Here is a 113396-nt window from a genome sequence, read left to right as displayed (position 1 = left end):
GCGACACTGCGGCCGGGCTTTTCTTTACCCCTGGACCAGAACCAAGCGTGAATGCGAGTGCACGCTGCGCAACAAAGGTGCAGGTGGGCCAACCATTTACGTACCGGGACGCCGATCGGTTCAAGCAAAATTCCATGAATTTGTTTGAGCCGATTCTTCAACCGCTGGGACCCGCCGCGCGTACTACTGCCCGAACACCGAGATGGATTATCCAGTTGGAGGGCACACCGTGGTTCCGGAGAAGCGAAAGTTGATGGTCGTCGGCGCCGCAATCGCGGCGGCGTTCGCTGTGACCGGTTGCGCCCCGGCGGGACTGGACAACGCGAGCGACTACGGCGCGCAGCCGGCCGCCAACGCTGTCGACGCGACCGCGACCCCCACACCCGGTGCCGAGGCCGAGGGCGACGACGCGGCTGAGGACGACGCCGCGGACACCGACGCGCCCGAGCTGAGCGCGGACGAGGTCACGAGCGAGCTCACCGCCAAAGAAGTGAAGCGCATGGGCGAGACGGTCCAGAACCAGGACGGCTTTGTGCTGTACCGGTTCGACAAGGACAAGGTCAAGCCCGAGGTCGTGTCCAACTGCAAGGGTGACTGCGCCAAGGTGTGGCCGCCCGCGGTGGTCAACAAGGGTGAGAAGCCCAAGCTCAAGGGCGTGGACGCCGACCTCGTCGGCACCGTCGAGCGCGAGGACGGCACGCTGCAGCTGACCATCGACAAGTGGCCGGTCTACACCTACATCGGTGACAAGAAGCCCGGGCAGTGGAAGGGCCAGAACGTCGGCACCACCTGGTTCGTGGTCACCCCCGAAGGCAAGAAGAACCTGACCTGCCTCCCGGCTCCGTCGAAGGCCGTTGCGCCCCCGGCGGACGACGAGGGCAGCGACAGCGACGAGTCGGGCGGCGACGCCGGCAGCGACGACAGCGCCGGCTCGGACTACAGCTACTGACAGACGGTCGTAGGTGTGGCCGGTCATCGCCACCCGGCGTGACCGGCCACCACCACGAATGAATTCGCTTCATAAGTTCTCGTTAATTCGTACCTAAGTGTTCCGCATTCCATTTGCCTTTACCGAAGTGCTTCTCCTAGCGTTTCCGGTGGCGGTGAACGGTCTCGCCGGAATCAATTTGTCGGAGGTGTGAAAGATGATTGCCACCCGTTCCGCTCGCCGGCTGCAGCGCTGGCTCGTGGGCACGATGGCAATGGTCCTGGCGTTCCTGCTGGCTCCGGCCGGCATGGCCCGGGCCGTCGACGCCACTCCGGTTCCGGTCCCGCCGAACACCGGCCTCACCGACAAGGGCGCCGGTGCCGTCAGCGCTGCCGACCGTGACTTCGTCATCAAGGTTCGCCTCGCAGGTCTGTGGGAGGTCCCGGCCGGCAACATGGCGGTCGAGAAGTCCGAGGACCCCCGGGTCGTGAACGTCGGCAAGGCAATCGCCGCCCAGCACGTGGTGCTGGACAAGCTCGACATCTCGGTGGCGAAGAAGCTCGGCATCGCTCTCCCGAACGAGCCCAACCGGGATCAGGAGGGCTGGCTGAACGAGATGCGCAACGCGGCAACCGCGCAGCAGTTCGACCAGATCTTCATCGACCGGCTGCGGGCGGCGCACGGCAAGATCTTCCCGGCCATCGCGACGATCCGGGCGAGCACCCGCAACGACTCGGTCCGCAAGCTGGCCCAGCAGACCAACCAGTTCGTCATGACCCACATGACGCTCCTCGAGAGCAGCGGCATCGTCGACTACGGCTCGCTGCCGACCGCCCCGGCCCCCGCCGCGGCGAACGGCGGCCCGGTGCCGGTCGACAACCAGATGCTCGCCGCCGCCGGCACCAACGGTGTGCCGGGTGTCAACACCTCAGTGATCCTCCTCGTTCTCGCCGGCGCACTCGTCGCCGGTGTCATCACCACCATGCGCATCTTCCGGACGCGATAGCCCGCGCCCGGTTCCGACCTGGCCAGTCGACCAGGCCGTACGGCATCACCCCCAGGCGGCTGCTCCACCGCCCGCCACGTGTGCGACAGAGAAAGGTGTCACCATGCGAAGGTCGCAGTACCGGCGCGAATCCAAGTATTCGAAGTGGTTCACCGGTCGGCGCCGGATCATCGCCGCGGTAGCCACCCTGGTTGCCTTCGGCGGCATTGTCACCGTCACGCAGGTCTCGGACGCGAGCACCAAGCGTTCGCAGCAGCGTGCTCTGGCCGCCTGCAACAACATCCAGGCGCCGAAGTCGACGAAGCTGTCGACCAAGACCAAGAAGGGCACCTACACCACCAACAAGGGCAAGGTGACCCAGCACGCCGACGACGGCTCGGGCGACGTCCCGACCACCGCGCAGATGCGGTCCCGCTGCCGGCAGTGGGTCATGCAGAACGCCGGTAACAACGGTGGTGGTGGCGGCGCGACCGCAGCACCGTCGAGCAGCGCCAGCACCGCGGCCGGCAACGGTGGCAACCAGGGCGGTAACCAGGGCGGCGGCAACCAGGGTGGCGGCAACCAGGGCGGCAACAACGGTGGCGGCGCTGTGACCCCGCCCCCGGGTGCGGGTCTGGGCATCCTGGCCAACAGCTGCGAGAACAGCCAGCTGCAGCCGCACGACGGCTTCCAGAACGGCAACCGCTGTGTCTCCACCGAGTTCGGTGAGGTCGGCGCGCAGGAGAACAACCCGTCGCTGCTGATCACCGAGGCGCCGACCCAGGTCGAGCCGAACACGGCGTTCACCCTGCGGGTCAGCACCCGGAACCTGATCCGTGACCGCTTCCTCGCGGCCGGTCAGGGCGGGTACTACGTGGAGAGCTCGGTGCTGCAGGGCGGTCTCGTCCGCGGTCACTTCCACACCGCTTGCCGCATGCTGAACAGCACCTCGGAGGCTCCCGACCCGGCTCCGGTCCCCGCGTTCTTCGTGGCGACCGAGGACCGTCAGGGCAGCGCTGCTCCGGACGTCGTGACGATCCAGGTTCCCGGCCTCCCGGCCGAGGGCACCGCGCAGTGCGCCTCGTGGGCCGGTGACGGCTCGCACCGCATCCCGATGATGCAGCGCGCCAACCAGACGCCCGCGTTCGACGCGGTCCGCATCGAGGTCGGCGGCGGCGGCAACAACGACGGTGACCAGGGCGGCGACCAGGGTCAGGACCAGGGCGACCAGAACCAGGGCGGCCAGGACCAGGCCGGCGACCAGAACCAGGGTGGCGACCAGAACCAGGGTGGCCAGGACCAGGCCGGCGACCAGAACCAGGCCGGCGACCAGGGCAACAACGGGGACCAGAACAACAACAACTGAGTACGGAGCCCTGCCGCAAACCGGAACCGAACCCCGCGGGCGGCGCCGCCGTCAAGGTGACGCCGCCCCGCGCGGGACCCCCCGTCGGGACCGGACCGCCGTCCACCCCCTGAGGACGGCACCCGCGGCAGGCGGCTCGAGCACAGGAATCGGCTGACGAAAGGAGGCGCGGTACCCACTCTCGAGCCGAGCTACGCAGCTCCGCTACCGGGTGAAGCGGACCGACTCGGGTGTCCGCCAACCCTCACCGATGGCCCTGACCGGGAGCGCGGTCAGGGCCATCGGCACGTCTGTGCCCGGGCGGAGGTTGGCGGCCGCGAAAGAAGGTGGCACAGTGACCCGGGTGACGAGGACCCGCCGGCTGAGCCTCCCGGACGGCTACCACTTCCGCGCCACGCTCCGGTCGCTGCTGGTGGTCCGCTACGACCCGTGCGGCACGCTCACCGACACCGATTTCTGGCTCTCCGCGCGTACCCCGGAGGGTCCTGGATCTTTGCATCTCGCCCGGGCGGGCGCGGAACTGACCGCGACCGGGCACGGACCCGGCGCGGACTGGCTGGTCGACCGCGCGGACGCGTTTGCCGGACTGCGCGACGACGTGAGTGACTTCCCGGCCCTGGCGGCGGCACATCCGCTGGTCGCCCGGCTGGCCCGGACCTTCCCGGGGGTGCGTTATCCGGCCAGCGGCCAGGTCTTCCACCGGCTGATCCGCGCGATCCTGGAGCAGAAGGTCACCGGGATCGAGGCGCACCGGGCCTACCGGTCGATGATGAAACACTTCGGCGAACCGGCGCCGGGACCGGCCGAGCTGCTGCTGCCGCCGGACCCCGAAGCGGTCGCGGCCACGCCGTACTGGACGTTCCACCCGTTCGGGGTCGAGCAGCGCCGCACCCAGGCGCTGCTGCGGGCGGCCCTGGTCGCGGCCCGGCTCGAACGCTGCGTGGACAGCGCCGAGGCGACCCGGCGGCTCACCGCCGTCCCGGGGATCGGTCCGTGGACCGCCGCCGAGGTGGTCCGCACGGCCTTCGGCGACGCGGACGCCGTCAGTGTCGGCGACTTCCACATCCCCAACACGGTGGCCTGGGGCCTCGCCGGTGAGGCCCGCGGCACCGACGCCCGGATGCTGGAGCTCCTCGAACCGTTCCGCGGGCATCGCGGCCGGGTGTGCGACCTGCTCGCGATGGGCGGGATCAGCGCGCCGAAGTTCGGGCCGCGGATGCCGATCCGGTCCTTCGCGAAGTTCTAGGTGTCGCCTGCTGGACAGCCGTTGCACACTGGGGCGTGGCTTTCACGTTGACGATCGACTGCGGTGGCGGCGGCATCAAGGGCTCGGTGCTCGACGACGCGGGCACCATGCGCGCCCAGCCGTTACGGGTGCCGACGCCGTACCCGTTGCCCCCGGACCTGTTCGTGAAGACCCTGCTGGAGCTCGGGGAACGCCTGCCGACGGCGGACCGGGTCACCGTCGGGATGCCCGGCATGCTGCGGCACGGCGTGGTGGTGGCGACGCCGCACTACGTGACCCGCAGCGGGCCGCGCACCAAGATCGATCCGGAGCTGGTCGAGGCCTGGCACGGATTCGACGCGCGGACCGCTCTGTCCGAGGCCTTCGGGCTGCCGACGCTGGTGCTCAACGACGCCGAGGTGCACGGCGCCGGTGTGGTCGCGGGCACCGGCTGCGAACTCATGCTGACCCTCGGCACCGGGCTGGGCTGCGCACTCTTCGACGGCGGCCAGCTCGCACCGCACCTGGAGATGTCACAGGCGCCGGTGCGGTGGGGGATGAGCTACGACACCTACATCGGCGAGCACGAGCGGCGCCGGCTCGGCGACGCGCTCTGGTCCCGGCGGGTCCGCAACGTCGTCGAAGGACTGCGACCGGTCTTCCTCTGGGACCGCATCTACCTGGGCGGCGGCAACTCACGTCTGATCACCCCGACGCAGCTGGCCCGCATGGGCGACGACGTGGTGGTGGTGCCCAACACAGCGGGGATCGTCGGCGGCGTCCGCGCGTGGACCCTGCGGGCTGACGGATCTCGATAGATTCGAAGCATGCTCCCCACCCCGTCCGCGTTGCTCCTCGACTTCGGCGGTGTGCTCGCCGACGCACCCCCGCAGGACCTCGCGCCACCCGAGCTGGTGCTGCGGCTCTACAACCTGACCGGCGGTGTGCTCACCCCCGGCGAGATCAGCCGGTCCCTGCTCGCCGGCCATCAGGCGTACGCGGCCTGGCGCGACGAGGACCACCCGGACGAGCTGTCCCACGCCGCGGTCTGGGCGCTCGTCACCGGCGACTGGCCACGCAAGGCGCAGGAGGCAGTGCGCCTGCAGGCCACCCGGCTCGCCTACGACTGGGCGTGGCGTGACGGCTGGGCGCTCCGGCCGGGCATTCCCGAGGCGTTGCGGGCGGCCCGTGCCGCCGAGCTGCCGATGGCGGTCGTCAGCAACGCGATGAGCGGTGCCGCCCATCGCGACTTCCTCGACAGGGCGGGCATCGGCGGGCTCTTCGAGGTGCAGATCTACAGCGACGAAGCCGGCGTCCGCAAACCGAACCCCGAGATGATCTGGCGTGCAGCCCGGGAGTTGCGGGTGCCGGCCGAGCAGTGCTGGTTCGTCGGGGACAGCCGCCAGCGGGACGTCGTGTGTGCGCGGCGAGCCGATGCCGGCGCCGCTATTCTGCTGCGCTCGCCGCGTACCGATAAGGAGGATCCGGCCGCTTTCCCCGAGCCGGACGCTTTCGTCGAGGACGGTTTCGGCCTGCGCGACCTGCTCCCGATCTGACGCCCCCGATCAGGGCAGGTGACCGAGGACGATCCGCTCGGACGTCAACAGGTAGGTCCGGAGCACCTCCGCCGCACGCCCCGCCTCGCCACCCTCGTAGATCGTCGTGATCTCCTCGTTCATCGGCACGAACGGCCGGTGCAGGGCCCCCACGTCCGGCGCCGCGACGAACGCCAGGCGCAGCTCGGCGGTCAGCTGCCGCATCCACGCGTCCAGCCGCGGACTCCCGGCCAGCGCCACGATCTGCTCATGGAAGTGCATGTTCGCCGTCCCGACCGCACGCCAGTCCCCGGCCGCCACTCCTCGCTGCGCCTCGTCGATCGCGGCCCGCATCCCCTCCGCACGCGGCGGATCGACCGGCGCCTGCTGCAGGGCCGAGCACTCCAGGAGCACGCGTACGCGGTAGATGTCCGCGATCTGCGCCGAACTCAGCGTCGCGACAAAAACCCCGCGGTGCGGTTGCCGGACGAGCAGCCCCTCCTCGATCAACGTCGAGAACGCCTCCCGCAACGTATTCCGCGACACCTCGAGCGGCCCGGTCAACGACGCCTCGGACAGCCGCGTACCCGGCGCCAACTCCCCGTTGATCATCGAATTCCGCAGCCGCTCCACCGCCCTGGCCGCCGAACCCGGCTTCTCCACCGTCGTCACCAGCTCAGTCAATCAGCCGTACCGCCGCCGCCCTCAATCGGGCGCGACCCGGAACCGGACCTTCGCACCGGGCCGGGCCTGCGCCGCCCGGTCAGCAGCCTCCGGCGTCAGCACGGCGATCACCGGATAGCCGCCGGTGACGGGATGATCGGCCTGGAAGATGATGGGATGCCCGTCCGGCGGGACCTGGACCGAACCCCTCACCACGCCTTCGCTGGGCAGCTCGGCGCTGCGTGACCGGGTCAGCGCCGGCCCGGTGAGCCGCAGCCCGACCGCGTCGCTGGCCGGGGAAACGGTGAACTCCGCACTCAAGAACGTCTCCACCGCCTCGCCGGTGAACCAGTCGTCGCGCGGCCCCAGATCAACCTCCAACGCCCCCTCCGACCCGGCGCCGTCGCTTGCCCGCCCAAGTTGATCGCTTGGGCCGGCGGTGGTGGGTGGTTGGGCGGCGGAATCACCCAGACCGGATTGGGCAGCGGGGTCGGCCGGGTGATTGTGGTTGCCGGTTTGGGGCGCGGGATCGGTTGGGCGGTGCCCAACTTCAAGGATGTTGGGCCGCCCAGAGGCGTTGGTGGGTGGTTGGGTGGAGACATCGGCCGGGCCGGTGTGGCCGCCTGTTTGGGTGGCAGGGGCGGCTGGACGCGGATTGTCGCTGGCCGGCTCGGCGGAGCTGATCCGGGTGGCGCCGGCCGCCCCTGGGCTGATCGAGGCCGCATCGGTCGGGGCAGGGTCGGTAAGGGTGGGGTCGGCAAAGGTAGTGGCAAAGGCGGGGGTGGGCCCGATCGGGAGGGTGTCGCCGGCGGCAGGCTTGGCGGGGCCGACCCCGGCGAGCTGGTCCGTCGAACGCGAGCCCAGAACCGGTTCGACAGCAAACCCGCCCCGGACCGCCAGGTAGCTCCGCAGCCCCCGCCGCGGCATCGTCACCGAGACGACAGCGCCCGCGGGCACCGTGAGGACTTCTTCGGCCCCGGCGCGGGCGCCGTCCACCGATAGCACCGCGTCGGTGCCGGTCAGGACCACCGTGGCTGGTTCGTCGAAGCGGACGCGGAGCCCGCCCAGGGTGCATTCCAGGGCGGCCAGGCCGGGTGGGTTGCCGACCAGGGTGTTGGCGCGGGCGTAGGCCGTGCGGTCCACCGCGCCCGAGGGGGCGACGCCCTGGGCGGCGTGGCCTGGGCGGCCTTCGTCCTTGAGGACCGTGAGGGGGCCGGGCCGGATGATGGTCACCGTCATCGGGACACCGCCTTGAAGATCACTTTTACTCCGGGTACGAGCAGAGCGGGCTCCGGGCGACCCAGGTCCCACATGCGTGCTGTGGTGGTGCCGATGAGCTGCCAGCCGCCGGGGCTGTCGTTCGGGTAGATGCCTGAGAAACGGCCCGCGAGGCCGACCGAGCCGGCCGGGATGCGGGTACGGGGCGAGTCGCGCCGCGGTACGTCGAGGCGGGGGTCGCCGCCGGTCAGGTAGCCGAAGCCGGGTGCGAAGCCGGCGAACGCCACCGTCCACGGCGAGCCGGTGTGGAGGGTGATGACCTCGTCCGTGGTGAGGCCGGTGTGTTCGGCGACCGCGGCCAGGTCGGGGCCGTCGTAGCTGACCGGGATCTCGACGGTGCCGGCGTCGGTCACGCCGGGCCCGTCGAGGCGCAGACCGGCTGTGGCCTTCTCGACCGCCGCCGGGGAGGTGACGGCCGGGTCGAGGCGGATCAGGACGGTCCGGGCCGCCGGGACCAGGTCGACCACGCCGGGCAGCGTGGCCGCGTGCAGTGCCGCGTAGAGGGCCAGGGCGGCGTCGAGGTCGTCGACCTCCACCAGCAGGGCCTCGCGGCCGCAGCGGAGAAATCTTGTCATCGGGCGTATTCCGTGTCGGGGACGTCTGTCAGGAACATGTGGCCGGGTGCGTGGGTGATCGCGAACGGCACCTGTGATGCCATCACGGCGGCTTGCGGGGTGACGCCGCAGGCCCAGAAGACCGGGACTTCGCCGGGGCGGATCTCGACCGGGTCGCCGAAGTCGGGGCTGTCCAGGTCGGTGAGGCCGAGCCCGGCCGGGTCGCCGATGTGGACCGGTGCGCCGTGGACCGCCGGGAAGCGGCCGCTGATCGTGACGGCGTCGGCGACCCGGTCTGCCGGGATCGGCCGCATGGAGACGACAAGCTCGCCGTGGAGGCGCCCGGCGGGACGGCAGGGGCGGTTGGTCCGGTACATCGGGACGTTCCGTCCGGTCGAGATGTGCCGGACGTCGATGCCCGCGGCGATCAGGGACTCCTCGAAGCTGAAGCTGCACCCGATCAGGAACGCCACCAGGTCGTCCCGCCAGGCCGCCGTCGCGTCCGGCACCTCGTCGACCAGTTTCCCGTCGCGCCAGATCCGGTAGAGCGGCAGGTCCGTGCGCAGGTCAGCACCGGGCGCGAGGACGCTGACCGGCGAGCCCGGATCGCTGACGTCGAGCACCGGGCACGGCTTCGGGTTCCGCTGCGCGTAGAGCAGCATGTCCCACGCCCAGTCCCGCGGCACAGCGATCAGATTGGCCTGCGTCATCCCCGGTACCAGCCCGGCCGTGGGCCGGACAAGCCCGGCCCGGAACCCCTGCCGAAGATCAGCCGCGGCAGCGGCACCTCTCCCAGCCGCCCCGACAGACGTCAAGGGAAGGTCGGCCGGGGTCATGAGCCGGATCCGGCGAAGGAGGTGATCGGGATGCCGGCGGCGGTGAGCTTGGCGTGGACCGCGCGGGCCATGCCGACCGCTCCCGGGGAGTCGCCGTGGACGCAGATGGAGTCGGCCTCCACCTTGATCACGGTGCCGTCGACGGCGACCAGGGTGCGGTCGGTGACCAGACGGAGCATGCGGTCGGCGACCTCGGCCGGATCGTGGAGCAACGCGCCGGGGTCGCGGCGGGAAACCAAAGTTCCGTCCGGGTGGTAGCCGCGGTCGGCGAAGGCCTCCCGGACGGTACGCAGGCCGGCCTCGTCCGCGAGGTGCAGGAACACCGAGCCCGGCAGGCCGAGCACGGGCAGGTCGGGGTCGTAGCGGCGGACGGCGTCGACCACCGCGGCCGCCTGCTGCTCGTGGTGGACGATCGTGTTGTAGAGGGCGCCGTGCGGCTTGACGTAGAGGACGCGGTCGCCGGCCGCGCGGGCCAGGCCGTCGAGGGCGCCGAGCTGGTAGATGACGTCTGCGACGAGGTCGGGGGTCTCGTAGTCGATGAAGCGCCGCCCGAAGCCGGCCAGGTCGCGGTATCCGACCTGGGCGCCGATGACCACGCCGGTGGCGACCGCCCGTTCGCAGGTGGCCAGGAGCGTACGCGGGTCGCCGGCGTGGAACCCGCAGGCGATGTTGGCGCTGCTGACCACGTCGAGCATGGCGGTGTCGTCGCCGAGCCGCCAGGTGCCGAAGCCTTCGCCGAGGTCGCTGTTGAGATCCATGCCGGTCTCCCTGTTCAGGTGGTGAGGATCAGAAGGTGTCAGCCGGCCAGGTAGTCGAAGATCGTGCGGGCCGAGATGATGCCCATGTACCAGGTCAGTGCGGCCACGACCGCGCCGAGGACGAGGAGCCACATCGGGTACGCGTACCCGCGGAGGAGCTCGCGCCGGCGCCAGGCGGCGTACAGGAGGATGGTGAACCCGATCGGGAGGATGAGCCCGTTGAAACCGCCGGCGAAGACCAGCAGGGCCGACGGTGCGGTGCCGAGGGCCAGGAAGATCGCCGTGGAGACCGCGATGAAGGCGACGGTGGCCCAGGAGCGCGGGCGTCCCTCGGCGAGGCGTTTGGAGAAGGCGTCGAAGAACGAGACCGAGGTGAAGGCCGCGCCGACGACCGAGGTGATCGCGGCGGCCCAGAGGATGACGCCGAAGGCTCGCAGGCCGAACTCGCCGGCCGCCGACTCGAAGGCCTGGGCGGTGGCGTTGCCCTTGGTGTTCAGCGCGACGCCGCCGGAGACGACGCCGAGGATCGCCAGGAAGAGCAGGAACCGCATGAGGCCGGTGACGGCGATGCCGGTGAGGGCGCCGCGGGTCACCTCGCGGGTGTGCTCGGGCCCGGTGGTGCCGCTGTCGAGCAGGCGGTGCGCACCGGAGTAGGTGATGTAACCGCCGACCGTGCCGCCGATGATCGTGGTGATCGCGGCGAAGTCGATCTCATCCGGCCAGACGGCCTGCTGCAGGGCCGTGCCGACCGGTGGCCCGGAGACGATCGTGACGTAGAGCGTCAGCAGGATCATCACGATGCCGAGCACGATGAGCAGCCGGTCCATCGCCATCCCGGCCCGCTTGACCACGAAGATCGAGATGGCGATCACGGCGCTGATCAGGCCGCCGATCTTCGGGTCGAGACCGAGCGCCGCGTTGAGGCCGAGGCCGGAGCCCGCCACGTTGCCGATGTTGAAGACGAGCCCGCCCAGGATGACCAGGGCGGCCAGCAGGTGTCCCGCGCCGGGCACCACCGCGTTGGCGATCTCGTGGGCGCGTTTGCCGCTGACCGAGATGATCCGCCAGATGTTCATCTGGACGACGAAGTCCACCAGGATCGACATCAGGATGCCGAAGGCGAACGCGGCGCCCAGCTTCGCCGTGAAGGTGGTGGTCTGGGTGATGAATCCGGGACCGATGGCGCTGGTCGCCATCAGGAAGATCGCGCCGATCAGCGCGGTGCGGCGGGTGCGGGCGGGTGTGGTGGTTTCGGTCGACATGGGCACTCCTCGATCGGGGTAGTTCGATTGGAGGCACCCCTGACGCTAGGGATTGTTCAACGATCGCACAAGAGTTGTTGAACAATCTGCGATTACGCGGACGTTAAAACCTGCCACACGCTCGTCCGGCGGACCGGGACGCTCTCCAGCGCCTCGATGACCGGCACGTCGTAGGTCGCGCGGCGGATCATCCCGTCGGTGGGGAGGTACGCCCGCCCCGGATCCCCGACCAGCACCAGCGCGCCCCGGCCGGCGGCCTTGCGCAGGAACGGCAGCACCCGGCCGGTCATCTCCCGGCTGTAGAAGACGTCGCCCGCCAGGATCACGTCGGCTTCGGCGTACCCGGTGGAGAGGAGGTCTCCCTCGACGGTCCGGACCCGGACGCGGTTGGCCTCGGCGTTGGCCTCGGCGGCGGCGAGCGAGAGCGGATCGATGTCGTTGGCGGTGACCGGTCGTGCCCCGGCGCGGGCCGCGGCCACCGCGACCAGGCCCGACCCGGTGGCCAGGTCCAGCACGGCACGGCCGGAGACCAGGCCGGGATCGTCGAGGAGGTGCCGGGCCAGCGCCTGCCCGCCGGCCCAGGCGAACGCCCAGAACGGCGGCGGCTGTTCCCCGCCCGCCTCCTCGGTCCGCTCCCAGAGCTCGATCGGCTCGTCGGCCTGGTGGAGCACGAGCTCGGGGAGGAAGGGAACGGGGGCGAGCCGCGTGTTCGCGCGGACGAAGTCGGTGGACACGTACCGATTCTGCTCAGTTGGGAAGACACGGGACCGATCAGGGGGCAGCGTCACCAGTACACCGTCACGAGAGGAGCAGCATGCCGACACGGTTGGCAGCCGCCCTCTTCGGCGCCTGGATGGTGGTGCTCGGCGTGACGTTCTACGCCGAACCCGCCTGGCAACTGCCCGTACGCCTGCTCGCCGGGCTGTCCGCGGTGCTGGTGATCGGCACCGGGATCCGCCGGCAGCGGCCCGATCACCGCGGCCCCTGGCACGTGCTGAGCGCCGCTGTGGTCCTCTCGGTGGCCGGCACGGCGGTTTTCACGGCCGGTCCCGCGGCCGAGCGGGCCGTCTCCCACCTGCATGCCATCGGTACGGGCATCCTGCTCGTCGTCTACCTGCTGCTCGCCACCGTGCTGTTCTGGTTCGTCCGGTTGCGCACGGGCGGGCGCCGCGACCGTGGCGGCCTCCTCGACGCTCTCACGCTGACCTCGGCCGTGGCCCTGCTGGCCTGGACGTTTGTCATCGGCCCGCACCTGCGCGACACCGACCTGACAACCATTGAACGCTGGATCTCGGTGGCGTTCACGGTCGGTGACCTGCTCTGCCTCGCCCTGCTGACCCGGCTGCTCACGGTCTCGGGCCGGGGTGTCCGCGCCGCCGGCTGGCTGGCCGTGGGCATCCTGGCGATGCTCCTCGCCGATGTCGGCTTCAACCTCGTCGCCGTCCGTGAGGACCTCGCCTACCTGGCCGCCTTCGGCCGGATCCCCCTGTACGCCGCGGCCGGCCTGGCCGCGCTCAGCCCGACGATGGCCGCGCTGACCCGTCCCGCCGCCGCCCCCACGGCCGAGCTGGGCCGGATCCGGCTGGCCCTGCTGGCCCTGGCCTCGCTCGTCGCACCCGCGGTGCTGGTCTTCCAGGTCCGCGTCGACGGCGAGGTGCCCGATCTGAACGTCGTCGCGGCGCTCAGCGCCTGCACGTTCCTGCTGGTCCTGGCCCGGATGGCGGGCATCATGGGTAGTCACCGCCTGGCGATGGCCCGTGAGCGTGGTCTGCGGGAGGCCTCGGCCGCCCTGGTCTCGGCCGCCGACGCGGACGAGGTCGGTGACGCCGTCCGTACGGCCGTGGCCCAGCTGTTGCCCGCGGACGTGCCGCACCGGGTGGTCCTGGCGATGGCGTACACCGAACCCGAGGAGCCGGTCTCGCCGGAGACCGCCGCGCAGTCCGACCACGACCGCAGGACCGGTACGGCCGCCGGCCTGGTCGCCACCCGGGACGTCGACTGGGCCGTCGCGGTCCGGTTGACGCAGTTCAACACTGTGCTGCGCTGCCCGCTGGTGCTCCAGGACCGCCCGACCGGCGACCCGCTCGTGGGTGTGCTGCACGTCGGCGGCCCGACCTGGGCGCTGCTCGGCCTGCAGCGGGCCCTGGAGGTGCTGGCCAGCCAGGTCGCGCTCGCCCTGGAACGGATCGCGCTGAGCAACGAGGTGACCCGCCGCAACAGTGAGGCGTACTTCCGCACGCTGGTGCAGAACACCTCGGACGTCATCCTGATCGTCGACGACGAGGACCGGGTGCGGTACGCGAGCCCGTCCGCCGTCCACGTGCTCGGCGGCGACCCGGTGGGTGCGCGCCTGCCGGACATCATCCACCCCGGCGACCGTCCGCGGCTCGCCGACGTGCTCAGCGCCGTCCGCGGTGGTGAGGGCACGCAGGAGGGGCTCGACTTCCGTGCGGTCGGGCGCCGGCGTACCGAGGTGATGCTGGAGATGCACTGCCGGGACCTGCGCGCGGACCAGACCGTCGCCGGGCTGGTCGTGACTTTGCGCGATGTCACCGAGCGGCGTCAGCTCGAGCGCGAGCTGACCCACCAGGCGTTCCACGACTCGCTGACCGGCCTGGCCAACCGCGTGCTGTTCGCCGACCGGTTGCAGCACGCGCTGGCCCGGGGCGCCCGGGACGGTTCGGTCGTCGGTGTGCTCTTCATCGACCTGGACGACTTCAAGATCGTCAACGACACCCTGGGTCACGCGGTCGGCGACCAGCTGCTCATCGCGGTCGCCGAGCGGATCTCGGGCGCGTTGCGGGCCGACGACACCGCGGCCCGGCTGGGCGGCGACGAGTTCGCCGCGCTGGTCGAGAACGTCCAGGACCCGGGTGCGGTCGAGGAGACGGCCACCCGGATCCTGGCCGCGCTGGCCGAGCCGATCATCGTCGACGGCGAGCCGCTGCAGGCCGTGGCCAGCATCGGCATCACCACGACCCCCGAGGCCGACACCGCCGACGCGCTCCTGCGCCAGGCCGACCTCGCCCTGTACGTCGCGAAGGGCGCCGGCAAGAACCAGTGGCGGCGCTACCAGTCGCACCTGCACGACGTCATGGTCGAGCGGCTCGAGCTGCGGTCCGCGCTGGACCACGCCGTCAACGAGGGCCACTTCCTGCTGCAGTACCAGCCGATCGTCGACCTGGACACCGACGAGGCGGTCGGCTTCGAGGCGCTGGTCCGCTGGCACCACCCGACCCGGGGTGTCATCGCGCCGGACCAGTTCATCGAGGTCGCCGAGGAGAGCGGGCTCATCGTGCCGATGGGCCGCTGGGTGCTGGACCAGGCCCTGCACACGGTCGCGCAGTGGCGCCGCATCCTGCCGCGCACCCGCCAGCCGTACGTGAGTGTCAACGTCTCCGTCCGGCAGTTCCGCCAGTCCGGGTTTGTCGAGCAGGTCCGGGCGTCGCTCGATTACGCCGGGGTGCCGCCGCAGGCGCTGATGCTGGAGATCACCGAGACCCTGCTGATGGGTGACGACGAGCAGATCTGGGCCGACCTCGCCGTGCTGCAGGAGCTGGGTGTCCGCATCGCGATCGACGACTTCGGCACGGGGTACTCGTCGCTGAGCTATCTGCGGCAGCGCCCGATCGACGTCCTGAAGATCGACAAGACCTTCATCGACGACATGATCGGCAGTGAGCAGCAGCTCGCCCTGGTCGCCGGCATCGTCAGCCTCGCGCAGACGCTGAACCTGACCGTCGTCGCCGAGGGCATCGAGGACGCGACCCACCGGCAGCTGCTCGCCCGCCTGGGCTGCCCGCTGGGCCAGGGTTACTACTACTCGGAGCCGCTGGACCCGACCGAGGCGCTGGCCTGGCTCCGCAACCCGCTGCCACTCGCCGCCGCGTGAGTGGACGGACTCCTGCGCACGCTGTGACCAGGAGAAAGTCCGAGTTTTCCGCCTGACCCCAGCAAATTGCCAAAAGGCCAGAAACGGCTATCGGCCGCGCGCCAGGATTTCGGGTGTCATATCCACACCCGAAAGGAAAAACCATGCGACGTGCAGGCCTACTCATCGCCGGAATGTTCCTCGCCACCGGCGCCGGCCTCGTCCTGTCCACACCCGCCTCGGCCGCCGTCAGTCACAACGGCAACGCCGTCGGTGCCTCACACGGGCACGATGACGACGACGAATGCTGGGACGACGACTGGGCCGACGACTTCGGTGAGGTCTGGTGGCATCACCGGCACCACCACCACGGTCACGGTCACGGCCTCGGGGTGTCCATCGGCATCGGTATCGGCATCGGCCACTGATCGGCAGGACCGGCCCGGGCGGCCCGTCTCAGTACGGGTTGCCCGAGCCGGGCAGCCGTCCACGCAGGACACCGCCGAGACGGCCGGGCAGCGAGGGATCACCGGACAACGGCGGGCTCTCGGTGTGGGCCCGGGCCGCCATGCCGGCGACCAGTTCCTTGAGCGTGTGCACGGCGTCGACCAGCGGACGCCAGCCGAGCTCGGAGGCAACGCGGTCACAGGACATCAGCGGCGCCTTGAGACCGAGGCGGACCCAGCCCACGTCGACGGGCTGCAGCCGCAGCCGCCAGGTCAGGTCGGCGGCACCCCGCAGCAGCAGATCCGGCACGGGGATCTCCTTGCCGTGGAAGACTCTCGCCGCAACCGAGGGATCCAGCACCGGTCCTGCGGCCACATTGAACGCTCCGCGCACGTCACCGAGCAGGGCCCGCGCGTACGCGTCAGCCACGTCGTCGGCGTGCACCGCCTGGACCCGCAGGCCGGGATTCGAGGGCACGAGCGGGATCCGCCCGAACCGGAGCAGCCGTGCGGGCAGCAGCGGGCCGGCGAAGTAGCGCCCGATCTCGGTGCCGACCTCCCGCTGGAAGATCAGGCCCGGGCGCAGGCGGACGATCCGCAGCGTCGGATGGTCGGACTCGACCCGGTCCAGCAGATCCTCGACCAGCACCTTGTGCCGGCTGTAGGAGGAACCGGGCACACCGTGCCGCGGGTACGCCTCGGTCACGTACGCGTTCTTGGGGCCCGGCGAGTAGACGCCGACGGACGACGCGAAGAGCAGCGACGGCACCCCGGCGTTCAGCGTCGCCTTGACGACGGCCTGGCTGCCCAGGACGTTCGTGCGGAACAGCAGCCGCTGGTCGTGGCTCGGCTGGATCTGCCAGGCCAGGTGCACAACCGCGTCGGCACCGCGGAACACCGCGGCGAGCTGCTCCTCGGCCCCGGGCGCACCGATGTCGCAGGAGTGCCACTCCACGCCGGCGTACGTGCCGGTCTCCTCGGGCAGCCGGCGCACCACCCCGGCCAGTTCCATGCCCGGCTCGTCGCGCAGCCTCCGCAGCAGGGCCGTACCGGCGTTACCTGTCGCTCCGACGATCACCACTCGCATGCTTCAGGCGTACCCGGGGGGCCGCGATTGAACCCCGGGGCCGCGGGTACGCCCCGGCCATGGATCTCGTTGTCAACGGTGTCGGGCACCGGCTCGACCTGGACCCGCGTACCACACTGCTGGACGCCCTCCGGGAACATCTGCAGCTCACCGGGGCGAAGAAGGGCTGTGACCACGGCCAGTGCGGTGCCTGCACCGTGCTGCTCGACGGCCGTCGTGTCAACAGCTGCCTGATCCTGGCCATCAGTCAGCAGGACGCCGAGGTCACCACCGTCGAGGGGCTCGGCACCGGTGACAACCTGCATCCGGTGCAGCAGGGTTTCCTCGACCGCGACGGATTTCAGTGCGGCTACTGCACACCCGGGCAGATCTGCTCGGCGGTGGGGATGCTCGACGAGGTCGCTCAGGGCCGGCCCAGCGCAGTGACCGACGGCGAGATCACCCTCGACGACGCCGAGATCCGCGAGCGGATGAGCGGGAACCTGTGCCGCTGCGGGGCGTACGCGAACATCGTCCCGGCGATCGCCCAGGCGGCCGGCCGATGAAGACCTTCGACTATGCGCCCGCCACCGACGTTGCCGCCGCGGTCGCGCTGGCCTCCCAGGGCGGACGGTTCCTGGCCGGCGGCACCAACCTGGTCGACCTGATGAAACTCGGTGTGGAGACCCCGGACGTGCTCGTCGACATCGCCAGGCTGCCGTTGCGCGAGGTCACCGAGCTTCCGGGCGGCGGGCTGCGGATCGGCGCCGGGGTGCGCAACAGCGACCTCGCGGCGCATCCGGTCGTCCGCCGCGACTTCCCGGTCCTGAGCCAGGCGCTGCTCGCGGGCGCGTCCGGGCAGCTGCGCAACATGGCGACGACCGGCGGCAACCTGCTGCAGCGCACCCGCTGCCGGTACTTCATGGACATGACCAAACCCTGCAACAAACACGCGCCCGGTACGGGGTGCCCGGCCCGGAACGGTGACCACCGCAACCTGGCCATCCTGGGCGCCTCGGAGCACTGCGTGGCGACACATCCGTCCGACATGGCCGTCGCCCTGGTCGCCCTGGACGCGATCGTGCAGATCACCGGCCCGGACGGGGACCGCAGTCTGCCGCTGACCGAGCTGCACCGGCTGCCCGGCGACACCCCGCACCTCGACACCGTGCTGACGGCGGGGGAGCTGATCACCGCTGTGGACGTTCCGGCGCTGGGGTTCGGGGGCGTCTCGGCGTACCGGAAGGCGCGTGACCGGGCGTCCTACGCTTTCGCCGTCGGATCGGTGGCCGCGGCTCTGCACGCCGAGGACGGTGTCGTGCGCGATGTCCGGCTGGCCCTCGGCGCGGTGGCCCACAAACCGTGGCGGGCGTTCGTGGCCGAGGAAGCCCTGCGCGGCCGCCCGGCGAACCGCGAGTCGTTCCTGGCGGCCGCCGACGCCGAGCTCGCGGCGGCCCGGCCGTTGCGCGACAACGGCTACAAACGCACGCTGGCCCGCAATCTGGTGGCGACCACGTTGGAGCGGCTGACGGGAGAGCGCGCATGACCACCACCTTCTCGTCCGCGGTCGGACAACCGCTGGCCCGCATCGAGGGCCCGGCCAAGGTCACTGGCGCGGCCCTCTACGCGGCGGAATACCCGGTCGACGGTCTCGCGTACGCCTGGGTGGTGCAGTCACCGATCGCCCGGGGCACCCTCAACGCCGTGGTCGTCGACCCGACAACCGAGGACAACGACGTGATCGCCGTGCTCTGGCACGGCAACGCCCCACGGCTGGAGCCGGCGGACGATCCCGAGCTGGACGTGCTGCAGTCCGAGCACATCAGTTACCGCGGCCAGGCGATCGCGCTTGTCGTCGCGCGGACGCTCGAGGCGGCCCGGCGGGCGGCACAGGTCCTCGACCTGGACCTCACCGAGGAGCCCCACGACTCGCTGCTGACCGCCGACCATCCGGAGCTCTACACCCCGGAGAAGGTCAACCCCAGCTTTCCCGCGGTCACGGACACCGGCGAGTTCGAGGCGGCCTACGCGGCCGCGCCGGTCACGGTGGACGTCACCTACGAGACGCCGGCACTGCACAACAACCCGATGGAGCCGCACGCCACCACGGCCGTCTGGGAGGGTGACAGCCTGGTCCTCTACGACTCCAACCAGCACCCGCCGGGTGTCGCCGCGGCGGTCGGCAAGGTCTTCGGTCTCAGCGCCGACCGCGTCCACGTCATCACCGAGCACGTCGGTGGCGGCTTCGGCTCCAAGGGCACGGCCCGGCCGAACGCGGTGCTCGCGGCGCTGGCGGCCAAGGTGGTCGGCCGCCCGGTCAAGCTGGCGCTGCCCCGCCAGGCCATGTTCAGCATGGTCGGCCACCGCACGCCGACGATCCAGCGGCTGCGGCTGGGTGCGCAGACCGACGGCACCCTGACCGCGATCGGCCACGACGCGGTCGAGCAGACCTCGCGGCTCTTCGAGTTCGCGGAGCAGACCACGGTCGCCACCCGGCACATGTACGCCGCGGCGAACCGCCACACCGGACACCGCCTCGTCCGGCTCGACATGCCGACCCCGCGCTGGATGCGGGCGCCCGGTGAGGCCCCGGGCATGGCCGGCCTGGAGTGTGCCCTGGACGAGCTGGCCGAGAAGCTCGGGCAGGACCCCGTCGAGTTCCGCATCCGGAACGAACCTGCGGCGGAGCCCGAGACCGGTAAGCCGTTCACCAGCCGCAACTACGTGGCCTGCCTGCGGGAGGGTGCCACCCGTTTCGGCTGGGCCGATCGTGATCCGCGGCCCCGCGCCCGCCGCGAGGGCCAGTGGTGGATCGGCACCGGCGTCGCGGGCGCCACCTACCCGACGATGGCGCAGCCCTCGACGGCCCGGGCCCGCCGTCTGGGCGACGGCCGGTTCGAGGTGGCGATCGCCGCCACCGACCTCGGCACCGGCGCCCGGACGATCCTGACCCAGATCGCCGCGGACGCGCTCGGTGCGCCCGCCGAGGCGGTGACCCTGCGGATCGGCGACAGCACCCTGCCGATGGCCTCGGTGGCCGGTGGTTCGTCCGGCAGCGCGTCCTGGGGCTGGGCGGTCACCGGCGCCTGCACCGAGCTGCGCGGGTCCGGCCGGGACGAGGCCTTCTTCGACAGCACCGAGCTGGTGCAGCAGCAGGAGAAGGACGGGAAGCACGCCTACGGCGCCCACTTCGCGGAGGTCCGGGTCGACGCCGACACCGGTGAGGTCCGCGTCTCCCGCCTGCTCGGCGTCTACGCCGTCGGCAAGGTCCTGAACCCTCGTACGGCCCGCAGCCAGTTCATCGGCGGCATGACGATGGGCATGGGCATGGCCCTGCACGAGGAGGGTGTCCTGGACCCGGCGATGGGCGACTGGGTCAATCACGACCTCGCCGAATATCACGTCCCGGTGCACGCGGACATCGAGTCGATCGAGGCCACCTGGATCGAGGAGGAGGACACGACGGTCAACCCGATGGGCAGCAAGGGCATCGGCGAGATCGGCATCGTGGGCTCACCGGCGGCGATCGTCAACGCCGTCTGGCACGCGACCGGCGTCCGCGTCCGGGACCTCCCGGTCCGCCTCGACAAGCTCCTCCCGCACCTCTAGGGGGTGTCTGGTGGATCACGGCGAGTCTGCGGCGAGGTCCAGGTTTCGCGTCGCCAGTGGGCCGGAAGGTCGCATACCGGTGTTGTATGTGGCCTTTCGGACCGCGCAGCGAGGCGGAAGCTGGGCCCGGCGCAGGCCGTCGTGATCCACCAGACACCCCCTAGTAGTGCTTTGTCATGGTCCTCTTCCCGCGCGGGTTTTTCGTTGCGGAAAGCGGGTTTGGCAGGTCGGGCAGGTGCCGATGAGGCGGGCCAGCAGGTGTTGCAGGCGTCGGAGTACGGCGTAGAGAGTCATTCCGGCGCACGGGTTTTTGGGTCCAGGCGTTGCAGGGTGAGAAACGCGTGAGCGGCGGAGACCAGGGTGGTGTGGTGGTGCCAGCCTTGCCAGGTGCGGCCTTCGTAGTGGTCCAGGCCGAGCCCGGTTTTGACCTCGCGGTAGTCGTGTTCGATGCGCCAGCGCAGCTTGGCCTGCCTGACGAGGTGCCGATATGGGGTCGTGGCGGGCAGGTTCGACAGCCAGTAGCGGGTCGGTTCCGGCTCGCCGGGTGGCCATTCGGCGATCAGCCACCGCACGGGCAGGTCTTCGTCGAAGCCGACGGCCCGGCGATGCACCAGGCTGGCGGGACGCAGCCGCAGGAACACGAAACTGCCGCCCATCTTCCGGGCTTTGCCGGCCCGGCGGCGTGAACCCTCGCGCCAGGTGACCCTGCGAGTCGCGTCGCGGCCGGCGGCCAAGACGTGGGTTTTGAGGCCGGGTGCGGCTTGCCGGTAGATCAGCGGCGGCCGCCGGCCAGCACCCTTATACGGGGGTGAGGTGCGCTGGGCGTCGATGGTGAAAGCGGTATGCGCGCAGTTCACGCCGACGACGTAGCTCAGGTTCCGGTCCTCGAGACCTTGGCGGAACTCAGCGGCGTCGCCGTAACCGGCATCAGCGACGATCAACGGCGGCGTCAGCCCCCACCCGCGGGCTTCATCGATCATGTCCATGCCCAGACGCCACTTCTCGCGATGCACGACGTCGTCCGGCATTCCGGTTTTGCGGCGGCGCTCGGGGGTCTCGGAGGTGGCCTTGTCGCTGGCCGGGTCCCAGGACTCGGGAACGAACAGCCGCCAGTCGACCGGGCACGACGCGGTGTCGGTGACCAGGTTCAGGCTGACTCCGATCTGGCAGTTGGTCACTTTCCCGGCCGTGCCGGTGTATTGCCGGGTCACACCCACCGACGCGGTACCGTATTTGAGCCAGCCGGTGTCGTCCAACGCCCACGCAGCCGGGACGATCGCCTCGTCCATCCGCACCGCCAGCCGTCGGCGCACCAACGCGGCATCCCACGGACTGTTGGTGACGAAATGGTTCAACGCCTGTTCGTGCGGCCCGGCAAGCCGGGCCGCCATCGGCTGGATCGACTTGCGACGACCGTCCAACATCAGACCGCGCAGGTAATGCTCGGCGCGCTCCTGCCACCGCGACCTGGTCAATGAAGCGAACACATCCGCCACGAACGCGTCCAGATCATCGGCCAGTTGCTGAACCTCAGCAGTGTCCATCCCTCCAGGACACCAAGATCAGCATTGATATGTCACCGTCACCCACCCAAAAGATGACAAAGCACTACTAGGACTTGCGGGCGGCCTTCCCGGCGAACGACCGGTCGGTGACCTGGGGGAGTGCGCTCGCCGCGGCCATGGCCAGGCGATACCGGAAGGGCACCACGATCCGCCGCCGGGGGCGGCGGATCGCCTTCTCGATCGCGTCCACCACGATCTCCGGGCCCGGCATCCGCCCCTTCCGGTACGCCGTGAGCTCCGTGGCGATGTGTCCCGGCTCGATCAGGGTCACGCCGATGCCGGTGCCGGCGAGCTCCCGGCGCACGGAGTCGTTCATGCCGCGCAGCGCGAACTTCGTCGCGGAGTAGGTGCCGCTGATGCCGATCTCACCGGCCACCGAGCCGATGTTGATGATCGAGCCGGAGCCGGCGGCGCGCATGCCGGGGATCACCGCACGCATGAGCCGGATCGGCGCGAGCAGATTGACGTCGACCATGGCCGTGACGGTGGCGTCGTCGGTCAGCACGGACGGCGAGCCGCCCACACCGGCGTTGTTGATCAGCACGTCGACCCGGCCGGCCCGGTCGGCCAGGGCGGTGATCTGTGCGGGGTCGGCCACATCCGTCGGCACGGCGACCGCGGTGCCGCCGGCCGCTTCGATCTCGGCCGCGACCTTCGCCAGCTCGGCCTCCCGGCGGGCCGCCAGCACGAGTGTCGTACCCGGCCGGCCGAGCCGTAGCGCTGCCGCCCGGCCGATCCCACTGGACGCACCGGTGATGATGACGACCGGCATACCGAACCTCCCGATAAAACCAGAAATCGACGTCGCCCGAGCGGCGACGCCGAATTCCCGCTGTGCCGTGAATCTATCGCTTGCTGTGGTACGCCTCGACGATCGAGCTCGGGATGCGGCCACGCTCGGAAACCTCGTAGCCGTTCTTGCTCGCCCACTCACGAATGGCCTGATTCTGGTCGCGGCTGGCGCGGCCGGTGCTTGCCGGAGCGGCGCCACGACGGGCGGCGCGGGCCTCGACACCGGCGCGGCCGACGCGTGTGGCCACCGACAAGTAGGGGTCGAGAGCCTTGCGCAGCTTGCCGGCGTTCTTTTCCGACAGGTCGATCGTGTAGTTAACACCGTCGAGTCCGAACTCGACGGTGCGGTCGGCCTCCCCGCCGTCGAGGTCATCGGTCAGAAGGGTAATTACCTGCTTGGCCATGATGTGGTTGCTCCCGTGACGGCGCCATTGTCTATGAGAATTACTGCTTATTCATTCTGTCCTCGGACGCGGGTGAGTGCAAATTGTCCGGCCTGCATGTCGCGTACGTCATCCGTCCCATTCGGGTACCCGGCCTGCGGGGAAGTGCCCAAAATCGGCCGGGGGGCCGCTCGGTGCGGGTGTCACCTCGACGAATGCACGAAACTTGCCCGCAACACTTCTCACGTCTGTCAATCTGTTGTACGTTGCGTGGGAGCGCTCCCACACTCCCCTTCCCCGGGGATCCCCCACCATCAGGAGCAGTCATGAGACGCCTCGTCCGCGCCGTCACGGCGGCCGCTCTGCTCGTCGCGGGTTCGATCACGGCATTTGTGGTCGCCGGTCCGGCACAGGCCGACACGCAGATCTGCGAGCAGTACGGGTCCACCACCATCGGCGGCCGCTACACCGTGATGAACAACCGCTGGGGCACCACCGCCCAGCAGTGCATCAATGTCACCGACAACGGTTTTGCCATCACCAGCCAGCAGGGCGTGGGCAACACCAGCGGAGCCCCGGTGTCGTACCCGGCGGTCTACCTCGGCTGCCATTACACGAACTGTTCCCCGGGCACGAACCTGCCGATCCAGGTCAGTTCGATCAGCAGCGCGAACAGCAGCATCAGCTACAACTACGTCTCCGGTGCCACCTATGACGCCGCGTACGACATCTGGCTCGACCCGTCGCCCCGCAAGGACGGCGTCAACGCCATGGAAATCATGATCTGGTTCAACCGTCAGGGCTCGATCCAGCCGATCGGCTCGGTTGTCGGCACCACCACCATCGGTGGCCGCAGCTGGCAGGTCTGGCAGGGCAGCAACGGTTCGAACAACGTCATCTCGTACGTCGCACCGTCGGCGATCAGCAGCTGGAACTTCAGCGTGCTCGACTTCATCAACGACGTGAAGAACCGCGGCGCGATCACCAGTGCGTGGTATCTGACGAGCATTCAGGCCGGATTCGAACCGTGGATCGGCGGCACGGGCCTGGCCGTCACGAGCTTCTCCGCATCGGTGAACGGTGGCGGCAGCACGACCCCGCCGCCGGTCACCACCCCGCCGCCCACGACCCCGCCGCCGGGTGGGACGTCGGCCTGCAAGGTCACCTATGCGGCTGACTCGTGGAGCAGTGGATACGTCGCCAACGTGACGGTCGCCAACACCGGCAGCAGCGCGATCAACGGCTGGACGCTCGGCTTCACGCTCCCCGCCGGCCAGGCGATCACCAACTCGTGGAACGCCACGCTCTCCGGCAGCAGCGGCGCGGTGACCGCCCGCAACGTGGCCTTCAACGGCAGCATCCCGGCCGGTGGCAGCACGTCCTTCGGCTTCCAGGGCACCTCCAGCGGCACCTTCACCACACCGGCCACCTTCACCCTCAACGGCGCGGCCTGCACTCGCGCCTGAGGGAGCCTGGTCTCGCCGGTCCTGACTCTCCTGCTGCGGGGCGGAAGTCGGGACCGGCGGGACCGGCCATCGAACGGCCCCGCCTCGTCACCGCTCAACTCGGTGGCGGGGCGGCTGGCGTGATCCGCAGGGCCGCCGGCGCGTGCGCCGGGACCGCGGGAGAGCGCGGTGCGACCGGATCCAGCCGCTGGTATTCCTGGCCGAGAGCCGGGCGCGGGTCGGGCTCACCGGCATTCGGCCACAACGACATCGCGCGCTCGGCCAGGGCGGTGATGGTCAGGGACGGGTTCACACCGAGGTTCGCCGGGATCACCGAACCGTCCACCACGTGCAGACCCGGACAATCGAAGACCCGCTGGTACGGGTCCACGACCCCGTCCTCCGCCGAGGCGCCGATCGTGACGCCGCCGAGGATGTGCGCCGTCATCGGGATGTCGAAGACGTCGCCGACCGAGCCGCCGGGGAAACCACCGATTTTCGTGGCCATCCGGCGTACCGCCTCGTGACCGACCGGGATCCACGTCGGATTGGCCGGTCCGTGGCCCGGGCCGGTGGTGAGACGCCCGCGGCGGGTCCGGCGTACCGTCAGGGAATTGTCCAGGGTCTGCATGACCAGCGCGATGATCGTCTTGTCGGACCACCGCCGGTTGGACAGTGACCGGAGCAGCTGCCCAGGGTGGCGCAGCGCCTGGCCGAGGAAGCGGACCGGCCGGGGCACCCGGCCGCCGCCGTCGACGAGCAGCGTCGTGAGCAGGCCCATCGCGTTGCTGCCGGGGCCGTACCGCACCGGCTCGATGTGCGTGTCGGCGTCCGGGTGGAAGCTCGACGTGATCGCCACACCGGCCGAGAACGGCTTGCCCGGCACCGACTTCGCCTGGGCGCCGAGCAGCGCTTCGGAGTTGGTCCGCGTCAGGGCGCCGAGCCGCGCGGACAGCTGCGGCAGGACCCCGGAGTCCTTCATGGCGTGCAGCAGCCGCTGGGTGCCGAGCGCGCCGGCCGAGAGCACCACCTGACGGGCGGTGAAGGTGCCCTTGGACGTCGTCAGCCGCCAGCCCTCCTCGACCGGTCGCAGCGCCCTGACCGTGGTGTCCGGGTGGATCACCGCGCCCGCCCGCTCGGCCAGGTAGAGGTAGTTGAGGTCCAGCCGGTTCTTCGCGCCGGTCCGGCAGCCGATCATGCAGTCGCCGCACTCGTGGCAGCCCGTCCGCGCCGGCCCGGCCCCACCGAAATACGGGTCCGGCACCGTCTTGCCGGGCTCACCGAAAAAGACACCCACCGGGGTACGCCGGAAGGTGCCCCCGACACCCATGTCCTGCGCGACCGACCGGATGACCTCGTCGGACGGGGTCATCGACGGCTGGACGGTGACACCGAGCATCCGTGACGCCTGTGCGTAGTGCGGCTCCAGCTCGCGGGCCCAGTCGGTGATCCCGGCCCAGCGCGGGTCGGCGAAGAACGGCGCGGGTGGCTGATAGAGCGTGTTCGCGTACACGAGGGAGCCGCCGCCGACACCCGCGGCCGAGAGCACCACGATGTCCTTGAGCAGGGTGATCCGCTGGATGCCGCGCAGGCCGAGCGCGGGCGCCCAGAGGAACGAGCGCAGGTCCCACGACGTCTTCGGCAGCGTCTCCGGGGTGAACCGCCGGCCCGCCTCGAGCACGCCGACCCGGTAACCCTTCTCCGTCAGCCGCAGCGCCGTGACACTGCCGCCGAAGCCGCTGCCCACGACGACGATGTCGTAGTCCGTCATCCCGCCAGCTCACCACGCCGGGCCCGTCAGAGCCAGGGGTGCCGGTCGCTCAGTCCCACCAGAACGACCAGGCGGCGGCGCCGGTCAGCTGCCGGGCGTAGATCTCCAGCGTCCCCGTGCCCTGGTCGATCTGGTCCGGGCAGAACGAGTAGTGCTCCGCCGCGACCTGGCGGGCGTGCTCGATCGTCCGCGGCGGTGCGGCCACGCTGAGGTGGAGCTCGCTCATGCTGATGCCCACCACCCGCACCCCGAAGCGGTCCTGCCACCCGCGGACCACTCCGGCGATCTCGCCGGTGTCGTTGGTGTAGTTGCCCGGCGCCCACCAGCCGAGGACCGGCAGCGCGTGGGCTCCGGAGGCGGCGGCCACCAGCGCGAGGCGCGTCTCCCCGGCCAGCAGCAGGGCCGTGAACGCCTCCGCCGCCCGGTCGGGGTCGGCTCCGGGAACGCCGGAAGGAGCCAGACCGGGCCAGGCCTCACCGTACGGTTCGAGCGAAGCCAGCGCCGCCGGGGCGAACTCGTGCCACCAGGTGGCCAGCAGCGGCCCGGTGGGGTGGCTGTCGGCCGAGGACATGCCGGCCGGGTAGACCTCGCCGCGCGCCCAGCGCCGGGGGTCGTTGCAGAGCAGCAGCGGCTGGAGCCCGGTCGTGGCCGCGCCGGCCCGCAGCTCAGCGACCAGCCCGGCCGCGGGGGCGGCGCCGCTGAGCCAGAAGGCGGGCGGCCCGCCGTTCTCGGGCGTGACCAGCCGCCCGTCCGGCAGGACCACGGGTGACTCGGCAACCAGCTCGGCAAGCTTCACCGGCCGCACGATAGGCGAAGGGTGCGACATTCGTCGATCTCAGCGTAGTTCGTCCGGGTTCGGGGCGAGGAGCACCTTGATGTGCGCGGTGCTCTCGGCGTCCGCGAACGCCTCGGCCGCCTCGGTGAGAGGACGGACGGCCGTGACGAAGTCGGAGGCGCGGACCGTGCCGTCGGCCAGGAGCGTCATCGCGTCCGTGTAGTCCTCGGGCAGGTAGGTCGCGCTGCCCTGGATCCGCAGCTGGCTGTCCTGCAGCAGGGCGAGGGGGATCTGGACGTCACCCGCCGGCACCCCCACGACCACCACCGTGCCGCCCTTGTCGGCGATCCGCAGGGCCTGCAGGGTGGTCGACTGCTCGGCGACGCAGTCGAAGACGACGTCCGCGCTCTCCCCGAGGGCGGCGCGGACCTGGTCGGCGGCATCGGTGGCGGTCGCGTCGACGACCGCGTCGGCCCCGAAGGCCAGGGCCCGCTCCCGGCTCCGCGCGGACCGGGCCGTCATCACCACACGGCCGGCACCGTGGGCCTTGGCGACCTTCAGGGTCAGCAGACCGATCGTGCCCGCACCGAGGATGGCCACCGCGCGGTCCTTCACGTCACCGGCCAGCCGGATCGCGTGCACCGGCGTGGAGACCGGCTCGATCAGGGCGGCCGTCCTGTCGTCGAGACCGTCCGGGACGACGTGCAAGCGGCGGACGTCGATCGTGAACTGGTCGGACATGCCGCCCTGCTCCGAGCCGCAACCGAAAAAGCCCAGGTTCTCGCACAGGTTCTGCCGGCCGGCGAGGCACTGCTTGCAGCTCCAGCAGGGCAGATCCGGCTCGACGATCACCCGCTGACCGACGCTCACCGCGGTCACGTCCGGTGCCACCTCGACGACCACACCGACAACCTCGTGACCCGGGGCGTACGGGGGAGTCACGTTCGGATGCCGCCCGCGCAACGCGTGGGTGTCCGACCCGCAGACGCCGGCGACGAGGGTCCGCAGCAGTACCTCGCCGGGTCCGGGTGACGGAACCGCCGCCTCGACGACCTGCACTCTGTCCGGGGTCACGACGACGCGCATCATGGCTGGAGGATAACCCCGGGTACTACGGTGAGCGGGTGCGTGCAGCGACGATGGCCGACATCGCCCGGCGCGCGGGTGTGTCCCGCATCGCGGTGTCCTATGCCCTGAACGGCCGCCCGGGTGTCTCGGCCGACCTGCGCCGCCGGATCCTCGGCATCGCCCGCGAGGTCGGGTACCGCGCGAACGGCCCGGCACTGGCCCTGCACGGTGCCGCCGCCCGCGCTGTCGGGCTGGTGCTGATGCGCTCGTCGGCCGCCCTCACGGTCGAGGTGTTCCGGCGGCAGCTGATCGCCGGCATCCAGGCCGAGCTGGCCGTCCGCGGTTTCGGCCTGGCCCTGCAGTTCGTCACCGGCCTGGACGAGGAGGCGCAGGTCTACCGGCGCTGGAGTGCCGAGCGGCGTGTCGACGGTGTGCTGATCTGCGACCCGCTGATCGACGACCCGCGGATAGCCGTCGTGCGCCGGCTGGGTCTGCCCGCCGCGCTGGCCGGGGGTACGCCCGCCGACGGCATGCCCGGCGCCTGGGTCGACGACACCGGCTGGACCCGCGACCTGGTCGAGCATCTGGCCGGGCTCGGTCACCGCCGGATCGCCCGGGTGAGCGGACCGGCCGGGATGGTGCACACGACGATCCGAGACGGCGCGATGCAGGCGGCCTGCGCCAAGCACGGCCTGGACCTCACCCTCGTCCGCGGCGACTACACCGGTGCTGTCGGCGCGACACTCACCCGTGAGCTGCTCGGGAGGGACGCCCGGCCGACGGCCATCGTCTACGACAACGACGTGATGGCGATCGCCGGGCTCGGTGTTGCGGGTGAGCTCGGTCTGGCCGTACCCGGGGAGTTGTCGGTCGTGGCTTGTGAGGACTCGCCGCTGTGCCAGGTGGTGGGGCCGCCCCTGACGGCGATCCGGCGGGACATCGCGGGTTACGGCAGCCTGGCGACCGCGCAGCTCTTCGCCGCGATCGAGGGGGAGCGGCCGCCACCCGTGCAGGCCGAGAGCGGACGTCTTGAGATCCGGCGCAGCACCGGCCCGGTCAGGCGTTGACGCCGAGCCGGACCGTGACGGTGTCGCCGACGTCGACCTCCTCGGCCTTCCGCACCCAGGCCTTCACCGGCACGATGTAGCGGCCGTCCTTGGGCCACAGCGACGTCGTCCACTCGGTGTCACCGATCCGGGCGGCGACCGGGATCATGCCCCAGCCGTAACTGACCACCGCGGAGGCCGCCTCCAGCTGCCCGCACTGCTCGTCGGGCACGGTGATGAAATGCCACGGCGCGGGCCCTTTCCAGAACCACACCTCGCCGCTGAACTCCAGGTCCATCGGATCAGGATAGGGGTGGCGGCGCGGTGCTGCCGCGGACGACGAGGTGGGCCGGCTCGTCCAGGCGGCTGCCGACCTGCTCACCGCCGATGACCGCGAGCAGCAGACGGGCGGCGTGTGACCCGTACGCGACGATGTCCCGGGTCAGGGCCGTCAGCGGCGGGTGGACGAGCCCGCAGACCGGCGAGTCGTCCCAGGCGACGATGGACAGCTCGGCCGGCACGGCGAAGCCCGCCTCCTGGGCCACGGCCAGCGCGGCGATGGCCATGATGTCGTTGTCGTAGACGATCGCCGTGGGCCGCGGGCTGCTGCGCAGCAGGTCACGGGTGGCCCGCGCGCCGGCCTCCCCGGTGTAGTCCGTCCACGACGTGGTGAACGAGGTGACGCCCAGCCGCTCGCACGCCTCGGCGAACGCCTGGGTCCGCGCGGCGGTGTGCGCCAGGCCGGCGAGACCGGCGACCCGGGCGATCCGCCGATGACCCAGCCCGGCCAGGTGCTCGACCGCCTCGGTGACCGACACGGCGTCGTCCGACCACAGGCTGGCGGTCCCGCCACCGGCCACCGGCGGCCCGACGATCACCGCCGGCAGACCGATCTCCTCGACCGCCGGCACCCGCGGATCGTCGGCGCGCACGTCGCAGAGCAGCACCCCGTCGACGCGGCCCTCGGTCCACCACTGCCGGTAGACGTCGATCTCCGCCGCGGTGTTGTCGTCCGGCACCATCTGCAGCAGCAACGCGTAGGAGCGCGTGGAGAGCTCGGCCTCGAGCCCGCTGATCAGCTCCATGAAAAACGGCTCGACCCCGAGCGTGCTCGCGGGCCGCTGCAGGGCCAGGCCGACCACCTTCGCCGGTGCACCCGCCAGCGCGCGGGCCGCCGCATTGGCCCGGAAGCCCAGGTTGTCGGCGATGGCGAGGATCCGTGCGCGCGTCGACTCGGAGACGCCGGGCCGGTCGTTGAGCGCGTACGACACGGCACCCTTCGACACACCCGCCTCCCGGGCGATATCGGCGATCGTCGGTCTCTTCACCCGCCTGACCTTAGGGGGTGTCCAGCTTGCGCATCGTGTTACGCAGGTAGCTCTTCACCGTCTCCGGGAGCAGGCCGAGCCGGCGGACCGCTCCCACGGCCACCCGGCACCGCGGCGGTGACCGGCTTGTGCGTCGCGCCGACCCGGCCCATGCTGCAGGAATGCTGTCCTACGCCTCCGGGATCTCCGACGTGCCGCTGCTCGGCGAGACGATCGGCGCGAACCTCGAACGCACCGTCGCAGCCCACGGCGACCGCGAGGCGCTCGTCGACGTGCCGTCCGGCCGCCGGTGGACGTACACGGAGTTCGACGCCGCGGTGAACGACGCCGCCCGCGGTCTCCTGGCCCGGGGAATCGCCAAGGGCGACCGGGTCGGCATCTGGGCGCCGAACTGCGCGGAATGGGTCATCACGCAGTATGCGACGGCCAAGATCGGCGCGATCCTGGTCAACATCAACCCGGCCTACCGCACCCACGAGCTGGCCTACGTCGTCGAGCAGGCGGGCCTGAGCCTGCTCATCAGCGCGGTCGCGTTCAAGACCAGCGACTACCGCGGCATGATCGCCGAGATCGGCTTCAGCGACACGATCTTCATCGGTACGCCCGGCTGGGACGCACTGACCGCGGCGGGCCACGGGCTCTCCCTCGACGAGCGGGCCGCGACGCTGACGTTCGACGACCCGATCAACATCCAGTACACGTCCGGGACGACCGGTTTCCCGAAGGGCGCGACACTCTCGCACCACAACATCCTCAACAACGGGTTCTTCGTCGGCGAGCTGGTCGGATACACCGAGGCCGACCGCATCTGCATCCCCGTCCCGCTCTACCACTGCTTCGGGATGGTCATGGGCAACCTGGCCGCGACCTCGCACGGCGCGTGCATGGTCCTGCCGGCCCAGGGTTTCGACGCCGTGGCCTCCCTGCGGGCAGTCGCCCTGGAGAGCTGCACTTCCCTGTACGGCGTACCGACCATGTTCATTGCCGAGCTGGGTCTGCCGGACTTCGCGGACCACGACCTGTCCTCCCTGCGTACGGGAATCATGGCGGGCTCACCGTGCCCGGTCGAGGTGATGAAACGGGTCGTCGCCGAGATGAACATGACCGAGGTCGCCATCTGTTACGGCATGACGGAAACCTCCCCGGTCTCCACGATGACCCGCCGCGACGACGGCCTGGACCGGCGCACCGCAACCGTCGGCCGTGTCATGCCCCACCTGGAGTCGAAAGTCGTCGACCCGGCAACGGGCCTGCCTCTGCCCCGCGGCGAGGCCGGCGAACTGTGCACCCGCGGCTACTCGGTCATGCTCGGCTACTGGGACCAGCCCGACGCCACCGCCGAGGCGATCGACCAGGCCCGCTGGATGCACACGGGCGACCTGGCCACGATGGACGCGGACGGCTACGTCAACATCGTCGGCCGCATCAAGGACCTGGTCATCCGCGGCGGCGAGAACGTCTACCCCCGCGAGGTCGAAGAGTTCCTCTACACCCACCCGGACATCGCCGACGTCCAGGTCATCGGCGTCCCCGACCAGAAATACGGCGAAGAACTGATGGCCTGGATCATCCTCCGCCCGGACGCCTCACCCCTGACGGCAGCCGACATCCGCACCTTCTGCACGGGCAAGCTCTCCCACTTCAAGATCCCGCGCTACGTCCACCTCGTCGACAGCTTCCCGATGACCGTGACGGGCAAGGTCCGCAAGGTAGAAATGCGCGAACAAGCCACCGACCTGCTCAGCTCCAGCTGAGGATCTCGGGTTTGCCGGGGAGGGGGCCGAAGGCGCGTTTGAGTTTTCCGCCCTGCACCGAGGTGGTGTAGAAACCGGTTTCGGTCTGGGCGAGCACGCTCTTGCTGTCGGGGCTGCGGAAGACCGCGTCGATCTCCCGGCCCTTCAGGTTGGCGATGCGCCGCAGGGCGGCGGTGGAGTCCGCGGGACCCGCGGTCAGGGCGGCCACGACGCCTGTGCCCTCACCGTGGCAGAGCACCGTGAACTCGGCGACCTCCGGACCGGCACACTGGTAGAGAAGTTCGCTCGCCCCGTCCTGATCGACGTCCTGGTCGATGATCGTGGCGTCGAGCAACTCACGGCTGGTGCGGTGCAGGTTGACACGGCCGGGCGGGTCGCTGAGGAGGACGTTCTCCACCGAGGCGCCTTCACCGTACGAGTCCCAGCCCCAGACGAACGTGACGGTGAGGTCCTTCGGGGCCTCGGCGGGCCGCCGCGGATCGACGGAGACGGTCTTCTGGGCGCCGCCGTCACCGCCGTTCAGCTCAACCGCCAGCAGACCCGTACGCGCGACAAAACCGACATTGGTCGCCGGTGTGCCCAGCGTGATTTCGCTCCACCCACCCACGTCGACGTACTTGTCGTTCTGCAGTCCGTAGAGGACCACCCGCCCGGTGCCGTTCTCGACCTCGGCGGCATAGGCCCAGTCCGCACTGAACCGCATCCCGGGGCCGCCGGGCACGGTGACTGTGCGGGTCAGCTTCCCGCTGGTGGCGTCGTAGATCCGAAGCTGGTCGTCCTTGCGGGCGTACAACCCCGACGGCAGATCGGGCGCGGCGACAACCGGTGTGGTGACCTCCGGCAGCGTCGTCTTCGGTGGGTCACTGCAGGCGCCCAGCATCAGCAGGGCCAGCACCGGAGCGGCCGCGAGCTTCCTCATGAATCGTTCCCCCTCGATCCGTGTCGCCGGACCGAGGTTAAAGCATCCGCCTGTGCAGGTTGTCCGCCTCCTCCGCAGATGTGACGTGGCGCAAGGCCAGCCAGGCCGCCCCGAGCGCCGGATCGTGGGAGGTGCTCACGGGTGCGGGCAGGGCGGCGAGGACCGCCGCGCGGACCGGGGTGTCACGGGTGAGCAGGCTGCCGGCGAGAACAACCGGGCCGTCCGGCGGACCCAGGTCACCAAGGGTGGCAACCAGACGGGCGGCGGCTTCGGTCGTCAATCTGGTGGCGAGCGGGTCGCCTGCGATGGCGGCCGCGCAGATCAGGGGCGCCAGGGCGGCGAAGGCGCTTGGTTGCTGGCGGCCGGCCCATTGGACGAGTGCGTCGCGGGAGTCGATGCCGGCATGTGCTGCGATCTTCGCTGCCAGCTTTTCACCGGCGTTGTGCAGGCCCAACTTCAAGGAAATTGGGTCTTGGTGCAGCCTCTGCGCCGCCGCCAGGTCTTGATCGGCGTCCGGCCGGCCCAACTTCCTTGAAGTCGGGTCTCCGCCGAGCCCGTGCGCCGCGATCTTCCCCGCGAGTTCTTGATCGGGGTTTGGTGGGCCCGATTTCAAGGAAGTTGGGCTTTGGCCCGGCCCGTTCGCTGCGGTCGTCGCGGCTAGTTCTTGGTCGGGGTTTGGTGGGCCCGATTTCAAGGAAGTTGGGCTTTGGCCCGGCCCGTTCGCTGCGGTCGTCGCGGCTAGTTCTTGGTCGGGGTTTGGTGGGCCCGATTTCAAGGAAGTTGGGCTTTGGCCCAGCCCGTTCGCTGCGGCTCGCGATGCGAGTTCTTGGTCGGCATTCGGTGGGCCCGACTTCAAGGAAGTTGGGTCCGGCCCGTGCGCCGCGGTCCCCACCGCCACCCCTCCATCAGCCATCGGCAGCCCCAACTTCATTGAAGTCGGGCCTTCCCCCAGCCCGGCCGCCACGAGCCCCCGCCCGGACCGGCCGACAACCTCGGCGAGATCAAGCACTACAGGCCAGCTGCGAACAACCGCACGAACCGCCTGCAACCCGAGCCAGACCCCCGACCCCTCATCACCCAGCAACCACCCGAGCCCGTCAGCCGTACGCCCGATCTGCCAGTTGTCGATCCGAGCGGCAACAGCACCAGTACCCGCGATAAGCACCGCCCCCGACGGCGAGGACGTCCCCGCCGCGAACGCGGTCACGGCGTCCCCGACCACGGTGACCGGGCACGTCAGCCCTTGATCCGCCCACTCCCGCGCAAACGCCGCCGCGATCGCGGAGTCGGCCAGGATTCCCGCGCCGGCAACACCGACAACTCCGAAGCGGACGGCCGCAGGGTCACGATCACCGAGGGCCTCGCGCACAGCCGTACCGATGGCTTTAACGGCCTCGGGCCCCGCGGACGTCGGGTTTCCCGGGCCGGCCGAGCCGCGGCCGACCACCGTCCCGTCCGAAGTGGACAAAACGGCGCGAGATGCCGTTCCGCCGGCGTCCACGCCCAGTACGAGCATCATGACGCCGATCGAAGCATAGAAAGTTTTCATTGACCAGGAGTTCAAACGGTCGTAATTTTCATCGCCAGAGCTAACTGATGAAAAGGACGACCACACGTGACGGGTGAGAGCGGCGGGCTGCTGGTGCGGCTGCGCATCGAGGGACCGACCATGCCGGAGGCGCTGGCGAAGATCGCCGAGACGATTCTCGGGGATCCGGAGACGGCCGCGCACGCGAGCATCGTCGACCTCGCCGAGCGGTCCGGTACGTCGACCGCGACGGTCACGCGTTTCAGCCGGGCGCTCGGGTTCAAGGGGTACGCGAATCTGCGGGTGGCCGTCGCGACCGAGACCGGCCGGGCCGAGCAGGCGCGGTGGGAGACCGACATCAGTGGTGACATCAATCCGGGCGATCAGACCGACAAGGTTCTCGACATCATCACCGCGGCGGATACCCGGGCCATCCAGGCCACCGCCAGCGGACTCGACACCGAGGCGGTCGAGCGGGTCGCCGCCGCGATCGCGGGTGCCGGCCGGGTGGAGATCTTCGGTCTGGGCAGCAGCGGCACGGCCGGCAGTGAGATGGCGTTCCGGCTCGAACGGATCCGGGTCCCGGTGCGCTACCGCGCCGACACGCACACCGCCCTGACCAACGCCGCGCTGCTCGGTCCGGGTGATGTGGCGATCAGCCTGTCGCATTCCGGCCGGACGCGCGAGGCGATCGAGATGCTGGCCGAGGCCGCCGACCACGGAGCGATGACCGTCGCCGTCACGTCTTTCGCGCGGTCGCCGCTGGCCGAGGTTGCCGACGTCGTTTTCACCACCGCGGTGCACGAGACGACGTTCCGGCTCGCGGCCCTCTCGGCGCTGCACTCGCAGCTGCTGATCCTCGACCTGATCTACGTCGCCGTCGCGCAGCTCACCTACGAGCGGACCGCCGAGGCGCTCGAGCTGACCGTGCGAGCCGTCGACGCGCACCGCGTGCCGGAGAACACCGCCAACCGTAAGCGAGCACGGAGGGACAAGCCGCTGTGACCATCAGAAGCGCCGACTACGTCGAGGTCATCGAGAAGGCCATCGCCCGGATCGGCGCCACCCAGGCCGACGGGGTGGCGCGGGCCGCGGACCTGCTGACCGCGACGCTGCAGGCGGGCGGGGTGATCCAGGCGTTCGGCTGCGGGCACTCCGAGGCCCTCGCCATGGAGATCGCCGGCCGGGCCGGCGGCCTGGTGCCGACCAACAAGATCGCCCTGCGGGACATCGTCCTGTACGGCGGAGAGCCGGCGAGCGCGCTCAGCGACCCGGAGCTGGAACGCACCCCGCGGGTGGCGCACCGGCTCTACGAGCTCGCCCCGATCAAGCCCGACGACGCGTTCATCATTGCCTCCAACTCCGGTGTCAACGGGGCTGTGGTGGAGATGGCGCAGCTCGTCAAGCAGCGCGGGCATTCGCTGATCGCGATCACGTCGCTCGAGCACTCGGCCCGGGTCGAACCGCGGCACGACAGCGGGCTCAAGCTGTCCGACCTTGCCGATGTCGTTCTCGACAACGGCGCACCTTACGGCGACGCGTCCCTCGATTACGGCACCGGCGCCGTGGGGGCCGTCTCCTCGATCACCGCCGCCCTGCTGGCCCAGCAGATGGTCACCGAAGTGGTGGCCCGGCTGCTGGCGCTCGGCGTCACCCCGCCGGTCTACCTGTCGGACAACGTGCCGGGCGGGCGGGAGCACAACAAACAAATCGAAGCGCGGTACGCCGGGCGCATCCGGCGTACCGCTTAGGGAAAAGGCCCAGCTGATGAACCGTTCACCCCTTTCAGGACCGTACCCCACGAGAAGAACGCTGCTGCGCACCGCGGTGTCCGCCGGTGTCGCTCTGCCCCTGCTGAGTGCTTGTGTGACGGGTGGGGACGACGACTCCGACCCGGCCGCCGGCAACTCCGGCACCAAGTCCGCCGACAACCCCCTGGGGGTCAAGGCCGACGCACCGCTCGAGGTCGTGATCTTCAAGGGCGGGTACGGCGACGAGTACGCGAAGAAGGCGGGAACGCTCTACACGCAGAAGTACCCGGCCGCCAAGATCGACCACCAGGGCCTGCAGAAGATCGGGGAGGCGCTGCAGCCCCGGTTCGTCGCGAACACCCCGCCCGACGTCGTGGACAACACGGGTGCGAGCCGCCTCGACATCGCCACCCTCGTCGCTTCGAAGCAGGTCAGCGATCTGAGCCAGCTGCTCGACGCCCCGGCGTTCGACGAGCCGGGCAAGACCGTGCGGGACACGCTGCTGCCCGGCGTGGTCGACGACGGCACATTCGACAAGGTGCCACTGACGCTCAATTTCACGTACACGGTCTGGGGTCTCTGGTATTCGAAGCCGCTCTTCGCCTCGAAGGGCTGGACCTTCCCGAAGACGTGGGACGAGATGCTCACCCTGTGCGCGACCATCAAGGCCGCGGGCATCGCCCCGTGGACCTACCAGGGGAAGTACCCGGAGTACATCAACGACCCGCTGCTCGGCATGGCCGCGAAGACGGGTGGCCTGGCGCTGGTCAAGGCCGTCGACAACCTCGAGCCGAACGCGTGGAAGGCGCCCGGCCTGATCGGCGCGGCCGAGGCGTTCGCGGAGCTGGCCGGCAAGGGCTACATCCTGTCGGGTTCCGAGGCGCTGTCACACACCGAGGCGCAGGCGGCCTGGTCGCAGGGCAAGGCTGCGATCATCCCGTGCGGTTCGTGGCTGGAGAGCGAGCAGAAGGGTGTCACGCCGCCGAACTTCGAGATGGTGATGGCGCCGGTGCCGTCGCGGACCTCGTCGGAGGGCTTCAAGCAGACCGCGGTGCAGGCGGCCAGCAGTGAGTCGTACCTGGTCCCGGCCAAGGCCAAGAACCCCGCCGGGGGCATGGAATACCTGCGGATGCTCTTCTCGAAGCAGTCGGCCAAGGCATTCGCCGAGTCCGCGGGCACGCTGCCCGCGATCACCGGCGCGACCGACGGGCTGACCCTGAGCAGCGGTCTGGGCTCGGTCCGCGACGCGGTCACCGCCGCGGGATCCGAGACCTTCACCTACCGATTCCGTACGTGGTACGCGCCGCTCGCCAAGGCCGTGGACGACGCCACCGGTGAGCTCGTGAACAAGCGGATCACCGCCGTGCAGTGGTCGGACCGGATCCAGAAGGCGGCCGACTCGATCGCCAAGGACTCCTCGGTGAAGAAGTACACCCGCTGATGAAACACGGTCGGTGGCGGTTCCTGGTCGGCGCCCTGGTGCCCGCGCTGGTGCTGCACGTCGTCTTCGTGCTGTCGCCGTACGCGCAGGCCTTCTACCTGTCGCTGACCGACTGGACCGGCGTGGCCGGCGAGGCGCACTTCGTCGGGGCGGGCAATTACGCCCGCCTCGGCGGCGACTCGCTCTTTCTCGACGCGGTCCGCAACAACGCGGTGATGCTCGTCGTGGTGCCACTGGTGACCATCGGTATCGGGCTTTTCCTGGCGAGCATGATGCACCTCGGCGGCCGCGGTGGAAGACGGGGGATCGCGGGCTCCGGCGCGTACCAGATCGTCTATTTTTTCCCGCAGTTGTTGTCGCTCGTGGTCATCGCGGTGCTGTGGGGTTTTGTCTACAACCCGAACACCGGTCTGCTGAACGGCGCTCTGCGAGGCCTGGGTCTCGACGGGCTGACCCGGTCGTGGCTGGCCTCGCCGTCGCTGGCGCTGATCGCCGTGATGGCGGTGCTGATCTGGTCGTCCGTGGGCTTCTACGTGGTGCTGTTCAGCGCGGCCATCGACAGCATTCCGCGGGAGTTGTTCGAGGCGGCACTGCTCGACGGGGCCGGGCGCTGGGCGACGTTCCGGCGCGTGACTCTGCCGCTGGTCCGCGATTCGGTGCAGGTGGCCTTTGTCTATCTGGGAATCGCCGCGCTGGACGCCTTTGCGGTCGTGCAGGTGATGACGGTCGGGCCCGGCGGGCCGGACGGCGCGACCGAGGTGATCGGGCTTTCGTTGTACCGCAACGCTTTCCAGTACGGGAAGTTCGGTTACGCCTCGGCCATGGGTGTCGCCCTGTTCTTCGCCACGTTGACTCTCGCGGTGCTCGCACTGCGGTCCGGTCGTAAGGAAAGGCTGGAACTGGCATGACACTTCTGCGCGAACGGCCCGTCGTGTCCCCCTCGCCGGCTTCTCCCGCTCCTCGATCCCGGTCCTACGCCGCCTTCCCGGTGCATCTGGCGATGCTGGCGTGGGCCGTGGTCACCGCGTTGCCGCTGCTCTGGGCCGTGGTCAGCTCGTTCAAGACCGACAACGAGATCCTGAACGATCCATGGTCGCTGCCCGCCTCACCCCAGGGCAGCAACTGGGTGCGGGCGTGGACCGAGGCGAACATCGGGCGCTATTTCCTCAACAGCATTCTGGTGGTCGGCGGCGCGCTGCTGCTCACCATGCTGCTGGGTTCCCTGGTCGCGTACGCCCTGGCCCGGTACGAATTCCGGGGCAACCGCGTCATCTACTACACGTTTGTCGCGGCGATGTTCTTCCCCGTGTTCCTGGCCCTGGTGCCGCTGTTCTTCGTCGTCCAGCAACTCGGGCTGCTCGGCACGTACCAGGGGCTGATCCTGGTCTATGCGGCCTATGCCGTGCCTTTCACGGTGTTCTTCCTGCACTCGTTCTTTCGCACTCTGCCGTCCGAAGTGGCGGAGGCGGCCTTCATCGACGGCTGCTCGCACGGCGCGGTGTTCTTCCGCGTCATGCTGCCGATGGCCCGCCCGGGCCTCGTCGCCGTCGGCATCTTCAATTTCCTCGGGCTCTGGAACCAGTACCTGCTGCCACTGGTTCTCAATCCCGACCCGGACCGGTACGTCCTGGCGCAGGGTCTGGCCGCCCTGTCGGTCAGCCAGGGGTATCGCAGTGACTGGGGCGGCCTGTTCGCCGGTCTGACGATCGCCATGCTGCCGGTGCTCGTCGCCTATGTCGCGTTCCAACGGCACATCCGCGCCGGAATGACCGCCGGCGCGGTCAAGTAGGTCCCTTTCCACCCCCCATTCAAGGGAGGACCCTGCTCATGTCCATCGACAAACGTAAATCTTTAGGCTTTGTCGGAACGCTCGCCCTGCTCGGCACGGTGGCGGTGTTCACCAATGCACCCAGCGCCGCCGCGGCCGAATGCGGCTACCTGTTCGACGACTTCTCCTACTCGTCGTCGAGCGACAGCTCGCTGACCGCACACGGCTGGACGCCGCGCAGTTACGCCGGTGGCCCGGGTGTGCCCGGGGCGACCTGGTCCCCGAACAGCATCACCTTCCCCACGGCCGACGGCCAGAAGGTCATGCAGCTGCAGGCGTCGACGGACGGCACCGGTGCCGGCACCAACCACGCCGAGCTCTACAGCACCCAGAAGCGCTACTTCGAGGGCACGTACGCCAGCCGGGTCCGTTTCACCGACGCCCCGGTGAGCGGCAACGACGGCGACCACATCAACCAGACGTTCTTCACGATCAGCCCGCTGAACGGCGACCTCGACCCGACGTACAGCGAGCTCGACATCTCCGAGTACCTGCCCAACGGCGGGTGGGGCGAGACCGGGCCGATCAACTACCAGACCACCTGGTACACGTACCGCGCCGAGCCGTGGTTCGCCGACAACCAGCACTCGGAGCAGCGCAGCAGCCTCAACGGCTGGCACGACCTGGTGGCGACCGTCGCCAACGGGCACGTCATCTACTACATCGACGGTGTGCAGGTCGGCGACCACTCCGGCAAGTTCTACCCGCGCCAGACGATGACGATCAACTGGAACCTCTGGTTCATCGACACGGCTACGCACTCGGGCGGGCTGAGCACGTACATCCAGCAGGTCGACTGGGTGCTCTTCGCCAAGAACCAGGCCCTGACCCCGGCGCAGGTCTCGTCGAAGACGGCCGGCTACCGGTCGTCGGGCAGCACGTTCGCCGACACGGTCGACACCACCGGCGGCGGCTGCACCAACCCGACCAACCCGCCGACGACACCGCCCACGACGCCTCCGACCACGCCGCCCACGACTCCGCCGGCGGGATCGTGCGCGACCGCGCCGGAATGGGCGTTCGGCTCGGTCTACCAGGGCGGCCAGACCGTCAAGCACGAGAAGAGCAAGTACGGAGACCCGAGCGGTCCCGCCTCCGGTGACGGCAAGCACCTGTGGAAGGCCAGGTACTGGACGCAGGGCTCGGAACCGGGCTGGACCCAGCAGTGGGAGGACCTCGGCCGCTGCTGACGGCTGAATCCCGGCCGGGTCTTCACCCTCTGGTGGAGGCCCGGCCTTTTACGCCCGGTCGCGGAACTCGCCGGGTGGTGTGGCGTCCGTGGACGCGTGCTTGAGGCGTTCCGCGTCGCGGAGCTCGACCCGGCGGATCTTGCCCGAGATGGTCTTGGGCAGCTCCGCGAACTCGAGGCGCCGCACCCGCTGGTACGCCGACAGGTGCTCCCGGCAGTGCGCGAAGATCGATTGCGCGGTGGCGTCGGTGGGCTCCCAGCCCTCGGCGAGCACGACGTAGGCCTTGGGCACGTGCAGCCGCAGCGCGTCCGGTGACGGCACGATCGCCGCCTCGACCACCGCTTCGTGTTCGATCAGCACACTCTCCAGCTCGAACGGGGAGATCCGGTAGTCCGACGCCTTGAACACGTCGTCGGTCCTGCCCACGTACGTGATGTAACCGTCCGCGTCACGCGATCCGATGTCGCCGGTGTGGTAAAAACCGCCGGCCATCGCCTCGGCCGTCAGCTCGGGATCGCCGTGGTAACCGACCATCAGCCCCAGCGGGCGCGGGTCGAGCTCCAGGCAGATCTCACCCTCCTCCGCCCGCTCACCCGTGACCGGATCGATCAGCACCACCCGGTACCCGGGGACCGGCCGGCCCATCGACCCGGGCCGGACCGGCTGACCGGGCGTGTTGGCGATCTGGACCGTGGTCTCCGTCTGGCCGAAGCCGTCGCGGATCGTCACACCCCAGGCCTTGCGCACCTGCTCGATGACCTCGGGGTTGAGCGGCTCACCGGCCCCGACCACCACCCGCGGCGGAGTTGTCAGAGCGGTCAGGTCCGACTGGATGAGCATGCGCCAGACGGTCGGCGGCGCACAGAAGCTCGTCACCCCGCAGCGCTGCATCTCGCTGAGCAGCCGCGCGCCGTCGAACCGCGAGTAGTTGTGGATGAACACGCAGGCCTGCGCGTTCCACGGTGCGAAGACGTTGCTCCACGCGTGTTTGGCCCAGCCCGGTGACGAGATGTTGAGGTGGACGTCGCCCGGCCGCAGTCCGATCCAGTACATCGTGGACAGGTGGCCGACCGGGTACGACGCGTGCGTGTGCTCGACCAGCTTGGGGCGTGCGGTGGTGCCCGAGGTGAAGTACAGCAGCAGCGTGTCGTTCGCGTCGGTGACCCCGTCCGGCGTGAAGTCCGCCGGTTCCGCGTACGCGTCCGAGAAGGTGTGCCAGCCCTCGACGGCCCGGCCGATCGCGATGCGGGTGACGTCGGCGCTGATCTCCGTGAAGCGGTCCGCGGCCGAGGCCAGGGCGATGACGTGCTGGGCGCCGCCGCGAGCCACCCGGTCACGGGCGTCGGCCGCGCCGAGCAGCGGGGTCGCCGGGATGATGATCGCGCCGAGCTTCATCACGGCGAGGATCGTGTCCCAGAGCTCGACCTGGTTGCCGAGCATGAGGACGACCCGGTCGCCGCGGCGCACACCGCGGGCGCGCAGCCAGTTGGCGACCTGGCCGGACCGGCGGGCCATCTCGGCGAACGTGAAGCGCTGCTCCGAGCCGTCCTCCTCGACGATCCAGAGCGCCGGGTTGGTGTTGCCCTCGGCGATGACGTCGAACCAGTCGAGCGCCCAGTTGAACGCGCCGAGCTGTGGCCAGCCGAACTGCGCGTACGCCTCCGCGTAGTCCTCCCGGTGCTCCAGCAGGAAGTCCCGGGCCTCGCGGAACGTGGCCGTAGCCTCACTCGCCGCCATGTCTCCTCCTCGCGCCGATCTGCGTCAGCCAGCGCCAGCCTGCCTCGCCGGGAGGGTTGTCCGCCACCCCTCAGGTGGCGCTGACCCTGTCGGCGCCCGGAGCTGATGCTTGCGCGGGCGCACCGGGCTTCAGCAGGGCAGCTGCCGCCTGAGCCTTGGCCAGCGCGACCGGGAACCCGCGCGTCGCCCGCCACAGCTTCACGATCAGCAGCAGCTCGAACGCGACCATCAGCGCGCCGGCCACCAGCGAGGTTCCGATGATCCAGCCGGTGAGTGGCCCGATGATGAAAACCGCCATCTCGAACTCGATGCCGCTGACCAGGTGCGTACGGATGCGGTGCCGGAGGAGCGCCGCGCGGAGCCGGGCCCGGGGACCCTGAGGAGGCAAATTCACCGCGGCCTCGGACTCGGCCGGCGGCAGGGGACCGCGGACTTCCTCCAGGCTCGCGCGCATGGTCTCGCGGGTCTTGGTCATCTGCTGCGAGTTCACGTACCGGAACAGGTCCAGGAACGTGACGATGATCAAGGTCCAGAGATAACCGACCTCGTCCGTACGCAGGAACTGGCCCCCGAAGAGCGCCACCGCGCACATGAAGACCCGCAGCCGGTCGAACATGAAGTCGAACCAGGCTCCGAACAGCGACCCGGTGCCGTTCAGGCGCGCGACCTTGCCGTCCATGCAGTCCACGACGAAGCTCAGGTGGAACAGCGCCGCCCCCGCGGCGAGCCACCACCTGTTCTGATCCGTCAGGCCGGGGGCCACGAAGCAGGCTGCGGCGGCCACACCCAGCAGGGTCGCCAGGCCGGTCAGCAGGTTCGGGGTGATCCACCGGTAGGGGGCGACCAGGCGGACCAGCCTGGCCGCGAGGGGATCGACGAGCAGGACGGTCCACCACGCGTCGCGGACCTTGTAGGTCTGCTCGCGGATTTCCTGCAGTGAAGAGCGACGCACCATAACCGGTATCAACGTCATGACCGGCAACGGGAAACTAGTTTTGCCCTATTTGTGACGAGCTGATCCGGGGGATATCCACAGATGCGTGATCAACACGTCACAAGCCGCAGCCGGCATAGTAACGTCCGTTCATGGTCAACGGTCGATCTCCGACCGGCCGGGCGGAGGCCGACGACGGCACTCCCGGCCCGGTGTCCACCATGGACTCCGACCGCGTTCCGGCGGGTGCGCTCGCGGACCCGGCGGCCGTCCATTTCGACGACGAGGAGCGCCCGGCCCGCGCGCTGACCGGCAGGATCGGTGCCGGTGTCGCGGTGGTCGCGTTTGCCGCGGCCCTGCTCGTGCTGTGGCAGGTCTTCCGCCCGCTTGCCCAGGGCAGCCAGTTCTACCTGATCGTCTTCCTGGCGGTCACCCTCCCGCTGGTCTTCCTCGTCTACCGCTCCGGATATCCCACCCGGACAAGATCGGCGGCGCCGTCGATCCTCGACTGGGTGCTGGCGGTGGCCACCCTGCTGGTCTGCCTTTATCCGATCAGCCCGTTCGGCGGCGGTTACGACGGCTTCCTCGACCGTCAGGGCCTGCTCGACACCCCGGACGTCATCGCCGGCGCGATCATGCTCGTGCTGGTCGTGGAGGCCTGCCGCCGCACCACCGGACTGGCCCTGCCGCTCGTCTGCCTGGCCTTTCTCGCCTACGGCTACTACGGCGGGCTGTTCCCGCAGGCCTGGTCCATCGCCCACCAGGGCATGGACTTCGCCCAGATCGTCGACGCGCTCTACAACTCCGGCAGCGGCTTCTACGGCACACCGCTCGACGTCGCCGCCACCTACATCGTGCTGTTCACGATCTACGGTGCTGTTCTCGAACTCTCCGGCGCCAGCCGCTTCTTCGTCGATCTGTCGGTGGCCGCCTTCCGCAAGTCGCGGAGTGCCGCCGGGCGCACAGCGGTGGCCGCCGGCTTCCTCCTCGGCACGGTCTCCGGCTCCGGGACAGCCACCGCGGTCAGCGTCGGCGCGGTCACCTGGCCGATGCTCAAGCGCGCGGGCTACCCCGCCGAGCAGGCCGGTGGCATGCTCGCCGCCGCCGGTGTCGGGGCGATCCTCTCCCCGCCGACCCTGGGCGCCGCCGCGTTCATCGTGGCCGAATACCTCGACGTCTCCTACCTCACCGTGCTCGGCTGGGCGATGATCCCGACGGTCCTCTACTACCTGGGGATCCTGCTCGCGGTCGAGATCGACGCACGGCGCTTCCAGGTGCGGGCCGTCGACGCCCCGCAGACCAGCGCGCTGCGGCTGCTCGGACGGTTCGGCTACCACTTTTCCTCGCTCTTCCTGATCGTGGTGCTGCTTGCCGTCGGTCAGAGCGCCACCCGCGCCGTGGTCTACGCGACGGTGCTGGCAGCCTTCCTCTCCTTTCTCGACCGGCGGACGTGGCTGACACCGCACCGCCTCTTCGCGGCACTGTCCGCGGGCGTCCGCGGCGTGCTCCCCGTCGTCGCCGTGTGTGCCGCCGCCGGCATCATCACCGCGACCGTCACCAAGACCGGCCTGGGCTCGCAGGTGGCATCACTACTGGTCAACGGCGCGCAAGCGGTCACCGACAATCCGACGCTGGTGCTCGCGCTGACCGTGGTGCTGGCCGCCGTCGCGCTGGCGATCCTCGGTCTGGCCGTGCCCGTCACCGCCAGTTTCATCATCGGCTGGGTCATCATCGGCCCGGCGCTGACCCTTCTCGGGGTCTCACCACCCGCCGCCGCGATGTTCGTCTTCTACTACTCGGTGCTTTCCGAGGTCACCCCGCCCACAGCACTCGCGGCGGTCGGGGCCAGCGCGATCACCGGCGGGCGCACGGTGCCGACGATGTGGCAGGCCCTCAAGTACGCCCTGCCGGCGTTCCTGGCCCCCATCGCCTTCGTGCTCACCGACCCCGGCGAATACCTCCTGGCCCGCGGGCCGGTGCTCGGCATCGTCTGGGCCACCGTCGTCGCGATCTTCGCGGTCGTCGGCCTGGCCATCGCCACCGGCGCCTGGGTGCCCGGCATCGGACCGGCCGGCCCCGCCAGCCGCATCCTCGGCGCCGCCGCCGGTCTGCTCCTGCTCTACCTCGCTCCGCTCACGATCGCGATCGGCGCCGTCGCGCTCGCCCTCGCAGCAGGGATCGCACTCATCCACCGAACGGGGAGGACAGCATTATGAGAAAGGCATTCGCCCTGGCCGCAGCCGGCACACTCACCGCAACCGCACTCGTGGGCTGCGGCGGCAAACAGGACGCCGCCGCGGAAGACGCCGGCGGCACCGTCACCTGCGAAGTCGCGAACGACACCCGCATCGGCATCGCCACCGGCAACGCCACCGGCGTCTACTTCGCCCTCGGCAACGCCTACGCCGAACAGATCGGCGCCTCCGGCGGCAAAGTGAAAGCCACCGCCTCCGAAACCGGCGCCTCGGTCCAGAACATCCAGCAACTCGTCGCCGGCGAATTCGACGTCGCCTTCTCCCTCGCCGACAGCGCCGCCGACGCGGTCAACGGCACCAACAGCTTCACCACCAAACAACCCGTCCAGGCGCTGGCCCGCATCCACACCAACTACACCCAGGTCATCACCCGCAAAGGCTCCGGCATCAAAGACGTAGCCGGCATGAAAGGCAAACGCGTCTCGACCGGCTCCCCCCGCTCCGGCACCGAAGTCATCGCCAAACGTGTCCTCACCGCCGCCGGCCTCGACCCCGACAAAGACGTCCAGGCCCAGCGCCTCGACCTGACCAAAACAGTCGACGGCGTCAAGGACGGCTCGATCGACGCCCTCTTCTGGTCCGGCGGCCTCCCCACCCCCGGCATCACCGACCTGCTCACCACCTCCGCCGACCAGGTCGAATTCCTCGACATCACCCCCCTCCTCCCCGAACTCCAAAAAATCAACCCGGTCTACGAAACCGGCACCATCCCGGCCACCACCTACAAAACCCCGGCCGACATCCCCACCATCGTCGTCCCGAACCTCCTCCTGGTCCGCGAAAACCTCGACGCCAACGTCGCCTGCGTCCTCACCCGAACCCTCTTCGACCGCAAACCCCAGCTCGAACAAGCCAACGCAGCCGCCAAGGAAATCACCCTCGACAAAGCCCGAAAAACCACCCCGGTAACCCTCCACCGAGGCGCAACAACAGCCTTGGACGCCCTGAACGCCCCCAAATAAACAGGTCCGAGTCGTCGTGCCCCTCACCGTCGTTCTCACACCGAGTGAGGCGGCCCCCTGACCTGCGCGCATGACCGGCTCGCCGAGCTGGTGGGGACCCTGCTGGACCGCAACCCGACCGGCGGCCACCCTGGCCAGTCGTTGCCTCGGCCAAGGAATGGATCAACAACTCAAGATCAGGCGGTCGTGCCTGGTTGCATGTCCCTGACCGCCGCTCCCGCCGACACCGGGCGAGACGACCCATTCGCTGGCGCTCATGACCGGCCCGCCCCGCCCTGCCAGCTGCGTGATCCCCAACCCCCACCCACGACGTCCCCCACCCCAGGACGCGCCGATGGCCAACCTCATCCGCGACGCATGCACCCGGTGTCGGCCTGATGGGCGCGGGTGGGCCGGCGCCGATCGACGGCGCATGCGCCCGATAGGGGCGCGGGTTGCGGGCCCTGCCCGGCGACACAGGAACAACCTGAGCGCGAACAGCCCGGGGGAGCAGGGTCCGGGCCCAACATCGCTGATGTTGGGCTCGGTGGTGAACTGGCGGCTGGTCCTGTCCTGCGCCGCCATCACCCGGTGGCGGCGTGGATTACCGGCCTCGCCTTGCCACCTAGGCACTCCGGTGGTGGCTTGTCGGCGCGGGTGCCGACCGTGCACTGTGACGCCTTCGTCCGATGACGGCGGCCTCTGCGGCGCAGACTGCCTGCTCTGCCCACGACGCATCCATCGGTGGTGCGGTGGGGATTGGTCTTTTGGCAGTGTTGGGTGGGTTGCGTTGTCCGTACCGTTGTTTTGGTGGGAAGCGTGGAAAGCAGCTGGGTGGTCGGTGTTCGGCGGGCTCTTGATCGGGGGAGTGTTCTTGCCGGGGCGGCGGCGTTGGCGGCCGGGCTGAGCGTGGTGAACCTGTGGTGGGCGGTCCCTGCCGCGGTCGCCGCGTTCTTGGTGGGGTTGCGGCCGGGACGGGCACGGTCCACGGTGCTGGCTTTTGTCGCTCTGCTTTCGGCCGGTGTGGTGCTGTTGTCCTTCGTGCCTGCCTGGCTGCCGTGGGGGAGCCGGTTCGTGGCGGTCGTGGTGGTCGCCACGATGGTTCCTTGGTTCGCCGGGCGGTTCTGGGGGCAGTATCGGGAGCTTGTTCGGGCCGGCTGGGAGCGGGCCGCGCAGTTGGAGCGTGAGCAGCAGCTGGTTGCCGAGCGGGCGCGGCTGCGGGAGCGGGCCCGGATCGCGATGGACATGCATGATGTGCTCGGGCACGACCTCAGCCTGATCGCGCTGTCGGCCGGTGCTCTGAAGCTTGCGCCGGGGCTCGAAGAACAACACCAGGAGGCCGCGGGACACATCAGGGCCAGGGCGGCTGCTGCGGTGGAGCGTCTCGGTGAGGTGATCGGTGTTCTTCGTGAGGAGACCACGCCGGGTCTTGCGAACCTGACTGCCGAGGCAGCCGAGTCCGGGCTTGCGGTCGAGTTGCACGTCGACGGTGAGGCGGACGGTCTCTCCCCGGGGGTGGAACGGGCTGCCCAGCGTGTGGTGCAGGAGGCGTTGACCAACGTCGCCAAGCATGCGCCCGATGCAAAAGCGACCGTCCGCGTGACGCATGCGCGGTCCGCGACAACCGTGGTTGTGGAGAACGGCCCGCCGAGCGGGGGCCGGGGTCTTGTCGGCCTCGCCGAACGGGTGCGGTCGGCCGGCGGCACTTTCCGGTACGGCCCGAGCAACGGGGGTTTTGAGGTTGCCGCCAGCATTCCCCACGCCGGACCGTCGCCACTGCCCTCCCCCGACCGGGACAATGAACACCGGCATCGCGTCCGCCGGATTCTGGCCGCCGCCGTGATGGTTCCTCTGGTGACCGGGGCGTTGCTGAGCGGGGCGCTTATGGGGTGGGAGATGCTGTCGTCGAAGCGATCGGTTCTGGATCCGGGCGACTATGCACGTCTGCGTGTCGGGCAGAATCGGGCGGAAGTGGCGCGTTTCCTGCCGGACCGGCAGACGAACCACCGACCGTTGACTGCCGAGCCGACAGGGGACGACCTCAGTTGCGAGTACTACGCGATGACGGCCGACCGGTTCGACGACCGGTCGGGCGACGCCTACCGGGTCTGCTTCCGGCAGGACGTTCTGGTTTCTCTCGACACGCTCACCCCGTGAGCGTTCGATGATCCGGGTGCTGATCGCCGACGACGAGCCGATGATCCGGGCCGGGGTGCGCGCTGTGCTGGCCACGGATCCCGGCATCGAGGTGGTCGCCGAAGCCGTCGACGGGCACGACGCCGTGGAACTGGTTCGCCGGCACCGTCCGGCGGTGGCCGTTCTCGACATTCGCATGCCGGGGATGAACGGCATCGACGCTGCGGCGGAGATCCGCGGCACGGTGCCGGCGACCAGCGTCATCATCCTGACGACCTTCGGTGAGGACGACTACATTCTGCAGGCGCTCGGCCACGGTGCAACCGGCTTCCTGATCAAGTCGGGTGAGCCCGAGGAGCTCATCCGGGGGGTTCGTGCGGTGGCCGAGGGCGCCGCCTACCTGTCACCGAAAGTCGCGGCCAGGATCGTCGCGCATCTCGCGGCGACGGGTGCGGGTGCCCTGGCCGGCCGGCGTTCTGCCGCCCGGGACCGGGTCGGTGCCCTCACCGCCCGGGAACGTGAAGTGCTGGCCTTCCTCGGCGGTGGGCTGTCCAACAGCCAGATCGCCCGACGGCTGCAGGTGGTGGAGGGAACGGTGAAGGCCCACGTGAGTTCCATCCTGGGACGCCTGGGTGTCGACAACCGGGCTGCCGCCGCGGTCGTGGCTCACGAGGCCGGAATCATTCGGGACACCGTGCGCTGAGCCAGAGGTAGGAAGACGAGCAACACCGCGGCGACCACGGTGCTGCTGAGAATCGCGCCGGCCAGCACATCGTGGGGGTAGTGCACTCCGACCAGGACTCGCAGCAGCGCAGCAGCGCCGGCCAGTGGCAGTGTGACCGCGGCGAGTCGCGGCCACAGGATGGCCAGGCCGGCTGCCAACCCGGCGGCCAGGGTGGCGTGATTGCTGGGGAACGACCAGTCTCCGGGCTCGGGGCATGCGGCGATCACGTCGGCTGCCGCCCGCAGCGCCCGGCAGGGCCGTTCCTCGTCGACCACCAGCTTCACCGCTTCGCTGACCGCGTAGGCCGCGATGGTGCCCGCCCCGATCAGCACGGCTCCGGCGGTCGCGCGGGCGTCGCGGCGGCGGAGGCCGGTCCACCAGCTCCACACGAGCAGCACCCCGAGTACGACCAGAGTGCCCTCACTGGCCACTTCGAGGATCGTGCCCAGCCACGACGGTGCGTCTGCCACCGGTCCGGTCAGTGAGAGGTACAGGGATGCCGAGGTTCCGTCCTTCACCGTGACCGCTCCTGACTGGCCCAGCCCGCCCGGGGAGAGCCAGGCGATCACACCCGCTGCGACGCTCAGCATTCCCATTGCGGCCGGCCACCGAACGGCGGGTCTGATGTCTTGTCGTTCTTGTTCCATGAGATCGAACGTAGAAGTGAGGGCTCGCGGAAACCCGCGTCGAACGGCAACCTCCGGATTGGACGATGGTCGGGGTTGACAGTGGCTGACGCTAGGGTGCGGGGGTGCTGATCACGGATTCGGAGCTGGCTGTCGGTGCTGCGGCCGCCGGGGCGGACGTTGTGCGGTCGATGTTCGGGGAGTCCTTGCGGCGCTTCGGTAAGGACGGGGACGATTTTGCGACCGAGGCCGATCTCGAGGCGGAACGCGTCATCATCGAGACCCTTCGGGCCGCCAGGCCCGGCGACGCCGTGGTCGGTGAGGAGAGTGGGCGCTCGGGTGGCAGCACCGGGCGGACCTGGCTCGTCGACCCTCTTTGCGGCACCCTGAACTACGCGGTCCGGAACATGCTGGTCGCGGTGAACGTCGCGCTGCGCGACGGTGGGGACGTGGCGGTTGCCGCCTCGGCTGACCCGTTCGCGAACGAGATTTTCTGGACCGATGGGGACGGTGCCTACGTGCGCACCGGCAGCGGTGACGAGCGGCTGGAACCGTCGGCGGCTTCGCGGCTGGTCGACTTCAATCTTGATCCGCCGTTTCCGAACGCGCCGGGGTTCCGGGCCGTTGACCTGCTGGGCGATCCGCGGTTCGTCGAGCGGTTCCGGCCCCGGGTGGTTTCCACGACCCTGGCGGTTGCGTGGGTGGCGGCCGGGCGGCGGGCCGCCTATGTGACTGACGGGCATCTGCGGGACAGCGTTCATTTTGCGGCCGGTATCGCGCTCTGCCGGGCCGCGGGTTGTGTGGTGACCGGCATTCACGGTCAGCCTCTGCACACCGGTGCGGGTGGGCTTCTGGTGGCGGCGGACGAGGAGACCCACGCCGAACTGCTCGCGATTAATTCCGTTGAGGGCCGGCGTACCGATCTCTAGTCTTTGAACCACACCGACCGGCCGAAGGGGGTCCGACATGTTCTGCAAGAAGCGCACCCGGATGGGCCGGCGCCGCGGCTGACGCTGCGACGACAGTGCCGCCCATCCCGTTCGGGAGGGCGGTTTTTTTGTTGCCTCCACCAGTGCCGCTAGCTCAACAGGTAGAGCATCCGTCTCTTAAACGGAGGGTTCGGGGTCCGATTCCCCGGCGGCGCACAGCAGACGCGGTGTCATCCGACGGCAGCCAGGAAGTCCGAGTAGAACACGCCCAGGCCGGCCGCCACGCAGACGCCGGCGATGATCCAGAAGCGCACCACGATGTTGACCTCGCTCCACCCGGCCAGCTCGAAGTGGTGGTGCAGCGGCACCATGCGGAAGACACGTCTGCCGGTGGTCCGGAACGAGACGATCTGGATCACCCAGGTGACCGTGATGATGAAGAACAGGCCGCCGATCAGGATCGAGAGCAGCGTGGTGCGGGTAGCCACCGCGAGGCCGCCGATCAGGGCGCCGAGCCCGAGTGAGCCCACGTCGCCCATGAAGATCCGGGCCGGGGACGTGTTCCACCACAGGAAGCCCACGCAGGCGCCGGCTGCTGCCGCCGCGATCATGGCGATCTCGAGGGGATCGCGGACCTGGTAGCAGTACTCGTTCACGCGGGAGTACGTGTCGTCGGCGCACCAGTGCCGGTACTGCCAGTACCCGATCAGCGCGTACGCGCCGAGGACCAGGGTCGAAGCGCCGGTGGCCAGGCCGTCGAGGCCGTCGGTGAGGTTCACGCCGTTCGACATCGCCGTGATGACAAAGACGAACAGGATCACCGAGCCGACCTTGCCGATGTCCAGCCAGCTGATGTCGCGGATGAACGAGATGTTCTCGCTGGCCACGGTCTGCCCGTTGGTGCTCGCCATGTAGAGGGCGGCGATGCCGAACCCGGTGCCGATGATCGCCTGGCCGAGCAGTTTGCCCTTGGCGGACAGGCCGTCGGAGTTGCGCTTGCGGACCTTGAGGAAGTCGTCGACAAAGCCGACCGCGCCGCAGAAGACGAAGACGCCGAGCAGGACGAGAGCCGTCATGGTCGGCTTCTCCTGCGCGATCTGCCGCTCGGACAGCGTGGTCAGCGCGACGTGCCCGGCGACGTAGGCGATGAGGGTCGCCACGATGAACACGACGCCCCCCATTGCGGGGGTGCCCTTCTTGCCCTCGTTCGAAGCGAGTCCGAGGGAGCGGATGGGCTGGCCGGCCTTGAGTGCGCTGAAGACCCGGATCGCCACCGGCGTGAGGAACAGGGAGACGATGAACGCGACCGCCGCCGCAACGATGACCGCCCTCACCGGTGAGCCTCGACCACGCGCAGCGTGCCGGACAGGTCAGCATCAACGATCACGAGTCACGATCTTGCCATCCGGCGCCGACGGCGCCGGCCGTGGACCCCATCGCTCGATGACTATGGACGGTAGCTAAAAAGCTAGATATCGTAGCCAGCATGAAGCTCGGGCCTCAGCTGCATCGCATCGGCAACGACCTCGTCGCGGTCTACCTCATCGAGACCGACGAGGGTGTGACGGTCATCGACGCGGGTCTGGCCGGTCACTGGCGCGAACTGCTGGCCGAGCTCACCTCCATGGGCCGCTCGCCCGGCGACATCCGCGGCCTGGTCCTCACCCACGGCGACACCGATCATCTCGGGTTCGCCGAGCGGCTCCGGCGTGATCACGGTGTCCCGGTCTTCGTGCATGCCGCGGACGCCGCCCGCGCCCGGGGCGAGATCAAGCCCAAAGCAAGCTGGGGTGGGTTCAAGCTCGGCGCGACAGCACGCTTCATCTGGTACGCGAGCAGAAAAGGCGGCCTCCGCACCACCTACCTCACCGAGGTGACCGAGGTGGGTGACGGCATGGTGCTCGACCTGCCGGGCGCGCCGCGCATCATCGGGCTGCCGGGGCATTCGCCGGGCAGCATCGCCGTGCACGTGCCCGCCGTCGACGCGGTTTTTGTGGGGGACGGGCTGACGACCCGGCACGTGCTGACCGGCCGGCCGGGCCCGCAGGCGGCGCCGTTCACCGACGACCCTGAGCAGGCGATTGCCTCGCTCAGCCGGCTCGAAGGGCTCGGGGTGAGCTGGGTGCTGCCGGGTCACGGCGCCCCGTGGAACGGTGGTGTCGACGAGGCGGTGCGGCTGATCCGGGCTCAGGGCTTCCGGGCCACGCCGCCGTAACCGGTGCGGGACAGGTCGGGGTTCATGCCCGGCGGGACCTCGGTGTACGGCCACACGTTCACCAGCCCTGGGGGCTCCAGCGTGAAGTCGCCGAAGAACGCCTCGATGCCGGGCTTGTCGCGGGGAGTGAACGGGGCGTTGGCACGTTCGTAGATCGCCGTGATGCGGGCCATGAAGTCGGGGCGGGCGTCGTTCGCCGCGTGCGAGATGGCCAGGAAGCTGCCCGGGGCCAGTGCGTCGCGGTAGGTCGCCACCACCTCGTGGGGCTTGGCCGCGTCCGGGATCAGGTGCAGCAGGAACATCATCAGGACGGCGACCGGCTGGTCGAGATCGAGCAGGCCGCGCAGGGCCGGATCGTCGAGGACGGTCCCGGGCTCGGTGACGTCACGCTGCAGGATGATGGCGTGGTCGCGTTCCTCCAGCAGGGCGCGGCCGTGGATGCAGACGACCTCGTCGTAGTCGACGTAGACGACCTTGACCGACGGGTCGATCGCGCGGGCGATCTCGTGGACGTTCTCCGCGGCGGGGAGGCCGGAGCCCAGGTCCAGGAACTGCCGGATGCCGCGCTCGCGGACCAGGTGCTCGACCACCCGTTTGATCAGCGCCCGGCCGGACCGGGCCGCCTCACGCATCTCGGGCGCGACCGCCAGCACCGCCTCGGCGGCCGCCCGGTCGGCAGCGAAGTTGTCCTTGCCGCCCAGGTAGTAGTCGTACATGCGGGCGGCGTTGGGAACTCCGGCGTCGATTCCTTCAGGGACCGTCACGGTCGACAGCATAGACGACCGTGCACTGTCCTATGTGGTCGTGCGAAGCCAGCCGCCGTCGATGTAGTACGACGAGCCGACCATGTAACTCGCCCGGGGAGAGCACAGGAAGACGAACAGGTTCGCGATCTCCGCCGGGTCCGCGAACCGGCCGATGGGCGCGTAGTCGTCCGCGATCTGCTGGAGGTGGTCCTCCCACGAGCGGTCCGTGCCCTCGGTCAGCGCCCGTGCCGTCTTCTCCCAGTCCGGCGTCTGCACCAGACCCGGGTTGACGGTGTTCACGCGGATGTTGTCGCCGATCAGCTCGTTGGCGAGGCACTTCGAGAACATCACCAGTGCCGCCTTGGTGACGTTGTAGATCGGCTCGTAGCCCAGCGGCTGCGTCGCGCAGATCGAGGCGTTGTGCAGGATCACGCCGCCGCCGCGGGCCTTCATCTGCGGTGCGAAGACGCGGGCCAGGCGGACCGCGGCCATCACGTGCAGATCCCAGTACGCCTGCCAGCGCTCGTCGGACGCCTCGAGGATCGTCTCCTCGCTGCCCGTACCCGCGTTGTTGATCAGGATGTCCGCGCCGCCGAACTCGTCCGTGACCGCCCGTGCCAGATTCGTGATGTCATCGAGTCCTCCGACATCGGCGGTCACCCCGAGAACGCGTACGGGAAATTCGGTCCGGAGAGCTTGGACGACGGCCTCGAGGCGATCGGTGTCGCGGGCGCACAACGCGAGGTGCGCGCCTTCCGCGGCGAGGCCGCGGGCCACCGCGAGGCCGATTCCGACCGTCCCACCGGTGATCACCGCGACCTTGTCCGTGAGCTGAAGATCCATTGCCCTACCTGGCGGCCTTGTGCTGCTCACGCAGCGGGGCGCCGACCTCGTTGAGGTGCCGCAGTGCCTGGCGGTACGACTCGATCAGGCTCGTCGACTCGTAGGGCACGCCGATCTCGGCGCAGTACGCCTCGACGATCGGCTGGACCTTGCGCAGGTTCGGCGTCGGCATCGCCGGGAAGAGGTGGTGCTCGATCTGGTAGTTCAGGCCGCCCAGCGCGGCGTCGGTGAGCCAGCCGCCGGTGACGTTGCGGGAGGTCAGGACCTGCTTGCGCAGGTAGTCCTCGGTGCCGTCGGGGTGCGGCATGCCCTTGTGGTTCGGGGCGAACGTCATGCCGAGGTAGACACCGAACAGCGCCTGGTGGACGACGAGGAAGGCGATCGCCTGCAGCGGCGAGAGGATCACGAACAGCGTGGTCAGGTAGACCACCGCGTGCATGATCAGCAGGCCGGCCTCGAGGTTGCGGCGCTTCATGTCGCCGCGGATCAGCGCCTTGACGCTGGACACCTTGAGGTCGATGCCGAGCAGGGTCAGCAGCGGGAAGAACAGCCCGGCCTGGTGACGGGTGATGAAACCCTTCAGACCCCGGCGGCCCAGCGCGGACTCGGTGGCCCAGATCAGCACCTCGGGGGTGACGTCCGGGTCGAGGTCGTCGTGGTTGGGGTTGTTGTGGTGGCGGGTGTGCTTGTCCATCCACCAGCCGTAACTCATGCCCACGGCCACGTTGCCGGCGATCCGGCCCGCGATCTCACCCGGTCGCTTGGTGCGGAAGACCTGCCGGTGGGCGAGGTCGTGCGCCACCAGCGCCACCTGGGCGAACGTGACGGCGAGGAACGCTGCGACGGCGAGCGTCCACCAGGACGAGCCGATCAGGAAGAAAGCCGTCCAGCCGCCGATCAGCATCAGCGAGACGGCGGTCAGCCGCACGGCGTAGTACGCCGGCTTGCGCTCGAGCAGGCCCGCCTTGGTCACCCGCTTGTTGAGCGCGGCGAAGTCGCTGCCGGTCGTCGACCTCGGCCGCTCCGTCGTTGTCGTCATGGCGTTCAGCCTTCTCCTTCGGCCGCGTAAGTTCAGGAGTGACAAGCCCCCGGGAATGGTGGTGCTAGCACCACCGCTAACTGTGCGTGAATGTGCCCATGGTGTCCTGGGAACCGGAGAGTGGGGAGCCGTGGAGACGCGATCATGGGTACGCGACGGCCTGCGCGCCATCGCGGGTGGCGTCTACGCAGTGGGCCTGTCCGTCACCAACGTGCCGTTGCTGGCGGTTTCGCTGGTGGCGCTCCTGCTGACACCCGTACCGTTCCTCGGTCTGGCCCTGTTGCCCTGGGTGACGAACCTGGTCCGGATGCGCGCCAACCTCGAGCGCCGCCTGGCCGGCCGGGCCGGGATCGGCATCGCCCGGCCGTACCACCCGCCGCCCGAGCGGGCGCTTCCCGGAGGCTGGAAAAGGTTCCGCTGGATCGCCACGGACCCGGCCACCTGGCGTGATCTCGCCTGGCTCATCCCCGGCGCCCTCGTCGGTTTTTTCCTCGGCCTGCTGGCGGTGGTGATCCCGCTCTACGGCGTCGAGGGGATCTCGCTGCTGCCGCTCTGGCTCTACCTGGGCATCGACTGGTACGGCTACGGCGTCTTCTGGCCGATCGCCAACTTCAGCGAGGCCATGCTCTCCATGCCGCAGGGTGTGCTGTTCCTGGCGCTCGGCCTCGGCGCCGCCCCCTGGCTCCTCGAGGTGAACGCGCAGTTCGCCAAGCTCTTCCTGGCCCCGACCAAGGCCGCCGAGCTGCGCCTGCGCGTGGCCCAGCTGACCGTCACCCGGGCCGACACCGTCGACGCGCAGGCCGCCGAGCTCCGCCGCATCGAACGCGACCTGCACGACGGCGCCCAGGCCCGGCTCGTGTCGCTGGGCATGACCATCGGCCTCGCCGAGGAGATGATCGAACGGGACCCGGCCGCCGCCCGCAAACTGCTCGCCGAGGCCCGCGAGGCCAGCGGCACCGCCCTGCTGGAGCTGCGCAACCTGGTCCGCGGCATCCACCCGCCGGTCCTCGCCGAACGCGGCCTCGACGGCGCGGTCCGCGCGCTGGTGATGAGCCTGCCGATGCCCGTCACCGTGGAGATCGACCTGCCCGCCCGCCCCCAGACCCCGGTCGAGTCGGCGGCCTACTTCGCCACGGCCGAAGCCCTCGCCAACGTCGTCCGGCACAGCGGCGCCCGCTCGGCCCAGGTCGCCATCCGGTACGCCGACAACCTCCTCACGATCGTCGTCTCCGACGACGGCGCCGGCGGGGCAAATCCCGCCCGGGGCACCGGCCTGCGGGGCATCGAACGCCGCCTCGCCGCCTTCGATGGCACGATGAAGCTGTCCTCCCCGCCGGGCGGACCCACGGTCGTGACGATGGAGTTGCCTTGCGTGTTGTCCTCGCCGAAGACCTTGCCCTCCTCCGAGACGGTCTGACCCGCCTCCTGGAGGCGTTCGAGTTCGAGGTGGTCGAGGCCGTCGACAACGGCCCGGCGCTGCTCCCGGCCCTGCTCAAGCACCGCCCGGACGTCGCCGTGGTCGACGTGCGCCTCCCGCCGACCTTCACCGACGAGGGCCTCCAGGCGGCGATCGCGGCCCGCACCGAAGTCCCCGGCCTCCCGATCCTGGTCCTCTCCCAGCACGTGGAGCCCCTCTACGCCCGCGAACTCCTCAGCGACCGCAACGGCGGCGTCGGCTACCTCCTCAAGGACCGCATCTCGAACGTGGCGCAGTTCGTCGACGCCGTCCGCCGCGTCGCCGACGGCGGCACAGCCATGGACCCGGAAGTCGTCTCCCAGCTCCTGGCCCGCCGCGAACCCCTCGCGGTCCTCACCACCCGCGAACGCGAAGTCCTGGGCGAGATGGCCGAGGGCCGCTCCAACGCCGCGATCGCCGCGGCCCTCTTCGTCACGGAGAAGGCCGTCAGCAAACACATCAACAACATCTTCACCAAACTCGGCATGCCGCCGTCCGACGACGACAACCGCCGCGTCCTAGCCGTCCTCACCTACCTCAACGGCTGACAACTCCACGACCCGCCGGGCCTTGGCGGCCGCCCTCTCGAGATGCCACGGCCACAACGGCCCGTCCAGCGGCACGAAGACGAACATCTGATCACCGGTACAGGTCCACGCCGGCACCTCGCCGTCGACGTGGGCCCTCTGGAGCGCCGGACTCAACTCCCCGCCGATTACCCGGAACCGCCGCCGGAACTCGTCCTCGCCGCGCCTTCGCGCCGCCACCTCTCGGTAAACACGCACAGCCCCGGTGGGCGCCGGCCGGGCCAGCGTGACGATCGCAAAGGCAGCCCGCCCGGCATGCCGATCCACCGCAGCGCCCAGCCCGTTCTCGGCAAACTCCACCAGACCGACAATCAAACCCGGCTTCCTGTACGCCCGCAGCACCGTCACCGTCTCGGCCCACCGCACCATGTCCACCCACGGCCACCGCTGCCCGAGCAGCACAGGCTCCCACCCGGCGGTCCGCTCCCACTGCTCGATCGCTTGCGCTGCCCGCCGCCGGATCCGCTGCCGCCACCACCAGACAGCAGTCGCCGCCAGCCCGATGACACCGAACAGCAGCAGATCCGCCCAGCCGCCGGCAACGTCGCTGAACGCCAGCAGCGCCACGCGAAGCCCGATGAGCCCACAAAGCCCGCCGACCATCAGCACCACCACAAAAACCCCGTCGACCAGCCCATTCCGCCGACGGTGGTGCCTGACACGCTGCGACATCACCGCCGAGGCTAGATCCCCCCGTCGACACCGGGCCACCCCCATGACCAAGATGGACCATGCGCGGACGATGGCCGGTTCAACTCGCCCGGGGCGCCGGCGTCGTGGTCCTGGCTGTGCTGGTCGGTGTCGGTGTGCGCCAGGGCTGGTTCCCCGAGTGGAACTGGATCGAACGCGTCAGCTGGCTCGCCGGCATCGTCGGTGTTGTCGTGGCTCTGCTGGCCCTGCGAAAGCCGCAACAGCGCCCCGCCCGTACTCCCCGCCAGGACCGCCGATTCTTGCCGGACCCGCGCCAAGAACTGAAAGTCTTCGCCGGCACAGGCTGGTCAAGCACCCTGCGCGAGCTCTACCCGGGGACCAAGCTCGTCACGTTCGGCGGCCGCGAATTCCCGATCTGGGCCGAGCTCGGCGCCGCTGGCTGCACGAGCGTGTCGCCGCCCTCGCGGAGGCCGCGGAGGTTGCGGGTCCCGGTGTTGTCTTCGACGGCCGGTTGCGGGCCGCAGCCCTCTCCGTCGCCGTCACGATGATCGTCGCGGATGGGAAGGGTGGGCACACGGCGCTGCTGATTCCCCGTTCCGACAAAGTGCTCACCCATCCCGGTTTTGTGCACGTCGCCCCGTCCGGGGTCTTCGCGCCCACCGAACAGCACTGGCGGCTGCTCAAGGCCGTCGGCAGGAAGCAGGTCGCGCTGAGGTACTGCGGTATCTCGGTACCCCTGCTGACGTTGCGGCCGGAGATCGACGTTCTGATCTTCGTCCGGGACCCCGAGTGGTTCCGGGAGGAGATGCGACGGGCCCGGAGAAAGGGTCTGCGTGAGTTTCAGCCGAACTGGGAGTACCGCTCGGCGCGGGACGTCATCTGGTTGCGGCTCAAGCCGGACTTCACGCCGTACGAGGATGACGTCATCGATCCGGCGCGGATGGTGCCGCACGCTGCTGCCTCGCTGAGCCTGGCCACTCGGGTGGCGCGGCAAATGGGAACGGGAAGCTGAATGCCGCCCTGGAATAGTGCGTTTCGCATGCGCATTAATCTGGCCCGGAATTTTCGCGATGTTGCTGCCCGGGAAACGGTCGGGTCCGTCTTCCGGGTGACATGACTTAAGATCAACTTCGTGCATCCATGCAGGTCAGCGCAAGTCTCTGGCGAAAATAAGCGCAGGTCAGCGCCTTAGTCGAAGACTTGATTCGGCTGCTTGCCGGTAATGGCGAGGGTTGTTCCCGCAGCTTTATTGCAGGCCGCGTTCGGGTAATGTCCCCGGCGTAACAGATAAAGCGACGGCCCGCCTTGCACGCGGGCCGTCACGACGAATCCTGCCCTCACCCTTGCGAAGATCAGTTAGGAAACGACGTGACCACCGTAGCTACGAATCAGGTGCCTGACCAGCCGAAAGCGGATCATCGACACGGTGTGGTGAAGGCCGCTCTGCTGGCCGCGGGCAGCTTCATGACTGCGCTCGTCACCCTGCTGGCTGTGGCCGGCGAGTGGGGGACTCCGGACGCGACTGTCCGATATGCCATCACGGTGGCGGGTGTCATCACCGCGCTCGCCCTGGGGATTGCCGCCGTCTACGTCTGGCCGCGGAGGTAAAACCGCGCCACCCGGGTGGGTGGCGCGGCGTGGGGCTCAGTGGGTCCAGGTGAGTTTGGCTACGCGGCCTTGTTCGCCGGAGGCCCAGCAGGCGCCGCCGACGCATTCGACGGCGTCGAAGCTGCCGCCGTCGAATTCCGTCCAGGTGCGGCCGGCGTCCCGGCTGATGTCGCTGCCGGTGGGGCCGACCGTCAGGGCCGTCTTGCCGCCCAGCCAGGTCACGCCCGACCGGTACTCGCCCGGGACGACCGAGGATGTCCGCCAGGTACGGCCACCGTCGCGAGTGGTCGCGGCACCGTTCGGGGCCGAGTCGGGCAGGGCGTAGTCGCCGCCGACCGCGAGGCCGTGGCGGGCGTCGCGGAAGGCGAGGCTGTAGATCCCGGCGCTCGGCCCGCTCGGGAGCGGGCTGTCGGTGACCTGCCAGGTGCGGCCGCCGTTCGCGGTCGTGAAGACGCGGGCCCGCTCGCCGCCACCGGTGGCGAACCACGCGCGACCCGCTGCCGAGACCAGGCACGTGCCGCTGGCCGCGAACGCGAACTCGCCAGCCAGCGCCTCCGGCATACCGGCCGGGGACTGGACGTGCCAGGAGCGGCCGCCGTCGGTGGTGGCGAGGATGCGGAACTTGCCGCCGACCGGGTCGGAGAGGGCGAGGCCGTGGCGGCGGTCGAGGAAAGTCACGCAGTCGTAGAAGGCGGCCGGGTCGTCGTTGCGGAACGACTCGGTCCAGGTGCGACCGCCGTCGGAGGTGGCGTAGATGCGGGACTGGTCGCCCTCGCCGATGGTCAGGGCCACGGCGTGGCGGGCGTCGAAGCCTTCGATGTCACGGAACTGGAGGTCGGTCGTACCGGGAGGGCCGACGCTCTGCCAGGTGCGGGCGCCGTCGGTGGTGCGGAGGATCGTGCCGGCGGAACCGGCGACCCAGGCGACCTTGTCGCTGACCGGGGCCAGGCCGCGGAAGCGGGCGGTGGCACCGGTGTCGGTGAGTTTCCACGACGGGCCGGCGTGTCCGTGGGTGAAGCCCGAGGTGGCGGCAACAGTGACGAGGGCCAGGGCAGCCATCGATATCTTTCGCAGCGACGTCATGGGACGGGAACCTACCGCAGGTAGATTCGGCCGATGGGGAACGCGACGATCACGGCCTGGTGTGCGGCGGGAGAGAGCGGCGACGCGGCGGCGGCCGCGGTCTGCCTGGCTCCCGAGGTTGAGCTGATCTCACCGTTGACCGCGCAGTTCCGCTTTCACGGGCCGGCGGCGGTCACCGATGTGCTGGCCAGCGCGTTCGAGGTCATCAGCGACATCCGCTTTCACACGCAGGTCGGCGAGGGTGACACCTGGGCGCTGTTCTATCGCGGCAGAGTAAAGGCGGAGGAACTCGAAGAGGCGCAGCTGCTGCGATTGAACAAGGACGGGCTGATCCGGGAGATCACCTTCTTCGGGCGGCCGCTGCCGGCGTTGACCGAGGTGATGGCCGGCATCGGGCCACGGCTGTTGCGCCGCCAGCGGCAGCCGATCCTGGCGCGGATCGTCGGGCTGGCGACCGGTCCGTTGACCGCGATGGCCAAGAGCGGTGAGAAGCGGATCCTGCCTCGCGCCGACCCCGCCCGGAAGCGCGACACGCAGCGGTAACGGACGGGTCATGCCCGGGCAACGTCCCGGGTCTCTACTGCCAGGTGACTCATCACCTGGTGAGGCGCGCCTAGGGTTCCGCCGCGGTGAGCGGGCTGGTCCGAGAGACGCAGGTGCCCGCGTGCGGGCGCTCCACGGCGGGATAAAAGCCCGGGAGAACAGCCAAGGGTTCTGGCTGCTCTCCGGCCAGGCCTCTCCGTACGGAGGCGCCCGTGGGTTTCAACCACCAGCACGATGACCAGCACGAGCATGTCGAGCAGACCGAGACCGAGCCGACGCTGCACGACCGGTACGGGCCCGAGGCCGCGTACGCTGTCGCCGCCGAGGCCAAGCTGCCGACCACGAAGTGGCAGGAGGAGATCGACCGCGGGCTCGAGTACGGCCTGCAGGGCGCCGACTCCATCAAGGACCGCACGATCCCCACGTTCTCCCGGGGCGAGCTGCCGCACTTCGCGGGCATCAACACGTTCCTGAAGGCGCCGTACGTCGAGGACGTGCGCCGCTGCGGGGAGTACGACGTGGCGGTGCTCGGTGCCCCGTTCGACGGCGGGACCACGTACCGGTCGGGGACGCGGTTCGGGCCGCAGGGCATCCGGAAGATCTCGGCGCTGTACGGCCCGTACTCGTTCGAGCTCGGGGTGGATCTGCGCGAGTCGATCACGATCGCGGATCTGGGTGACATCTTCACGATCCCGGCGAACATCGAGAAGACGTTCGATCAGATCTCCAAGGCCGTCGGTCACGTCTACGAGTCCGGGGCTTTCCCGGTGGTGCTCGGCGGTGACCACTCGATCGGCTACCCGACCGTGCGTGGTGTGGCCCAGCACCTGCAGGGCAACCTCGGCATCATCCACTTCGACCGGCACGTCGACACGCAGGAGACGGACCTCGACGAGCGGATGCACACGACGCCGTGGTTCCACGCCACGGACATCCCCAACGTGCCGCCGAAGAACCTGGTGCAGATCGGCATCGGCGGCTGGCAGGCGCCGCGGCCCGGTGTGAAGGTCGGCCGGGAACGCGGCACCACGATCATGACCGTCACCGACTGCGTGGAGATGGGCATCGAGCAGGCCGCCGAGCGTGCGCTCGAGGTCGCCTGGGACGGCGCCGAGGCGGTCTGGCTCTCGTTCGACGTCGACTGCCTCGACGCCGCGTTCGTGCCGGGGACCGGCTGGCCCGAGCCCGGCGGTTTCCTGCCGCGCGAGGTCCTCAAGTTCATCCAGATCATCGCGGACGCCCGTCCGCTCGCCGGGATCGAGGTCGTGGAGTGCGCGCCCGCGTACGACACCGCCGAGATCACCGCGCTGCTGGCGACCCGCGTCATCTGCGACACCCTCGGCTGCCTGGTCCGCTCGGGCCACCTCCCGCAAAGGACAAACCGATGAGAAGAACGATCATCGCGGCGGCTGCGGCTGTCGTGCTCCTGATCTCCGGCTGCGGTGGCACCGACGACTCCGCGAGTGCGGCGGGGGAGAAGGCCACGGTCCGGCTCGGCTTCTCGGCCTGGCCGGGGTGGTTCCCGTGGCAGGTCGCGCAGGAGAAGGGGCTGTTCGCGAAGAACGGCGTGACCGTCGACCTCAAGTACTTCGAGAGCTACACCGACAGCCTCACCGCGCTGAGCACCGGCAACCTCGACGCGAACAGCCAGACACTCAACGACACCCTGTCGTCGGTCAGCGGCGGCGCGAAGCAGACCGTGGTGCTGACCAACGACAACTCGACCGGCAACGACCAGATCATCGCCCGGCCCGGCATCAACTCCGTGGCCGACCTCAAGGGCAAGAAGGTCGCGGCCGAGCAGGGCACCGTCGACCACTACCTGCTGCTCCTGGCGTTGCAGAAGGCCGGGCTGACCGAGAAGGACGTCGAGTTCACGCCGCTGCTCACCGACGCCGCCGCAGCCGCGTTCGTGGCGGGCAAGGTCGACGCGGTCGGCGTTTTTGCACCGTTCACGACAACCGCACTGGGTCTGTCGGGCAGCAAGGCGATCGCCACGTCGGCGGACTTCCCGGGCGCGATCCCGGACCACCTGGTCTTCGGCGCCGACTTCGTCAAGGACCACCCCACCGAGGTGCAGGCCATGGTGCAGACCTGGTTCGACACCACCGCGTGGATCAAGGCCAACCCGGACGCGGCCATCGAGATCATGGCCAAGCGCGGCGGCGTCACGGCCGCCGACTACAAGAGCTACGACGCCGGTACGACCATCTTCACGCGTCAGCAGAACCTCGACGCGTTCGCGACGGGCAGCACGGCGGCGAACCTCGACTTCCAGGCGAACCAGATCGGTGACTTCCTCGTGTCCACCGGTCTCGCCGAGGAGAAGCCGCCGCTGGACGGGTTGCTCGAACCCAAGTTCGTGCAGGCCGTGAAGGAATGAGCACCGTCACCGCCCCCACGCGGCCGGCCCGGGCAAAACTGCCGCGCCGGCGTCCCGTACGACCGGCCCGGCTGTGGGCGTTGCGGGCGCCCATCACCCGCCGGGCCCGGATCGTGCTGATCATCTGCTCGGTGCTGGTGCCGCTGGTCGCGTGGGTGGCGGTGGCCGCTTCTGGTGCCGTACCGGAACAGTTCTTGCCGTCACCGTCGGCGGTCCTGGCCGCCGGCTGGGAGATGGCGCAGTCGGGTCAGCTCTGGACCGACACGTGGGCCAGCGTCCAGCGGATCCTGATCGGTTTCGGCCTGGCGATCGTCGTGTCCGTGCCACTCGGTCTGGTGATGGGCAGTTTCCAGGCCGGGCAGGCGCTGTTCGAGCCGCTCGTCGGGCTGCTGCGCTACCTGCCGGCCAGCGCGTTCATCCCGCTGCTGACGATCTGGCTCGGCATCGGCGAACCGTCGAAGTGGATGCTGCTCTTCATCGGCACGGTCTTTTTCAACACCCTGATGACCGCCGACGCGGTCCGTCAGGTGCCCCGCGCTCTGATCGACGTCTCTTACACCCTGGGGGCCAGACGCGGCGAGGTGCTGCGCAAGGTGGTCGTCCCCCATGCGCTCCCCGGCATGATCGACGCGGTACGCGTGAACGCGGCCGCCGCCTGGAACTTCGTGGTCGTCGCCGAGCTGATCAACTCCCAGGAGGGTCTCGGCTACCGCATCGCCCGCAGCCAGCGCTTCCTGGCCAGCGACCGCATCTTCGCCATCCTGATCGTGATCGCGGTGATCGGCCTGGCGCTCGACATCGCGCTCCGCGTCCTGCGCGACCGGATCGGCCGGTGGGTCTGATGAGCCTCCTCACGCTGTCCTCGGTCGGCATGCGCTTCGGCGCGTTCACCGCCCTCGACGACATCACGCTGGACGTGAACGAGGGCGAGTTCGTCTGCCTCGTCGGCGCCAGCGGCTCCGGCAAGTCGACACTGCTCTCGCTGATCGCGGGCCTGTCGATGCCGACGACCGGCGCCATCACCCTCTCCGGCACCCCGGTGACCGGCCCCGGCCCGGACCGCGGCCTGGTCTTCCAGTCCGGCGCGGTCTACCCCTTCCGTACGGTCGCCCAGAACGTCGCCTTCGGCCTCGAACTCCTCGACCTGTCCCGCACCGACCGGCGGGAACGCGTCGATTGGTACCTCGCCGAGACCGGCCTCACCGCCCTCCGCGACAAACTCCCCAAAACCCTGTCCGGCGGTCAACGCCAACGCGTGGCGATCGCCCGCGCCCTGGCCTGCGAACCGGACGTCCTGCTGCTCGACGAACCCTTCGGCGCTCTCGACGTCCAGACGAAGGAGGACATGCAGGTGTTCCTCCGCCGCGTCTGGCAGGACACGGGCACAACCGTGCTGATGGTCACCCACGACGTGGAGGAGGCCGTCTTCCTCGGCCGGCGGGTGGTCGTCCTGGCCTGCGACCCGGGCCGCGTGGCCGCCGACCTCCAGGTCGAGCTCCCCGCCGACCGCGACCTGACCGTGAAGCGAACACCACCGTTCCTGTCCCTGCGCGCCCGCGTCGAGGACCAGGTCCGCGCCTTCCACCACAGCTCTGAGGTCTGAGGGAGCGGAGTATCACATGTTGGGAAGGCCGTTTGCCGCCGAGACGTAACACCGGGGATGAAGGATCGGGGGTATGGAAACCACCGCCCCGCAGCAGCTTGCCGTGACCGTTGCGATCACGCGGCGGGCTGATCCGTCGCGGAATGCGGAGATGCTCGCCTGGGTGCGAGCCGGCACCGCGCTGGCCGAGGACTTTCCCGGCTTTCTCGGCGTGGGGTGGGTACGCCCCGTGCTGGGGTCGACCGAGTGGCACATGCTCTACCGCTTCGCCGACGCCGACGCGCTGCACGTGTGGGAGGAGTCCCCGCAGCGGCAGTGGTGGCTGTCGTCGGCGCAGGGGATGGTCGAGCACACGCGGGTCGAGCGGCGTACCGGGATCGAGGGCTGGTTCGACCCGCCGCAGGAGCGGGAGGTGGACGACCTCACCCCGGCACCGAAGCCGCCGCCGCGGTGGAAGCAGGCGGTGACCATCTGGCTCGGGTTCTTCCCGCTCAGCCTGCTGTCGGCGCTGACGATCGGGCACCTGGTCGCCGGGCAGAACGTCGTCGTCCGCACCCTGGCGACCACGCTGTGCCTGACGCCGCTGATGACGTACCTGGTGTTGCCGCAGGTCACCAAGGCCCTGCAGTGGTGGCTGCAGGGGCAGCGACCGCCGTGGCGCCGCTGACGGTTTGACCCTCGACCGGCTCGAGGCTCCACGCTGCCCCGATGCGGGGATTCGGGGTCTGGCTGGGCGCGGCGACGGTGTCACTGCTCGGCACGCAGGTGCTGGCGTTCGCGATGGCCTGGATCGCCGCGGGCCGCGGTGGCACCTTCGCGGCCCTGGTCCTGACCGCGATCAACCTGCCGCGGGTCCTCCTGCTGCTGGCCGGGGGTGCGGTGGCCGACCGGTTCGGCGCCTGGCGGGTGATGATCGCCGCGGACGTGCTGATGACGGTTGTGATGCTCGGGCTGGTCGGTGCCGCCGCCCGGTTCGGTGAGCAGCCGGTCCTGCTGGTGACCTCGGCGCTGGCCGTGGGGGTCGTGGACGCGTTCTACCTGCCGGCGTCGGGGGCGATGCCTCGGCTGCTCGTGCCGGGCGACGGGCTGCCGCGGGCGCTGGCGGCGCGTCAGCTGGCCGGTCAGGCGGTGGCGTTCGCCGGTCCGCCGCTGGGCGGCGTGGTGGTCGCGGCGGCCGGGCTGGCCGCTGCCGCACTGGCCAACGCGGCGTCGTTCGCGCTGGTGGCGGTGGTGCTGATCGCCCTACGCCGACCGGTGCGGCCGGCAGCGAGGAGCCCGATCATGGACGGATGGCGGACCGCGTTCGCCGATCCGGTGCTGCGTCCGGCGTTGCTGCTGACCGCGGCGGCGGCCGCGTTCCTGCTCCCTGTGTCCGGTTTGCTGGTGCCGTTGCTGGCCCGGCAGCGGGACTGGCCCGCGACGGCCGGTGGTGCCGTGGCCGGGACGATCGCGCTCGGCACGGCCGTCATGGTGGGCGCGGTCCTGATCTGGGGCGCTCACCGCCGGCCGGCCCGGGCCGCCGTGGCCGGGCTGCTGGTCGCCGCGACAGGGACAGCACTGCTGGCCCTGTCGCCCGCCGCCGGAGCAGCAGTGGCCGCGGGCTTCCTGACCGGTCTCGGCACCGGGCTGTTCAGCGCGCACATCGCCCCGCTCGTGCTCGGAACAGCGCCGAGCACCCACCTGGCCCGCGTGCAGGCTGTGCTCGTTCTCACGCAGAGCGTTCCACTGCTGATCACCAACAACGTGCTGGGTGGTATCGCCGACCGCGTGCCGGTTTCGACGGTTCTGCTGGCCTGTGCGGCGGCCCTGGCGACCGCCACGGTGGCCACGCGGGCGCGCGAGGCGGCCTGAATTGTTCAAGTGGCTCCCCGCACATCCGATGGGATGCGCGAGGAGGCAATCAGATGCGGTTGCGCAACTGGATCGCCGTCGTCGTCAGCGTGCTGCTGCTGGTGGCGGTCGGCATCGTCGGTGTTCTGGTGAACCGGTCGGCGCTTCGTGCTGCCGACACGGTGCACCGGGCCGACTCGCTCGCGCTGGCCGTCAACAACGCCACCCTGGCCGGGCAGATGCAGTTGCTCTCCGCGAAGGAGCTCAAGGGTTTCGCCGACAGCCACGCCTTCAACCTCGGTATCGGCTATGTCGGGGACCAGCAGGCGCTGGAGGCGTACGTCGCCAAGTCCACCTCCTTCGGGTACGGGGCTGCGATCGCCGCACCCAACGGGACCATCCTGAACGCCACCCGGAGCAACCCGTTGCCGGTGGGGACCGACCCGGGGTACGAGCCGATGCGGGCGCTGCTGCTCGCCGGGAAGCTGGGCGTCTCGTCGGTGATGCGGGTCGAGGACGCCACCGGGGCGACCGTCGCCGTCGAGGCGTTCGCGGTGCCGATCCAGGTCAGCGGGGCGACGCTGGCGATCCTCCTCGGCTACCACAAGATCGCTGACACGACGCTGCAGGCGTACACGGTGCGGTTGCGGTCCGAGGGGCATCTGACGACGATCGTCGACACCACCGGGCGGATCGGTTTCACCAGCGACAGCGAGAAGATCGGCGCGACGGTGGATCCCGCGGTTGTCGCCGCCGCCGCGAAGCTCTCCACGGGTTCGGCCTTCGTCGAGTACCGGGCCGGCCGGACCGCCATGATCTCGATCGTCGTGAAGAACGAGAACCTGCCGGGTGGTTGGGTGTACGTCCGCACCCAGACGCTGGCCTCGTTCGACGGGGCGGTGCACAGCCGCAGCCAGACCATCAACGTGACGCTGCTGGCGATGCTCCTGATCGGCGCCGTCGGCATCTCGATCCTCGGCTATCGCACCCAGGTCCAGCGCCGCCGGGCCGACGAGCGGTTCCAGGCCCTGTTCCAGCACGCCCCGGACATGGTGGCCGTCCTCGACGCCGAGGGCCGGGTCGCCTACTCCAGCCCGAGCGCCGCGTCGGTGCTGCACTTCCCGGCCGGTTCGCTGCAGGGCTCCAGCGTCTTCGAGCTGGTGCACCCCGACGACCGTCCCCGGATGCGGGAGGCCTTCGCCGAGTTGCTGACCGAGCGCGACGGGGTGCTGCGGTTGCAGACCCGCATCCTCAACGCGACCGGGAAGGCGACCTGGTTCGAGTTCACCGCCTCCAACCAGATGCAGAACCCGGCGCTGACCGGCATCGTCATCAACGCCCGCGACATCTCCGAGAACCGCGCGTTCCAGGAGCGGTTGCACCACGAGGCCACCCACGACGCCCTGACCGGCCTGCCGAACCGGCGCCGCATGCAGGACGCCCTGGGCACCTCGCTGGAGGACGACGCGGTCGCGGTGCTCTTCGTCGACCTGGACGGCTTCAAGCCGGTCAACGACGCGCACGGCCACGAGGCCGGCGACGAGTTGCTGCGGCAGGTCGCCGACCGGCTCAGCACCTGCGTCCGCGAGGGTGACGTGCTCGCCCGTGTCGGCGGTGACGAGTTTGTCGTGCTGATGCCCGGTGTCACCGCGCAGGCCGACGCCGACACGATGAGCACCCGCGTGCGGCTCGCCGTCGAGCGGCCGTTCCAGGTGCTCGGCAACGAGGTCGTCATCGGCGCGAGTGTCGGTGTCCACCTGGCGACACCGAGCGACGACCCGGATCAGGCCCTGCGCGCCGCCGACCACGCGATGTACGCGGTCAAGCACCTCGGCGGCGGCCGCCGCGCGGTCTCCGACCAGCCCGAACCCACCCGGACGGGACGGCACCGCGCGGAGGCGTGAGCCGCTAGGTTGGAGTCCATGGCCACCAAGTCACCCGCCATCGAGGTTGACGCGGGGGAGCACACCGTCCGGGTCTCGAACCCGGACCGGGTGTACTTCCCGGAGCTCGGCCTGACCAAGCTCGACCTGGTCAACTACTACCTCAGCGTGGGTGACGGCATCGTCCGGGCGTTGCGGGAGCGGCCGTGCATGCTGCACCGGTTCCCGGACGGCCTGGCCGGCGACAAGGTCCACCAGAAGCGTGTCCCGAACGGCGCCCCGCCCTGGCTGCAGACGGTCCGCGTCACCTTCCCCCGCTACAACCGGCACGCGGACGAGCTGTGTGTGACCGGGCTGGGTGAGGTCGTCTGGGCGGTGCAGATGTCGACGGTCGAGTTCCATCCGTGGAATTCCCGCAAGGCCGACACGGAGAAGCCCGACGAGTGGCGCATCGACCTCGACCCGATGCCGGAGTGCGATTTCGACACCGTGCGCCGGGTCGCGCACGTCGCCCACGAGGTCCTCGACGACCTGGGCATCACCGGCTATCCGAAGACGTCCGGCGGCCGTGGCCTGCACATCTACGTGCGCATCAAGCCTGAGCACGGCTTCGGTGACGTGCGCCGGGCCGCGCTGGCCTTCGCCCGGGAGGTCGAGCGGCGCTCACCCGAGGACGTCACGACAACGTGGTGGCGCAAGGACCGCGATCCCCGGAAGCTGTTCGTCGACTACAACCAGAACGCCCGTGACCACACGATCGCCAGCGCCTATTCCGTACGCGGAAACCAGCGTGGCACGGTGTCGACGCCGATCCGCTGGGACGAGATCGACGCTGTGCAGCCGGACGACTTCACGCTGCTGACCGTCCCGGCCCGGTTCGCCGAGCTGGGTGACCTGCACGCGGACATCGACGACACCGCTTTCGACCTGGCGCCGCTCCTGGAGTGGGCCGAGCGTGACGAGAAGGCCGGCCTCGAAGGTCCCGCCGACACCGAATAGCCGCCTGTCCACATCGCGCCATGTCCGCAGTGCGGCAGAGCCAGGTAACACGGTCGTGAATATCCGGACTCCATGATGCGTGCAGCGAACCACGCTGCGAAGGAGTCCCCATGCTGAGTCGTCTGCTCGTCGGCGTCCTGATCGGAGCCACGGCGATACCCGGCCCGGCAGCGGCCGCCGGGGCCGCGCCGGCACCACCACCGCCGCCCGTTCCCGGCGCCGTCCGGATCACCCTGATCACGGGCGACACGGTCGAGCTCACCAAGATCGATTCTCGGTACGCGGCCACGGTGCGTCCTGCGCCCGGTCGTGAGCGCATCACCTTCCACACCATCGAGGCCGACGGTGGCCTGCGGATCCTGCCCAGCGACGCGATCCCGCTGGTCGGCTCGGGCCGGGTCGACGCCGAGCTCTTCGACGTCGAGCGCCTGGTCGCCCAGGGTTACGGCGACGCCGCGTCCCCGACGCTGCCCCTGATCGTCCAGGGTGGCGGCGCCGCCCTGCGCACGGCGGACGCGCACCCGCTGACCAGCATCAACGCGACCGCGATCCGGCCGGCGAAGAGCACCCTCGCGGGCTTCTGGCAGACGCAGAGTGCCGCCGCCCGGACCGCCGGTGTCACGCGCATCTGGCTCGACGGGAAGGTCAAGCCGGTCCTGGACCGCAGCACCGCGCAGATCGGTGCCCCCGCCGCCTGGCAGGCCGGGTTCGACGGCCGTGGTGTCAAGGTCGCCGTGCTGGACACCGGTGTCGACGCGACCCACCCCGACCTGGCCGGGAAGATCACCGAGGCACGCAACTTCAGCAGCAGCCCGGACACGGTCGACCGCTTCGGTCACGGCACGCACGTCGCGGCCACGGTCGCCGGTACGGGCGCGGGCTCGGACGGCAAGCGCAAGGGTGTCGCGTACGGCGCGGACCTGCTGATCGGCAAGGTCCTCGGCGACGACGGGTACGGCTACGACTCCGAGATCATCGCGGGCATGCAGTGGGCCGTCGACGCGGGCGCCAAGGTGGTCAACATGAGCCTCGGCGGTGAGGCGACCGACGGCACCGACCCGATGAGCGTGGCGGTCGACGAGATCAGCGCCGCCACCGGTGCGCTGTTTGTCGTCGCGGCCGGCAACGAGGGCGCCGACTCCACGGTCGGCACCCCGGGTGCCGCCCCGAACGCCCTGACGGTTGGCGCGGTCGACCGCTCGGATCAGCTCGCGGACTTCTCCAGCCGCGGCCCGCGGCTCGGCGACCTGGGGCTCAAGCCCGAGATCACCGCGCCCGGCGTGGAGATCGTGGCGGCCCGCGCGGCCGGTACGACGATGGGCAACCCGGTCGACGAGCTCTACACGGGCGCCTCCGGGACGTCGATGGCCACGCCGCACATCGCGGGGGCGGCGGCGCTGCTCGCCCAGCAACACCCGGACTGGACCGGCCCGAAGATCAAGGAAGCCCTGGTCAGCACGGCCAAGACCACACCCGACCTCTCCGTGTACGCCCAGGGCGCCGGTCGCGTCGACCTGACCCGCGCCACGACCCAGACCGTCACCGGTACGGGGGTGGCGGACTTCGGCCTGCACACCGTGGGTGAAACGCCGGCCGTGGCCACGCGCACGGTGACCTACAGCAACGCCAGCACCGCACCGGTGACGCTGACTCTGAAGGCACCGGCGGGGGTCACGACCGACACCACAACCGTCACCGTGCCGGCTCGGGGCAGCGCGACGACGGTCGTCTCGATCGACTTCGGGAAGCGGGACCCCGGCCGGCTCAGCGGCTGGCTGACCGCGACGGCGCCCGGTGGTGTGCTCGTCACCACGGCGATCGGCGCCACCCTGGACGGACCGACCCACCGGATCACCGTGAAGGCGGTGGACCGGTCCGGCAAACCCGCGGCGGTTCCGGCGCTGACCATCCACGGCGACGACAGCCGCTCGGACGTGCTCGGCTGGTTCGACCCGGGCGGTGCCACCTACGAGGTCCAGGCGGGCACCTACCTGCTGGACGCGTTGCTCGAGGACGGTGGCCCGCTCGACGAGCAGGCCAACCTGACGACGATCCCCGAGCTGAAGGTCGACAAGGACATCACGGTGCTGGTCGACGCCCGCAAGGGCACACCGATCCGGATCGAGACGCCGAAGCCGTCCGAGCAGCAGACGGTGCTGAGCTACTACGTGCACCGGGTCACGGGTACCGGTCGCAGCATCTCGCACGGTGTCATGCACTTCAGCACGATCGAGCAGGTCAACGTCGTGCCGACGAAGAAGGTCACCAAGGGCAGCTTCGAGTTCTCCTCCCGCTGGCAGCTGGTCGCGCCCATGGTGCAGGCCAAGGTCCCCGGTGTCAGCGGCCCCTTGGACATCAACCTCTTCGGGACCTCACCCGCGTACGCCGGGACGAAGAAGTTCCCGCTGGTCAGGTGGGGTGCTGCGGCCGTACGCGGGAAAGCGGTCCTGATCCCGGCGACCGACGAGGACGAGATGGCGCAGATCGACGCGGCGGCGAAGGCCGGCGCGGCGGTCGCGCTGCTGGTGCGCCCGGCCGACCAGTCGGCGTGGACGGTCTACGTGCCCGACGCGGAGGAGCGGCTGCCGGTCGTCTCCCTGGCCGTCGCCAACGACGCGGGTGCGCAGCTGCTGGCCCGTGCGGCCCGCCCGGGCGCGACGATCGACCTCACCCTCACGACGTCCAGCCCGTACCTCTACGACGTCCTGCAGGTGTCGAAGGACCGGGTGCCGGACAGGATCGTGCACAGGGTGACCGCGGCGAACAGCATGCGCATCCGTTCCGAGTACGCGCACAACGGCGGTCTGAACTGGGTGCGCGAGCAGCGCTTCGGCTGGCGGCCGTGGCAGACGTTCGCCTGGAACGACACGTCGCGCTCGGTGCAGACCCCGTCCGTCCGCGAGGAGTGGGTGTCGGCCGGTGACTCCGTGTGGCAGCATCGCGTGCACTCCGCGTACCCGTGGGGTGGAGGGGTCCTGAGGACCGGTTTCACCGACCGGGCGCGCAGCTTCGCACCGGGCCGGACCCGCGAGACGTGGTCCGGACCGGTCGTCCGGCCGGCGGCACCGGCGGGGATCAGCTCGACCCGGACCGGGGACGTGCTGCACCTGCGCGTCGCGGAGTTCGTGGACAGCGACGGGCATTACGAGGAGGCCGGGGCCGACGAGGCCACGGCGACCCTGTGGCGCGACGGCAAGAAGCTCGCCGACCTGCCGGACGCCTGGCAGGACGTGACCACCACCCCGGGCACGGCCGCCTACAAGCTGCGGCTCACCACCGCCCGCGGCGGCGACGACTGGCAGTTCGGTACGCGGACAGAAACCGAGTGGACGTTCCGCTCGGGTGCCGACGGCACACTGCCGCTGCTGCACGTCGGCTACGACGGCCGGAAGACCATGCTGCCGCACCTGCTGAAGCTGAAGTTCCCGGCCAAGCTCACCTCGCTCAAGGTCGACGTGTCGGCGGACGACGGTGCCTCGTGGAAAAAGGCAGTGACGGTGGGTGAGTCGGCGCTGATCCCGGGCGGCCGCAAACCCGTCTCGCTGCGGGTCACCGCCACGGACAGGGCGGGCAACACGGTCACGCAGACGGTGATCCGCGCCTACGGGCGCGGCTGAGACCGGGCGGGCCTGTCCCTCTCCCGCCAGAGAGGGACAGGCCCGGCCTTCACGCCGTCAGCCAGCCGCGGCGGGCGGCCTGGAACGCCAGTCCCGTCCGCGTGTCGACGCCGGCCAGGGCCATCATCCGGTCGAGCCGGCGTTGCACGGTGCGTTTGCTGACGCCGAGATGCGTGGCGATCGACTTGTCCGGCATGCCGGAGACGAAGAGTGACAGCAGCAGCACCTCCGATTCCAGCAGGTCGGAGCGCGGCGCCTCGGACAGCACCGGCGTGGCCCGCTCCCAGTAGCTCTCGAAGAGCGCCAGCAGCGCGTCGAGCAGCTCACTCGACCGGATCAGCGCGGCCGTGGGCTCGCCGACACCCCGCGACTCGTCGGGCACGAGCGGGCAGATGGCCAGCGAGCGGTCGGCGATCGCCAGGCGTACGGGCAGGGCCGGCAACGTGCGCGACTCCTCACCCAGGCCGATCGCCTCGACGATGCTCTCGAGCTCACCCGGTTTCTCCAGCAGCTCCCGCTCGTAGATCGCGCGGTACTTAACGCCACGGGCCAGCGCGGAGCTCTCCTCCTGATTTTCCGGCCCCTCCATGGCGATGGGGTTGGCACGGCAGAACCAGAGGATCTCGTCGCGGGCGGTGTCCTGCATCTCGCGCAGCCGCCGGCGCAACGCCTCGGCGCCGACGACGATCTCGACCAGATGTTCGGCACTGCGCCGCCGGGTGGTGCTGCGGTAGTCCTCGCTGAGCGCGGCCACCACCTGTCTGGCGGCTTCGAGGGACTGCTGCTGACGCAGGAGGGTGTCGCCGAGCGCGATGTCCGGCGGCAGGGCCCGGAACATCGGCCCGGGTGAGGCGAGACCCTTCGCGCGCAACGACTCCAGGACCTCGGTCGCCTGCTGCGGCGACATGCCGGCGTGCGCCGCCAGCTCGGCGGGCCCGGCGCCGTCGAGCCGGACCAGCAGCCGGTAGGCGTGCTGCTCCGCGGCCGGGAGCAGCTCGGGATGCGGGTGCATGCGGCCACTCTACGAGGACATGAAGCATTCTCATCCATCGATGGAACTGTTAACGTCACGGCACGCAGCCAGCCCGTCACCTGGGGAGACGTACATGCGCAGAACCGCTCGCTGGACAGTTGCCGCCGCCACCCTGATCGCCGTCGCGATCCCGGGCGTCGCCCACGCCGCCGAACGTGCCGTCCTCGCCGCACCCGGCGCGGAGGTGGTGCCCGACAGCTACGTCGTGGTGCTCAAGCAGGACCGGGCGGCCGTCGCCGGACAGGCCCGCACCCTCGCCACCCGGCACAACGCCAAGGTGCAGCAGACCTACTCGCACGCGCTGCGCGGATTTGCCGCCACGATGAACGCCCAGCAGGCCCGGCGCATGGCCGCGGACCCGGCCGTCGCCTACGTGCAACCCAACGTGATCCACCGCGCGAGCGACACCCAGACCAACCCGCCCTCGTACGGCCTCGACCGCATCGACCAGCGGAATCGGCCGCTGAACTCGGCGTACACCTACTCCACCGGTGCGGCGAACGTGCACGCGTACGTCATCGACACCGGCATCCGTACCACCCACCAGGACTTCGGCGGCCGGGCGGTGAGCGGCTTCGACGCCGTCGACGGCGGCACCGCCGACGACTGCAACGGCCACGGCACCCACGTCGCGGGCACGGTCGGCGGCACCTCGTACGGTGTGGCCAAGAGCGCCCAGCTGGTCGCCGTCCGCGTGCTGAACTGCGAAGGCAGCGGCACCACCGCCCAGGTCGTCGCGGGCATCGACTGGGTCACGGCCAACGCCACCAAGCCCGCAGTCGCCAACATGAGCCTCGGCGGCGGCGCGGACGCGGCCCTGGACGCCGCCGTCAACAGCTCGATCAGCTCCGGCGTCAGCTACGCGATCGCGGCCGGCAACGGCTTCCTCGGCCTCTTCGCCCTGGACGCCTGCACCCAGTCCCCGGCCCGCGTCCCGGCGGCCCTCACCGTCTCGGCGGTCGACAACGCGGACAAGAAATCCAGCTGGGCCAACCGCGGCACCTGCGTCGACGTCTTCGCCCCCGGCATCAACATCACCTCCGCCTGGGGCACCGGCGACACCGCCACCAGCACCATCAGCGGCACCTCGATGGCAGCCCCGCACGTCGCCGGCGCCGCCGCCCTCTACCTGGCGGGTCACCCGTCCGCGACCCCCGCCGAAGTCCACACGGCGATCGTCTCCAACGCCACCCCAGGCGTCGTGACCAGCCCCGGAACCGGATCCCCCAACCGCCTCCTCTACACCGGAGCATTCTGAGGGGTAGTCGGTGTAGCCGCGCAGTGACAGCATGTGTCGATGCACTTCGGCCCCCGAGACGCTCCGCCCTCCTGGTTCGAACCGGCTGAACGCATCCCGCAGCCGCGGCGCCCCGCCCTGACCGCCAGGCCCGAACCAAGCCGGATCGCCGAGTGGGGCTCGGCCACCTGTGACAAGATCGTCGGCGGCATCCGAGGTGGACTGTGGCGGTTCACCGAAGGTGTCGCCGACGTACTCTTTCCCGGCCTCGGCCCCACGGTCGGAGCCGCCCGCCGCTCCACGAAGTGGGGTCCGTCGCTGGTCGGCCTCAACGACGGCCGCGACGCCGACGTCAAGATCGGGCTGGTCGGCTCGGAAAACCTCGGCCTCTGGACGATCTTCCGCACCCGTCTCGGCCAGTCCGACCTCGGCCCCCGGCCCGTCTGGTGCACCGACCTGGCCACGGTCCCCCTCGGCACCGAAGGCATCAACACCGAGGCGACGGCGATCACGGGGATCGAGGACGTCAAGCCGACCGATGTGGGCCGGCTGCTGCTCGCGCCGCCGTCCGCTGATGCGCGGACGCGGTTGCTCCTGCGGGTGGACGTGCGGCGCCGTTCCGGGATCGTCGCGGTGGACGCCGGCGACGGGGTCTGGCAGCGCCGGCTGTTCTTCACGGTTGTGCACCCGGCCCGGCGCGGTGACGGGCACCATGAGACTTATCGGGTTGTGTGCCCGGTCTGCGGCCGGCGGCGGCTGGCGCAGTTCCGTGGCTTCGACGTCTGCTCCGACTGCGGCTGGCTCCTCACCCAGACCTGACGGGGCCGGAGAGCTTGCGTCCTGGATCGGCCTTGCATGTGGGCGGGCGGTCCCGACTTCCTTGAAGTTGGGCCTTTGCACGTTCAGGCCTGAGACGGTTCCGGGCCTTGCGCCCGGACCGGTCCTGCATGCGGGCGTAGGCCCGACTTCCTTGAAGTTGGGCCTCACAGCTCCAGACCCGACACGGGCCCGGGACTCGCGCCCCGGGCCCGCCCTTAGTTCAGGCCGCCCGCTGATAACCCGCCGGCCGAGTAGTGAACGTCCCCCGCCCATGCGTCCGGCTACGCAACTGATCCGACCACCCGAACAACTCAGCCAGCGGCACCGTCGCCGTAACCGCCCGCAGCGTCGACCCCGTCACCTGCCCACGCCGCGCGGCAAGGTCACCGAGTACCCCACCCAGCGACTCCTCCGGCGCGGACACCGTGACCTCCACGGCCGGCTCGAGCAGCGTCATCGCGGAGACGCGCAACGCCTCCCGCAGCCCAAGCCGCCCCGCCGTACGGAATGCCATCTCCGACGAGTCCTTCGCGTGCGTCGCACCATCGGTCAGCGTCACGCGAACGCCGACCACCCGGTGCCCGCCCACGGGACCCCCGACCAGCGCGTCCCGGCAGCCGGCCTCGACCGCCCGGACGTACTCGCGGGGCACCCGCCCACCGGTCACCGCCGACCGGAACTCGAACCCGTCCCCGTCGAGAGGCGCAACGTCGAGAACCACGTGGGCGTACTGGCCCGCGCCGCCGTCCTGCTTGACGTGCCGGTACAGGAACCCGGACACACCCCGCACAACGGTCTCCCGGTAGGCGACCTGCGGCCGGCCGACGGTGACGGCCAGGCCGTTCGCCTGGCGCATTTTCTCCACCGCGACCTCCAGGTGCAGCTCACCCTGACCGGACAGCAGGGTCTGCCCGGTCTCCGGATCGGTACGCACAGCCAGCGACGGGTCCTCCTCGACCAGCCCGGCCAGCACAACAGCCAGCTTCTGCGTGTCCGCGGACCGTTTCGCCTCCACCGCCACGGACACCACCGGATCGGCAGTGACCGGGGCCTCGAGCAGCACCGGATGCTCCCGGGTGCTCAGCGTCGACCCCGCCCGGGCAGCCTTCACCCCGACGACCGCAACGATCGCCCCGGCGACGGCCCGGTCCACCTCGGTGTGCCGGTCCGCCTGCACCCGCAGAATGCGCGCGATCCGCTCGCTACGCCCCGCACCCGCGTCCCACAGAACATCTCCCTTGTGCAGCGTGCCCTCGTAGACCCGCAGGTAGGTGAGCCGCCCGGTCGCAGCGGTGTGCACCTTGAACACCAGCGCAACCGGCGGCGCATAGGCGTCACCCGTGGGCGCCGGCAGGTAATCGACAACCGCATCCAACAGCGGTTCCACACCCCGATCCTTGTACGCCGAACCGCACAGCACGACCACCCCGGCGCCGGAGAGCGTCAGCTCCCGCAACGCCTTCCGCAGCGTCTGCTCGGACATGGCGCCCAACTCCTCCAGAGCCTCGGCGTGCAGCTCAGCAACGGCCTCCTCCAGCCGCTGCCGGGCCGCCAACGCCGCCGGATCCGTAGCCGGCCGCTCGTCGAGAACCCCGTCGGTCCACGTCAGTGACCGCATCCGGACCAGGTCGACAACACCGGTGAAGCCGTCCTCGCGACCGATCGGCAGCTGCACCACCAACGGTGTCACTGCCAGCCGGTCGCGGATCGAGGCCACCGCACGGTCCAGGTCCGCACCAGCCCGGTCGAGCTTGTTGACAAACGCAATTCTCGGTACGCCGTACCGGTCGGCCTGCCGCCAAACGGACTCACTCTGCGGCTCGACACCAGCAACGGCGTCGAACACAGCAACAGCCCCATCGAGTACGCGCAACGACCGCTCAACTTCGTCGGAGAAGTCGACGTGCCCCGGGGTGTCGATCAGGTTGAGCCGATGACCGTTCCACTCAGCACTGACGGCCGCAGCAAAATGGTGATGCCACGATCGCGCTCCTGCGGGTCGAAGTCGGTCACGGTGGTCCCGGAATGCACCTCACCCCGCTTGTACGTGGCACCGGTGACGTACAGGATCCGTTCGGTCAGTGTGGTTTTGCCGGCATCGACGTGGGCCAGAATGCCAAGATTGCGAACACGCATGAGGGTCGTCTCTCAAACTCGAACTGAAGGCGGACAGCGCCCACCCGACCGCGGTGTCCAGCGGTCAGGAACGTCCAGCCCAGGCGGCGCAGCCGGAGCTGGGCACACCAGACACAAGAATCAGCTCGAAAAGCGACGAGGGCACAACAACAGCGGTGCGGTAACGCACGGCAGTCTCCCCTCCAGTCGCGGACAACAGCAGCATCGTAGGGCAGCCGTGCTGGACACCGAAAGCGATAATCGGCTGATGCACGAGCCTTTCACCGGAGTCCTGCTCCTGCCCTCGTCGTCCGCCTTCGGCACCACCACCGAAGTCACCCTCACCGACGGCACGCTGGTCGCCGTCATCCACCGGCAGACCTGGACCATGCGCGCAAAGTTCGAAATCTTCGCCGCCGACGACACCACTCTCCTGGCCACCGGCCAGGCAAGAGGCTTCTGGGGCAACAGCTACGAGGTCCTCGGCCCGCAGTCCGAGTTCATCCTCGAGTACGCCTTCAGCGGCTGGTCCGGCCCCAAAAAAGGCACGGTCACCCTGTCCAACGGCCGCGAACTGACCACCGAAGGCAACTGGTCCCAGCGCGACTTCACCGTCTCCGACACATCAGGCACCCCTGTAGCCGGCCTGGTCACCACCAGCAGCGCCTGGACCCTCCGCGGCGACAGCCTGGCCTTCGAGATCCACACCCCGGTCCTCACCATGCTCCAAGCAATAAGCCTCGCCCAAACCGTCCGCACAGCCGTGGACGCCTCCCGCCAAGCGGCCACCTGACCCTGTCGCGAACGAGGCCGAGATCAAGTCTGCTGGTACACGACGGCCGAGAGACCGCAGCCCGGGTCGTGGAAGAGGTAGTGGCATCCCTGACCCCACTGCCCATCCAGATCCCGGCCGGTGACCTGACCGACGTACGGCATCGTGCGCGAGCAGCGGGGACACGCCGGATACGCCGGTTCCTGCCCCCACAGGGGCAGACCACCCAGCGTCGACCAGCCACGACCAGCGCCGGTCGCCCACGGGTCGGGCCGGGCCTCACCGAGGGCAAGCAGACCCTCGTCGGGCAACTCCCAGCCGTCCTCGTCCTCGCCGAGGAACCCGGGCTCCCCGTTCTCCTCGACGAACCGGCCCTGCTCAGTGAAGATGTCCGCGTAACCGCCGCAACGGGCACAGGTCGAGATCACGAGAGGTCCGGGACTGTCCGGAAAAAGGTCCGCCAGCAGCACCCGATCCACCTCGAGCAGCCGCCACATCGGCAAACCACACCACCCACACTTGCCATCCAGCGCGCCCCCGGACACAGGCGCCCCGCCCTCACCCACCGGGACAAGGGCGGTCGCGGACCGGCTGGTCAGATCACGCCTGTTCCCGGCCGGATCAAGCTCCCACCCTCCGACGTGCCCTTCCTTACCCAAGCCGTCAGGAAAGTGCCGCAACCACTCCGGCGACTCCCGCGCCCACCGACCAAAGGCATCAACAGCCGCCGCAGTCCGACCAGCAGCCAACCGATAAAGCCCAGGCGGCAGCAACCCCTCATCGATCCGCCGCACCACCTCACCGGCGGTGTCCTCCGTCATCGCCCGGAACACGAAGGCCGGCAACCACATGTTCGTCTCGACCAGCCGAAGCAGATGCGGAGCAACCAACTCAGGCCGATCCTCCGCCAACGCCACGAGCTCATCCCCAGCCGAACCGTCCCGCTCAAAGTCCTCCACGAGCCGCAGCACCCCAGCCCCACCGATCTCCACGCGCGCCACGCTACCGCCCACCACGACAATCCCTCCGGCTCCACCGACGGCTCAGCCGCTGAGCCTCATTCATCTGCCGATGAGGGTGTGCCTGAACGAGATAGCACTTACGCCAAATCCAACAGATCCAGGTCCCCCGTGCGGACCATCCAGTCGGTCCAGTAACCAAGCCGTCCGCACGCTAAGCAGCGACCGGTAACCGCTATCGCACGGACACCCGTTTTGTTGGCGTACAGGGAGAAGCCGACGGCAACGTTGAAGTCCTCCTCGTCGCTGTCACCGTCGCACTCGCAGACCATGATGGCCGGCTTCATGGCGTCCCAGTGCTCGCCGCTGTCGGCGATGAAGTGCTCAGCGCCGCAGCCTCGGCAGATGCGCTGGACCGCGCGCTCTTCGAGATCACCCTGGACACCGAACACCTGCTGACCGCACGCAGCACATGTGCATACCCGAACTTCATGAATGTCGTAGCCCTCCGCACCCTGGTCCATCGCGTACCTGGCCAGGTCTTCGACATTCTCGCCCGCAGGCCATCCCCCGACTTCACTGATCACCCGGCCATTCTCATCCTCCTGAGGCCGGACACCGGTACCGGACACCAAACACTTTCTCGGCTGCACGCACATGCCGCTGATCGCGCATCTACAGCGAGGGGGTCAGCTTCGCTACCGACCAGCCGAGCGCTTCAGCCATGTCTCCGCCTTGGAGTTCGGCGTGCGACAAACCGGCCTCACCCTTGGCTCGCCCCGTCTCGTATTGCTGTTGGGCGCCGGGCGTGCGGGCCAGATAGCGGTGGACGTATGTGCCGATCCGGGCTTCTTGATCGCGGCTGGCCAGCCACTCGACCAGGGCGGACGGGCGATTTGTGCAATCACCGGCTCTCGAGCTGGCGATCCGTTCCGGGTCGCCAGCCTCGTCGAACCAAGGCAGTACCGCCTGCCGGAACATGACAGCGAAGGCCTCCAGACGCTGCCACCGCATCAGGGGATCCGTCAGGTCGATGTCGCCGTCCAGGGCATCGCCGTACAGGTAACCGCCGGCACGTCCGGACGCGTAACCCAAAAGGTGCCCACAAACGAAGTCGTCGGCGGGAGGCACTACAGATTCTTGGTTGCCTCGGCGCCACTCCCGCAGAACACCGTCACGCACATTGAGCATCGTGCCGACCCTCACGATCTGGTTCGCACGGTTGTAGCGGCTGGCCTGCAGGTGAACCTGATGTACAAGAGCCCCGACGCGGCGCTCCAACCGCATTCGGTTGGGTATCAGTCGGAAGCCGGCCGGCTCCAAGGCCCTTCCAAGCCACTCACCTGCGGCAAGCACCACCGCCTTCGGCTGGACGGCTGCCGTCAGATCTTCAGCTGCAGTCACGTAACCGAGCCAACCAGCTACACCACACGAGATCAACTCGCTGTTCCGCCGCCGTCCGCGCTCGGCAACCGGCGACGGGCCGTCACGCGGACTGGCGCATGTCGCGCCCAGTTCGACGCGCACTCGTCCCGACGTAGTGCATCAGGACGAGCAACCCCTGTGCAGGCAGCGCCACTTGTCTCCCCTTCGCATCATGGTGCGGTGGCGGATTTCTGGGGCACCAGCGCGCAGCACAGATGCAGGAAGCGTTGGTACTTCTGTACGCCGACGTCGACGCCGACATCGCCATGTCCGAGCGTGAGTTCTTCTGCTTGACCGAGCCAGGCGCGAGGATGCATGGCAGTGGCCCGGACCGGGCCACAATCGGCGGACGGATGATGCGACTTAGCCCGCAAGCGGTGACGAGTGCCTGGGAGGCTTACGTCGTGGAACTCCACTATCTACGGGAGTATGTAGCGTCCGCCACGAACTTCGAGTTTGGCGGTCTACTCGAAGCGAGCGACCAACACATCGTCCGCTGCAGGCAGGCTGTGGACAGACTCAAGTCCGCCGTGCAGCAGCATCTCGCTATGCACTGACCTGACGGGGATTCGAGTATCGACCGTCGGTGAGAACTCCCATGCCGACGATAGCGCCCCCGACTTCCGGGAAGGTGCTGTCCTTCCCTAACAAGCGCACTGATCTGCCGCTGTCAAAGTGCGCTTGCGCGACGGCTTGAACTCCGCGTCGCTCCTTGCCGGATGACTTCCCACCCTCGGACGTCCTGGTAGTAGGGGAGCCGGTGCTGCCGCCATCCCTAGGCGCGCAGCATGTCCAGGAACGTGGCGAAGTTCGGTGCCAGTGGCACGACGCCCCAGTCCACGCTCCAGAAGGCGATTGACGGGTGGTTGGTGTCTGCGCGGTAGTCGAAGCAGAAGAAGTCGCCGCCCACGTCGGCGGCGAACGGGATGATGCCTTCGTCCAGGACGTCGAGCAGGGGAAATATGGCGGCGACGATGTTGCTGACGAACGGGGAGTCCTCGAAATGAAGGAGGTGATCGACCGCGGTGCTGAAGCCGTTGGGCAGGTCGATCCCGGCGGGGACCGGAGCGGCGCCCTGATGGACTCGTGCTACAGCAAGGAATTCCGAAGGCAGGGAGACCTCTAGTTCGTCCTCCGCCTGTCGCACCGCGGTGTCCGACGCCGGCCGCGGGTCATCGATCGCCCCGTCCACCCAGTTCGTCATTGTCTGGCTCCTTGCCGATGTGCTCGCGGTCGATCATGCCGGATCCGTTACCGTGCAGCCTGTCTGGTGGGCGGAGCGGGGGTAACACGGTGGTTTCAGGATTGCGGCGGGCCTGTGTGGTGGGGACGCTGACCATGGTTATTGCTGGATGCAGTTCAGAGGCAACGCCCGTTATTGCGGAGTCGTCGGCCCCGGCTGAGCAGCAGGTGCTCGCCGACGGTTGCCCGACGCTGTCCGCTCCGCCGTCCGGCACAGAAGCGAAGGGCAAGCGAATCGCGGGCACTACAGCACCCGGCGAGCAACAGACACTGGACCGGCTCGTGCCGGGTGCACAGATGGACTACGTCATCTGCCAGTACCCGAAGCGGAACTCCACCGACCCGGGCGTCGAGATCAACGTGCGGGCGTTCCGAGGGCAAAACGGGACGGCTCAAGCCACCACTCTCGCCGACGTCGACCAGGGCTCCACATCGGATTCCTACGCCGACTTCGTCACTGTGCCGGGGTCCGGCGACAACGGCGGCTTCGCCTGGTCCGATGACAAGGAATTGGGCCTGGCAACACACGCGGGTAACGCCTACGTCGTCCTCGTGGTGTTCCCGAGCGATGAAGCCAACAAGAATGCAGACAGCCGGCCGGCGCTGCAGAAGCAGGTGCCCGGCCTCACCAAGATCATGGCTGACATGCTGACCGCCCTGCGCTGACAGGTCTGGGTAGCATCCGTCGCATGCTCGATTTCGACCACCGCATGCCCAGGCGCCCGGAAGTGCTGGCTGTCGTGCGCGGGCTGGAAGAAACGATCGCCGCGCAGGGTCGGCTGTTCGGGCCCGACGATCCGCGGACGGTCGGCAGCAGGCTGCGGCTCGTCGAGGCTTACGAAGATTTGGCAATTGCCGGCGATGACCGTGACCTGGACGCACTCATGGAAGCCGAGTTGGCCAAGGCCGTCGACAGCCGCCTCCGCACACTGGGTTCAGATCATCCTGACACCCTCGACGTCCAGTTCGACCTCACCTTGCTGCGTTTCCGCCGGGCGGTCCAGTACGGGCTGCCCGGCCAGGACGAGCTGGTCGACGAGTTCCGGTCCATCGGCGATACATCAGCTCGCACACTGGGCGCCGCTCATCGCATGACGCTGAAAGCCTGGGCGCAATGCGCGTTCTCCTCGGGACCGGAGCGTTCAGCCTTGAAAGCAAAAATCGTCCAGGGCTGGGAAGAACTGCTGGCCGACCACGAGCAGCGCCTCGGCCCCGACGACCCGGAAACCCTGGAAACAATGGAACGCCTGCTCGCCCAGTACCGAGATGACCACCCCGAAGCCGCCCGACGCCTCGGGGAGCGCCTCACTGCCGGGTGGGGACGAGTCGCCGCCGCCCGCACCGCAGAACTCGGGCCGGTACACCCAGAAACCGCAACAGCCCGGGACCAGCACCTCAGACTCGTCGACGAATGGATAACCCCAGGCGCCGGAGAGCACCTTTTCGAGGAACTGGTCGCGGACCACCTCCGGCTCCTGGGCCCCGACCACCCCCGCACCCTGCACACCCAACTCGTGCTGCTGCGGTACTGGAAAGGCCTACCCGCCTACGCAACCCCGGAGACGCTCGCCCTGGCCGAGCAACTTCTCGATCGTTTCCTCGAGGTGCTCGGCCCACACCACGACGACTTCCTGATGCTCCGCTACCACCTGATGTCACACCACGCCATCAAGGGAAGCCTCGAAGCCGCCCTGGACCTGAAAAGGCGCTACCCCACACCCGACGACGAAGAACAAGACGACAACGACGAAGACGGCGCGACCCACCTGGAAACCCGCTAAAAACCGCAACCGGCGAGGTACGCCGCCTGACCCCCACCCCACCCCGGCCTGCCCAACAAAATCCCCAAGAAGAACCACAGCGCGGCAGCCAGACCACAAACCGCAAGGGGCCCACCCCGGCAAACCAGGCACCCAGCGGCGAGTAACCAAAACAAACCGCAAGGGAAAACCATGCAAGGTTGGGGGCCGGGGGTGACCAAGAACGGCATAAAACGCCCCACAGCCGTCTTGGTCACCCCCGGCCCCCAACCGTCCACCGCAACCAACCAACCAAAGAGCCGACAAGACAAGGGTAAATTCCCAGCTCATGAGGTTCACAACAGAACTCCAGCCAACCGGCGGCACCACAGCCGGCTTCCAAGTCGAGGACAAGATAGTGACAGCCCTGGGCGGAGGCGGCCGCCCCAAGGTCGTGGTCACGGTCAACGGCTTCGAATGGCGCGGCTCAATTGCCAAAATGGGCGGCGCCTACTGGCTGGGCGTCAGCGCGGAACGCCGCACAGCCGCCGGAATCACGGCAGGTGAGACCTACGACGTGGACGTGGTCCTGGACACCGCAGTCCGCGAGGTCGAAGTACCCGAGGATCTGGCCGCGGCGCTGAAGGCCGAACCCGCCGCCGAAGAATTCTGGAACAGCATGTCCTACAGCAACAAGAGCTGGCACGCCCTCCAGATCACAGGCGCAAAGACAGAAGAGACACGAGCGCGCCGGATAGCGAAGTCGGTGTCAATGCTTCGGGAAGGCAAGGCCCGTTAAGAGGGGCTGATCCGGTTGACCGTGGTGCCGACCAGCTTGGGCCAGTCGGACGAGAACTGCGGGTTGGCGCTGGCCCCGGACTTCCCCAGTCGGTAGATCGCGTACTGATCGACCAGCACGACGTTGCTGCGGGCCAGGGCGACGACGGCCACGTCGGCCGTTGCCGGGTGCGCCGCGTCGTACTGCTTGTTGCGGACGGTGACGAAGCCGAGCCAGCTGCCCTCTTCGAGTGGTGACGTCGAGGCCGTTTCCTTGTACGCGGGCTCCTCGCGCTCACCGGATTTGGCGGGCTGCGAGATGCTCGGCGGGCAGGCGTCAGCGATCGTCCGGAGCGAGGCGAGTGCGGTGGCTGCGGAGACGGCGTCCTCGTAGACCAGGGCATGCTGGGTGAGGCTCTGCACACCCTCCGTACCTTCGTCGGACAGCGGGGCGGACACCAGCTGCGGGCTGCCCGGGATCGAAGCAGGAGCGGTGTCACCGCCGCAGATGCTCACGAGCTGGTTGGGCGCGGCGGACTCGGTCGGCGATTTCCAGGTCGGGCCGACGTCGGCCGGTTTGAGCAGGGCGTTCCGCATGGTGTCGACCGTGATCGTGGTGTCGGGGTCGGGTGAGTCGTCCGACGAGCATCCGGCAAATGCGACGACGGCGCACACGGCGACGGTAGCCCTGACGACCCTTCCGATCACAACCATCCGGCCATGATGGCAGACGCCCGGCAGTCACCGGCGGTCACCGCCGGGAGGAAGGGCCGGGATCCACGGAGATCCCGGCCCTGATCCCTCAGGCGCTCGGCGGCGTAGGTGCGACGTCACCGAGGGGCGCGAGCAGGTCGCCGCGGTTCTCGAACGCGAACAGCAGCAGGTCGACCATCCGGAACGTGTCCGGGTCCGGGCCCAATGACGGGCGCCAGGTCGGGTCCTGGACGGTCGAGATGCGGCTGCCTTCGATCGCCCGGTGGAAGACCTCGGCGACGATGCGGCCGCCGACGCCGGTGAGCCGGCCGCCGTTGAGTTCGGCTTCGCGGAGGATGTAGAACCAGAGCGGCGTCTGGTTCCCGAATTCTGTCTGCTCGTCGGGGTTGAGCACACCGGCCACCACGTCGTTGATGACCTGTTCCGGTGTGAGCGGGGTGAAGCCGAGGAACTTGGCGGCCTCCTGGCCGCTGCACAGCTCGACCATGTTGGCCCGGACGAGGTTGCGGAAGGCCAGGTTGAGCTGGATCGCCGGCGGCGGGGTGCCGTTGCCGCCGAAGGTTCCTTCCGGCATTTTGGCGAGCGGGTTCACGACCTGCGTGTCGATGCGCTGCGCGATGTTGAACCCTTGCGGCGCGGCCAGATCGTCGCGTCCGGTTTCGCCGGCGAAGTCGTACATGCGCCGCCAGTCGACCGCCCAGTTGGTCGGGAGGCGTTCGAAGAGGCCGGATTCCTGGTCGTTGATGTTGGGGCTGAACGGGTCGAAGTTGCCGCTCGTCCCGCTGAAGATGAACAGGAACGGCAGGGTGCCCCGGTTGCCGGAGAAGATCCGGTTCCAGTCGTACGCGGCCCGCACCATGCTGTGACCCAGCCTGTACGCGGCCACCGAGAACTCGATCGGCATCGTCGGTGTGTCGCCGGATTTGATGTGCCGGTATTGCCCGTTGGCTTGTCCGCCCGCCGGGACCTCGAAGAATTTCCGGCCGTTGGTGAAGACGTCCTCGACGATGTCCTTGTCGACGATGCGGGGCAGGAAGTCGGTGCGCAGCATCCACTGGTAGTGCCGCACCACGAGTTCCTTGGCGCGGTCGAAGAGGATGGTGCCCGGGACGCCCTGGTCGGCGAGCAGGTCGACGATCCGGTTGTGGAAGCGGATGAACGCCAGGTGGGTCTGTGCGACCACGAGGTTCTCGTCGTTGCGGTGGTCCGGGATGAGGGCCCGCTGGCGTTCGGCCTTGGTCGAGCCCTGGGTGACGCGCGGCAGGTCGTACCCGTTGAGGTTGACGTTGGTGCCGGGGCCGTCGATCGCCGCGGTGAGGCCGACGCGGAGCTTGAGCTTGTCGGGCGCGTAGAAGCGGTCGTCGTCGCGGTCGCCGGGGCCGCGGCCGTACAGGGAGTCGAGGTCGAGGGCCGGTGAGCGGCCCTGCAGGAGCTCGTTGACGGTGACGTGCTCGCCCAGGGCGCGGGCGGTGTTGTCGAGGGTCAGGTCGTGGTCGACGAACTGGCCCAGGTAGGTGTAGCCGGCCGGGACCGGCGGGTCGGCGGATTCCGGCTGGACCGGCTGTTCCGCCGAGGGCGCCGCGGTCATCGCCGTGGCGATCTTCTCGAGGATGGTCGTGCTGATCGTCCCGCCCTTGGGCACGAGGCGGGAGAATCGGAACTTCCGCAGCGATGCCTCGGTGGACGGGCGTTCGCACACCCCGCTCTTGCCGTCCGTGGTCAGGATCCCCTCGCCGACCACGTAGTAGTTCTCGCGCATGTGGCGTTTCACTTGTGCGCACACCTTTCGCCTCAGCGAGTCGCCGCCCGCCCCGTTGAGGACGGGCGGCGAGGACGCTTCCCCCTCGGCAGCGTCCGTAAGGACAGACCACCGGGGGACCGGCTCTGATACCTCGCGGCGGCGGGTGTCGCTTTACCGACCGAGCAAACCCAGGGAGAGGTCCCAGAGCCGGGCGGCCCGGTCCGGGTCCATCGCGTACGCGGCCACACCCCGTCGTACGCCGGGAACGTGGGGTACCGCCTCGGCGCAGTCCTCGTAGTAGCGGCCGGTCACGTCGGCTGTCAGCGGGGAGGCGGCCAGCAGTACGGAGGTGGCGGCGCCCTGTGCGGCGTTTTTCCAGGAGACGTGCGGGTCGGCCGGCACGACGTCCCCGATGTGCCGGGTCAGGCCGGTGCCGACGATGCGGCCGGGGTTCAGCGCGTTGGCCGTGATGCCGTCGCCGGCCCATCGCCGTGCTGCTTCCACCGCGAAGAGAATGTTCGCGGTCTTCGACTGCCCGTACGCGACCCACGGGTCGTACTCCCGGCGCGAGAAGTTGACGTCGGTGAAGTTGATGTCGGCGGTGATGTGCCCGACGGAGCTGACGGACACGATCCGGGCGTTGCCGGCGGCGAGTGCGTCGTGCAGGCCGAGGGTCAGGGCGAAGTGCCCGAGGTGGTTGGTGGCGAACTGGAGTTCCCAGCCTTCGGGGGTTCGCAGCAGTGGGGTGGCCATGATGCCCGCGTTGTTGATCAGCGCGTGCAGGGGTCCGTCCCAGCCGGCCACGAAAGTGGTGATCGAAGCGTGGTCGGCCAGGTCGAGGTGGGCGACGCGGATGTCGCCGCCGAGGTCGGCCGCGACTTTTTCACCCGTGCCGACGTCGCGGACGGCGAGGGTGACGGTTGCGCCGGCGCCGGTCAGGGCTCGCGCGGTCTCGAGGCCGATGCCGGAGGCGCCGCCGGTGACGATCATGTGCCGGCCGGTGAGGTCGGCACCGGCGATGACCTCGGCGGCGGTGGAGGTGGCTCCGAAGGGTGTCATGAGGGTCCTCCCGGGAAGGGTAAGCTCCTCCGAGAGTAAGCGGACCCGGCTCCGCTTAGCCACTGTTTCCGGGAGGGACCATGCGCGCCGACGCCCGGCAGAACCACACCCGCCTGCTGGAAGCCGCCGCCCGGGCCTTTGCCGAGCACGGCCCGGAGGCCTCGCTCAAGGCCATCGCCAAGGACGCCGGGGTCGGCATCGGCACGCTCTACCGGCGGTTCCCGACCCGCGAGGACCTGGTCGAGGCGACCTATCGCAACGAGGTGGTGAGGCTCGCCGGCACCGCCGGTGAGCTGCTCGCCGAGCATCCGCCCGTCGACGCGTTGCGGGCCTGGATGGTCCGGTACGCGGATTTCATGGCCACGAAGTACGGCATGGCCGGGGCGCTACGGGCAGTCCTGGCCGACGAGGGTGGCCGCATGCAGACGCGGGCGCTGCTGACGGAGGCGCTCGCGTCCATCCTGGCGGCGGGTGTGGCGGACGGGACGATCGCCGCCGGCCTCGACCCGTACGACGTGCTGATGAGCCTCGGCGGCATTTCCATCGTGGCGGGTGAGAAGGATCAGGGTGATCGTGTGCACCGCCTGATCGACCTGCTCCTCAACGGGATCGCAGCTCGCTGAGGAACCGGGTCAGCACCGGTGTCAGCGGCTCGGGTGGCGGCCAGCCGTTGATCACCGACAGCAGTTCCAGGTACCGCTCACGGCGCGGGTCGGCGGCCGCCTCGAGGTAGGACGTCAACTGCTCCCGGTCGGGATAGTGGGCCAGCACGGCGTCGACGGACGCATCGTGGTCGCGTACCAGGGCGACCGGGTCGGGACGGGGGAGGCCGGGGGAGCGGACGTCGGTGTAGAGCTCGGCGAGCAGGCGCAGCCGGGCGGCGAAGCCGGGGTCCTGGACGAGCTCGGCGAGCTCGACCCAGGCTTCGAGCTGGGCCGGCTCCGGGTCGTCGGGCAGCTCGGGTGTCAGCGTGCGGGTGATCCCGGCGAAGTTCGGCAGGCCGGCGAAGGCCGTGCCGAGGAACGTGTCGATCAAATGGCGGCGTTCGTGTGCGGAGAGCCGGGCCAGGCGGTGCATGAGATCCATCTCCTCGGGGGTCGACTTGTGCCGGGCCACCGCGCTGAGCACCGCGTGGCGCCGGCTGAGCGTGCGGATCTGCACCGCCAGGGCGTCGGCGTGGGTGGCGGCGACCTCGGCGAGGTCGGCCTCCCGGTCGACGACCCGGCGGATCGTGGCGAGGTCGAGGCCCAGTTCGCGCAGGGTGCGCACGAGTTCGAGCCGCGCCACGGCCGCGGTGTCGTAGCGGCGGTGACCCGACGCGCTGCGCCCGGTGGGCGGCACGATGCCCCGGTCGGCGTAGAACCGGATGGCCTTGACCGTCAGACCGGTGCGCCGGGCCAGTTCGCCGATCGGGAGCAGCTCCATGGCACCCACTCTGCGGCCTCCCCCTGGGGGAGATTCAAGCCAGGCGGCCGTCGCGCAACGTCAGGACCCGGTCGGCGCGGTCGATGAGCGACGGGTCGTGGGTCGCCACCAGGGCGGTCATGCCGCGGGCGTCGACCAGGGCCCGGAGCAGATCCATGATCGAGCGGCCGGTCTCCGAGTCGAGCTGGCCGGTGGGCTCGTCGGCGATCAGCAGTGGCGGGTCGTTGGCCAGGGCCCGGGCCACCGCCACCCGCTGCTGCTGGCCGCCGGAGAGCTCGCCGGGTCGTTGGGCCGCCTGCCCGCCCAGACCGACCAGTTCCAGCAGCAGCTGGACGCGTTCCTCGCGCTCGGCGGCCGGTCGCCGGTTGAGGCGCAGCGGGACGCTGACGTTCTCCGCCGCGGACAGGATCGGGATGAGGCCGAACGACTGGAAGACAAAACCGATGGTGGAGCGGCGCAGGTCGAGCAGCTGCGCCTCGTTCGCGGACGTCACGTCGACGCCGGCCACGCGGACGACGCCGCGGGTCGGGCGGTCGAGACCACCGATCATGTTGAGCAGCGTGGTCTTGCCGGCCCCGGACCGGCCGCGGACCGCCACCAGCTCCCCGCGTGCCGCCTCGAACGACACCTCGCGGACGGCGTGCACGGTCCGGTCACCGGTGCCGTAGTCGCGGCCGACACCGTCCACCTCGATCAGCGGGTCACTCATCGCCGGGCCGTACCTGCACGTGGTCCTGCTCCAGCGTCAGCTTCACACGGTCCTTGAGGGTCAGCGCGTCGACGAAGTTCGCGGGCAGCTGCATGCGGCCCGTACGGTCCAGCACGGCGTACTCCTCCGAGACGATCTCCTCGAGGCCGTCCGCGCCGGTGCGGGCGGTGCGGCGTACCTCCGAGGCGGTGCGGCCGTCGCGGATCGCCACGGTGCGGCGTACCTGGTCGGCCACGGTGTGGTCGTGGGTCACGATCACGATGGTCACGCCCAGCTCGGCGTTGATGGTGCGCAGCGCGCCGAAGACGTCGGCCGCGGTCGCCTCGTCGAGCTCGCCGGTCGGCTCGTCGGCGAAGAGCACCTCGGGGTCGTTGGCGACCGCAACCGCGACGGCGGTGCGCTGCTGTTCACCACCGCTCATCTGGTCGGGCCGGCGGCCCGCGCAGTGGGCGACACCGACCATCTCCAGCAACTCCATGGCACGTTTGCGGTTCGCCCGGCCCACCAGGCTCATCGGCAGCTCGACGTTCTCCCGCGCGGTCAGGTACGGCAGGAGGTTGCGCCCGGTCTGCTGCCAGACGAAGCCGACGACCTTGCGGCGGTAGCGGAGGCGCCGCTTGGCGGTCAGGGTCAGGAGGTCGAAACCGGCGACCTGGGCGATGCCCGCGGTCGGCACGTCCAGGCCGGAGAGGATGTTGAGCATCGTGGACTTGCCCGAGCCGGACGCGCCGACGATGGCGAGCAGCTCGCCGCGGTCGACCACCAGATCGAGGCCCTGCAGGGCCACCACCTCGACACCCTCGGTCTTGAAGATGCGGACCAGACCGTCGCAGACGATGTGGCCCCGCAGCCGGTCGGTGCCGCCCGCGCGAGCTGCCGCACGTTCGGCCGCCCGGCGTTGCAGCTCACCGAGATCGGTTACCGCCATCAGTTCTCCTCTCCGAGGCGGAGCACGTCGCCGAGGCGCATCCGGCGGTTGATCAGGTTTTCCACCACGACGGCCGTGGCCAGCGCGGCGGCGACGAGCAGCAGTGCGGCAGCGGGCAGCCACGGGCCGACCCGGGTGCCGGCGGGCAGGCCGGCGGTGAACGCGTCCAGGCCCAGCGCCGGCCCGATCAGCCGGGGCAGGAAGACGCCGACCAGGCCACCGGCGACGAGCGCCACGCCGATCAGCGGGACCAGCTCGTAGATGAGCAGGCGCCGGCCCTGCCGCAGGGACAGGCCCATCGTGCGGAGCCGGGACAGGGTACGGCCGCGGCCGGGCGCGTCGGCCAGCACGGTCAGCCCGACCGCCAGCAGGGCGAGGGCGGCGGCACCGGCCGCGCCCGCCGTGAAGGTGAAGCTGAGGACGGCGTTGGCGCCGCTGTCCTCGAGCGAGCGCCGGTACTCCTGCCAGGTTGTTGCCGTCGCCCGGCGCGGCAGCTGCGCGTCCGAGACCGCGGTGGCGTCGGCGTTGATCGTCCGCTGGAGCAGACCCAGGTAGTACTCGCGCTGACCGGTGTCCGCAGCCCGCAGCAGCGCCGCCTTGTCGAAGCTCCCCGCCGCGACCAGGTAGCGGGTCGGGACGAGCGGCTGCGACGCCGGCACGGGCAGGGCACGCCACGGCACCGCGACGAACCGCCGGACGCTGACCCCGAGCCCCGGCATGGCGCTCTGCACGGCCGCGACCCGGAAGTCGTACCGCTGACCCTGCACGACGATGACACCACCGGCACCGACCTCGGCCGCGACGTCGGGGGAGACCACCACCGGCACCGGACCGCCGGACGCGGTGGCCGAGAGCGCGGAGGGCAGGCGGACACCGACGCCGCTGCGGGACATCACCTCGTCGGCGGCGGCACCGTCCACGATGAGCAGCTGGGCCTGGGTGCGGCGGCCCGAGGCGGCGGTCAGCGGCACCCCGGACCCGATCAGCATCGGTGCCGCCGCGGTGACACCGGGGACCGCGGTGAGCAGCCCGGTGGTCGAGGGTGCGAAGCCGAAGCCCGTCACCTCCGCGTCGGCGGCGATCTCCTGGTCGGTGGCCTGATCGCGGGCGCCCGAGACGGTCTCGCTGACCGCGCCGGTGAAAACGCCGGTGGCGATCGCGACCACCAGCACGGCGAGCGGGCCGATGGTGACGGCCGCACCCCGCCCGGCCCGGGCCAGGCTGAGGAACGGCAGAGCGCCCCGGGCCCGCGCGGCCAACCGGCCGATCTGGCGCAACGGCCACGGCAGCAGGCGTACGGCAACAAGTGCGGCACCGGCGGCGAGCAGCACCGGCACGAGCACGAGGTACGGGTCGACGGTCCCCGACAGGCCCCGGCGGCGCACCAGCACCACCCCCAGCACGGCGACGACGACCAGGAAGACCTCGGCGGTGATACGCCGGGCGGACGGTCGCAACCGGGCCCGCCCGGGGGCACTACGGGCCCGGGCCGCGAGCACCGGCCCGGTCAGAGTGGCGAAGAACAGCAGCGCGAGCAGCAGCACGTTTTCACCGGCGTCGGGCCGCCCGGGCAGCAGCAGCGCGATCGCCCAGCCGCCGAGCACACCGGCCGGGGCGACGAGCAGCGTCTCGGCGAGCGTGCGCAGGCCGACCCGGGTCGCGGTGGACCCGCGCGCCCGCAGCAGCGCGAACTCCTGCCGCCGCCGGTCGACCAGCAGCAGCGCCGCCAGCACGACCAGGCCGGCCAGCGTGGAGAGCAGCCCGGACTGCACGATGGCCAGGGTGGCCCGGGCCCCGCGCAGCTTCTGGTCGAAGGTCGTCAGCGTGCCGTCGAGGCCGGTCTCGAGCAGCGTGCCCGGCAGCGGCGGAGTGCGCCGCGCCGCCACCAGCGCCGCGGTCAGCTCCGGGATGTCCGACGCGCGCAGACGTTGCGCGTTGATGCGGAAGCGCCACGCGTACGCGGCCGGCGCCGTCCTCGTGGCGAGTTTCAGCCCGGCCGCGTCGGTCAGCAGGGTCAGCCGGAACGTCATGCCCTCGTCCGGCCGGGGACAGGTGACACTCTCCAGCCGCTGGTCGTCCCAGAACGGCGCCGCCGCGTCGACCGGGTCGAAGACGCCGACCACGCGTACCAGGACGGTGCCTGTCGCACCCGCCACCGTGAGTGTGTCGCCGACGCGGAGTTGGGCCGTGGTCGCGGCGTCGCGGGACAGCACTGTCTCGACCATCTGGCCGCTGCGCGGCAGGCGGCCCTCAGCCAGGCGGACGGCCTGCTCGGTGCCGGTCTGGGTGCGGATCTGCGGCTGCGGTGTGCACGCCTGCGCGAACATCCCGGGCCCGGTTGCGCTCAGCCCGAGCGGTCCCACCTGCCCCGACGCCCAGCGGTCCTCGACCAGCGCGCGCAGGGGCGCGGGCAGCCGGCTCTCGACGGTCGGCAGCTGCGCCAGCGCGGTCGACGGCTGCGTCTTCAGCTCCGGGGCGGCACGGTAGGAGACATCACGGACGGTGTGCGGCAGCCGGGTCACGTCGCCCTGCAGACCACGGTCCGTGAACTCGTTCGCGAGCCGGGGAAGACCGGCGGCCAGCAGCCCGGCGACCAGGGTCAAAATCAGGAGCAGAGCCCAGTGCCCCGCGTACGCGCGGAGCCGCCGCATCGTGGCGCTCACCGGTCCGCCCCGATCCGCAGCTGGGCGACGGCGAGCCGCCGGCGCAGTGTCGTGCCGACCAGCGCGCTGAGACCCAGGGCCAGAACGAGCAGCAGCAGTGCGGTGCCGAGGACCCGTGGCCACTCGAACTCCAGCAGCGGAGCGGGGATCGGCCGGCCGGCGGTGGGGGTGAGGATCAGCAGCGGCGCCATCGTGGCCGCGACACCGACACCGACCACCAGCCCGACCGCAACACCCATCCCGGCCAGGAACGCCTGCTCGACCATGATCGAACGGGCCAGCAGCCGCGAGCCGGCCCCGAGGGTGTGCAGGACGGCCAGTTCGGTGATGCGCCGCCGGGCGGTGGTCCGCACGTCGACGGTGATGCCGACAGCCGCCAGCAGCAGCGCACCCAGGGCGGCGGCGAAGAGTGCGGTCCGCGCACCCGTGCCGTACGCGCCCCCGGCGAACGTGTCGGCGGCCGTGCGCCGGTCCAGGACGGTCAGCCCGAGGAGCCGGTCGGCGCCGGCCGCGGTTGCTGTGTGGGTCTGCGCCGAAGACGTGAGCCACCACTCCTGCGGGGCGCGGGCGATGCCCTGGTCGTGCAGCAGCACGGTGTTCAGCGAGGGCAGATCGGCCAGCACCGCCGCGGCCTCGGTCGTACCCGGGACGGCGGTCATCGTGCCGACCACCTGGACGATGACCTGGGCGCCGGCCAGCCGAAGGGTTCCGGACCGGCCCGGCTCGAGGTGCAGTGCGGTGAGTGCCTCGGGCGTCGCCACCACGGGCACCGCCTTGCCGTTCGACGGGCGCATCACCGCGAAGGGTGCCTCACCGTTGTCCCCGATCGTGACGCTGGTGCCGATCGTGCCGGTGCCCGGCTGGAGCTGACCGACATCCACCGAGCGTTGCAGTGCCTGCCAGCCGGATCCGTCGAACGCCAGCGGGCCGGACTCGGTGGCCAGCGCGCCGATGCGCCACGAGACGGTGCTCCCGCTGAGGCCGCGCGCGGTGACGGCGAACCCGGCCAGGCGCAACGGTGCGGGGGAGGCGGGCAGGTCGATGGCGAACCGGCCGGGACGGCCCAGCGGGATGCGTACGGTGTCGCCGGCCGCACCGGTGAACACCGCCGTCGTGTCGGACGGGCCACCGGAGAGCGTGCCGGTGAGTCTGCGGGCACCGGCCGGAAGCGCGATCACCGGTGCGGTGATCCGGCGGGCGGACAGGGCGGCGAACAGCGCGGCGGGATCACCGTCCGCGAGGTCGGGCCGCACGCGCACGACCGCCGGGGCCGCCGCGGCGTCGAGGGCGATCAGCTCGGCCGGGTCACCACCGGCACCGACCTGCAACTCGGAGTGCCAGGCGGGCAGGGCCGTGGTCACACCCGGCAACGCCGCCACCTGCGCCGGACGGTCGGCCGGGGTGGTGCTGCCGGTCTCGACCAGCCGCAGATCCGCGCCGACACTGTGATCGGCCTGGTCGACGGCCGACCGCTCCGACGAACCGGCGAGGCACCAGGCGACCGTGCTCGCCGCCACGGCCAGGGCCAGGAGCAGCACCGGGCCCGCGTGCGGCCGGCGACCGGCCTGCCACATGCCGAAGACCGTGCCGACCCAGCCGCGCCGGTCGACCCAGCGTTCGAGCATCCGGCCCGCCGGTGGCAGCAGCCGCAGCGCGAGGGTCGCCCCGGCCAGGACACCGAGGGTCGGTGCGGCCGCGAGGAACGGGTCGATGCCGAGACCGTTGCCGGAACGCCCGGCCAGCGGTGACGCGTATTGCCGCAGCTGGAACCACCCGAGCACCGCCAGCGCCACGAGGGCCAGGTCGACGCCGACCCGCTGCACCACGGAACGCCGGCTGGGGCGGGACCGGTCGGCCATCTCGGCGACGTACGTGCCCCCGCCGCGCAGCGCCGGAACGGTGATCGCCACCGCACACCCGGCAGCCGCGGCGACGGCGACCAGCCAGAGCAGCGTGTCCGGGCGCGTACCGGTGCGCAGCACGGCCGAGGCGAGCAGCGGCGCGGCCACCGCGGCCGGAACCACGACCAGCAGCGACTCCCGCGCGGCGAGACCGGCGATCTGCAGTCGTGCCGCACCGCGGGCCCGCAACAGGGCGGACTCGCCGCGCCGGTGCTCGCTGAGCAGCCCGGCGACCAGTACCAGTGCCAGCCCGCTGAGCACGATCACCAGCAGCATCGGGGTGACGAGCGCGGACCGCCCGACCAGGTCACCCCGGGCGAGCCGCTGCCCGAGCCCGTCGATCCGCGTCGTGACCAGTGCGGAGGTGCCGAGTCCGGCGGCCGCGGGCAGGCCTGCGGCGGTGGTGCGGACGGCCTCGGCCACCCCGGTCACGTCGGCGGGTGCCGCGCCCGTCAGGTCCGGCACGGCCAGCCACCCGGCCGACGCGTTCCGCAGGAAACGCGCGTCGAAGTCCTCCCGCGTCACCACGATCGGCCCGTACGTGGCGGACTGCGGCGAGGCGCCCGTGGTCACGTCCGGCGCCAGCTGCCAGTAAGGCTCGGCCGGATCTCGCGGACGCCAGAGACCGGTGATCCGCAGCCGCGAGACGCGCCCGGTGAGCCGATCGGTGACCGGCAGCAGGTCACCCACGCCGACCTCGAGAATCGTGGCGGCCGCCTCACCGACCGCTGTCTCGGTGTCGGCCGCTCCCGCCTTCGGCCAGGCACCCGAGCGGAGCTCGGCATGGTCCTGCAGGCCGTCGAGGAAAACGATGGACGCGAAGACGGCGCCGCCCGCGTCGGGCACAGCGTCGCCCGTGGGTCCGGAGAGCTCACGGCCGGCGGCATACCCGGCACCGGAAACGGTGGTGGCACGCCCGTCGAGCCCGTCGGCGAACTGCGCACGAACCGCGGCGTCGTGCCGGGCCAGCTCGGCCGCACTGCGACCGGCCGTCCCGCGCACCAGCACCGACCGCTCCTCGGCGGAGGCCGCCAGCACCGCCTCACGCCCGCCGGACGTCACCACCTCCCGGCTGTACGCCACGAGGCTGGTCAGCAGCGCGGTCGCGATCAGGGTCACCCCCGTCGCGGCCAGCAGCAGGCTCTTCGCCGCGCGGGCGCGCCGCAGCACCAGGCTCATCCTCGCGGTCCCCCCGTCGCTCGGCCGCGTGACCGGGAGATCATAACGACGACGGTGTGCCTTCGTTCAGACCGTGACCGAAGAGCCGGGCCAAGCCGACCGCGATGCGCCGATTGCCGGTTACGTTCCCGTCAGGCGTCGGCTTCGACGCGGTTGCGGCCCTTGTTCTTGGCGGCGTAGAGGCGTTGGTCGGCGAGGGTCAGGCCGGCCGGGAGGTCGCCGCCCTCCCCGACGATGGCCAGGCCGATGCTGATCGTCACGGCCAGGCCTTCCTGCAGGCAGTCCCACGGGTACGCGGCCACCTGCGCCCGGAGGACCTCGCACCGCGCCCGGGCGTCCTCGGTGTCGACGCCGCCGAGGGCGATGAGGAATTCTTCGCCACCGAAGCGGGCGACGAGGTCGTTGTCGCGGACGTTGTCGCGGAGCAGGGCTGCGATCTGGCGGAGGACCTCGTCGCCGACGAAGTGGCCGAAGCGGTCGTTGACACCCTTGAACAGGTCGACGTCGGCGACCGCGACGCAGAGCGGGCCGGTGGCGGCCAGTTCGGGGAGGCGCAGCTCGACGTAGCGGCGGTTCGGGAGGCCGGTGAGCGCGTCCTCCGATGCCTGCCGCTGCCAGCTCAGGCTGTCGGCTTCGAGTTCGGCGCTGCGGACGCGGTGCAGTTCCGCCTCGAGCCGCAGGTTGTTCGCCTCCAGGCGGGCGTTGTCGAGTTCGAAGTGGTGGACGGCCATGCGGGCGCGGGCGGCGGCGACGTCGTTGTGCGCTTCTCGTTCCAGCGTGTGGAACGAGCGGTAGTGGCCCAGCGCCGCGGCGAAGTTCCCGACCTGTTCGTACGCTTCCGACAGCTCCCGGTGGATCTCCATGGCCATCGGCTTCTCGCCGGCTTCCAGGGCACGGTCGAGGGCTTCGAGCAGCCCGTCGATCGCCGCCGCGCACTCGCCGCGCATGAGGCGTACGTGTGCCTGGTGTTGCAGGGCGGCCGACTCCAGGGACCGGTATCCGTGGATGGCGGCGATGGCGCGCGAGTCCTCGATCATCCGGCCGGCCTCGGCGAAGTCGCCGTCGAGGGCCAGCAGCATGCCGTAGTTGTCGAGGCAGATCGACTCGCGGAACGGGTTGGCGGCGTCGCGGGCCAGCCGCAGAGCCTCGTCGACCAGGCCCAGCGCGGTCTGCAGGGTTTCGTCGGCGGCGTCGGGGTGACCGTCGGACCGCAGCTGGGCGACCTGGTAGACGGCGTTGTCACCGACGTTGTTGAGGATGCAGAAGCGGGCCTCGGCGTCCATGCCGTCGACGATGGTGAGCGCCCGCATCAGATATTCGGTGCTCAGGCTGCGGTTGCCCATGCTCCCGTGCACGACGCCGGTGCGGTTGTGCACCCAGTAGAGCAGGTCGCGGTCGCCGAGCCGCTGGGCGATCTCGCGACCGCGGGCCAGGACGTCGAGGGCTTCCTCGTGCATGCCGAGCTCGTTGAGCGGCATCGCCTGGAGGGTGAGCACCTGGCACAGCGCGGCCTCGTCGCCGACGGTCTCGAGCACGGCCACGGCCTCGCGGCAGGCGTTGGCGGCGTTCTCCTGCTCGCCGAGGCGCAGCAGCTGGTTGGCCAGTGATCGCAGGGCCTCGGCCTCGCCGGCGAGGTCACCGGCGGCGGCGGCGAGGGTCGCGGCCTGCCGGGCGATCGCCGAGCCGGCCCGATAGTCGCCGGCCAGGCGGTTCTCCTCGGCGTGCTGGAGCAGCGCCGTGACCTGGACCGCGGCGGCGCCGGCGGGGCGTTCACGCACGAGGCTGGTGCTGCTCATGCCGCGCCTCCTCCCGATCGACGACCGCGACGGCCACCGATCGGGAGAACCCATCGCCGGAACGGGCCCGTGGTTGAGGAAAACGCGGGCCCGGGTTTTCAGCCGACCAGGCTGACCCGGCCGTCGTCGAGGTCGTACCGGGCGCCGACGATGCGCAGCTCACCGGCCGCGACGTGCTCGGCGATCAGCTCGCTGCGGGAGAGCAGCTCGGTCGCCTGGGCGTGGATGTTGGCGCGGACGGCGTTCTCGGTGGCGTCGCCGGGCTGGGTCAGGACCGGTTCGACGATCGGCCGGAGCGCGTCGACGATGACGCCGATGTGCCCGGGGGCCTGACCGCCGGTGCGGATGGCGTCGATCGTGGCGTTGATCGCGCCGCAGCGCTCGTGGCCGAGGATCACGATCAGCGGGCTGCCGAACTCCTCGACGGCGAACTCGATGCTGCCGAGCAGGAGGTCGTCGACGATGTTGCCGGCGACGCGGTTGTCGAAGACGTCGCCGAGGCCCTGGTCGAAGAGCACCTCCGGGGAGACGCGGGAGTCGGCGCAGCCGACCGTGATGGCGAACGGGTGCTGGCCCGCCGCGAGCTCGTGCAGGTCACGCAGGCTCTGGTGCGGGTGCCGGGCGTGACCGGCGAGGAAGCGGCGGTTGCCGGCGAGCAGCCGGGCCAGCGCCTGAGCGGGAGTGGTCACCGGGTCGTCGGCCGGGTGGGCCGAGGCCGGTGCGGCACCGCCGAGCAGGCCGGCACCGATTGCGGCAGCGCCGCCGGTGAGAAGAAGGGAACGCCGGGACAGGTCGGATCGCGACACCGGGTGTCTCCTTTGGACGTCAGGGGTGAAGCACCGATCTGTCTAGCAGAGAAACGTGAACGGGGCTGTGGGGGTCGGCACGTTTCCGGGATTACTGCCGATGACCGCGCTCCTACTGTGAGTTCTACGCCCACAGGGGCGGACGAACCGGCCAGGAGGCCCGCCATGAAGATCCACCGCAGCGTTCCGACCGTCCTTGTGCTGGCCACCGCCGCATTGACCGGGCTCACCGGCTGCGGCGCGATCGGCGCCACGGCGTCCCCGGCGGCCAGCAGCATCCCGGCCGGCATGGGCGGCACCGAGGATCTCAGCGGCGACTCGACCGCGAGCCCGGACCCGTCGTCCTCGGCCACCTCGTCGAAGAAGCACAAGAAGCCCGCGAAGAGTGCCCCCACGCACTCCTCGCCCGCACCGACGTACACCACCCACGCCCCGAAGCCGCAGGGTCCGCGCGTCGTCTCGTTCAAGGTCGTGCAGAAGCCGAAGTGCGCCGAGGGGACCGCGGTGTTCCGCGCCGAGGCGGTGCCTCTGATCATCAAGTGGAAGATCACCGGCGCCGACTCCGCGGCCCTCTCGGTCGACGACCCCACCGGTACGCCCGGCACGTACGGCCCGGTCGCCCAGTCGGGGACTGAGGAGTTCACGTTCTCCTGCGGTGGCCCGGTCGGCTCGATCGAGACCCACACGTACGCGATCTACACGGTCGGTGGCGGCCACCAGAAGCACAAGACGCTCAAGGTCTCCGCCAAGGTGCTCGACCACGGCACCGAGGTCGGCTAACGGTTCACGTACGCCTCGAACGAACCGGCCAGGGCCTGCCGCAGCTGGGACTTGGGCCGGGCGCCGACGATGGTGTGCACGACAACACCCCGCCGGAAGAAGAGCAGCGTCGGCATCGACATGACGCGGTAGTTCCGGCCCGTCACGGGGTTCTCGTCGATGTTCAGCTGCGCGATCACGAGCTTGCCGGTGAACTCCCCGGCCAGCTCGGCGAGGGTCCTCGCCACCGGCCCGCACGGCGGGCACCACTCCGCCCAGACGTCCAGGACGACGGGCAGCTCACTCCCCAGCACCAGCTCGGCGAACGTGTCGTCGGTGACGGTCGTCAGCGAATCTTCAGGCATCGGATCTCTCTCTCCTCGATGGCCTGGACGAGCTGGCCCCGCAACCGGTCGCGGACGTCGGCGAGCTGGTCCAGATAGGTCTCGACCTCGGAGAGCTTGCGCCGCAGCACGGCGACGGAGTCGGGGCAGACGTGACCGGCGGTGTTGCCGGCCCGCAGACAGGCCACGAACGGCCGGATGTCGTCCAGCCCGAAACCGACGGCCAGCAGAGCCCGGATCTCGTGCACGACCCGCAACTCCGCCTCGTCGTAGCGGCGGTACCCGTTGGCGTCGCGGGACGGCTCGACCAGCCCGTGCTGCTCGTAGTAGCGCAGCGTGCGGGTGCTCGTACCGGCCCGTTCGGCCAGTTCCCCGATCAGCATCCGGCTCACCTCACTCCCAGGTCGCCTCGCACGCTAAGCCTTGTCACCGGCGTCAAGGCAAGTGCTTCCCCATCCGGACCTCCTCGCCTCACCAGGACGGCATGAAGGCTTCGGGGTATCGGGAGCCGGCGGCGCCGCGGGGCAGGATCTCCTGGATGCGGGTCAGGTCGGCCTCGGTCAGGGTCAAGCCGGCGGCGGCGACGTTCTCGGCCAGCCGTTCCGGGCTGCGGGTGCCCGGGATCGGGACGATGTCGTCACCCTGGGCCAGCAGCCAGGCGAGGGCCAGCTGGGTCACCGCGATGCCCTTGCTCGTGGCCAGGTCGGTCAGCGCGCCGACCGAGGCGACGTTGGTCTCGTAGTTGCCGGGCTGCCAGCGGTCGTCCCAGTGCCGCATGTCGTCGTCGGGGTACTCGGCGGCCGGGCGCACGTCCGCGGTGAGGAAGCCCCGGCCCAGCGGCGAGTACGGCACAAAACCGATCCCGAGCTCGCGCAGCACCGGCAGCACGTCGGTCTCGACGGCCCGTTCGAACAGCGAGTACTCGGTCTGGAGCACCGAGACGGGCTGGACGGCGTGTGCCCGCCGGATGGTCTCGGGGCCGGCCTCGCTGAGTCCGAAGAACCGCACCTTGCCTTCCTTGATCAGCTCGCCGACGGTGCCGGCGACGTCCTCGATCGGCACGTCCGGGTCGACCCGGTGCTGGTAGAGCACGTCGAGGTGGTCGGTGCCGAGCAGGGTCAGGCTGCGCTCGGCCACCTCGCGGATGTGCTCGGGGCGGCTGTCGAGGGCAACGCCGTACTGGGCCGGGTCGGTGAAGTCGAAGCCGAACTTGGTGGCGAGCACCACCTCGTCGCGGAAGCCGCGGACTGCCTCACCGAGGATGCGTTCGCCTTCGCCCTGGCCGTACAGCTCGGCGGTGTCGAAGTGGGTGACGCCGAGCTCGTGGGCGCGCCGGATGGTCGCCAGGCTGTTCTTGTCGTCCGCCGCGCCGTACGCCATGGTCATGCCCATGGTGCCGAGGCCGATCGCCGACGTCTCGAGGCCCTGGGTCCCGAGCTGCCGCTTGTGCATGTTCGTCATGGCTTCGACGCTAGGTTCGCCGGCGCCTGGCGTCATGGGCCCGCAGCCGCATAGTCTTGCCTGATCCTCTCACCCGGAGGGCCGAGGGATGATCGAAGATCTTGCCCGTGTCATCGCCGCGCACACGGCCGGCTTCTGGACGGACACCGAGGTTCCGCGCCTGGGACTGGTCTCCGCCGACGAACGCCCGGGCGCCATCGACATGCTCTACACGCCGATGATCTGCTTCGTCGGCAGCGGCTCGAAGCGTACGGCGGCCGGGGACCGGAACTGGCAGGTCGACAGCGGCCACATGTTCCTCGCCTCGCTGGAGATGCCGATCACCGCGACCTTCGAGCGCATGCCGTACCGGTCAGCCGTGCTCCAGCTCGACCAGCAGGTGCTGGCTGACCTGCTGCTGGAGCTCGGTGCCGCGGCCGGGCGGGAGTCCACCGACCCGGGCGGGATGACCACGGCCCGGATGAGTCCCGAGCTGATCGGCGCGGTGGTCCGGTGGGTCGGCCTGCTCGACACCCCGGAGGACATCCCGGCGCTGGCCGGCCGGATCGAGGGCGAGATCCTCTACCGGCTGCTGGGCAGCCCGCTGGGGCCGGTGCTGCGGCAGTTCGCGCTGGCGGAGTCGCACGTCACGCAGGTGCGCGGGGCGGCCCGCTGGATCCACCAGCACTTCGCCGAACCGCTGAGCGTCGAGGCGATCGCGGCGGTCGCCCACATGAGCACGGCGACGCTGCACCGGCACTTCAAGTCCGCGACCGGGATGAGCCCCCTGCAGTTCCAGAAGAGCCTGCGCCTGCAGGAGGCGCGGCGACTGCTGGTGGCCGGCGACGCGACCGCCGCGCTGGTGGGCGAAAAGGTGGGCTACGCGAGCGCAACGCAGTTCACCCGCGAATACCGCCGGGCCTACGGCGCACCACCGGCCCAGGACGCCCTCCGCCTGCGAACCCTCCTCAAGCTGCTGAACGCCTGACGGCCGGCGGATCACCGCCGGCCGTCAGCCATCGTCGGAGCAGGGTCAGGGTCAGGGCCGGGGCAGGAAGGTGAACGGCATCGGCGCGCTGGTGCCACCCGGCGTCGTCACCACGATCGGTGCGGCACCGGCCGTCGTCCGCGCCGGAAGCGTCAGCTTGAGCTGGGTGTCCGACACCTTGGTGAACGTCGTCGAGGTGCCGCCGACCGTCAGTCGTGTGGCGCCCGTCAGACCCGTACCGGTGATCAGCAGTGGGGTGGAGGTCCTGGTCATGGTCGAGGTGACGCTGAGCGAGGTGATCGCCGGGGCCGGCGGGGCGGTGTAGGTGAACTGCGCCGCCGAGCCCGTCGCGGACGTGCCGCCCGGGGTGGTCAGCTGGAGGCCGGCGGCCCCGGCCGCGTGGACCGGCAGGGTGGCCTTGATCTGGGTGCTCGAGACCTTCGTGTACGACAGCGCGACACCGTCCAGGGTCAGCTTGGTCGAGTCGGTGAAGTTCTCACCGGTGATCACCACCGGGGTCCGGAGGTAGGTGAGGCCGCTGCTCGGCGTGACCCCGGTGATGGCGGGCACCGGCGGCGTCAGGTAGGTGAACGTGCTGTCCTCGGTGGCCGTGCTGCTGCCACCCGGGGTGGTGATCTGCAGGGTCCGGGCCCCGGCGGTGCCGGCCGGCAGGGTCAGCTTGAGCTGGGTGCCGGACACCTTCTGGAACGAGACCGGCGTACCGCCCAGGGTGACCTTGGTGGTCCCGGCGAGGTCGGTACCGGTGACGACAACCGCCGTCCGCTTGTAGGTGAGACCGCTGCCGGGCTCGATCGAGCTCACCGCCGGGGCCGGCGGCAGGGCGTACGTCAGCTGACCGGCCGGCGTGCTCGTCCCGTACGTGTTGGTCACGGTGACCGGGACGGTTCCGGCGGTCCGGGCCGGAGCGACGAAGCTCAGCGACGTCGGGGTGACCGCCTTGGCGGGAACGGCCGTGGTGCCGACCTTGACACTCGTGACACCGGTGAGATCACGGCCGGTCAGCGTGACCGTGGTCCCGCCGAGGGTGACGACGGTGCCCGGGTTCAGTGTGGTGATGCCCGGCGCCGGCGGGACGTAGGTGAACTTGCTGGTCGAACTCGCGACGCTGGTGCCGGTCGGGTTCGTGACCGTGATGTCGACAACCCCGTCGGCGTGCGGCGGGGCGACGGCGACGAGCTTGGTCAGGCCGCCGACGGTCTGCTGCGTGAAGGTGGCCTCGTCGCCGCCGAAGCGCACCGACGTGGCGCTGGACAGACCGGCGCCCGTGATCGTCACCGAGGTGCCCGCCGGGGCCTTGACGGTGGACAGTGCGCCGACGGTCGGCAGCAGCGGGATCGGGGAGGCCGGGGTCGAGATGCCGTTGACGGCGTACCCACCCGTGGCGGCCTTGGTGATGAAGCTCCACGCGACGTGGGCGTCACCGCTGTTGCCCCACACCGAACCCCACGAGTTCCGGATGTAGACACCCTGCGCGTCGTACCCGTACACGGCGATCATGTGACCGCCCAGGTTCGTGCCGCTGACGGTCGTGTAGAGGTTGTGGCTGCGCAGGTACATGAAGTCCTTGTAGACCGGGATCGCGAGGGCGACCGGGCTGCCGGACGCCAGCGTCTGCATGATCGCGGTCTGCGCGCCGGCACCCTGGTTCGCGCCGGCGAAGAGACGGCTCCAGTTGCCCACGCGGTAGTTCTTCGCGTTGTCGATCTCCGCCTGTGTCGGCGCGGCCTGCCAGTTCGCCGTGCCCTGCCAGTAGTTCGCCTGGGTGTCGACACCACCCGACGCCGCGTTGGCGAGAACCGAGTCCGGGTTCAGCCCGGCCGAGGGAGCCCCGCCCTTGGCGACGTTGCGCATGTAGAGGAAGAGGGGCGCGTACGGGGCGCCGACACCACTGGTCCGGTTCGCCCAGTACCCCATGATGCTGTAGCCGATCGTCCACGCCACACACGCGCCGATCTGGCCCTGGTCGCCGACCGCCGGGGCGTACTGCCGCAGGTCGACACTCGTGGGCAGCACCTCGTTGGCGTGCACACCACCGGTCGCCGGTTTCGCGGTGACACGGACGGTGCTCTGGATGACACCGCCGACAGCGTGCGGCAGCGCTTCCGGGCCGGAGGGCAGGGTGGCGAACGCGGTCGCCGGTATCGCGGTGACGACGACCGCGGCCACCGCGATCCAGCGCCGCGACAGAACGCGGGACTTCATGCGCATCCGGGGGTCCTTCCGAGGGGCGGTGCGAGGACAGCCCCATCGGCCGGGTGGTGCGCGGCTTGAGATCTTTAGAACGCCTCCCAGAACGCGTTCGCGTACGCGTCCGGCATCGGGCTGGTCATCTCCCGCTGCGTGAGCAGCACCCCGACCCGCCCGCCACGCAGATCGGTGTAGCAGGCCGTGCCCGTGCCGCCGGTCCAGCCGTAGCTCCCGGCCGCCGGCCCCGGCACCTCACGACCGGTGGCGACCGCGCCCCCGAAGCCCCAGCCCCACCCGTCCCAGAAGCCCGGCAACCACATCGCCGCCGCCTTCTGCTGGGCGGTGAGCCGGTCGGTGGTCATCTGCGCAACCGAACCGTCGGAGAGCAGACCGCCGCCCCCGTCGAGCAGCATCCGGCCGAAGGCGAGACAGTCGTCGACGGTCGAGATCAGCCCGGTCGCCCCTGACACCCGCAGGGGAGGAGACCAGCGGCCCTCAGGCTCCGCGCACACCTCGAGCTCCCCGGACATGCCCGGCCGGTACGCCGTTGCGAGCCGTTCCGGATCGATGCAGGCATACGAGGTGTCCCGCATCCCCAGAGGCTCGAAGAGCCGCTCGTGCAGCAGCGTCTCGAGACTCAGACCGGTCGCCCGCTGCAGCAGCGCCCCGAGGATTTCGCCGCCACCGTGGTAACTCCAGCCCTCACCCGGCTGGTGCAGCAGCGGAAGTGTCCCCAGCCGCGCCATCCACTCGTCGCGGGAGAACGGCTCCGGATCGGCGCCGGGCCCGAGCTGCAGCGCCTCGATCCGCTCCTGGACCGGGTACGTCCCCGGCGGTGCCATCACAGCCCCGTACCCGTGGGTGTAGGTGAGAACATGCTGCACGGTGATCGGCCGGGCGAGCGGCACCACATCGTCCAGCTCCGCGCCGAGCTCCCGCAGCACGGGCCGCCCGGCCAGCTCGGGCAGCCACTCGTCGACGGGTTTGTCCAGCGCGAGCGTGCCGTCCTCGACCAGCATCAGCGCCACGGCGGCGACCAGCGGCTTGGTCAGCGAGGCGATCCGGAACAGCGTGTCGCGGGTCATCGGCACCCCGGTCCCGAGATCGCGGACGCCGACACAGGCCACGTCGACCTCCGCACCCCGTGCCCTCAGCGCAACCGCGCCGGGCAGGTGACCGTTCTCCACGTACGGCCGCAGCGCCGCCTCGATCCGCTCAGAGCTCATGGCCCAGTTCTAGTGGTGAAGGCCTGGTGCTGTCGACCCGGTCCGGACTCAGTCCTGCCTCCGGATGAAGCCGTCCGGGCCGACGGGCCGGGTGCACGCGTACGCCCCGGCGATGGCACCACGCCGCAGGCAGGCGGCGTCGTCGAGCCCGTCGGACAGCGCGGCCAGGAAGGCGGCGGCGAGGGCATCCCCGGCACCGTTCGAGTCGACGATCGGCCCGCCCGGGTCGGCGGCGGGCTCGTGGAGGTGTCCGCCGGCCGTGTAGAGGTCGGCGGCGGGCTCGTGGAGGTGCCCGCCGGCCGTGTAGAGGTCGGCGCCGGCTGCTCCGGCCGTGACGACCACGTGCGAGGCGACACCGTCGGCCAGGATCCACCGGGCCACCTCGGCGGCCCGGTCACCGAGCTGGACACCGCTCACGAAGACGAGGTCGGCGCCGAGCGCGAAGTCGCGGTGATAGTCGTCGGTCCCGTTCCAGTCGTGCAGGTCGGTGGAGACGGTGCGCCCGCCGGTGCGTGCCTCCGCGAGCAGGTGCCGCGCCCAGCCCGTGAGGGTGACGTGCACGTGCCGGGCCCGGTCGAGCAACGGCCGGTAGGTCTCCACCGGCAGCCGGTAGCCGGGCACGACCCGCGCATCGAAGATCGAGAGCCGCCGCCCGTGGGGGTCCATCAGGTTGACGGCCCGGCGGGTGCCACCGGTCGAGATCGCCGTCCGCAACGGAATGCCCCACCCGGCAAAGGCGGCCGTGATGCGCCGCCCTTCCTCGTCGTCCCCGACCGCATCCGCGACGGTGACCTCCACCCCGAGGTTGCGCAGCCCGAGCGCAACACAGGTCCCGGTGTGCGACACGAACGTCCGCACCGGCCCGGCCGCCTGCACCCCGTCGGCCGCCAGGATCGGCAGCTCACCGACGGGCACCACGGTGTCGATCCCGGTACCCCCGACCACCAGCACAGTCATCACACGCTCCCGGCTCGGGCGAGGTTGTCGATGACCATGTCCAGGGCGAAGTCGAAGCGGTCGTGTCCGGTGCCCGAGGTCAGCTCGGTGGCGTACCGCCTGGTGTGGGGGAACTTGTCCTCGGGCAGCGCCTCGAAGCGGCTCACCAGGTCGTCGCGGCTCAGGACCCAGATCGCACCGGGGTCCTTCCGTCGCTGCTGGACCATCGAGGCTTCCAGCGCATATCCGGCGACGTAGAGGGAGAGCGTGTCGACGGCCCAGGCCGCGGTACGGGGGCCGGCGCCCGAGGCGAGCGCGATGGCCAGCAGCCCCTCGCCGACCCGCAGGGTCTCCAGGTTGGTGGGGACGACGGCCAGCGCGGCCCGCGAGACGCCGGGATATTCGAGGTACCGGTCACGCAGCTGGGCGTACACGTTTTTCAGCTGTTCCTGCCACCGTGCCGGATCGGGCCTGGGCAGCTTGATCTGCGAGCACAGCCGGCCGACCAGCAGGTCGTCGAGGTCCGCCTTGTTGACGATGTGGGCGTAGAGGGACGACGGCCCGGTGCCGAGCACCTTCGCGACGCTGCGGATGGTCAGAGCGTCGTACCCGTCGGTGGCGACGACCTGCAGCGCGGCGTCGGTGATGCGCTCGACCGTGATGGGCGTCCTGGGGATCGCCGGATCGAGGGGGACGGTGCCGGGCTGGGCGTGCCGGGCGGCGCGGCGCCGGGAGGGGTCGACTGCCATACCTGTCACTATACGTTGACACGAACAATGTTCGCTGCGTAGAACTTAGTTCCATGACAACTCCGGTCACGATCATCGGCGCGGGTCTGGGTGGGCTCACCCTGGCGCGCGTTCTGCACGTCAACGGCGTCCCGGTCACCGTTCACGACGCGGACGCCTCCCCGGATGCGCGTACCCAGGGTGGGCAGCTCGACCTGCATGAGCACGACGGTCAGCTCGCGCTCGAGATCGCCGGGCTCACCGAGGAGTACCGCTCGATCATCAACCGGGGCGGCGGTGCGCAGCGGGTCCTCGATCAGCACGGCACGGTGCTTCTCGAACTGAGCGACGACGGTTCGATGACACGGCCGGAGGCTCTGCGCGGAGACATCCGCCGCATCCTGCTGGAGTCGCTGCCCGCCGGGACCGTGCAGTGGGGCAAGAAGCTTCTGTCGGCGGCACCCCTCGGCCGGGGACGTCACGAGCTCACCTTCGCGGACGGCTCGACGGTCGTCTCCGACCTGCTCGTGGGCGCCGACGGCACCTGGTCCAAGGTCCGGCCGCTGGTCTCGGACGCGAAGCCGGCCTATGCGGGCATGAGTTACGTCGACCTCTACCTGCACGACGTCGACAATCGGCACCCCGGCGCGGCGAGGACGGTCGGCAGCGGCGCCCTGAAAGCCCTGATCCCCGGCCAGGGATTCCTGGCCCACCGGGAAGCGGGCAACGTCATCCACACCTACGTCGTCTTCTTCCGGCCGGTCGAGTGGTTCGCCGGCATCAACTTCGCCGACGCCGCCACCGCGAAGGCCCGGATCGCCGCGGAGTTCGACGGCTGGGCCCCCGAACTCGTCTCGCTGATCACCGAGGGGGAGACCGCGCCGGTCCTGCGCAGCATTTACGAGCTTCCCAGCGATCACCGGTGGGACCGGGTGCCCGGCGTGACATTGATCGGCGACGCCGCGCACGTGACACTGCCCGGCGGCGACGGCGCGAACCTCGCCATGCTCGACGGCGCCGAACTCGGTCAGGCCATCGCCGCAAACCCCGAAACCGCCTTCGCTGCCTACGAGAAGGTCATGTTCCCGCGCAGCGAGGCCGCGGCCATCGCCGCGCACGAGACCATCGATCTCATCTTCGGCGCCGAGGCACCGCAGGGCCTGATCACCCTCTTCGAAGGAATCGCGGCTACGCGGCCGGGTGGCTGACGTGGGCGGTGATGATGCGCCAGCCTGAGGGTAGGCGGAGCCAGCTCTGGGACTGGCGGCCCAGGGTGTCCGAGCCCGGGTACCCGAACAGCGTGGTCACGACCGCGACGTCCGCGCCGTACGTGGTGATGATCGTGTCCTTGAGGCGGCGGCCCGGGGGCAGGGGTGGCTGGGCTTTGCGCCAGGCTGTCTGTTCGGCCAGGCCGACCTGCTGGTCCGCGACGCCGAAGCGCACCGCGTCGTCGGTGAAGAAGGCGATGATGCGGTCCACGTCGTTGGCGACCAGGGCGTCCTCGTAGTCCGCGAACGCGGCGGCCACCTCGTCGACGATGTCCGGCCGGTTGATCTGCATGGCACCTCCTGGGCGGGGTGGCGGCGGCCCGGCAATCGCTGCCGGGCCGCCGCCGTCGGTGGGATTTTCAGACCTTTGCCGGTACGCCGCCCTCGGGCGCCTCGGTGAACTCGTTGCCGCCGGTGTGGAGGCGTTCGAGTTCGAGCTCGTCGGCGTCCGGTTCGCGGGGTGCGGGTTTGGTCAGGGCGAAGAGGACGCAGATGATCGTGAGGAAGAGGTAGCCGAGGCTGACCGGGCCGTCGGCGTTGAGCTGGACCTTTTCGGCGTGGATGAGGCCGACGAAGGTCAGGACGGCACCCGCGCCGGAGAAGATCGCGGCCTGCCAGAAGCGTTTGTCGATGATGAAGGCGACGATCGCGCCGAGGACCAGGCCGGCCAGGATCGCGCCGGAGCCCAGGGTTTTCAGGCCGTCGTAGACGACACCCGCACCGGCGAGGGTGCTGATGCCGACGTCGGCCGCGGTGGTGCCGGCCGCCGAGAGGACGTTGTCCATCTGGCCGGTGGCCCAGCTTGCGATGTTCGGGATGAGGGCCGCGACCACCGCCGCGGCGTGCGCTCTGGGTGTGGCCTGGAAGGCCTGGGCGCCGATGAGGAGACCGATGTAGAGCAGGATCGGGACGATGGCCGCGGTCGGGAAGAGCGTGCCGAGCAGGCCGAACATTCCGAAGAAGCAGAGCAGGGCGATGACCACACCGGTGGCCATCGAGTAGCCGGTGCGGCCGCCCGCGGCCTTCCAGCCGGGGTGACCGACGTACACGGCCGGCGGGAACGGGGAGCCGAGCATCGAGCCGATGACCGCGCCGCCGCCGTCCGCGAGCAGAACGCTGCGCAGGTTGTAGCGGTCGCCGGCCGTTGCGGCGCTCTCCACGTTGGTCATGGCCTCGGTGAAGTTGTAGACGCCCAGCGGGATGGCCGTGGCCAGCAGCGGGGCCATGTCGCGGAGGCCGTCGAGGAGCAGGTCGAACTTGAGGTGCGGGAAGGCGAAGGCGATGTCCTTGGCCGCGGCGGTCACGTCCGGCACCGACATGGCGCCCCCGGCCCAGCCGATCGCGCTGCCGAGAAGCAACGCCACCAGGCCGATGGGCAGGTTGAACGGGAGCTTGACGTCGGTGAGCAGGCCGATCAGCAGCAGACCGAAGACGGGCAGGGCGATCCAGGCGGCCTTCCACATCTGGCCGGCCGGGTTCATCGAGATGAACGTGATGGAGATGCCGGCGAGCGTGCCCAGCAGCGCCGCGCGGGGTGCGTACTTGCGGATGTACGGCCCGACGAACGCGCCGATCAGCACGATGATGCCGATGATGAACGCCCACGCGATGCCGGCCGTCCACGCCTGGATCGGGTCCTTCGTGCGCAGGTAGATCGGCAGCATGATGACGAAGATGACGATGAACATGTGCGGGACGCTGGGGCCGTACGGCATGGCCGTGACGTCGGAGCGGTTCTCCTTCGCGGCCAGGCGGCGCGCGAGGTAGGTGTAGTACATGTTGCCCAGCACCAGGGCGATGCCCAGCGCGGGCAGGACAACACCGAAGACGTCACCCGGGTCCATGCCGATGACGCCGATGCACAGGCCGGTGAGGGTCAGGACGTTGACGAGGACGTTGACGCCGAAGCCGAAGAACGCGTTGGTGTCACCGCGTACCCAATAGGGGAGTTTCATGAGAGCTCCTGGAGGGGGACCGACGTGGAATCAGCGACCCAGCCGAAGATGCCGCCCTGGGCGGCGATCATCTCCAGGCCGACACGCTGGAACTCGGGGAAGTAGGAGCCGACGCAGTCGGCGAGCACGAGGCATTCGTAACCGCGGTCGTTGGCCTCGCGGACCGTCGTG

At 70.1% G+C, this 113396-nt stretch carries 104 protein-coding genes, 1 tRNA gene, 1 pseudogene and 1 riboswitch (1 of these 107 running past the window's edge); of the genes and pseudogenes, 53 read left to right on the top strand and 53 right to left on the bottom strand.

Features of this window, described 5'->3' with window-relative positions:
• Nucleotides 1–253 precede the first annotated feature (253 nt).
• The 6 genes from AFR_RS35060 (at nt 254) to AFR_RS35035 (ending at nt 6060) form a co-directional block, all read left to right on the top strand.
• The gene (locus AFR_RS35060) at nt 254–949 is read left to right on the top strand and encodes a COG4315 family predicted lipoprotein (RefSeq protein ID WP_023561568.1); all 696 of its coding nucleotides are present in this window, start codon (nt 254–256) and stop codon (nt 947–949) included.
• Nucleotides 950–1145: 196 nt separating this feature from the next.
• Nucleotides 1146–1934 (top strand): DUF4142 domain-containing protein, encoded by a 789-nt coding sequence (locus AFR_RS35055; protein ID WP_023561567.1) that lies wholly within the window; start codon nt 1146–1148, stop codon nt 1932–1934.
• A gap of 103 nt (nt 1935–2037) precedes the next feature.
• Nucleotides 2038–3279: a hypothetical protein gene (locus AFR_RS35050; protein ID WP_023561566.1), complete on the top strand. Its 1242-nt coding sequence runs from the start codon at nt 2038–2040 to the stop codon at nt 3277–3279.
• A gap of 343 nt (nt 3280–3622) precedes the next feature.
• Nucleotides 3623–4525: a DNA-3-methyladenine glycosylase family protein gene (locus tag AFR_RS35045; protein WP_148308172.1), complete on the top strand. Its 903-nt coding sequence runs from the start codon at nt 3623–3625 to the stop codon at nt 4523–4525.
• 35 nt (nt 4526–4560) lie between these two features.
• Nucleotides 4561–5322 carry an ROK family protein gene (locus AFR_RS35040; RefSeq protein WP_023561564.1) on the top strand — a complete coding sequence of 254 codons (762 nt, stop codon included), beginning with the start codon at nt 4561–4563 and terminating at the stop codon, nt 5320–5322.
• Nucleotides 5323–5331: 9 nt separating this feature from the next.
• Nucleotides 5332–6060 (top strand): HAD family hydrolase, encoded by a 729-nt coding sequence (locus AFR_RS35035; protein ID WP_023561563.1) that lies wholly within the window; start codon nt 5332–5334, stop codon nt 6058–6060.
• Between the two features lie 9 nt (nt 6061–6069).
• Here the strand turns inward: AFR_RS35035 and AFR_RS35030 are convergent, their stop codons facing one another.
• The 7 genes from AFR_RS35030 to AFR_RS34995 all read right to left on the bottom strand — a co-directional run bounded on the left by AFR_RS35030 (nt 6070) and on the right by AFR_RS34995 (nt 12124).
• Nucleotides 6070–6711: a GntR family transcriptional regulator gene (locus tag AFR_RS35030; RefSeq protein ID WP_023561562.1), complete on the bottom strand. Its 642-nt coding sequence runs from the start codon at nt 6709–6711 to the stop codon at nt 6070–6072.
• A gap of 33 nt (nt 6712–6744) precedes the next feature.
• Nucleotides 6745–7941, bottom strand: a complete 1197-nt coding sequence (locus tag AFR_RS48175) for a 5-oxoprolinase subunit C family protein (protein WP_023561561.1) — start codon at nt 7939–7941, stop codon at nt 6745–6747.
• Nucleotides 7938–8555 (bottom strand): 5-oxoprolinase subunit B family protein, encoded by a 618-nt coding sequence (locus tag AFR_RS35015; RefSeq protein ID WP_023561560.1) that lies wholly within the window; start codon nt 8553–8555, stop codon nt 7938–7940. Before AFR_RS35015 ends, AFR_RS48175 begins: the two co-directional genes overlap by 4 nt.
• Nucleotides 8552–9349: a putative hydro-lyase gene (locus AFR_RS35010; protein WP_041843142.1), complete on the bottom strand. Its 798-nt coding sequence runs from the start codon at nt 9347–9349 to the stop codon at nt 8552–8554. Before AFR_RS35010 ends, AFR_RS35015 begins: the two co-directional genes overlap by 4 nt.
• A gap of 17 nt (nt 9350–9366) precedes the next feature.
• Nucleotides 9367–10128: a LamB/YcsF family protein gene (locus AFR_RS35005; RefSeq protein WP_023561558.1), complete on the bottom strand. Its 762-nt coding sequence runs from the start codon at nt 10126–10128 to the stop codon at nt 9367–9369.
• Nucleotides 10129–10166: 38 nt separating this feature from the next.
• Nucleotides 10167–11390 carry an NRAMP family divalent metal transporter gene (locus tag AFR_RS35000; RefSeq protein ID WP_023561557.1) on the bottom strand — a complete coding sequence of 408 codons (1224 nt, stop codon included), beginning with the start codon at nt 11388–11390 and terminating at the stop codon, nt 10167–10169.
• Nucleotides 11391–11482: 92 nt separating this feature from the next.
• Nucleotides 11483–12124, bottom strand: a complete 642-nt coding sequence (locus AFR_RS34995; RefSeq protein WP_023561556.1) for a class I SAM-dependent methyltransferase — start codon at nt 12122–12124, stop codon at nt 11483–11485.
• A gap of 80 nt (nt 12125–12204) precedes the next feature.
• On the opposite strand from AFR_RS34995, the gene AFR_RS34990 reads away from it, so the two are divergent.
• Together AFR_RS34990 and AFR_RS34985 are read left to right on the top strand one after the other, a co-directional pair.
• On the top strand, nt 12205–15282 hold the full coding sequence (locus AFR_RS34990) for a putative bifunctional diguanylate cyclase/phosphodiesterase (protein WP_023561555.1): 3078 nt from the start codon (nt 12205–12207) through the stop codon (nt 15280–15282).
• Between the two features lie 143 nt (nt 15283–15425).
• On the top strand, nt 15426–15689 hold the full coding sequence (locus tag AFR_RS34985) for a hypothetical protein (protein WP_148308170.1): 264 nt from the start codon (nt 15426–15428) through the stop codon (nt 15687–15689).
• A gap of 28 nt (nt 15690–15717) precedes the next feature.
• Here AFR_RS34985 and AFR_RS34980 read toward each other — a convergent pair whose 3' ends face one another.
• On the bottom strand, nt 15718–16794 hold the full coding sequence (locus AFR_RS34980) for an NAD-dependent epimerase/dehydratase family protein (RefSeq protein WP_041841375.1): 1077 nt from the start codon (nt 16792–16794) through the stop codon (nt 15718–15720).
• Between the two features lie 59 nt (nt 16795–16853).
• On the opposite strand from AFR_RS34980, the gene AFR_RS34975 reads away from it, so the two are divergent.
• The 3 genes from AFR_RS34975 to AFR_RS34965 are packed head-to-tail and all read left to right on the top strand — an operon-like array spanning nt 16854 to nt 20382.
• A complete protein-coding gene (locus AFR_RS34975; RefSeq protein WP_023561552.1) occupies nt 16854–17339 on the top strand; it encodes a 2Fe-2S iron-sulfur cluster-binding protein in 486 nt (161 codons plus the stop codon).
• A complete protein-coding gene (locus tag AFR_RS34970) occupies nt 17336–18319 on the top strand; it encodes an FAD binding domain-containing protein (RefSeq protein WP_023561551.1) in 984 nt (327 codons plus the stop codon). The genes AFR_RS34975 and AFR_RS34970 overlap by 4 nt, the downstream gene beginning before the upstream one ends.
• The gene (locus tag AFR_RS34965; RefSeq protein ID WP_023561550.1) at nt 18316–20382 is read left to right on the top strand and encodes a xanthine dehydrogenase family protein molybdopterin-binding subunit; all 2067 of its coding nucleotides are present in this window, start codon (nt 18316–18318) and stop codon (nt 20380–20382) included. Before AFR_RS34970 ends, AFR_RS34965 begins: the two co-directional genes overlap by 4 nt.
• Before the next feature lie 290 nt (nt 20383–20672).
• On the opposite strand, the gene AFR_RS34960 is transcribed toward AFR_RS34965, so the two are convergent.
• From AFR_RS34960 to AFR_RS34950, 3 genes are all read right to left on the bottom strand, one after another.
• Nucleotides 20673–21926, bottom strand: coding sequence for an IS701 family transposase (locus AFR_RS34960; RefSeq protein ID WP_023358104.1), 1254 nt, complete (start codon nt 21924–21926; stop codon nt 20673–20675).
• A gap of 67 nt (nt 21927–21993) precedes the next feature.
• On the bottom strand, nt 21994–22719 hold the full coding sequence (locus AFR_RS34955; protein WP_023561549.1) for an SDR family NAD(P)-dependent oxidoreductase: 726 nt from the start codon (nt 22717–22719) through the stop codon (nt 21994–21996).
• A gap of 73 nt (nt 22720–22792) precedes the next feature.
• Nucleotides 22793–23143, bottom strand: a complete 351-nt coding sequence (locus tag AFR_RS34950; protein WP_023561548.1) for a histone-like nucleoid-structuring protein Lsr2 — start codon at nt 23141–23143, stop codon at nt 22793–22795.
• Between the two features lie 305 nt (nt 23144–23448).
• On the opposite strand from AFR_RS34950, the gene AFR_RS34945 reads away from it, so the two are divergent.
• On the top strand, nt 23449–24588 hold the full coding sequence (locus AFR_RS34945) for a glycoside hydrolase family 12 protein (protein ID WP_023561547.1): 1140 nt from the start codon (nt 23449–23451) through the stop codon (nt 24586–24588).
• Between the two features lie 94 nt (nt 24589–24682).
• Here AFR_RS34945 and AFR_RS34940 read toward each other — a convergent pair whose 3' ends face one another.
• The 3 genes from AFR_RS34940 to AFR_RS34930 are packed head-to-tail and all read right to left on the bottom strand — an operon-like array spanning nt 24683 to nt 28202.
• Nucleotides 24683–26338, bottom strand: a complete 1656-nt coding sequence (locus AFR_RS34940) for a GMC oxidoreductase (protein ID WP_023561546.1) — start codon at nt 26336–26338, stop codon at nt 24683–24685.
• A 49-nt stretch (nt 26339–26387) separates the two neighbouring features.
• Nucleotides 26388–27134, bottom strand: coding sequence for a DUF4253 domain-containing protein (locus AFR_RS34935; RefSeq protein WP_052359539.1), 747 nt, complete (start codon nt 27132–27134; stop codon nt 26388–26390).
• A 39-nt stretch (nt 27135–27173) separates the two neighbouring features.
• Nucleotides 27174–28202, bottom strand: a complete 1029-nt coding sequence (locus AFR_RS34930; RefSeq protein ID WP_023561544.1) for a zinc-dependent alcohol dehydrogenase — start codon at nt 28200–28202, stop codon at nt 27174–27176.
• Between the two features lie 50 nt (nt 28203–28252).
• Here AFR_RS34930 and AFR_RS34925 point away from each other — a divergent pair, with 50 nt between their 5' ends.
• Nucleotides 28253–29248 carry a LacI family DNA-binding transcriptional regulator gene (locus AFR_RS34925; protein WP_023561543.1) on the top strand — a complete coding sequence of 332 codons (996 nt, stop codon included), beginning with the start codon at nt 28253–28255 and terminating at the stop codon, nt 29246–29248.
• Here the strand turns inward: AFR_RS34925 and AFR_RS34920 are convergent.
• Nucleotides 29238–29525, bottom strand: coding sequence for a DUF1905 domain-containing protein (locus AFR_RS34920; RefSeq protein ID WP_023561542.1), 288 nt, complete (start codon nt 29523–29525; stop codon nt 29238–29240). The genes AFR_RS34925 and AFR_RS34920 overlap by 11 nt on opposite strands.
• Nucleotides 29526–29529: 4 nt before the next feature.
• Entirely contained in the window at nt 29530–30555 is a 1026-nt protein-coding gene (locus AFR_RS34915; protein WP_023561541.1) for a LacI family DNA-binding transcriptional regulator, read from the bottom strand.
• Nucleotides 30556–30716: 161 nt separating this feature from the next.
• Here AFR_RS34915 and AFR_RS34910 point away from each other — a divergent pair, with 161 nt between their 5' ends.
• On the top strand, nt 30717–32309 hold the full coding sequence (locus AFR_RS34910; RefSeq protein ID WP_023561540.1) for an AMP-binding protein: 1593 nt from the start codon (nt 30717–30719) through the stop codon (nt 32307–32309).
• On the opposite strand, the gene AFR_RS34905 is transcribed toward AFR_RS34910, so the two are convergent.
• The gene (locus AFR_RS34905; RefSeq protein ID WP_023561539.1) at nt 32296–33228 is read right to left on the bottom strand and encodes a hypothetical protein; all 933 of its coding nucleotides are present in this window, start codon (nt 33226–33228) and stop codon (nt 32296–32298) included. The genes AFR_RS34910 and AFR_RS34905 overlap by 14 nt on opposite strands.
• A 37-nt stretch (nt 33229–33265) precedes the next feature.
• Nucleotides 33266–34747, bottom strand: coding sequence for a BadF/BadG/BcrA/BcrD ATPase family protein (locus tag AFR_RS45545; RefSeq protein WP_084298490.1), 1482 nt, complete (start codon nt 34745–34747; stop codon nt 33266–33268).
• A 96-nt stretch (nt 34748–34843) separates the two neighbouring features.
• Between AFR_RS45545 and AFR_RS34895 the strand changes: the two genes are divergently transcribed.
• From AFR_RS34895 to AFR_RS34870, 6 genes are all read left to right on the top strand, one after another.
• Entirely contained in the window at nt 34844–35761 is a 918-nt protein-coding gene (locus tag AFR_RS34895) for a MurR/RpiR family transcriptional regulator (RefSeq protein ID WP_023561537.1), read from the top strand.
• 2 nt (nt 35762–35763) lie between these two features.
• Nucleotides 35764–36507 carry a sugar isomerase domain-containing protein gene (locus tag AFR_RS34890; RefSeq protein ID WP_438829952.1) on the top strand — a complete coding sequence of 248 codons (744 nt, stop codon included), beginning with the start codon at nt 35764–35766 and terminating at the stop codon, nt 36505–36507.
• Between the two features lie 115 nt (nt 36508–36622).
• A complete protein-coding gene (gene ngcE / locus AFR_RS34885; protein ID WP_238547176.1) occupies nt 36623–37948 on the top strand; it encodes an N-acetylglucosamine/diacetylchitobiose ABC transporter substrate-binding protein in 1326 nt (441 codons plus the stop codon).
• On the top strand, nt 37948–38856 hold the full coding sequence (locus AFR_RS34880; RefSeq protein ID WP_023561534.1) for a carbohydrate ABC transporter permease: 909 nt from the start codon (nt 37948–37950) through the stop codon (nt 38854–38856). The genes ngcE and AFR_RS34880 overlap by 1 nt, the downstream gene beginning before the upstream one ends.
• Complete coding sequence (locus AFR_RS34875) at nt 38853–39737, top strand: carbohydrate ABC transporter permease (protein ID WP_041841373.1); 885 nt, start codon at nt 38853–38855, stop codon at nt 39735–39737. The genes AFR_RS34880 and AFR_RS34875 overlap by 4 nt, the downstream gene beginning before the upstream one ends.
• Nucleotides 39738–39775: 38 nt before the next feature.
• Nucleotides 39776–40966, top strand: coding sequence for a glycoside hydrolase family 16 protein (locus AFR_RS34870; protein WP_023561532.1), 1191 nt, complete (start codon nt 39776–39778; stop codon nt 40964–40966).
• A gap of 48 nt (nt 40967–41014) precedes the next feature.
• On the opposite strand, the gene AFR_RS34865 is transcribed toward AFR_RS34870, so the two are convergent.
• Nucleotides 41015–42703, bottom strand: coding sequence for an AMP-binding protein (locus AFR_RS34865; protein ID WP_023561531.1), 1689 nt, complete (start codon nt 42701–42703; stop codon nt 41015–41017).
• Between the two features lie 70 nt (nt 42704–42773).
• Nucleotides 42774–43658 carry a CDP-alcohol phosphatidyltransferase family protein gene (locus AFR_RS34860; protein ID WP_023561530.1) on the bottom strand — a complete coding sequence of 295 codons (885 nt, stop codon included), beginning with the start codon at nt 43656–43658 and terminating at the stop codon, nt 42774–42776.
• A 131-nt stretch (nt 43659–43789) separates the two neighbouring features.
• Here AFR_RS34860 and AFR_RS34855 point away from each other — a divergent pair, with 131 nt between their 5' ends.
• From AFR_RS34855 to AFR_RS34840, 4 genes are all read left to right on the top strand, one after another.
• Nucleotides 43790–45853 carry a TRAP transporter permease gene (locus AFR_RS34855; RefSeq protein ID WP_023561529.1) on the top strand — a complete coding sequence of 688 codons (2064 nt, stop codon included), beginning with the start codon at nt 43790–43792 and terminating at the stop codon, nt 45851–45853.
• Nucleotides 45850–46854, top strand: a complete 1005-nt coding sequence (locus AFR_RS34850) for a TAXI family TRAP transporter solute-binding subunit (RefSeq protein ID WP_023561528.1) — start codon at nt 45850–45852, stop codon at nt 46852–46854. The genes AFR_RS34855 and AFR_RS34850 overlap by 4 nt, the downstream gene beginning before the upstream one ends.
• 870 nt (nt 46855–47724) lie before the next feature.
• A complete protein-coding gene (locus tag AFR_RS34845) occupies nt 47725–48990 on the top strand; it encodes a sensor histidine kinase (protein WP_238547175.1) in 1266 nt (421 codons plus the stop codon).
• Nucleotides 48991–48997: 7 nt separating this feature from the next.
• Nucleotides 48998–49672, top strand: coding sequence for a response regulator (locus AFR_RS34840; RefSeq protein WP_023561526.1), 675 nt, complete (start codon nt 48998–49000; stop codon nt 49670–49672).
• Here AFR_RS34840 and AFR_RS34835 read toward each other — a convergent pair.
• Nucleotides 49636–50283 (bottom strand): phosphatase PAP2 family protein, encoded by a 648-nt coding sequence (locus AFR_RS34835; protein WP_023561525.1) that lies wholly within the window; start codon nt 50281–50283, stop codon nt 49636–49638. The two genes, AFR_RS34840 and AFR_RS34835, sit on opposite strands and share 37 nt — an antisense overlap.
• Nucleotides 50284–50444: 161 nt before the next feature.
• Between AFR_RS34835 and AFR_RS34830 the strand changes: the two genes are divergently transcribed.
• Both AFR_RS34830 and AFR_RS34825 read left to right on the top strand, forming a co-directional pair.
• Nucleotides 50445–51248 carry an inositol monophosphatase family protein gene (locus AFR_RS34830; protein WP_023561524.1) on the top strand — a complete coding sequence of 268 codons (804 nt, stop codon included), beginning with the start codon at nt 50445–50447 and terminating at the stop codon, nt 51246–51248.
• Between the two features lie 143 nt (nt 51249–51391).
• Nucleotides 51392–51464: transfer RNA gene (locus AFR_RS34825), tRNA-Lys, on the top strand.
• 14 nt (nt 51465–51478) lie between these two features.
• Here the strand turns inward: AFR_RS34825 and mraY are convergent.
• Nucleotides 51479–52582 carry a phospho-N-acetylmuramoyl-pentapeptide-transferase gene (mraY, locus tag AFR_RS34820; protein ID WP_023561523.1) on the bottom strand — a complete coding sequence of 368 codons (1104 nt, stop codon included), beginning with the start codon at nt 52580–52582 and terminating at the stop codon, nt 51479–51481.
• A gap of 152 nt (nt 52583–52734) precedes the next feature.
• Here mraY and AFR_RS34815 point away from each other — a divergent pair, with 152 nt between their 5' ends.
• Nucleotides 52735–53463: an MBL fold metallo-hydrolase gene (locus AFR_RS34815; RefSeq protein ID WP_023561522.1), complete on the top strand. Its 729-nt coding sequence runs from the start codon at nt 52735–52737 to the stop codon at nt 53461–53463.
• On the opposite strand, the gene AFR_RS34810 is transcribed toward AFR_RS34815, so the two are convergent.
• From AFR_RS34810 to AFR_RS34800, 3 genes are read right to left on the bottom strand one after another with little or no spacing between them, the layout of a single operon-like run.
• Nucleotides 53436–54227 carry an SAM-dependent methyltransferase gene (locus AFR_RS34810; RefSeq protein WP_202963964.1) on the bottom strand — a complete coding sequence of 264 codons (792 nt, stop codon included), beginning with the start codon at nt 54225–54227 and terminating at the stop codon, nt 53436–53438. The genes AFR_RS34815 and AFR_RS34810 overlap by 28 nt on opposite strands.
• A gap of 30 nt (nt 54228–54257) precedes the next feature.
• Nucleotides 54258–55052, bottom strand: a complete 795-nt coding sequence (locus AFR_RS34805) for an SDR family NAD(P)-dependent oxidoreductase (RefSeq protein WP_023561520.1) — start codon at nt 55050–55052, stop codon at nt 54258–54260.
• A gap of 4 nt (nt 55053–55056) precedes the next feature.
• Nucleotides 55057–56091, bottom strand: coding sequence for a fatty acid desaturase family protein (locus AFR_RS34800; RefSeq protein WP_023561519.1), 1035 nt, complete (start codon nt 56089–56091; stop codon nt 55057–55059).
• A 130-nt stretch (nt 56092–56221) separates the two neighbouring features.
• Between AFR_RS34800 and AFR_RS34795 the strand changes: the two genes are divergently transcribed.
• Nucleotides 56222–57508, top strand: coding sequence for a sensor histidine kinase (locus tag AFR_RS34795; RefSeq protein ID WP_023561518.1), 1287 nt, complete (start codon nt 56222–56224; stop codon nt 57506–57508).
• Nucleotides 57460–58095 carry a LuxR C-terminal-related transcriptional regulator gene (locus AFR_RS34790; protein WP_023561517.1) on the top strand — a complete coding sequence of 212 codons (636 nt, stop codon included), beginning with the start codon at nt 57460–57462 and terminating at the stop codon, nt 58093–58095. The genes AFR_RS34795 and AFR_RS34790 overlap by 49 nt, the downstream gene beginning before the upstream one ends.
• Here AFR_RS34790 and AFR_RS34785 read toward each other — a convergent pair.
• Nucleotides 58066–58806 (bottom strand): hypothetical protein, encoded by a 741-nt coding sequence (locus AFR_RS34785; protein WP_148308168.1) that lies wholly within the window; start codon nt 58804–58806, stop codon nt 58066–58068. The two genes, AFR_RS34790 and AFR_RS34785, sit on opposite strands and share 30 nt — an antisense overlap.
• A 59-nt stretch (nt 58807–58865) precedes the next feature.
• Between AFR_RS34785 and AFR_RS34780 the strand changes: the two genes are divergently transcribed.
• The 3 genes from AFR_RS34780 to AFR_RS34770 all read left to right on the top strand — a co-directional run bounded on the left by AFR_RS34780 (nt 58866) and on the right by AFR_RS34770 (nt 60393).
• A complete protein-coding gene (locus AFR_RS34780) occupies nt 58866–59333 on the top strand; it encodes a hypothetical protein (protein WP_023561515.1) in 468 nt (155 codons plus the stop codon).
• Nucleotides 59330–59797: a hypothetical protein gene (locus tag AFR_RS34775; RefSeq protein ID WP_148308167.1), complete on the top strand. Its 468-nt coding sequence runs from the start codon at nt 59330–59332 to the stop codon at nt 59795–59797. Before AFR_RS34780 ends, AFR_RS34775 begins: the two co-directional genes overlap by 4 nt.
• A gap of 416 nt (nt 59798–60213) precedes the next feature.
• Nucleotides 60214–60393, top strand: a complete 180-nt coding sequence (locus tag AFR_RS34770) for a hypothetical protein (protein ID WP_041841372.1) — start codon at nt 60214–60216, stop codon at nt 60391–60393.
• 36 nt (nt 60394–60429) lie between these two features.
• Here AFR_RS34770 and AFR_RS34765 read toward each other — a convergent pair whose 3' ends face one another.
• Complete coding sequence (locus AFR_RS34765; RefSeq protein WP_063749556.1) at nt 60430–61476, bottom strand: WD40/YVTN/BNR-like repeat-containing protein; 1047 nt, start codon at nt 61474–61476, stop codon at nt 60430–60432.
• 33 nt (nt 61477–61509) lie between these two features.
• Here AFR_RS34765 and AFR_RS34760 point away from each other — a divergent pair, with 33 nt between their 5' ends.
• From AFR_RS34760 to AFR_RS34715, 10 genes are all read left to right on the top strand, one after another.
• Nucleotides 61510–62019 (top strand): nuclear transport factor 2 family protein, encoded by a 510-nt coding sequence (locus AFR_RS34760; RefSeq protein ID WP_023561512.1) that lies wholly within the window; start codon nt 61510–61512, stop codon nt 62017–62019.
• A 59-nt stretch (nt 62020–62078) separates the two neighbouring features.
• Nucleotides 62079–62178: riboswitch (guanidine-I (ykkC/yxkD leader) on the top strand.
• 53 nt (nt 62179–62231) lie between these two features.
• Nucleotides 62232–63407, top strand: a complete 1176-nt coding sequence (locus AFR_RS34755; RefSeq protein ID WP_023561511.1) for an agmatinase family protein — start codon at nt 62232–62234, stop codon at nt 63405–63407.
• On the top strand, nt 63404–64402 hold the full coding sequence (locus AFR_RS34750) for an ABC transporter substrate-binding protein (protein WP_023561510.1): 999 nt from the start codon (nt 63404–63406) through the stop codon (nt 64400–64402). The genes AFR_RS34755 and AFR_RS34750 overlap by 4 nt, the downstream gene beginning before the upstream one ends.
• Complete coding sequence (locus AFR_RS34745; protein ID WP_023561509.1) at nt 64399–65244, top strand: ABC transporter permease; 846 nt, start codon at nt 64399–64401, stop codon at nt 65242–65244. Before AFR_RS34750 ends, AFR_RS34745 begins: the two co-directional genes overlap by 4 nt.
• Nucleotides 65244–66005, top strand: a complete 762-nt coding sequence (locus AFR_RS34740) for an ABC transporter ATP-binding protein (protein ID WP_041843130.1) — start codon at nt 65244–65246, stop codon at nt 66003–66005. The genes AFR_RS34745 and AFR_RS34740 overlap by 1 nt, the downstream gene beginning before the upstream one ends.
• 73 nt (nt 66006–66078) lie before the next feature.
• The gene (locus AFR_RS34735) at nt 66079–66672 is read left to right on the top strand and encodes an antibiotic biosynthesis monooxygenase (protein WP_023561507.1); all 594 of its coding nucleotides are present in this window, start codon (nt 66079–66081) and stop codon (nt 66670–66672) included.
• Nucleotides 66673–66713: 41 nt separating this feature from the next.
• The gene (locus AFR_RS34730; RefSeq protein WP_023561506.1) at nt 66714–67856 is read left to right on the top strand and encodes an MFS transporter; all 1143 of its coding nucleotides are present in this window, start codon (nt 66714–66716) and stop codon (nt 67854–67856) included.
• 53 nt (nt 67857–67909) lie between these two features.
• Nucleotides 67910–69739, top strand: coding sequence for a sensor domain-containing diguanylate cyclase (locus AFR_RS34725; protein WP_023561505.1), 1830 nt, complete (start codon nt 67910–67912; stop codon nt 69737–69739).
• An 18-nt stretch (nt 69740–69757) separates the two neighbouring features.
• Nucleotides 69758–70717: a non-homologous end-joining DNA ligase gene (gene ligD, locus AFR_RS34720; RefSeq protein WP_023561504.1), complete on the top strand. Its 960-nt coding sequence runs from the start codon at nt 69758–69760 to the stop codon at nt 70715–70717.
• Nucleotides 70718–70827: 110 nt separating this feature from the next.
• Complete coding sequence (locus AFR_RS34715) at nt 70828–74334, top strand: S8 family serine peptidase (protein ID WP_023561503.1); 3507 nt, start codon at nt 70828–70830, stop codon at nt 74332–74334.
• A 49-nt stretch (nt 74335–74383) separates the two neighbouring features.
• Here AFR_RS34715 and AFR_RS34710 read toward each other — a convergent pair whose 3' ends face one another.
• Entirely contained in the window at nt 74384–75346 is a 963-nt protein-coding gene (locus AFR_RS34710; RefSeq protein ID WP_023561502.1) for a helix-turn-helix domain-containing protein, read from the bottom strand.
• 19 nt (nt 75347–75365) lie between these two features.
• Here AFR_RS34710 and AFR_RS34705 point away from each other — a divergent pair, with 19 nt between their 5' ends.
• Together AFR_RS34705 and AFR_RS34700 are read left to right on the top strand one after the other, a co-directional pair.
• Nucleotides 75366–76625 (top strand): S8 family peptidase, encoded by a 1260-nt coding sequence (locus AFR_RS34705; RefSeq protein ID WP_438829951.1) that lies wholly within the window; start codon nt 75366–75368, stop codon nt 76623–76625.
• A 39-nt stretch (nt 76626–76664) separates the two neighbouring features.
• A complete protein-coding gene (locus AFR_RS34700; protein ID WP_041841371.1) occupies nt 76665–77423 on the top strand; it encodes a hypothetical protein in 759 nt (252 codons plus the stop codon).
• A gap of 220 nt (nt 77424–77643) precedes the next feature.
• Here the strand turns inward: AFR_RS34700 and fusA are convergent.
• Nucleotides 77644–79559: pseudogene (fusA, locus tag AFR_RS48850) on the bottom strand (elongation factor G).
• A 247-nt stretch (nt 79560–79806) separates the two neighbouring features.
• On the opposite strand from fusA, the gene AFR_RS34690 reads away from it, so the two are divergent.
• Entirely contained in the window at nt 79807–80331 is a 525-nt protein-coding gene (locus AFR_RS34690) for an LURP-one-related/scramblase family protein (RefSeq protein ID WP_023561499.1), read from the top strand.
• 23 nt (nt 80332–80354) lie between these two features.
• On the opposite strand, the gene AFR_RS34685 is transcribed toward AFR_RS34690, so the two are convergent.
• The 3 genes from AFR_RS34685 to AFR_RS46470 form a co-directional block, all read right to left on the bottom strand.
• Nucleotides 80355–81302 (bottom strand): hypothetical protein, encoded by a 948-nt coding sequence (locus AFR_RS34685; RefSeq protein WP_148308166.1) that lies wholly within the window; start codon nt 81300–81302, stop codon nt 80355–80357.
• A 107-nt stretch (nt 81303–81409) separates the two neighbouring features.
• The gene (locus AFR_RS34680; protein WP_023561497.1) at nt 81410–81856 is read right to left on the bottom strand and encodes a hypothetical protein; all 447 of its coding nucleotides are present in this window, start codon (nt 81854–81856) and stop codon (nt 81410–81412) included.
• 88 nt (nt 81857–81944) lie between these two features.
• Entirely contained in the window at nt 81945–82673 is a 729-nt protein-coding gene (locus AFR_RS46470; RefSeq protein WP_148308165.1) for a hypothetical protein, read from the bottom strand.
• Nucleotides 82674–82909: 236 nt separating this feature from the next.
• Between AFR_RS46470 and AFR_RS34670 the strand changes: the two genes are divergently transcribed.
• Nucleotides 82910–83251, top strand: a complete 342-nt coding sequence (locus AFR_RS34670) for a hypothetical protein (RefSeq protein ID WP_023561495.1) — start codon at nt 82910–82912, stop codon at nt 83249–83251.
• A 218-nt stretch (nt 83252–83469) separates the two neighbouring features.
• Here the strand turns inward: AFR_RS34670 and AFR_RS34665 are convergent, their stop codons facing one another.
• Complete coding sequence (locus AFR_RS34665) at nt 83470–83898, bottom strand: SMI1/KNR4 family protein (RefSeq protein ID WP_023561494.1); 429 nt, start codon at nt 83896–83898, stop codon at nt 83470–83472.
• Between the two features lie 89 nt (nt 83899–83987).
• Between AFR_RS34665 and AFR_RS46465 the strand changes: the two genes are divergently transcribed.
• The 3 genes from AFR_RS46465 to AFR_RS34650 all read left to right on the top strand — a co-directional run bounded on the left by AFR_RS46465 (nt 83988) and on the right by AFR_RS34650 (nt 86474).
• Nucleotides 83988–84602: a hypothetical protein gene (locus tag AFR_RS46465; RefSeq protein WP_148308164.1), complete on the top strand. Its 615-nt coding sequence runs from the start codon at nt 83988–83990 to the stop codon at nt 84600–84602.
• 23 nt (nt 84603–84625) lie between these two features.
• Complete coding sequence (locus AFR_RS34655) at nt 84626–85717, top strand: tetratricopeptide repeat-containing protein (RefSeq protein ID WP_023561492.1); 1092 nt, start codon at nt 84626–84628, stop codon at nt 85715–85717.
• Nucleotides 85718–86024: 307 nt separating this feature from the next.
• Nucleotides 86025–86474, top strand: coding sequence for a YdeI/OmpD-associated family protein (locus tag AFR_RS34650; RefSeq protein ID WP_041841370.1), 450 nt, complete (start codon nt 86025–86027; stop codon nt 86472–86474).
• Here the strand turns inward: AFR_RS34650 and AFR_RS34645 are convergent.
• From AFR_RS34645 to AFR_RS34635, 3 genes are all read right to left on the bottom strand, one after another.
• On the bottom strand, nt 86471–87166 hold the full coding sequence (locus AFR_RS34645) for a hypothetical protein (RefSeq protein ID WP_041841369.1): 696 nt from the start codon (nt 87164–87166) through the stop codon (nt 86471–86473). The genes AFR_RS34650 and AFR_RS34645 overlap by 4 nt on opposite strands.
• Before the next feature lie 88 nt (nt 87167–87254).
• The gene (locus AFR_RS34640) at nt 87255–88937 is read right to left on the bottom strand and encodes a peroxidase family protein (protein ID WP_202963963.1); all 1683 of its coding nucleotides are present in this window, start codon (nt 88935–88937) and stop codon (nt 87255–87257) included.
• 141 nt (nt 88938–89078) lie between these two features.
• On the bottom strand, nt 89079–89966 hold the full coding sequence (locus tag AFR_RS34635) for an SDR family NAD(P)-dependent oxidoreductase (RefSeq protein WP_023561488.1): 888 nt from the start codon (nt 89964–89966) through the stop codon (nt 89079–89081).
• 80 nt (nt 89967–90046) lie between these two features.
• On the opposite strand from AFR_RS34635, the gene AFR_RS34630 reads away from it, so the two are divergent.
• Complete coding sequence (locus AFR_RS34630; RefSeq protein WP_023561487.1) at nt 90047–90589, top strand: TetR/AcrR family transcriptional regulator; 543 nt, start codon at nt 90047–90049, stop codon at nt 90587–90589.
• Here AFR_RS34630 and AFR_RS34625 read toward each other — a convergent pair.
• From AFR_RS34625 to AFR_RS34595, 7 genes are all read right to left on the bottom strand, one after another.
• The gene (locus AFR_RS34625; RefSeq protein ID WP_023561486.1) at nt 90567–91391 is read right to left on the bottom strand and encodes a helix-turn-helix domain-containing protein; all 825 of its coding nucleotides are present in this window, start codon (nt 91389–91391) and stop codon (nt 90567–90569) included. The two genes, AFR_RS34630 and AFR_RS34625, sit on opposite strands and share 23 nt — an antisense overlap.
• A gap of 34 nt (nt 91392–91425) precedes the next feature.
• The gene (locus tag AFR_RS34620) at nt 91426–92100 is read right to left on the bottom strand and encodes an ABC transporter ATP-binding protein (RefSeq protein ID WP_023561485.1); all 675 of its coding nucleotides are present in this window, start codon (nt 92098–92100) and stop codon (nt 91426–91428) included.
• On the bottom strand, nt 92093–93028 hold the full coding sequence (locus AFR_RS34615) for an ABC transporter ATP-binding protein (protein WP_023561484.1): 936 nt from the start codon (nt 93026–93028) through the stop codon (nt 92093–92095). The genes AFR_RS34620 and AFR_RS34615 overlap by 8 nt, the downstream gene beginning before the upstream one ends.
• The gene (locus tag AFR_RS34610) at nt 93028–95691 is read right to left on the bottom strand and encodes an FtsX-like permease family protein (protein ID WP_052359537.1); all 2664 of its coding nucleotides are present in this window, start codon (nt 95689–95691) and stop codon (nt 93028–93030) included. Before AFR_RS34610 ends, AFR_RS34615 begins: the two co-directional genes overlap by 1 nt.
• Complete coding sequence (locus tag AFR_RS34605; protein WP_023561482.1) at nt 95688–98771, bottom strand: FtsX-like permease family protein; 3084 nt, start codon at nt 98769–98771, stop codon at nt 95688–95690. The genes AFR_RS34610 and AFR_RS34605 overlap by 4 nt, the downstream gene beginning before the upstream one ends.
• A gap of 131 nt (nt 98772–98902) precedes the next feature.
• Nucleotides 98903–100567, bottom strand: coding sequence for a GGDEF domain-containing protein (locus AFR_RS34600; RefSeq protein ID WP_023561481.1), 1665 nt, complete (start codon nt 100565–100567; stop codon nt 98903–98905).
• Nucleotides 100568–100665: 98 nt separating this feature from the next.
• Nucleotides 100666–101373 carry a carbonic anhydrase gene (locus AFR_RS34595; RefSeq protein WP_023561480.1) on the bottom strand — a complete coding sequence of 236 codons (708 nt, stop codon included), beginning with the start codon at nt 101371–101373 and terminating at the stop codon, nt 100666–100668.
• Between the two features lie 165 nt (nt 101374–101538).
• Between AFR_RS34595 and AFR_RS34590 the strand changes: the two genes are divergently transcribed.
• Nucleotides 101539–102153, top strand: coding sequence for a hypothetical protein (locus tag AFR_RS34590; RefSeq protein ID WP_023561479.1), 615 nt, complete (start codon nt 101539–101541; stop codon nt 102151–102153).
• On the opposite strand, the gene AFR_RS34585 is transcribed toward AFR_RS34590, so the two are convergent.
• The 3 genes from AFR_RS34585 to AFR_RS34575 all read right to left on the bottom strand — a co-directional run bounded on the left by AFR_RS34585 (nt 102150) and on the right by AFR_RS34575 (nt 103937).
• Nucleotides 102150–102497 (bottom strand): thioredoxin family protein, encoded by a 348-nt coding sequence (locus AFR_RS34585; protein WP_023561478.1) that lies wholly within the window; start codon nt 102495–102497, stop codon nt 102150–102152. The two genes, AFR_RS34590 and AFR_RS34585, sit on opposite strands and share 4 nt — an antisense overlap.
• Nucleotides 102479–102859 (bottom strand): MerR family transcriptional regulator, encoded by a 381-nt coding sequence (locus AFR_RS34580; RefSeq protein ID WP_023561477.1) that lies wholly within the window; start codon nt 102857–102859, stop codon nt 102479–102481. The genes AFR_RS34585 and AFR_RS34580 overlap by 19 nt, the downstream gene beginning before the upstream one ends.
• An 88-nt stretch (nt 102860–102947) precedes the next feature.
• Entirely contained in the window at nt 102948–103937 is a 990-nt protein-coding gene (locus AFR_RS34575; RefSeq protein ID WP_023561476.1) for an aldo/keto reductase, read from the bottom strand.
• Nucleotides 103938–104025: 88 nt separating this feature from the next.
• On the opposite strand from AFR_RS34575, the gene AFR_RS34570 reads away from it, so the two are divergent.
• Nucleotides 104026–104904 (top strand): AraC family transcriptional regulator, encoded by an 879-nt coding sequence (locus AFR_RS34570; protein ID WP_023561475.1) that lies wholly within the window; start codon nt 104026–104028, stop codon nt 104902–104904.
• A gap of 51 nt (nt 104905–104955) precedes the next feature.
• On the opposite strand, the gene AFR_RS45540 is transcribed toward AFR_RS34570, so the two are convergent.
• The 4 genes from AFR_RS45540 to AFR_RS34550 form a co-directional block, all read right to left on the bottom strand.
• Entirely contained in the window at nt 104956–107133 is a 2178-nt protein-coding gene (locus AFR_RS45540) for an IPT/TIG domain-containing protein (protein WP_023561474.1), read from the bottom strand.
• 68 nt (nt 107134–107201) lie between these two features.
• Entirely contained in the window at nt 107202–108338 is a 1137-nt protein-coding gene (locus tag AFR_RS34560; RefSeq protein ID WP_023561473.1) for a serine hydrolase domain-containing protein, read from the bottom strand.
• Nucleotides 108339–108386: 48 nt separating this feature from the next.
• Nucleotides 108387–109295, bottom strand: a complete 909-nt coding sequence (locus tag AFR_RS34555; protein ID WP_023561472.1) for a carbohydrate kinase family protein — start codon at nt 109293–109295, stop codon at nt 108387–108389.
• Nucleotides 109295–110023, bottom strand: a complete 729-nt coding sequence (locus tag AFR_RS34550) for a TetR/AcrR family transcriptional regulator (protein WP_023561471.1) — start codon at nt 110021–110023, stop codon at nt 109295–109297. Before AFR_RS34550 ends, AFR_RS34555 begins: the two co-directional genes overlap by 1 nt.
• Nucleotides 110024–110076: 53 nt before the next feature.
• Here AFR_RS34550 and AFR_RS34545 point away from each other — a divergent pair, with 53 nt between their 5' ends.
• Nucleotides 110077–111210, top strand: a complete 1134-nt coding sequence (locus AFR_RS34545; protein WP_023561470.1) for an FAD-dependent oxidoreductase — start codon at nt 110077–110079, stop codon at nt 111208–111210.
• On the opposite strand, the gene AFR_RS34540 is transcribed toward AFR_RS34545, so the two are convergent.
• From AFR_RS34540 to AFR_RS34530, 3 genes are all read right to left on the bottom strand, one after another.
• Nucleotides 111191–111562 carry an AtzH-like domain-containing protein gene (locus AFR_RS34540; RefSeq protein WP_023561469.1) on the bottom strand — a complete coding sequence of 124 codons (372 nt, stop codon included), beginning with the start codon at nt 111560–111562 and terminating at the stop codon, nt 111191–111193. The two genes, AFR_RS34545 and AFR_RS34540, sit on opposite strands and share 20 nt — an antisense overlap.
• 67 nt (nt 111563–111629) lie before the next feature.
• Nucleotides 111630–113225 carry a SulP family inorganic anion transporter gene (locus AFR_RS34535; protein WP_023561468.1) on the bottom strand — a complete coding sequence of 532 codons (1596 nt, stop codon included), beginning with the start codon at nt 113223–113225 and terminating at the stop codon, nt 111630–111632.
• Nucleotides 113222–113396: the 3' portion of a cysteine hydrolase family protein gene (locus AFR_RS34530; protein ID WP_023561467.1), read on the bottom strand. Its footprint extends 491 nt past the window's final position; the window shows 175 of its 666 coding nt (coding positions 492–666); the start codon falls outside the window, past its right edge; it ends in the stop codon at nt 113222–113224. The genes AFR_RS34535 and AFR_RS34530 overlap by 4 nt, the downstream gene beginning before the upstream one ends.

The organism is Amorphoplanes friuliensis DSM 7358 (genome assembly GCF_000494755.1).
Classification (GTDB): domain Bacteria; phylum Actinomycetota; class Actinomycetes; order Mycobacteriales; family Micromonosporaceae; genus Actinoplanes; species Actinoplanes friuliensis.
This window is presented reverse-complemented; position numbering and strand designations above follow the sequence as displayed.

Excerpts from the sequence above, each read along its gene's own strand:
- AFR_RS34850 (WP_023561528.1), top strand. The coding sequence starts at position 45,850 with ATGAGAAAGGCATTCGCCCTGGCCGCAGCCGGCACACTCACCGCAACC.
- AFR_RS45540 (WP_023561474.1), bottom strand. The coding sequence starts at position 107,133 with ATGCGCATGAAGTCCCGCGTTCTGTCGCGGCGCTGGATCGCGGTGGCC.
- AFR_RS34590 (WP_023561479.1), top strand. The coding sequence starts at position 101,539 with ATGAAGATCCACCGCAGCGTTCCGACCGTCCTTGTGCTGGCCACCGCC.
- AFR_RS34600 (WP_023561481.1), bottom strand. The coding sequence starts at position 100,567 with ATGAGCAGCACCAGCCTCGTGCGTGAACGCCCCGCCGGCGCCGCCGCG.
- AFR_RS34990 (WP_023561555.1), top strand. The coding sequence starts at position 12,205 with ATGCCGACACGGTTGGCAGCCGCCCTCTTCGGCGCCTGGATGGTGGTG.
- AFR_RS34570 (WP_023561475.1), top strand. The coding sequence starts at position 104,026 with ATGATCGAAGATCTTGCCCGTGTCATCGCCGCGCACACGGCCGGCTTC.
- AFR_RS34625 (WP_023561486.1), bottom strand. The coding sequence starts at position 91,391 with ATGGAGCTGCTCCCGATCGGCGAACTGGCCCGGCGCACCGGTCTGACG.
- AFR_RS34870 (WP_023561532.1), top strand. The coding sequence starts at position 39,776 with ATGTCCATCGACAAACGTAAATCTTTAGGCTTTGTCGGAACGCTCGCC.
- AFR_RS34560 (WP_023561473.1), bottom strand. The coding sequence starts at position 108,338 with ATGAGCTCTGAGCGGATCGAGGCGGCGCTGCGGCCGTACGTGGAGAAC.
- AFR_RS34735 (WP_023561507.1), top strand. The coding sequence starts at position 66,079 with ATGGAAACCACCGCCCCGCAGCAGCTTGCCGTGACCGTTGCGATCACG.
- AFR_RS34925 (WP_023561543.1), top strand. The coding sequence starts at position 28,253 with ATGGCCGACATCGCCCGGCGCGCGGGTGTGTCCCGCATCGCGGTGTCC.
- AFR_RS34705 (WP_438829951.1), top strand. The coding sequence starts at position 75,366 with ATGAAGCATTCTCATCCATCGATGGAACTGTTAACGTCACGGCACGCA.
- AFR_RS34650 (WP_041841370.1), top strand. The coding sequence starts at position 86,025 with ATGAGGTTCACAACAGAACTCCAGCCAACCGGCGGCACCACAGCCGGC.
- AFR_RS34775 (WP_148308167.1), top strand. The coding sequence starts at position 59,330 with ATGATCGTCGCGGATGGGAAGGGTGGGCACACGGCGCTGCTGATTCCC.
- AFR_RS34840 (WP_023561526.1), top strand. The coding sequence starts at position 48,998 with ATGATCCGGGTGCTGATCGCCGACGACGAGCCGATGATCCGGGCCGGG.
- AFR_RS34750 (WP_023561510.1), top strand. The coding sequence starts at position 63,404 with ATGAGAAGAACGATCATCGCGGCGGCTGCGGCTGTCGTGCTCCTGATC.
- AFR_RS34575 (WP_023561476.1), bottom strand. The coding sequence starts at position 103,937 with ATGACGAACATGCACAAGCGGCAGCTCGGGACCCAGGGCCTCGAGACG.
- AFR_RS34760 (WP_023561512.1), top strand. The coding sequence starts at position 61,510 with ATGGGGAACGCGACGATCACGGCCTGGTGTGCGGCGGGAGAGAGCGGC.
- AFR_RS34910 (WP_023561540.1), top strand. The coding sequence starts at position 30,717 with ATGCTGTCCTACGCCTCCGGGATCTCCGACGTGCCGCTGCTCGGCGAG.
- AFR_RS35015 (WP_023561560.1), bottom strand. The coding sequence starts at position 8,555 with ATGACAAGATTTCTCCGCTGCGGCCGCGAGGCCCTGCTGGTGGAGGTC.
- AFR_RS34745 (WP_023561509.1), top strand. The coding sequence starts at position 64,399 with ATGAGCACCGTCACCGCCCCCACGCGGCCGGCCCGGGCAAAACTGCCG.
- AFR_RS34965 (WP_023561550.1), top strand. The coding sequence starts at position 18,316 with ATGACCACCACCTTCTCGTCCGCGGTCGGACAACCGCTGGCCCGCATC.
- AFR_RS34725 (WP_023561505.1), top strand. The coding sequence starts at position 67,910 with ATGCGGTTGCGCAACTGGATCGCCGTCGTCGTCAGCGTGCTGCTGCTG.
- AFR_RS34920 (WP_023561542.1), bottom strand. The coding sequence starts at position 29,525 with ATGGACCTGGAGTTCAGCGGCGAGGTGTGGTTCTGGAAAGGGCCCGCG.
- AFR_RS34880 (WP_023561534.1), top strand. The coding sequence starts at position 37,948 with ATGAAACACGGTCGGTGGCGGTTCCTGGTCGGCGCCCTGGTGCCCGCG.
- AFR_RS34730 (WP_023561506.1), top strand. The coding sequence starts at position 66,714 with ATGCGGGGATTCGGGGTCTGGCTGGGCGCGGCGACGGTGTCACTGCTC.
- AFR_RS34655 (WP_023561492.1), top strand. The coding sequence starts at position 84,626 with ATGCTCGATTTCGACCACCGCATGCCCAGGCGCCCGGAAGTGCTGGCT.
- AFR_RS34905 (WP_023561539.1), bottom strand. The coding sequence starts at position 33,228 with ATGAGGAAGCTCGCGGCCGCTCCGGTGCTGGCCCTGCTGATGCTGGGC.
- AFR_RS34665 (WP_023561494.1), bottom strand. The coding sequence starts at position 83,898 with ATGACGAACTGGGTGGACGGGGCGATCGATGACCCGCGGCCGGCGTCG.
- AFR_RS34975 (WP_023561552.1), top strand. The coding sequence starts at position 16,854 with ATGGATCTCGTTGTCAACGGTGTCGGGCACCGGCTCGACCTGGACCCG.
- AFR_RS34540 (WP_023561469.1), bottom strand. The coding sequence starts at position 111,562 with ATGCAGATCAACCGGCCGGACATCGTCGACGAGGTGGCCGCCGCGTTC.
- AFR_RS34985 (WP_148308170.1), top strand. The coding sequence starts at position 15,426 with ATGCGACGTGCAGGCCTACTCATCGCCGGAATGTTCCTCGCCACCGGC.
- AFR_RS34950 (WP_023561548.1), bottom strand. The coding sequence starts at position 23,143 with ATGGCCAAGCAGGTAATTACCCTTCTGACCGATGACCTCGACGGCGGG.
- AFR_RS34970 (WP_023561551.1), top strand. The coding sequence starts at position 17,336 with ATGAAGACCTTCGACTATGCGCCCGCCACCGACGTTGCCGCCGCGGTC.
- AFR_RS34630 (WP_023561487.1), top strand. The coding sequence starts at position 90,047 with ATGCGCGCCGACGCCCGGCAGAACCACACCCGCCTGCTGGAAGCCGCC.
- AFR_RS34860 (WP_023561530.1), bottom strand. The coding sequence starts at position 43,658 with ATGGTGCGTCGCTCTTCACTGCAGGAAATCCGCGAGCAGACCTACAAG.
- AFR_RS45545 (WP_084298490.1), bottom strand. The coding sequence starts at position 34,747 with ATGATGCTCGTACTGGGCGTGGACGCCGGCGGAACGGCATCTCGCGCC.
- AFR_RS34690 (WP_023561499.1), top strand. The coding sequence starts at position 79,807 with ATGCACGAGCCTTTCACCGGAGTCCTGCTCCTGCCCTCGTCGTCCGCC.
- AFR_RS34955 (WP_023561549.1), bottom strand. The coding sequence starts at position 22,719 with ATGCCGGTCGTCATCATCACCGGTGCGTCCAGTGGGATCGGCCGGGCG.
- AFR_RS34875 (WP_041841373.1), top strand. The coding sequence starts at position 38,853 with ATGACACTTCTGCGCGAACGGCCCGTCGTGTCCCCCTCGCCGGCTTCT.
- AFR_RS48175 (WP_023561561.1), bottom strand. The coding sequence starts at position 7,941 with ATGACGGTGACCATCATCCGGCCCGGCCCCCTCACGGTCCTCAAGGAC.
- AFR_RS34645 (WP_041841369.1), bottom strand. The coding sequence starts at position 87,166 with ATGGTTGTGATCGGAAGGGTCGTCAGGGCTACCGTCGCCGTGTGCGCC.
- AFR_RS34545 (WP_023561470.1), top strand. The coding sequence starts at position 110,077 with ATGACAACTCCGGTCACGATCATCGGCGCGGGTCTGGGTGGGCTCACC.
- AFR_RS34865 (WP_023561531.1), bottom strand. The coding sequence starts at position 42,703 with ATGGCGGCGAGTGAGGCTACGGCCACGTTCCGCGAGGCCCGGGACTTC.
- AFR_RS34550 (WP_023561471.1), bottom strand. The coding sequence starts at position 110,023 with ATGGCAGTCGACCCCTCCCGGCGCCGCGCCGCCCGGCACGCCCAGCCC.
- AFR_RS34815 (WP_023561522.1), top strand. The coding sequence starts at position 52,735 with ATGAAGCTCGGGCCTCAGCTGCATCGCATCGGCAACGACCTCGTCGCG.
- AFR_RS34670 (WP_023561495.1), top strand. The coding sequence starts at position 82,910 with ATGCAGGAAGCGTTGGTACTTCTGTACGCCGACGTCGACGCCGACATC.
- AFR_RS34930 (WP_023561544.1), bottom strand. The coding sequence starts at position 28,202 with ATGATGCGCGTCGTCGTGACCCCGGACAGAGTGCAGGTCGTCGAGGCG.
- AFR_RS34535 (WP_023561468.1), bottom strand. The coding sequence starts at position 113,225 with ATGAAACTCCCCTATTGGGTACGCGGTGACACCAACGCGTTCTTCGGC.
- AFR_RS35060 (WP_023561568.1), top strand. The coding sequence starts at position 254 with ATGGTCGTCGGCGCCGCAATCGCGGCGGCGTTCGCTGTGACCGGTTGC.
- AFR_RS34835 (WP_023561525.1), bottom strand. The coding sequence starts at position 50,283 with ATGCTGAGCGTCGCAGCGGGTGTGATCGCCTGGCTCTCCCCGGGCGGG.
- AFR_RS35050 (WP_023561566.1), top strand. The coding sequence starts at position 2,038 with ATGCGAAGGTCGCAGTACCGGCGCGAATCCAAGTATTCGAAGTGGTTC.
- AFR_RS34785 (WP_148308168.1), bottom strand. The coding sequence starts at position 58,806 with ATGTCGCAGCGTGTCAGGCACCACCGTCGGCGGAATGGGCTGGTCGAC.
- AFR_RS34945 (WP_023561547.1), top strand. The coding sequence starts at position 23,449 with ATGAGACGCCTCGTCCGCGCCGTCACGGCGGCCGCTCTGCTCGTCGCG.
- AFR_RS34700 (WP_041841371.1), top strand. The coding sequence starts at position 76,665 with ATGCACTTCGGCCCCCGAGACGCTCCGCCCTCCTGGTTCGAACCGGCT.
- AFR_RS34980 (WP_041841375.1), bottom strand. The coding sequence starts at position 16,794 with ATGCGAGTGGTGATCGTCGGAGCGACAGGTAACGCCGGTACGGCCCTG.
- AFR_RS35000 (WP_023561557.1), bottom strand. The coding sequence starts at position 11,390 with ATGTCGACCGAAACCACCACACCCGCCCGCACCCGCCGCACCGCGCTG.
- AFR_RS35055 (WP_023561567.1), top strand. The coding sequence starts at position 1,146 with ATGATTGCCACCCGTTCCGCTCGCCGGCTGCAGCGCTGGCTCGTGGGC.
- AFR_RS34620 (WP_023561485.1), bottom strand. The coding sequence starts at position 92,100 with ATGAGTGACCCGCTGATCGAGGTGGACGGTGTCGGCCGCGACTACGGC.
- AFR_RS34765 (WP_063749556.1), bottom strand. The coding sequence starts at position 61,476 with ATGACGTCGCTGCGAAAGATATCGATGGCTGCCCTGGCCCTCGTCACT.
- AFR_RS34800 (WP_023561519.1), bottom strand. The coding sequence starts at position 56,091 with ATGACGACAACGACGGAGCGGCCGAGGTCGACGACCGGCAGCGACTTC.
- AFR_RS34555 (WP_023561472.1), bottom strand. The coding sequence starts at position 109,295 with ATGACTGTGCTGGTGGTCGGGGGTACCGGGATCGACACCGTGGTGCCC.
- AFR_RS34940 (WP_023561546.1), bottom strand. The coding sequence starts at position 26,338 with ATGACGGACTACGACATCGTCGTCGTGGGCAGCGGCTTCGGCGGCAGT.
- AFR_RS34580 (WP_023561477.1), bottom strand. The coding sequence starts at position 102,859 with ATGCTGATCGGGGAACTGGCCGAACGGGCCGGTACGAGCACCCGCACG.
- AFR_RS34605 (WP_023561482.1), bottom strand. The coding sequence starts at position 98,771 with ATGAGCCTGGTGCTGCGGCGCGCCCGCGCGGCGAAGAGCCTGCTGCTG.
- AFR_RS34960 (WP_023358104.1), bottom strand. The coding sequence starts at position 21,926 with ATGGACACTGCTGAGGTTCAGCAACTGGCCGATGATCTGGACGCGTTC.
- AFR_RS34715 (WP_023561503.1), top strand. The coding sequence starts at position 70,828 with ATGCTGAGTCGTCTGCTCGTCGGCGTCCTGATCGGAGCCACGGCGATA.
- AFR_RS34805 (WP_023561520.1), bottom strand. The coding sequence starts at position 55,052 with ATGGATCTTCAGCTCACGGACAAGGTCGCGGTGATCACCGGTGGGACG.
- AFR_RS35035 (WP_023561563.1), top strand. The coding sequence starts at position 5,332 with ATGCTCCCCACCCCGTCCGCGTTGCTCCTCGACTTCGGCGGTGTGCTC.
- AFR_RS34780 (WP_023561515.1), top strand. The coding sequence starts at position 58,866 with ATGCGCGGACGATGGCCGGTTCAACTCGCCCGGGGCGCCGGCGTCGTG.
- AFR_RS34615 (WP_023561484.1), bottom strand. The coding sequence starts at position 93,028 with ATGGCGGTAACCGATCTCGGTGAGCTGCAACGCCGGGCGGCCGAACGT.
- AFR_RS34585 (WP_023561478.1), bottom strand. The coding sequence starts at position 102,497 with ATGCCTGAAGATTCGCTGACGACCGTCACCGACGACACGTTCGCCGAG.
- AFR_RS34635 (WP_023561488.1), bottom strand. The coding sequence starts at position 89,966 with ATGACACCCTTCGGAGCCACCTCCACCGCCGCCGAGGTCATCGCCGGT.
- AFR_RS35005 (WP_023561558.1), bottom strand. The coding sequence starts at position 10,128 with ATGGATCTCAACAGCGACCTCGGCGAAGGCTTCGGCACCTGGCGGCTC.
- AFR_RS34710 (WP_023561502.1), bottom strand. The coding sequence starts at position 75,346 with ATGCACCCGCATCCCGAGCTGCTCCCGGCCGCGGAGCAGCACGCCTAC.
- AFR_RS34740 (WP_041843130.1), top strand. The coding sequence starts at position 65,244 with ATGAGCCTCCTCACGCTGTCCTCGGTCGGCATGCGCTTCGGCGCGTTC.
- ligD (WP_023561504.1), top strand. The coding sequence starts at position 69,758 with ATGGCCACCAAGTCACCCGCCATCGAGGTTGACGCGGGGGAGCACACC.
- AFR_RS34855 (WP_023561529.1), top strand. The coding sequence starts at position 43,790 with ATGGTCAACGGTCGATCTCCGACCGGCCGGGCGGAGGCCGACGACGGC.